General features: G+C 71.3%; 103 protein-coding genes and 1 tRNA gene (1 of these 104 cut by a window edge). 72 read left to right on the forward strand and 32 right to left on the reverse strand.

All coding sequences use genetic code 11. The annotated features are described in order from the left end of the window. The first annotated feature begins 46 nt into the window (after positions 1–46). The 4 genes from SHK19_RS06145 to SHK19_RS06160 all read left to right on the forward strand — a co-directional run bounded on the left by SHK19_RS06145 (position 47) and on the right by SHK19_RS06160 (position 2,875). Positions 47–610, forward strand: a complete 564-nt coding sequence (locus tag SHK19_RS06145) for a histidine phosphatase family protein (RefSeq protein WP_322458360.1) — start codon at positions 47–49, stop codon at positions 608–610. 69 nt (positions 611–679) lie between these two features. Continuing rightward, positions 680–1,327, forward strand: a complete 648-nt coding sequence (locus SHK19_RS06150; protein WP_322458361.1) for a DUF6758 family protein — start codon at positions 680–682, stop codon at positions 1,325–1,327. Between the two features lie 58 nt (positions 1,328–1,385). Next, complete coding sequence (locus tag SHK19_RS06155; RefSeq protein WP_322458362.1) at positions 1,386–2,264, forward strand: PHP domain-containing protein; 879 nt, start codon at positions 1,386–1,388, stop codon at positions 2,262–2,264. Beyond that, positions 2,261–2,875 carry a MarC family protein gene (locus SHK19_RS06160; protein ID WP_322458363.1) on the forward strand — a complete coding sequence of 205 codons (615 nt, stop codon included), beginning with the start codon at positions 2,261–2,263 and terminating at the stop codon, positions 2,873–2,875. Before SHK19_RS06155 ends, SHK19_RS06160 begins: the two co-directional genes overlap by 4 nt. A gap of 90 nt (positions 2,876–2,965) precedes the next feature. On the opposite strand, the gene SHK19_RS06165 is transcribed toward SHK19_RS06160, so the two are convergent. Further along, entirely contained in the window at positions 2,966–3,727 is a 762-nt protein-coding gene (locus tag SHK19_RS06165; RefSeq protein WP_322938122.1) for an SDR family NAD(P)-dependent oxidoreductase, read from the reverse strand. 75 nt (positions 3,728–3,802) lie between these two features. On the opposite strand from SHK19_RS06165, the gene SHK19_RS06170 reads away from it, so the two are divergent. From SHK19_RS06170 to SHK19_RS06185, 4 genes are all read left to right on the forward strand, one after another. Beyond that, complete coding sequence (locus SHK19_RS06170; RefSeq protein ID WP_322458365.1) at positions 3,803–4,600, forward strand: ParA family protein; 798 nt, start codon at positions 3,803–3,805, stop codon at positions 4,598–4,600. Continuing rightward, the gene (locus SHK19_RS06175; protein ID WP_322458366.1) at positions 4,597–5,415 is read left to right on the forward strand and encodes a L,D-transpeptidase; all 819 of its coding nucleotides are present in this window, start codon (positions 4,597–4,599) and stop codon (positions 5,413–5,415) included. The genes SHK19_RS06170 and SHK19_RS06175 overlap by 4 nt, the downstream gene beginning before the upstream one ends. 69 nt (positions 5,416–5,484) lie before the next feature. Continuing rightward, positions 5,485–6,774 (forward strand): MFS transporter, encoded by a 1,290-nt coding sequence (locus tag SHK19_RS06180; RefSeq protein ID WP_322458367.1) that lies wholly within the window; start codon positions 5,485–5,487, stop codon positions 6,772–6,774. A gap of 2 nt (positions 6,775–6,776) precedes the next feature. After that, complete coding sequence (locus tag SHK19_RS06185; protein ID WP_322458368.1) at positions 6,777–7,700, forward strand: phosphotransferase; 924 nt, start codon at positions 6,777–6,779, stop codon at positions 7,698–7,700. A 20-nt stretch (positions 7,701–7,720) separates the two neighbouring features. Here the strand turns inward: SHK19_RS06185 and SHK19_RS06190 are convergent, their stop codons facing one another. Beyond that, positions 7,721–9,175: a DEAD/DEAH box helicase gene (locus SHK19_RS06190; protein ID WP_405030487.1), complete on the reverse strand. Its 1,455-nt coding sequence runs from the start codon at positions 9,173–9,175 to the stop codon at positions 7,721–7,723. Positions 9,176–9,403: 228 nt separating this feature from the next. Between SHK19_RS06190 and SHK19_RS06195 the strand changes: the two genes are divergently transcribed. Further along, entirely contained in the window at positions 9,404–10,114 is a 711-nt protein-coding gene (locus SHK19_RS06195) for a ferritin-like fold-containing protein (RefSeq protein ID WP_322458369.1), read from the forward strand. 18 nt (positions 10,115–10,132) lie between these two features. Here SHK19_RS06195 and SHK19_RS06200 read toward each other — a convergent pair whose 3' ends face one another. After that, the gene (locus SHK19_RS06200) at positions 10,133–11,029 is read right to left on the reverse strand and encodes a sterol desaturase family protein (RefSeq protein WP_322938123.1); all 897 of its coding nucleotides are present in this window, start codon (positions 11,027–11,029) and stop codon (positions 10,133–10,135) included. 106 nt (positions 11,030–11,135) lie between these two features. Here SHK19_RS06200 and eno point away from each other — a divergent pair, with 106 nt between their 5' ends. The 8 genes from eno (at position 11,136) to SHK19_RS06240 (ending at position 17,401) form a co-directional block, all read left to right on the forward strand. Next, on the forward strand, positions 11,136–12,410 hold the full coding sequence (gene eno, locus SHK19_RS06205) for a phosphopyruvate hydratase (protein ID WP_322458371.1): 1,275 nt from the start codon (positions 11,136–11,138) through the stop codon (positions 12,408–12,410). A gap of 37 nt (positions 12,411–12,447) precedes the next feature. Beyond that, complete coding sequence (locus SHK19_RS06210) at positions 12,448–13,041, forward strand: FtsB family cell division protein (protein ID WP_322458372.1); 594 nt, start codon at positions 12,448–12,450, stop codon at positions 13,039–13,041. A gap of 11 nt (positions 13,042–13,052) precedes the next feature. Next, positions 13,053–13,568, forward strand: coding sequence for a DUF501 domain-containing protein (locus SHK19_RS06215; RefSeq protein WP_322938124.1), 516 nt, complete (start codon positions 13,053–13,055; stop codon positions 13,566–13,568). 10 nt (positions 13,569–13,578) lie between these two features. Continuing rightward, complete coding sequence (locus SHK19_RS06220; protein ID WP_322938125.1) at positions 13,579–14,514, forward strand: Ppx/GppA phosphatase family protein; 936 nt, start codon at positions 13,579–13,581, stop codon at positions 14,512–14,514. Between the two features lie 73 nt (positions 14,515–14,587). Beyond that, positions 14,588–16,072 (forward strand): protein kinase family protein, encoded by a 1,485-nt coding sequence (locus tag SHK19_RS06225; protein ID WP_322938126.1) that lies wholly within the window; start codon positions 14,588–14,590, stop codon positions 16,070–16,072. A gap of 128 nt (positions 16,073–16,200) precedes the next feature. Next, entirely contained in the window at positions 16,201–16,737 is a 537-nt protein-coding gene (locus SHK19_RS06230; RefSeq protein ID WP_322458376.1) for a glycine cleavage system protein R, read from the forward strand. Beyond that, on the forward strand, positions 16,734–17,297 hold the full coding sequence (def, locus tag SHK19_RS06235; protein WP_322458377.1) for a peptide deformylase: 564 nt from the start codon (positions 16,734–16,736) through the stop codon (positions 17,295–17,297). The genes SHK19_RS06230 and def overlap by 4 nt, the downstream gene beginning before the upstream one ends. 29 nt (positions 17,298–17,326) lie before the next feature. Further along, positions 17,327–17,401, forward strand: a tRNA-Leu gene (locus SHK19_RS06240). Positions 17,402–17,489: 88 nt separating this feature from the next. Here SHK19_RS06240 and SHK19_RS06245 read toward each other — a convergent pair. Beyond that, positions 17,490–19,466: a hypothetical protein gene (locus tag SHK19_RS06245; protein ID WP_322938127.1), complete on the reverse strand. Its 1,977-nt coding sequence runs from the start codon at positions 19,464–19,466 to the stop codon at positions 17,490–17,492. Positions 19,467–19,634: 168 nt separating this feature from the next. On the opposite strand from SHK19_RS06245, the gene SHK19_RS06250 reads away from it, so the two are divergent. From SHK19_RS06250 to SHK19_RS06260, 3 genes are all read left to right on the forward strand, one after another. Further along, entirely contained in the window at positions 19,635–20,327 is a 693-nt protein-coding gene (locus tag SHK19_RS06250; RefSeq protein WP_322458379.1) for an SAM-dependent methyltransferase, read from the forward strand. Between the two features lie 32 nt (positions 20,328–20,359). Next, complete coding sequence (locus SHK19_RS06255) at positions 20,360–21,868, forward strand: cellulase family glycosylhydrolase (RefSeq protein WP_322458380.1); 1,509 nt, start codon at positions 20,360–20,362, stop codon at positions 21,866–21,868. A 91-nt stretch (positions 21,869–21,959) separates the two neighbouring features. Then, on the forward strand, positions 21,960–22,805 hold the full coding sequence (locus SHK19_RS06260; RefSeq protein ID WP_322458381.1) for a Bax inhibitor-1/YccA family protein: 846 nt from the start codon (positions 21,960–21,962) through the stop codon (positions 22,803–22,805). Positions 22,806–22,910: 105 nt separating this feature from the next. Here SHK19_RS06260 and SHK19_RS06265 read toward each other — a convergent pair whose 3' ends face one another. The 3 genes from SHK19_RS06265 to SHK19_RS06275 all read right to left on the reverse strand — a co-directional run bounded on the left by SHK19_RS06265 (position 22,911) and on the right by SHK19_RS06275 (position 26,858). Next, positions 22,911–23,942, reverse strand: a complete 1,032-nt coding sequence (locus tag SHK19_RS06265) for an SGNH/GDSL hydrolase family protein (RefSeq protein WP_322938128.1) — start codon at positions 23,940–23,942, stop codon at positions 22,911–22,913. A 38-nt stretch (positions 23,943–23,980) separates the two neighbouring features. Next, the gene (locus tag SHK19_RS06270) at positions 23,981–25,279 is read right to left on the reverse strand and encodes a tetratricopeptide repeat protein (protein WP_322938129.1); all 1,299 of its coding nucleotides are present in this window, start codon (positions 25,277–25,279) and stop codon (positions 23,981–23,983) included. Positions 25,280–25,346: 67 nt separating this feature from the next. Continuing rightward, positions 25,347–26,858 carry a DUF4331 domain-containing protein gene (locus SHK19_RS06275; protein WP_322938130.1) on the reverse strand — a complete coding sequence of 504 codons (1,512 nt, stop codon included), beginning with the start codon at positions 26,856–26,858 and terminating at the stop codon, positions 25,347–25,349. Between the two features lie 122 nt (positions 26,859–26,980). Between SHK19_RS06275 and SHK19_RS06280 the strand changes: the two genes are divergently transcribed. Together SHK19_RS06280 and SHK19_RS06285 are read left to right on the forward strand one after the other, a co-directional pair. Beyond that, positions 26,981–28,390, forward strand: a complete 1,410-nt coding sequence (locus SHK19_RS06280; protein WP_322938131.1) for a cystathionine beta-synthase — start codon at positions 26,981–26,983, stop codon at positions 28,388–28,390. Between the two features lie 8 nt (positions 28,391–28,398). After that, positions 28,399–28,899: a GNAT family N-acetyltransferase gene (locus SHK19_RS06285; RefSeq protein ID WP_322938132.1), complete on the forward strand. Its 501-nt coding sequence runs from the start codon at positions 28,399–28,401 to the stop codon at positions 28,897–28,899. Here the strand turns inward: SHK19_RS06285 and SHK19_RS06290 are convergent. Next, positions 28,851–29,798 carry a GNAT family N-acetyltransferase gene (locus tag SHK19_RS06290; protein WP_322938133.1) on the reverse strand — a complete coding sequence of 316 codons (948 nt, stop codon included), beginning with the start codon at positions 29,796–29,798 and terminating at the stop codon, positions 28,851–28,853. The genes SHK19_RS06285 and SHK19_RS06290 overlap by 49 nt on opposite strands. A 77-nt stretch (positions 29,799–29,875) precedes the next feature. On the opposite strand from SHK19_RS06290, the gene fdxA reads away from it, so the two are divergent. The 3 genes from fdxA to SHK19_RS06305 are packed head-to-tail and all read left to right on the forward strand — an operon-like array spanning position 29,876 to position 32,161. Further along, positions 29,876–30,202 (forward strand): ferredoxin, encoded by a 327-nt coding sequence (gene fdxA / locus SHK19_RS06295; protein ID WP_322458390.1) that lies wholly within the window; start codon positions 29,876–29,878, stop codon positions 30,200–30,202. Next, positions 30,192–31,310 (forward strand): succinyldiaminopimelate transaminase, encoded by a 1,119-nt coding sequence (gene dapC / locus SHK19_RS06300; protein WP_322938675.1) that lies wholly within the window; start codon positions 30,192–30,194, stop codon positions 31,308–31,310. The genes fdxA and dapC overlap by 11 nt, the downstream gene beginning before the upstream one ends. 17 nt (positions 31,311–31,327) lie before the next feature. Further along, positions 31,328–32,161 (forward strand): alpha/beta hydrolase family esterase, encoded by an 834-nt coding sequence (locus SHK19_RS06305; RefSeq protein ID WP_322938134.1) that lies wholly within the window; start codon positions 31,328–31,330, stop codon positions 32,159–32,161. A 108-nt stretch (positions 32,162–32,269) separates the two neighbouring features. Here SHK19_RS06305 and SHK19_RS06310 read toward each other — a convergent pair whose 3' ends face one another. The 4 genes from SHK19_RS06310 to SHK19_RS06325 all read right to left on the reverse strand — a co-directional run bounded on the left by SHK19_RS06310 (position 32,270) and on the right by SHK19_RS06325 (position 35,253). Next, positions 32,270–32,656 carry a hypothetical protein gene (locus SHK19_RS06310; RefSeq protein ID WP_322938135.1) on the reverse strand — a complete coding sequence of 129 codons (387 nt, stop codon included), beginning with the start codon at positions 32,654–32,656 and terminating at the stop codon, positions 32,270–32,272. Positions 32,657–32,750: 94 nt separating this feature from the next. Beyond that, positions 32,751–33,710: a hypothetical protein gene (locus tag SHK19_RS06315; RefSeq protein ID WP_322938136.1), complete on the reverse strand. Its 960-nt coding sequence runs from the start codon at positions 33,708–33,710 to the stop codon at positions 32,751–32,753. Positions 33,711–33,748: 38 nt separating this feature from the next. After that, positions 33,749–34,687, reverse strand: a complete 939-nt coding sequence (gene dapD, locus SHK19_RS06320; RefSeq protein WP_322458393.1) for a 2,3,4,5-tetrahydropyridine-2,6-dicarboxylate N-succinyltransferase — start codon at positions 34,685–34,687, stop codon at positions 33,749–33,751. A gap of 32 nt (positions 34,688–34,719) precedes the next feature. Next, the gene (locus SHK19_RS06325; RefSeq protein ID WP_322458408.1) at positions 34,720–35,253 is read right to left on the reverse strand and encodes a DinB family protein; all 534 of its coding nucleotides are present in this window, start codon (positions 35,251–35,253) and stop codon (positions 34,720–34,722) included. 337 nt (positions 35,254–35,590) lie between these two features. Here SHK19_RS06325 and ileS point away from each other — a divergent pair, with 337 nt between their 5' ends. The 9 genes from ileS to SHK19_RS06370 all read left to right on the forward strand — a co-directional run bounded on the left by ileS (position 35,591) and on the right by SHK19_RS06370 (position 44,818). Further along, positions 35,591–38,863 carry an isoleucine--tRNA ligase gene (gene ileS / locus SHK19_RS06330; protein WP_322938137.1) on the forward strand — a complete coding sequence of 1,091 codons (3,273 nt, stop codon included), beginning with the start codon at positions 35,591–35,593 and terminating at the stop codon, positions 38,861–38,863. 36 nt (positions 38,864–38,899) lie between these two features. Continuing rightward, entirely contained in the window at positions 38,900–39,994 is a 1,095-nt protein-coding gene (gene dapE, locus SHK19_RS06335) for a succinyl-diaminopimelate desuccinylase (protein WP_322458395.1), read from the forward strand. Further along, positions 39,991–40,719 (forward strand): LOG family protein, encoded by a 729-nt coding sequence (locus tag SHK19_RS06340; RefSeq protein ID WP_322938138.1) that lies wholly within the window; start codon positions 39,991–39,993, stop codon positions 40,717–40,719. The genes dapE and SHK19_RS06340 overlap by 4 nt, the downstream gene beginning before the upstream one ends. Positions 40,720–40,737: 18 nt before the next feature. Next, positions 40,738–41,100 carry a DivIVA domain-containing protein gene (locus tag SHK19_RS06345; protein WP_322458397.1) on the forward strand — a complete coding sequence of 121 codons (363 nt, stop codon included), beginning with the start codon at positions 40,738–40,740 and terminating at the stop codon, positions 41,098–41,100. Between the two features lie 104 nt (positions 41,101–41,204). Next, a complete protein-coding gene (locus SHK19_RS06350) occupies positions 41,205–41,372 on the forward strand; it encodes a DUF3117 domain-containing protein (RefSeq protein ID WP_322458398.1) in 168 nt (55 codons plus the stop codon). 121 nt (positions 41,373–41,493) lie between these two features. Beyond that, positions 41,494–43,002 (forward strand): leucyl aminopeptidase family protein, encoded by a 1,509-nt coding sequence (locus SHK19_RS06355; RefSeq protein ID WP_322938139.1) that lies wholly within the window; start codon positions 41,494–41,496, stop codon positions 43,000–43,002. After that, positions 42,999–43,337 carry a hypothetical protein gene (locus SHK19_RS06360; RefSeq protein ID WP_322938140.1) on the forward strand — a complete coding sequence of 113 codons (339 nt, stop codon included), beginning with the start codon at positions 42,999–43,001 and terminating at the stop codon, positions 43,335–43,337. Before SHK19_RS06355 ends, SHK19_RS06360 begins: the two co-directional genes overlap by 4 nt. Before the next feature lie 65 nt (positions 43,338–43,402). Beyond that, on the forward strand, positions 43,403–43,801 hold the full coding sequence (locus tag SHK19_RS06365; RefSeq protein WP_322458401.1) for a MerR family transcriptional regulator: 399 nt from the start codon (positions 43,403–43,405) through the stop codon (positions 43,799–43,801). Positions 43,802–43,810: 9 nt separating this feature from the next. Continuing rightward, positions 43,811–44,818: an aldo/keto reductase gene (locus tag SHK19_RS06370; RefSeq protein ID WP_322938141.1), complete on the forward strand. Its 1,008-nt coding sequence runs from the start codon at positions 43,811–43,813 to the stop codon at positions 44,816–44,818. A 16-nt stretch (positions 44,819–44,834) separates the two neighbouring features. Here SHK19_RS06370 and SHK19_RS06375 read toward each other — a convergent pair whose 3' ends face one another. Continuing rightward, a complete protein-coding gene (locus SHK19_RS06375; protein WP_322938142.1) occupies positions 44,835–45,503 on the reverse strand; it encodes an O-methyltransferase in 669 nt (222 codons plus the stop codon). A gap of 207 nt (positions 45,504–45,710) precedes the next feature. On the opposite strand from SHK19_RS06375, the gene sigE reads away from it, so the two are divergent. The 4 genes from sigE to SHK19_RS06395 all read left to right on the forward strand — a co-directional run bounded on the left by sigE (position 45,711) and on the right by SHK19_RS06395 (position 50,246). Then, the gene (gene sigE / locus SHK19_RS06380) at positions 45,711–46,301 is read left to right on the forward strand and encodes an RNA polymerase sigma factor SigE (protein WP_322938143.1); all 591 of its coding nucleotides are present in this window, start codon (positions 45,711–45,713) and stop codon (positions 46,299–46,301) included. A 20-nt stretch (positions 46,302–46,321) separates the two neighbouring features. Next, complete coding sequence (locus tag SHK19_RS06385) at positions 46,322–46,840, forward strand: anti-sigma factor family protein (RefSeq protein WP_322458405.1); 519 nt, start codon at positions 46,322–46,324, stop codon at positions 46,838–46,840. Positions 46,841–47,047: 207 nt separating this feature from the next. After that, positions 47,048–48,430 carry a S1C family serine protease gene (locus tag SHK19_RS06390; RefSeq protein ID WP_322938144.1) on the forward strand — a complete coding sequence of 461 codons (1,383 nt, stop codon included), beginning with the start codon at positions 47,048–47,050 and terminating at the stop codon, positions 48,428–48,430. 472 nt (positions 48,431–48,902) lie between these two features. Next, positions 48,903–50,246, forward strand: a complete 1,344-nt coding sequence (locus SHK19_RS06395) for an HNH endonuclease signature motif containing protein (RefSeq protein WP_322938145.1) — start codon at positions 48,903–48,905, stop codon at positions 50,244–50,246. Between the two features lie 267 nt (positions 50,247–50,513). On the opposite strand, the gene SHK19_RS06400 is transcribed toward SHK19_RS06395, so the two are convergent. Further along, positions 50,514–50,750, reverse strand: a complete 237-nt coding sequence (locus SHK19_RS06400) for a helix-turn-helix domain-containing protein (protein ID WP_322938146.1) — start codon at positions 50,748–50,750, stop codon at positions 50,514–50,516. Positions 50,751–50,849: 99 nt separating this feature from the next. Here SHK19_RS06400 and SHK19_RS06405 point away from each other — a divergent pair, with 99 nt between their 5' ends. Then, positions 50,850–51,503, forward strand: a complete 654-nt coding sequence (locus tag SHK19_RS06405; protein ID WP_322457739.1) for a hypothetical protein — start codon at positions 50,850–50,852, stop codon at positions 51,501–51,503. Positions 51,504–51,513: 10 nt separating this feature from the next. Continuing rightward, the gene (locus SHK19_RS06410) at positions 51,514–52,722 is read left to right on the forward strand and encodes an AAA family ATPase (protein ID WP_322938147.1); all 1,209 of its coding nucleotides are present in this window, start codon (positions 51,514–51,516) and stop codon (positions 52,720–52,722) included. Here SHK19_RS06410 and SHK19_RS06415 read toward each other — a convergent pair. Together SHK19_RS06415 and SHK19_RS06420 are read right to left on the reverse strand one after the other, a co-directional pair. Further along, complete coding sequence (locus SHK19_RS06415) at positions 52,712–54,115, reverse strand: hypothetical protein (RefSeq protein ID WP_322938148.1); 1,404 nt, start codon at positions 54,113–54,115, stop codon at positions 52,712–52,714. The genes SHK19_RS06410 and SHK19_RS06415 overlap by 11 nt on opposite strands. Continuing rightward, positions 54,112–54,480 carry a cupredoxin domain-containing protein gene (locus SHK19_RS06420; protein WP_322938149.1) on the reverse strand — a complete coding sequence of 123 codons (369 nt, stop codon included), beginning with the start codon at positions 54,478–54,480 and terminating at the stop codon, positions 54,112–54,114. Before SHK19_RS06420 ends, SHK19_RS06415 begins: the two co-directional genes overlap by 4 nt. A gap of 133 nt (positions 54,481–54,613) precedes the next feature. On the opposite strand from SHK19_RS06420, the gene SHK19_RS06425 reads away from it, so the two are divergent. From SHK19_RS06425 to SHK19_RS06435, 3 genes are read left to right on the forward strand one after another with little or no spacing between them, the layout of a single operon-like run. After that, the gene (locus tag SHK19_RS06425; RefSeq protein WP_322938150.1) at positions 54,614–56,116 is read left to right on the forward strand and encodes a WS/DGAT/MGAT family O-acyltransferase; all 1,503 of its coding nucleotides are present in this window, start codon (positions 54,614–54,616) and stop codon (positions 56,114–56,116) included. A 43-nt stretch (positions 56,117–56,159) separates the two neighbouring features. Continuing rightward, on the forward strand, positions 56,160–57,788 hold the full coding sequence (gene pruA / locus SHK19_RS06430) for an L-glutamate gamma-semialdehyde dehydrogenase (RefSeq protein WP_322457744.1): 1,629 nt from the start codon (positions 56,160–56,162) through the stop codon (positions 57,786–57,788). A gap of 22 nt (positions 57,789–57,810) precedes the next feature. Then, positions 57,811–57,969: a hypothetical protein gene (locus tag SHK19_RS06435; RefSeq protein WP_322938151.1), complete on the forward strand. Its 159-nt coding sequence runs from the start codon at positions 57,811–57,813 to the stop codon at positions 57,967–57,969. Here SHK19_RS06435 and SHK19_RS06440 read toward each other — a convergent pair. After that, on the reverse strand, positions 57,966–58,451 hold the full coding sequence (locus tag SHK19_RS06440) for a DUF2505 domain-containing protein (protein WP_322938152.1): 486 nt from the start codon (positions 58,449–58,451) through the stop codon (positions 57,966–57,968). The genes SHK19_RS06435 and SHK19_RS06440 overlap by 4 nt on opposite strands. After that, the gene (locus SHK19_RS06445; protein ID WP_322938153.1) at positions 58,451–58,942 is read right to left on the reverse strand and encodes a DUF2505 domain-containing protein; all 492 of its coding nucleotides are present in this window, start codon (positions 58,940–58,942) and stop codon (positions 58,451–58,453) included. Before SHK19_RS06445 ends, SHK19_RS06440 begins: the two co-directional genes overlap by 1 nt. A 94-nt stretch (positions 58,943–59,036) precedes the next feature. On the opposite strand from SHK19_RS06445, the gene SHK19_RS06450 reads away from it, so the two are divergent. The 3 genes from SHK19_RS06450 to SHK19_RS06460 all read left to right on the forward strand — a co-directional run bounded on the left by SHK19_RS06450 (position 59,037) and on the right by SHK19_RS06460 (position 65,700). Continuing rightward, a complete protein-coding gene (locus SHK19_RS06450; RefSeq protein WP_322938154.1) occupies positions 59,037–63,995 on the forward strand; it encodes an NAD-glutamate dehydrogenase in 4,959 nt (1,652 codons plus the stop codon). A gap of 65 nt (positions 63,996–64,060) precedes the next feature. After that, positions 64,061–64,609 carry a SigE family RNA polymerase sigma factor gene (locus SHK19_RS06455; protein WP_322938155.1) on the forward strand — a complete coding sequence of 183 codons (549 nt, stop codon included), beginning with the start codon at positions 64,061–64,063 and terminating at the stop codon, positions 64,607–64,609. Continuing rightward, entirely contained in the window at positions 64,609–65,700 is a 1,092-nt protein-coding gene (locus SHK19_RS06460; protein ID WP_322938156.1) for a hypothetical protein, read from the forward strand. Before SHK19_RS06455 ends, SHK19_RS06460 begins: the two co-directional genes overlap by 1 nt. Positions 65,701–65,712: 12 nt before the next feature. On the opposite strand, the gene SHK19_RS06465 is transcribed toward SHK19_RS06460, so the two are convergent. Further along, positions 65,713–66,429 carry a CmcI family methyltransferase gene (locus SHK19_RS06465; RefSeq protein ID WP_322938157.1) on the reverse strand — a complete coding sequence of 239 codons (717 nt, stop codon included), beginning with the start codon at positions 66,427–66,429 and terminating at the stop codon, positions 65,713–65,715. 81 nt (positions 66,430–66,510) lie between these two features. On the opposite strand from SHK19_RS06465, the gene SHK19_RS06470 reads away from it, so the two are divergent. The 3 genes from SHK19_RS06470 (at position 66,511) to SHK19_RS06480 (ending at position 72,348) form a co-directional block, all read left to right on the forward strand. Next, positions 66,511–68,340, forward strand: coding sequence for an ABC transporter ATP-binding protein (locus SHK19_RS06470; protein WP_322938158.1), 1,830 nt, complete (start codon positions 66,511–66,513; stop codon positions 68,338–68,340). Further along, positions 68,337–70,157 carry an ABC transporter ATP-binding protein gene (locus SHK19_RS06475; protein WP_322938159.1) on the forward strand — a complete coding sequence of 607 codons (1,821 nt, stop codon included), beginning with the start codon at positions 68,337–68,339 and terminating at the stop codon, positions 70,155–70,157. Before SHK19_RS06470 ends, SHK19_RS06475 begins: the two co-directional genes overlap by 4 nt. Positions 70,158–70,266: 109 nt before the next feature. Next, complete coding sequence (locus tag SHK19_RS06480) at positions 70,267–72,348, forward strand: cation:proton antiporter (protein WP_322938160.1); 2,082 nt, start codon at positions 70,267–70,269, stop codon at positions 72,346–72,348. A 108-nt stretch (positions 72,349–72,456) separates the two neighbouring features. Here SHK19_RS06480 and SHK19_RS06485 read toward each other — a convergent pair whose 3' ends face one another. The 3 genes from SHK19_RS06485 to SHK19_RS06495 all read right to left on the reverse strand — a co-directional run bounded on the left by SHK19_RS06485 (position 72,457) and on the right by SHK19_RS06495 (position 75,941). Further along, the gene (locus SHK19_RS06485) at positions 72,457–73,863 is read right to left on the reverse strand and encodes an FHA domain-containing protein (protein ID WP_322938161.1); all 1,407 of its coding nucleotides are present in this window, start codon (positions 73,861–73,863) and stop codon (positions 72,457–72,459) included. 1 nt (position 73,864) lies between these two features. Continuing rightward, positions 73,865–74,329 carry a hypothetical protein gene (locus SHK19_RS06490; protein ID WP_322457756.1) on the reverse strand — a complete coding sequence of 155 codons (465 nt, stop codon included), beginning with the start codon at positions 74,327–74,329 and terminating at the stop codon, positions 73,865–73,867. A gap of 61 nt (positions 74,330–74,390) precedes the next feature. Continuing rightward, on the reverse strand, positions 74,391–75,941 hold the full coding sequence (locus tag SHK19_RS06495) for an FAD/NAD(P)-binding protein (protein WP_322457757.1): 1,551 nt from the start codon (positions 75,939–75,941) through the stop codon (positions 74,391–74,393). 329 nt (positions 75,942–76,270) lie between these two features. Between SHK19_RS06495 and SHK19_RS06500 the strand changes: the two genes are divergently transcribed. Continuing rightward, positions 76,271–77,077: a protein kinase domain-containing protein gene (locus tag SHK19_RS06500; RefSeq protein ID WP_322457758.1), complete on the forward strand. Its 807-nt coding sequence runs from the start codon at positions 76,271–76,273 to the stop codon at positions 77,075–77,077. 96 nt (positions 77,078–77,173) lie between these two features. Next, on the forward strand, positions 77,174–78,772 hold the full coding sequence (locus SHK19_RS06505; protein ID WP_322938162.1) for a flagellar basal body-associated FliL family protein: 1,599 nt from the start codon (positions 77,174–77,176) through the stop codon (positions 78,770–78,772). Positions 78,773–78,986: 214 nt separating this feature from the next. Here SHK19_RS06505 and SHK19_RS06510 read toward each other — a convergent pair whose 3' ends face one another. Together SHK19_RS06510 and SHK19_RS06515 are read right to left on the reverse strand one after the other, a co-directional pair. Further along, complete coding sequence (locus SHK19_RS06510) at positions 78,987–79,892, reverse strand: protein phosphatase 2C domain-containing protein (RefSeq protein ID WP_322457760.1); 906 nt, start codon at positions 79,890–79,892, stop codon at positions 78,987–78,989. Further along, positions 79,889–80,587, reverse strand: coding sequence for a vWA domain-containing protein (locus tag SHK19_RS06515; protein WP_322457761.1), 699 nt, complete (start codon positions 80,585–80,587; stop codon positions 79,889–79,891). Before SHK19_RS06515 ends, SHK19_RS06510 begins: the two co-directional genes overlap by 4 nt. A gap of 123 nt (positions 80,588–80,710) precedes the next feature. Between SHK19_RS06515 and SHK19_RS06520 the strand changes: the two genes are divergently transcribed. The 6 genes from SHK19_RS06520 to SHK19_RS06545 all read left to right on the forward strand — a co-directional run bounded on the left by SHK19_RS06520 (position 80,711) and on the right by SHK19_RS06545 (position 88,827). After that, complete coding sequence (locus SHK19_RS06520) at positions 80,711–82,039, forward strand: protein kinase domain-containing protein (RefSeq protein WP_322457762.1); 1,329 nt, start codon at positions 80,711–80,713, stop codon at positions 82,037–82,039. 10 nt (positions 82,040–82,049) lie between these two features. Further along, the gene (locus tag SHK19_RS06525) at positions 82,050–83,882 is read left to right on the forward strand and encodes an FHA domain-containing protein (RefSeq protein ID WP_322457763.1); all 1,833 of its coding nucleotides are present in this window, start codon (positions 82,050–82,052) and stop codon (positions 83,880–83,882) included. A 185-nt stretch (positions 83,883–84,067) separates the two neighbouring features. After that, positions 84,068–85,765, forward strand: a complete 1,698-nt coding sequence (locus tag SHK19_RS06530; protein WP_322938163.1) for a S8 family peptidase — start codon at positions 84,068–84,070, stop codon at positions 85,763–85,765. A 60-nt stretch (positions 85,766–85,825) separates the two neighbouring features. Beyond that, positions 85,826–86,371, forward strand: coding sequence for a hypothetical protein (locus tag SHK19_RS06535; protein WP_322938164.1), 546 nt, complete (start codon positions 85,826–85,828; stop codon positions 86,369–86,371). 98 nt (positions 86,372–86,469) lie between these two features. Next, entirely contained in the window at positions 86,470–87,189 is a 720-nt protein-coding gene (locus SHK19_RS06540; RefSeq protein ID WP_322938165.1) for a YcnI family protein, read from the forward strand. A 3-nt stretch (positions 87,190–87,192) separates the two neighbouring features. Beyond that, positions 87,193–88,827 (forward strand): copper resistance protein CopC, encoded by a 1,635-nt coding sequence (locus tag SHK19_RS06545; RefSeq protein ID WP_322457767.1) that lies wholly within the window; start codon positions 87,193–87,195, stop codon positions 88,825–88,827. Here SHK19_RS06545 and SHK19_RS06550 read toward each other — a convergent pair. After that, positions 88,824–89,708 carry a hypothetical protein gene (locus tag SHK19_RS06550; protein ID WP_322938166.1) on the reverse strand — a complete coding sequence of 295 codons (885 nt, stop codon included), beginning with the start codon at positions 89,706–89,708 and terminating at the stop codon, positions 88,824–88,826. The two genes, SHK19_RS06545 and SHK19_RS06550, sit on opposite strands and share 4 nt — an antisense overlap. A 167-nt stretch (positions 89,709–89,875) precedes the next feature. Between SHK19_RS06550 and SHK19_RS06555 the strand changes: the two genes are divergently transcribed. The 4 genes from SHK19_RS06555 to SHK19_RS06570 all read left to right on the forward strand — a co-directional run bounded on the left by SHK19_RS06555 (position 89,876) and on the right by SHK19_RS06570 (position 95,266). Continuing rightward, positions 89,876–91,597, forward strand: coding sequence for a S8 family peptidase (locus tag SHK19_RS06555; RefSeq protein WP_322938167.1), 1,722 nt, complete (start codon positions 89,876–89,878; stop codon positions 91,595–91,597). Between the two features lie 161 nt (positions 91,598–91,758). Next, positions 91,759–92,739, forward strand: a complete 981-nt coding sequence (locus SHK19_RS06560) for a hypothetical protein (protein WP_322938168.1) — start codon at positions 91,759–91,761, stop codon at positions 92,737–92,739. After that, positions 92,739–93,317: a TIGR03086 family metal-binding protein gene (locus SHK19_RS06565; RefSeq protein WP_322938169.1), complete on the forward strand. Its 579-nt coding sequence runs from the start codon at positions 92,739–92,741 to the stop codon at positions 93,315–93,317. The genes SHK19_RS06560 and SHK19_RS06565 overlap by 1 nt, the downstream gene beginning before the upstream one ends. An 11-nt stretch (positions 93,318–93,328) precedes the next feature. Further along, the gene (locus SHK19_RS06570) at positions 93,329–95,266 is read left to right on the forward strand and encodes a TIGR03960 family B12-binding radical SAM protein (RefSeq protein WP_322938170.1); all 1,938 of its coding nucleotides are present in this window, start codon (positions 93,329–93,331) and stop codon (positions 95,264–95,266) included. Positions 95,267–95,293: 27 nt separating this feature from the next. Here the strand turns inward: SHK19_RS06570 and SHK19_RS06575 are convergent, their stop codons facing one another. Genes SHK19_RS06575 through SHK19_RS06585 form a run of 3 tightly spaced genes read right to left on the reverse strand, consistent with a single transcriptional unit; the run spans position 95,294 to position 98,536 of the window. Beyond that, positions 95,294–96,049, reverse strand: coding sequence for a hypothetical protein (locus SHK19_RS06575; protein ID WP_322938171.1), 756 nt, complete (start codon positions 96,047–96,049; stop codon positions 95,294–95,296). 46 nt (positions 96,050–96,095) lie between these two features. Continuing rightward, positions 96,096–96,314 (reverse strand): hypothetical protein, encoded by a 219-nt coding sequence (locus SHK19_RS06580; RefSeq protein WP_322938172.1) that lies wholly within the window; start codon positions 96,312–96,314, stop codon positions 96,096–96,098. A gap of 44 nt (positions 96,315–96,358) precedes the next feature. Further along, entirely contained in the window at positions 96,359–98,536 is a 2,178-nt protein-coding gene (locus SHK19_RS06585; protein ID WP_322938173.1) for an MMPL family transporter, read from the reverse strand. An 88-nt stretch (positions 98,537–98,624) separates the two neighbouring features. Here SHK19_RS06585 and SHK19_RS06590 point away from each other — a divergent pair, with 88 nt between their 5' ends. Together SHK19_RS06590 and SHK19_RS06595 are read left to right on the forward strand one after the other, a co-directional pair. After that, a complete protein-coding gene (locus tag SHK19_RS06590; protein WP_322457775.1) occupies positions 98,625–99,296 on the forward strand; it encodes a TetR/AcrR family transcriptional regulator in 672 nt (223 codons plus the stop codon). A 95-nt stretch (positions 99,297–99,391) separates the two neighbouring features. Beyond that, positions 99,392–101,014, forward strand: coding sequence for an alkaline phosphatase D family protein (locus SHK19_RS06595; protein WP_322938174.1), 1,623 nt, complete (start codon positions 99,392–99,394; stop codon positions 101,012–101,014). 9 nt (positions 101,015–101,023) lie between these two features. On the opposite strand, the gene SHK19_RS06600 is transcribed toward SHK19_RS06595, so the two are convergent. Next, positions 101,024–101,872, reverse strand: coding sequence for a DUF4190 domain-containing protein (locus SHK19_RS06600; RefSeq protein ID WP_322938175.1), 849 nt, complete (start codon positions 101,870–101,872; stop codon positions 101,024–101,026). 117 nt (positions 101,873–101,989) lie between these two features. Next, positions 101,990–102,640 (reverse strand): DUF4190 domain-containing protein, encoded by a 651-nt coding sequence (locus tag SHK19_RS06605; RefSeq protein ID WP_322457778.1) that lies wholly within the window; start codon positions 102,638–102,640, stop codon positions 101,990–101,992. A gap of 58 nt (positions 102,641–102,698) precedes the next feature. Here SHK19_RS06605 and SHK19_RS06610 point away from each other — a divergent pair, with 58 nt between their 5' ends. From SHK19_RS06610 to proB, 7 genes are all read left to right on the forward strand, one after another. Then, positions 102,699–103,877 carry a winged helix DNA-binding domain-containing protein gene (locus tag SHK19_RS06610; protein WP_322938176.1) on the forward strand — a complete coding sequence of 393 codons (1,179 nt, stop codon included), beginning with the start codon at positions 102,699–102,701 and terminating at the stop codon, positions 103,875–103,877. 16 nt (positions 103,878–103,893) lie between these two features. Continuing rightward, positions 103,894–104,607: a TIGR03936 family radical SAM-associated protein gene (locus tag SHK19_RS06615; protein WP_322938177.1), complete on the forward strand. Its 714-nt coding sequence runs from the start codon at positions 103,894–103,896 to the stop codon at positions 104,605–104,607. A 401-nt stretch (positions 104,608–105,008) separates the two neighbouring features. After that, entirely contained in the window at positions 105,009–107,894 is a 2,886-nt protein-coding gene (locus SHK19_RS06620) for an Rne/Rng family ribonuclease (RefSeq protein WP_322938178.1), read from the forward strand. Between the two features lie 170 nt (positions 107,895–108,064). Next, positions 108,065–108,367, forward strand: coding sequence for a 50S ribosomal protein L21 (gene rplU / locus SHK19_RS06625; RefSeq protein ID WP_322457782.1), 303 nt, complete (start codon positions 108,065–108,067; stop codon positions 108,365–108,367). Positions 108,368–108,410: 43 nt separating this feature from the next. Next, a complete protein-coding gene (gene rpmA / locus SHK19_RS06630; RefSeq protein WP_322457783.1) occupies positions 108,411–108,668 on the forward strand; it encodes a 50S ribosomal protein L27 in 258 nt (85 codons plus the stop codon). Positions 108,669–108,759: 91 nt separating this feature from the next. Then, the gene (gene obgE / locus SHK19_RS06635) at positions 108,760–110,310 is read left to right on the forward strand and encodes a GTPase ObgE (protein WP_322457784.1); all 1,551 of its coding nucleotides are present in this window, start codon (positions 108,760–108,762) and stop codon (positions 110,308–110,310) included. After that, positions 110,273–111,418: a glutamate 5-kinase gene (gene proB / locus SHK19_RS06640; protein ID WP_322938179.1), complete on the forward strand. Its 1,146-nt coding sequence runs from the start codon at positions 110,273–110,275 to the stop codon at positions 111,416–111,418. Before obgE ends, proB begins: the two co-directional genes overlap by 38 nt. Positions 111,419–111,834: 416 nt before the next feature. Here proB and SHK19_RS06645 read toward each other — a convergent pair whose 3' ends face one another. After that, positions 111,835–112,959, reverse strand: a complete 1,125-nt coding sequence (locus SHK19_RS06645; RefSeq protein ID WP_322938180.1) for an FAD-dependent monooxygenase — start codon at positions 112,957–112,959, stop codon at positions 111,835–111,837. Further along, a complete protein-coding gene (locus tag SHK19_RS06650; protein ID WP_322938181.1) occupies positions 112,959–113,726 on the reverse strand; it encodes a calcium-binding protein in 768 nt (255 codons plus the stop codon). The genes SHK19_RS06645 and SHK19_RS06650 overlap by 1 nt, the downstream gene beginning before the upstream one ends. Before the next feature lie 135 nt (positions 113,727–113,861). Between SHK19_RS06650 and SHK19_RS06655 the strand changes: the two genes are divergently transcribed. Continuing rightward, positions 113,862–115,055: a cysteine desulfurase family protein gene (locus tag SHK19_RS06655; RefSeq protein ID WP_322938182.1), complete on the forward strand. Its 1,194-nt coding sequence runs from the start codon at positions 113,862–113,864 to the stop codon at positions 115,053–115,055. A gap of 23 nt (positions 115,056–115,078) precedes the next feature. Then, on the forward strand, positions 115,079–115,343 hold the 5' end (the start) of the coding sequence (gene mnmA / locus SHK19_RS06660; RefSeq protein ID WP_322938183.1) for a tRNA 2-thiouridine(34) synthase MnmA. 845 nt of this gene lie beyond the right edge of the window; 265 of the gene's 1,110 nt are visible here — the first part of the coding sequence; it begins with the start codon at positions 115,079–115,081; its stop codon lies off the right edge, out of view.

The raw sequence follows: 115,343 nt of genomic DNA on the forward strand, positions 1-115,343 counted from the left end.
GGTTCCGCCCACGGCGCGCGGCAGGTCTCGCTGGCAGGCTGTGCCCATGACGGCGACGGAGCTCTGGCTGGTGCGGCACGGTGCGACCGAGTGGAGCAACGCGGGTCGGCACACGTCGACCACCGACATGCCCCTGCTGCCCGAGGGGGAGGAGACCGCCCGCGCACTCGGGGCCCGTTTGGCGGCGGTGGACTTCCGGCTGGTGCTGACCAGCCCTCGCCGACGCGCGCGGCACACCGCAGAGCTCTCCGGCTTCGCGGATGCCGAGGTCACCGAGGACCTCGCCGAGTGGGCGTACGGCGACTACGAGGGGCTGACCACGCCCGAGATCCGGGCGACGGTCCCGGGCTGGACGGTCTGGAGCCACCCGTCGCCCGCCGGCGAGACCGCTGCGGAGGTCGCGGCGCGGCTCGACCGGGTCGTGGAACGAGCCCGCGAAGGGGGCGGACGCACGCTCGCCTTCGCCCATGGACACTCGCTGCGTGTGCTCGCCGCGCGATGGCTGGGCCTGCCTGCCGAGGACGGCCGGTTGCTGCGACTCGACACGGCCACGGTGTCCGCGCTCGGCTTCGAGCGGGAGTCTCCGGTCGTCCTCCGGTGGAATGCGTAGATGACTCCGTCAGCGGCCGCCGCGCGTGCTGCCTTGACGAGTGAGCCGCGGCGCAGCACGGTGTGACGCATGTCTCTCCGCGTCGGCTGCCCGCGCTGCTCGGCCCCCGTCGCCGAGACCGGGGACGGCGGGTGGAACTGCCCGGAGCACGGAGTGGTCGTGCCGATGTGGCATCCGGACTCGGCGTCGTACGACGACTTCGCCGCCCACCTGGGCCACGCCGGCGTGTTCCCCACCTACCTGCCCTGGCCGCTCGGGCCGGGCTGGACGGTGACCGACTTCGCGTCGGTCGCCGCCGACGGCCGCGACGCCCGCGCCACGATGACCTGCGTCTCGGGCACGAGCGCGCTGGACGGACCGGTCGACGTCATCGTCGTGAGCGAGGAGCCGGGCACCGGGTTGGGTGCGCGGATCGCGGGCCTGGGGCCGCACGGCCGGATCGACCCGGGCGAGGAGGTCGGCGACGGTCCGGCGACGGTCAAGGTGCGGATCGGCAGCTTCCCGGTGGGTCTCTGGCCGGTGTCGGTGAGCGGGTCGGACGGGGAGTGGGACCGGTCGGTCGTCGTCGGTGAGGCCGAGGGTCGCTGGCTGTGGATCGTCCTGCGCCCGGCCTCGGCGATCCTGCTGCTGCGCGACGACTGGATCCTCCGCGACGTCTCCGAGTCCGGCCCGCAGCTGGTCGCACTGCCGTTCGGCGGTCCCGCGCCGCCCTGGTGACCCGCGAGGCCACGGTCGGCCGCGCGAGGCGCAGGAGCTGTAGCACTAGCCTGCTCGAGTGCGGATCGACCTTCATGCCCACTCACGGGTCAGCGACGGTACCCAGTCGCCGGCGGAGCTGGTGGAGGCTGCCGCGGCAGCGGGTCTGGACGTGCTGGGGCTGACCGATCACGACATCACGGCCGGATGGGCGGAGGCGGCGGTGGCCGCACGGTCGGTGGGGATCGCGCTGGTGCGGGGGATCGAGATCAGCACTCGGTTCCGCGGCTCCGGGGTGCACCTGCTCGCCTACCTGCCCGATCCGGAGGATCCGGCGCTGGTCGGCGAGCTGCAGCGGATCCTCCAGGGCCGTGACGACCGAGTGCCGGCGATGCTGTCCCGGCTGCGCCGGCTCGGGATCGAGGGCGCGACCGAGGTCGCGCTGGCAGAGGTCACCGTCGACGCGGGCGCGACCGGTCGGCCGCACGTCGCGGACCTGCTGGTGCGGCTCGGCGTCGTGGCCGACCGTGACCAGGCCTTCGAGGAGTACCTGGCCCAGGGGCGGCCGGCGTACGTCGACCGGTACGCCGCCGATCTCGTGCGGATGATCGGCGTCGTGACCGACGCCGGCGGCGTGACGGTCGTGGCCCACCCGTGGGGACGGGGGAGCGCCGACGTGCTCGACGAGGAGGCGTTCGCCGTGCTGACCGATGCCGGGCTGTTCGGGATCGAGGTCGACCATCTCGACCACGATGCCGGCCAGCGCGAGCAGCTGCGTGCGATCGCCTCCCGGCTCGGGCTGGCGGTAACCGGGTCCAGCGACCACCACGGCACGGGCAAGGTCGACCACCACCTCGGGGTGGAGACCACCGCGCCCGACCAGCTCGAGCGGATCGTCGCGCGGGCAGCCGAGCTCGGGTCCCCGACGAGGATCGTGGGCCCTGAGGTGCAGTCGTGAACATCGTCGACGGCGTGCTCCTGGTCGAGGTCTTCGTGACCCTCTTCGTGATCATGGACCCGGTCGGCACCGTGCCGATCTTCCTGACCCTCACCAGCGGCCGCAGCGCCGCGACCTCGCGGCGGTACGCGTGGCAGGCGGTCGGCGTGTCCTTCCTGGTGATCACGGCCTTCGCGTTCTTCGGGCAGCAGATCCTCACCTACCTCCACATCTCGCTGCCGGCGCTCCAGTGCGCCGGCGGTCTGCTCCTGCTGCTCGTCGCGCTGGAGCTCCTCACCGGCAACGAGAGCGAGCCGACGGCGAACCAGGACGCCAACGTCGCCCTGGTGCCGCTCGGCACGCCGCTCCTGGCCGGGCCCGGCGCGATCGTCGCGACGATGCTGTTCGTCAAGGGGATCGACGACGCCCAGGAGCTCACCTCGGTCGCGCTCGGGATCGTCGGCGTGCACCTCGCCCTCTGGGCCGCGATGCGCTACTCGCTGCCGATCCTCAAGGTGATCCGCGAGGGCGGCGTCCTGCTGGTGACCCGGATCGCCGGTCTGCTGCTGTCGGCGATCGCGGTACAGCTGGTCGCCGACGCCGTCCGCGCCTTCATCGCCGGCGAAGGTTGAATCGAAGAGAATGGTCGCTCGAGATGACAGACATGGCGACCCGCCCCGGCCGTCGTTGTCATTTCGACGGACCATTCTTGTCGATTCGGGCTACTTGCGGCCCATGGACTGAAAGCGCTGCAGCACCGGGCGGGGCACCAGGCGGGTGGCGGTGACGATCCCCTTGTAGCGCTTGCTCGGGATCGACAACGCCCTGCCCCGGTCGAAGTCGGCGAGCGCGTCGCGCACCACACGGTCGGCCTCGAGCCACAGCGCCTTCGGTGCGGACGAGTCGCGGTCGACGCCGAGCCGCTGGTGGAACTCCGTCTTCACGAAGCCGGGACACAGCGCCATCACCTTCACCCCGCGGTCGGCGTACTCACCGTGCGCCCAGGCGCTGAAGCTGTTGACCCACGCCTTCGCGGCGCTGTAGGTGCCGCGCGGCAGGAACGCGGCCACGCTCGAGACGTTGATGACGCCGCCCCGGCCGCCCTCGACCATGCCCCCGAGCGCCGCGTGGCTCAACCGCAGCACGGCCCGCACGAGGACGTCCTGCTGCCGCTGCTCGGTGTCGATGTCGTTGTCGAGGAAGCCGCCCTTGAGCCCGAACCCCGCGTTGTTGACCAGCAGGTCCACCGGGCGGTCGCGGTCGGAGAGCCGAGCCTCGACCGTGCCGAGCTGCTCGGGGTCGGTGAGATCCGCGGTGAGCACCTCGACCTCGATGCCGTACGCCGAGCGCAGGTCGGCGGCGACCTCCTCGAGCCGGGCGGTGTCCCGCGCCACGAGGACCAGGTCGTCGCCGCGGGCGGCGAGCTGTCGGGCGAACTCGTGGCCGATCCCGGCGGTCGCGCCGGTGACGAGGGAGGTCGACATGGTGCCCAGTAAAACAGGTCGGGAAGCCAGGTCGGTCACCCAACCACGCCACCGCGTCCGGCATGATGTCCCTCGATGAGCAAAAGGGACCCCCGCCCCCAAGTCCTCGCCGTCGCCAACCAGAAGGGCGGCGTCGCGAAGACGACGAGTGTCGCATCGATCGGCGCAGCGCTCGCCGAGCTCGGCCAGTCGGTGCTGCTCGTCGACCTCGACCCGCAGGCGTGCCTGACGTTCTCCCTCGGCATCGACCCCGAGGACCTCGAGATCTCGGTCCACCACGTGCTCACCAAGGGCATCGACGCGTCAGAGGTGATCCTCGAGACCGACGACGGTGTCGACCTCCTGCCCGCGACCATCGAGCTCGCGCGGGCGGAGGCCGACCTGCTCACCCGCACCGGGCGTGAGCACGTGATCCGCGGTGTCATCGAGGACCTTGCGTCCTCCGGCACCTCGTACAACTGGATCCTGCTCGACTGCCCGCCGTCCCTCGGGGTGATGACGGTCGCTGCGCTCACCGCCGCCGACGGCGTCCTGGTGCCGCTGCAGTGCGAGACCCTCTCCCACCGCGGCGTCGGCCAGCTGCTCGACACCGTCCACGACGTACGACGTTTCACCAACCGCGACCTCGAGGTGTGGGGAGTGCTGCCGACGCTGTACGACGGCCGCACCAACCACGCGCGCGCCGTTCTCGACACCATCTCGGAGACCTACGACCTCGAGGTCATCGAGCCGCCGATCCCGAAGACGATCAAGTTCGCCGAGGCGCCCGCCGCCGGGCGGTCGATCCTGGCCACCAGCCGCAGCAGCAAGGGCGCCCAGGCCTACCGCGAGGTCGCCGGCAACCTGATCAAGCGGGCGGCCCGGCGACCGTGAAGCACGTCCGAGAGCCCGGGCAGCACCGGGCGCCACAGCCCGGCCGGCGGCGTGCCGAGCCGCCGGGGAAGCGGCGCGCGGACGTGCGGCCGCGGTACGGACGGATCGTCACCTTCACCGCGGCGGCGACGGTCACCGGTGTCGCAGTGCTCGGCGGCTTCGGGCTGCTCCCGTCCGGACCGGAGGACGCCAGCGCCGCCTCCGGCGCGATCGAGCCGTCCGTCGCCAAGGACCAGCCGGACCCCGGCGCGAGCGCGGCCGAGGGCACGGCCGAGGGAACGGCCGAGGGCACGGGCGACCGCGCGAGCGGCGACGAGCGGACCACCACCCGGCAGACGGCGCGGCAGGTCCCGCTGAGCGTAGGAGCCAGCCGGCAGGGTGAGCGGTCGGCCGCGGACGCCGGCGAGCCCGCGCTGCCCGCCGACTCGGGCACCGGCCACAGGGTCGTCTTCAGCGAGAGCGAGCAGCGGGTCTGGCTGGTCGACGGGTCGGAGCGGGTCATCCGCACCTACCTCGTGTCCGGGAGCGCCTACGACAACCTCGACCCCGGCACCTACGAGGTCTTCTCGAAGTCGCGCTACGCGGTCGGCATCGACGACTCCGGCACGATGGAGTACTTCGTCCGCTTCACCCACGGCGACGCCGGCGCCGCGATCGGCTTCCACACCATTCCGGTCGACGAGGGCGCGCCGGTGCAGACGGCCGCCGAGCTCGGCACGCCGCTCTCGCACGGATGCGTCCGCCAGCGCACCGCCGATGCGGTCGCGCTGTGGGACTTCGCTCCGATCGGGACGACCGTCGTCGTCACCGCCTGAGGCCGCGGCGCCCAAAATCGCTCGTGCGGCGGGTCGTCGGCTGTCATCGTTGCGGGTTGTGAAGAGCCGATGAGCTGGGCCGATCGCCTGCGCGCGCTGCGGATGGACCTCACCCCGTGGCGGTCCTCGCGCGACTTCCGGCTGCTGCTCGTCGCGGGCACCGTCTTCTACTTCGGCGCGATGGTCAGCTACGTCGCCATCCCGTTCCAGATCTACACGCTGACCGGCTCGAACTTCGCCGTCGGCGCCATCGGACTCGTCGAGCTGGTGCCTCTCGTCGTCTTCGGGCTGTACGGCGGCGCCCTCGCCGACCATGTCGACCGGCGCAGGCTCCTGGTCGGGCTCGGTGTGGCGCAGGCGCTGCTGACCGCCGTGCTCGCCTGGAACGCGTTCCGTGACGACCCCAGTGTCTGGTTGATCTTCGTGGTCGCGGCGTTCCTGGTCAGCACCGCGGCGATGCAGCGGCCGTCCCGCGAAGCGCTGATGCCGAGGACCGTGGCGCACGGCGAGCTCGCCGCGGCGAACGCACTTTTCAGCTTCGGGATGCAGATCGGCGTGCTCGCCGGCCCGATGCTCGGCGGGCTGCTCGTGGCTTACGCCGGGATCGGCTGGTGCTTCGTCGTCGACGTGGCCGGGCTGCTGGTGGCGACCGTGCTCTACCGGCTGATGCGTCACTACCCCCACCGGGCCGAGACCACGCCGCCGAGCCTCGCCGCGATCCGGGAGGGCATGCGCTACGCGCTGGGGAGGCGTGACCTCCTCGGGACCTACTTCGTCGACATCGCCTGCATGCTGATGGCGCTGCCGGTCGTGCTGTTCCCGGCGTTGGCCGAGGAGGTCTTCGAACGTCCGGAGCTGCTGGGGCTGCTCTACTCCGCCGAGACCATCGGCGCGGTGGTGGCGACCCTGCTGTCGGGCTGGACGACCCGGTTCCACCACCACGGCCGGGCGATCGTCGTCGCGGCGGCGGCGTACGGCGCCTTCGTGGCGGTCGCCGGGCTGATGCCGTCGTTCTGGCTGGTCGTCGTGATGCTCGCCTTCGCCGGTGCGGCCGACATGATCTCGGGGATCTTCCGCGGCACGGTGTGGAGCCAGACCATCCCCGAGTCGATGCGCGGGCGGCTGGCCGGGATCGAGATGCTGTCGTACTCGATCGGCCCGCTCGGCGGCCAGGTCCGCGCCGGGATCACCGCCGACCTGTGGACGGTGCGGGGCGCGATGGCCAGCGGCGGTGCAGCCTGCGTCGGTGCGGTCGCCCTGACCGCGCTGTGGCTGCGGGACTTCTGGTCCTATGACGACCGCACCGACGAGCACGCGATGGCCGAGCGCGCCGCTCGCGCCGACGTGGGGGAGCTGTGAGCATGGATGCCGCCCGATGGACCGAGCCCCGCTTCCTGGAGTCGGCGCGGCAGTGGATCGACGAACAGCTCGCCGGTCACGGGCTCGCGGTGACCGGTGACATCGAGCAGCCGCACGTCATGAAGTGGTCGACCGTCCTGCGGGTGCCGACTGCGGATGGCGCGGTGTGGTTCAAGGCCAACGACCAGTCGCTCCGGCACGAGGCCGGGATCACCGCGCTGCTCGCCGAGCGCCACCCCGCGAACGTGCCGCCGTTGCTGGCGGCCGACCTCGACCGCGGCTGGATGCTGATGGCCGACGCCGGCCGTCGGCTGCGGGAGGTGCTGCCGGAGGACGGGTCGGTCGACCGCTGGCTCGGCGTCCTGCGCTCGGTCGCCGAGATCCAGATCGCCTGCGAGGACTCGGTGGACGAGCTCCTGGCGCTCGGCGTCCCGGACCTGCGGCTGGCGACCCTCCCCGACACCTACGACCGGCAGGCGAGGGAGTTCGATGTCGAGCCGCGGTTCCGCGCGGCGACGCCGTACGTCCGGGAGCTCTGCGACCGGCTGGCGGCGTTCGGCATCCGGGAGACCCTGCAGCACGACGACCTGCACGACGGGCAGGTCTACGTGAAGGACGGCACCCACCTGGTCATGGACTGGGGCGACGCCTGCGTCTCGCACCCGTTCTTCACGCTGTCGGTCACCCTCGAGGGCCAGATCTCCTGGGGACTCGACGACGTCGAGGACTCGGTCGACCTCGCGCCGTTCCGCGACGCCTACCTGGCGCCGTACGCCGCGGCCTACCCGGACCTCACGCGCGACGACCTGCTGGACGCGGTCGACGCAGCCCTCCGGCTCGGCTGGGCCTGCCGGTTCGCCAACGGCATGGTCCCCGGCGAGGACCCCGGCCCGCGGTTGCGGATGTTCCTCGACGGGCGGGCGTAGGACGCCGTCCGATCCCTGTGTCAGGCCTCCGCGGTGGCGGTGGACTGCGGCGCGCCGCCGCCCTGGCCACCCGAGCGGCTGCGCCGGCGACGGCGGTTGCGGTTGCCGCTGCCGGCGGGGCGCTCGCCGGAGCCGGTCGCGGAGTCGGACGTAACGGCGGCGGGCTTCTTGTCGCCACCGGCGGCGCCGGCCGCCTGACCGCCACGGGTGCGGGTGCGGCTGCGGTCGCGGTTCTGGGTCCGCGGCGGCCGGTCGCGCTCCTCGCGCGGCTTGCGCTCCACCGGGGCCGGCGGGACGATCCGGCCCTTGGTGCCCGGCGGGATGCCTTGGTCGTGGAACAGGTGCTCGGAGGTCGAGTAGGTCTCGAGCGGCTCGTCGAACGGCAGGTCGAGTGCCTTGTTGATCATCTTCCAGCGGTGCACGTCGGTGGCGTCGACGAGCGTGATCGCGATGCCCGAGGCGCCGGCGCGGCCGGTGCGGCCGATCCGGTGGATGTAGGTCTTGTCGTCCTCGGGGCAGGTGTAATTGACCACGTGGCTCACGCCGGACACGTCGATGCCGCGGGCTGCGACGTCGGTGGCGACCAGGACCTTGATCTTGTCCTCGCGGAACTTGGTGAGCGCCTTCTCCCGGGCCACCTGCGCCATGTCGCCGTGCAGGGGACTGGCCTTGAAGCCGCGCTCGGCGAGGTCGTCCGCGATCCGCTGCGCCTGACGCTTCGTGCGGGTGAAGACGATCATCTTGTCGGCGTCGACGGCCTGCAGGATGCGGCCGATGATCTCCGGCTTGTCGAGGTCGTGGGCCTGGTAGATGAACTGCGCCGTGGCCGGCACCGTGGCGTTCTCGTACGACGACTCGGCACGGATGTTCATCGGGTGCCGCATGTGGGTCCGGGCGAGGGCCACGATCGCGGCGGGCATGGTGGCGGAGAACAGCATCGTCTGCCGCGTCTCCGGGGTCTGCTTTAGCAGGCGCTCCACGTCCGGCAGGAAGCCCAGGTCCAGCATCTCGTCGGCCTCGTCCAGCACCAGCGCGTGCACGTGGGAGAGGTCGAGGGCCCTGCGGTTGGCCAGGTCGAGCAGCCGGCCGGGGGTGCCGACCACGATGTCGACGCCGGTCTCGAGCGCCTCGAGCTGCGGCTCGTAGCCGACGCCGCCGTAGATGGTGAGGACGCGCATGCCGCGGCCCCGGGAGGCGAGGTGGAGGTCGTTGGAGACCTGGATCGCGAGCTCCCGCGTCGGAGCCACGATCAGCGCCTGCGGCTTGCCCTGCGGGATCTCGGCGTAGTCGGGGTCGCCCGGCGCGACGCTGCGCTGGATGACCGGGATGCCGAAGGCCAGGGTCTTGCCGGTGCCGGTGCGCGCCTGACCGATCAGGTCGGTGCCCATCAGCGCGACGGAGAGGGTCATCTCCTGGATGGCGAACGGGTGGACGATCCCAGCCTCCGCGAGCGAGTCGCAGATCTGGGGCAGCACGCCGAGGTCGCGGAACGTGGGCTTGGTGCCCTCGGCGGCAGTGGCGGTGCTGGTCTCGGGGGTCGTGTCGCTAGTCAGCTTCTTGTCGCTTTCGTGAGTGAGTTCAGCCTGGGCCGAGTTCAGATCGGGTTGCGGCTGATTCACACTCAGCCGCGCACATACGTGGCGCATCCGTTGAGCGCCGGGAGCATTGGCTCGCTGACACCATGGTATCGGTACCCTGCCCGCATGGCTGAATCCGACGGCGCGGCGACCGCCGAGCTCTCCGTGGCCCTGAGCGACCCGGCCTACCGCGAAGCCGTCGTCGACCTCCTCGCCGTCATCGCGTACGGCGAGCTCTCCGCCTTCGAGCGGCTCGTCGAGGACGCCAAGCTGGCGCCTTCCCTGGAGGACCGGCTGGCGCTCGCGCAGATGGCCGGGGCGGAGCTGGCCAAGGTGCAGCCGCTCATCGACCGGATCACTCAGCTGGGCGGTGACCCGTTCGCCTCGATGGCGCCGTTCCACGAGGCGCTCGACGAGTTCCACGCGCACACCGCGCCCTCCGACTGGTACGAAGGACTGGTCAAGGCCTACGTCGGCGACAGTCTCACGCGCGACTTCTACCGCGAGATCGCGGCCTACCTGGACGCCGACACCCGCGACCTCGTCGTCTCCTCGGTCGTGGAGGGCCAGCACGCCGCACTCGCGGCCGACCGGATCCGGGCCGCGATCGCGGCGGACCCGCCGCTCGGGGGCCGCCTCGCGCTCTGGGGCCGCCGGATCATGGGCGAGGCGCTCACCCAGGCGCAGCGAGTGGCTGCCGAGCGCGACGCGCTGACCGCGTTCCTGGTGGGTGGGGTCGACCGCCCCGGGATGGACCTGGCCGCGCTCGGTCGGATGTTCACGCGACTGACGGAGCGCCACTCGGAGCGGATGTCCGAGCTCGGCCTCGACGCGTGAGCGGTTCCGCCGGCGACCTCAGTCAGCACCTGCGGGGCTGAGCGTCTTCTGCCGCGGTTCCCATCCCGGCGGGCCGAAGAGGTAGCCGAGCCGGTCCCGCCAGCTCCGCGCCGCGCGCACGTTGCGCACGATCTTCGCGTAGTCGCCGTACTGCAGCTTGATCATGTTGTAGGTGCCGACCGGCTTGGTGAGGCCGTACTTCGGTCGTTGCTTCTCCTCGACGAAGGTGCCGAACATCCGGTCCCAGATGATGGGGATCCCGGCGTAGTTCTTGTCGAGGTACTCAGGGTCGGAGCCGTGGTGGACCCGGTGGTGGGAGGGCGTGTTCATCACCAGCTCGATCGGGCGCGGCAGCTTTCCGATCACCTCGGTGTGCGTGAAGAACTGGTAGATCAGGTTGAACCCGAACGCGACGTAGATCGTCCACGGCGAGAACCCGAGGAACGGCAGCGGCAGCCAGAAGACGAACTCGAACCAGGGGTTCCACTTCTGTCGCAGCGCGGTGGCGAAGTTCATGTACTCGCTGGAGTGGTGAGCCTGGTGGGCGGCCCAGCCGATGTTGACGCGGTGGACGAACCGGTGCGACAGGTAGAAGGAGAGGTCGACCGCGGCGATCAGCAGGACCCAGTACCACCAGGTGTCGGTCGGCATCTTCAACGCGTCGGGCGTCGCGTACTCGAAGACCGCGATGTAGACGAAGAACGACCCGACCTTCAGCGCCAGGCTGAAGAACAGGGAGATCGCGCCCATGCCCATGCTGGTCCGGGCGTCCCTGCCCTGGTAGCCCGTTGGTGGTCGGTCGTCGCTCTCGTGGTCGAGCCACTTGAGCGCCGCCAGCTCGATGGCGATCGTCAGCAGGAAGAACGGGACCGCATAGGTCACCGGGTTCTTCCACGGGTCGAGCAGGTCGTGCACTCGTCGATGGTAGGCGGCTCGCCCGGTGGGTGGTGCCCGAACCCAGCGCCACGCGCGGCTAGGCTCAGTCGACGTACGCACCGGACTACCCAGGAGCAGCGCAGACGTGGCAGCGATCGAAGCCGTCGGAGCCCGCGAGATCCTCGACTCGCGCGGCAACCCCACTGTCGAGGTCGAGGTGCTCCTCGATGACGGGTCCTTCGCCCGCGCGGCCGTACCGAGCGGCGCGTCCACCGGCGCCTTCGAGGCGGTCGAGCTCCGCGACGGCGGTGAGCGCTACCTCGGCAAGGGCGTCCAGAACGCCGTCAGCGCGGTGATCAACACCCTCGGCCCGGCGATCGAGGGGCTCGACGCCGCCGACCAGCGGCTGATCGACCAGACGATGATCGACGTCGACGCCACACCCAACAAGGCGAAGGTCGGCGCCAACGCGATCCTCGGCGTCTCCCTCGCGGTCGGCCGCGCGGCTGCCGACTCCGCGGACCTCCCTCTCTACCGCTACATCGGTGGCCCCAACGCCCACCTGCTGCCGGTGCCGATGATGAACATCCTCAACGGCGGTGCCCACGCGGACACCAACGTCGACGTCCAGGAGTTCATGATCGCGCCGATCGGCGCACCGACCTTCCGCGACGCACTCCGCACCGGCGCCGAGGTCTACCACGCGCTGAAGTCGGTGCTGAAGAGCCGCGGCCTCGCTACCGGCGTGGGCGACGAGGGCGGCTTCGCTCCCGACCTCGAGTCCAACCGCGCCGCCCTCGACCTGATAGCCGAGGCGATCGACAAGGCGGGCTACGAGCTCGGCAAGGACTTCGGGCTCGCACTCGACGTCGCAGCCAGCGAGTTCTACGACGACGGCTACACGTTCGAGGGCGTCAAGAAGTCGGCGGACGAGATGATCGCCTACTACGGCGAGCTCGTCGCGGCGTACCCGATCGTGAGCATCGAGGACCCGCTCGACGAGGACGACTGGGACGGCTGGAAGGCGATCACCGACGCGCTCGGCGGCAAGACCCAGCTGGTCGGCGACGACCTGTTCGTCACCAACGTCGAGCGACTGCAGCGCGGCATCTCCGGCGGCCAGGCCAACGCGCTGCTGGTGAAGGTCAACCAGATCGGCTCGCTGACCGAGACCCTCGACTCCGTCGACCTGGCGCACCGCAGCGGCTTCCGCTGCATGATGAGCCACCGCTCGGGCGAGACCGAGGACACCACGATCGCCGACCTCGCGGTCGCGACCAACTGCGGCCAGATCAAGACCGGCGCGCCGGCCCGGTCGGAGCGGGTGGCGAAGTACAACCAGCTGCTCCGGATCGAGGACGAGCTCGGCGACGCCGCGCGCTACGCCGGCGCCGCGGCTTTCCCGCGCTACCAGGGCTGACCAGGACCGAAGGACCGGACGACCGAAGGGGGATCGCGTGGCTGCCACACCCGGCGACCGTCGTACCCCTGCGAAGAGGTCGGGTCGACCGAGCCGACCGGCCCGTTCCGGACCCGGCGCTGCCGGACGTCCGGAGCGGAAGCGTGCCGAGCGCGACCGCGCGGCGACCGTCGCCCGGGTCCGTGCCGACGAGCGGCACCGGTCGCGACTCACCGGCCGCGCCGCCATCCTGGTGCTGGTCCTCGCGGTCCTCGCGGTGTCCTACGCGTCGTCCCTGCGCGCCTACCTGCAGCAGCGGCACCAGATCGACGACCTCGAGACGCTGATCGAGGAGAAGGAGTCGGCGATCGACGAGCTCCAGCGTGAGACGGACCGCCGCAAGGACCCGGCGTTCGTCATGCAGGAGGCCCGGAAGCTGGGCTACGTGCTGCCGGGCGAGACGCCGTTCGTGGTCGTCGACGCCAACGGCGACCCGTTGACCGACGCCGAGCTCGACGACCCGTCGTCGTCCGGCGACGACGAGGCACCGGCGTGGTACGACGGCGTGTGGTCCTCGGTCAAGGTCGCCGGCGACCCGCCGACCGAGATCCCGCCGCCCCCGCAGAAGCGGATCGTGGGGTCGGAGGATTAGGGCGTGACCTCGTGACCTCTGCGGACGAGGCGGTGATCGCGGCGCAGCTCGGCCGACCGCCGCGCGGCATCCACGCGATCGGGCACCGCTGCCCGTGCGGCAACCCGGACGTGGTGACGACCGAGCCGCGACTGCCGAACGGGACGCCGTTCCCGACCACGTACTACCTGACCTGCCCGCGGGTGAACTCGCGGATCGGCACCCTCGAGGCATCGGGCCTGATGCGGACCATGCAGGACCGGCTCACGTCCGACCCCGGCCTCGCGGAGGCATATCGGCTCGCTCACGTCGCCTACCTGGCGGACCGGGCCGCGGTGGGTGAGTCGGCCGGGCTGGAGGTCCCGGAGATCGAGGGCATCTCGGCCGGCGGCATGCCCGACCGGGTGAAGTGCCTGCACGTCCTTGCTGCCCACTCCCTGGCCGCGGGGCCGGGGGTGAACCCGCTCGGGGACGAGGTGCTCGAGCTGCTCGGCGACTGGTGGGAGACGGGTCCCTGCGTCACGCCCGAGGCTCCCTCCGGTGGTTGAGGTGCGACGAGTGCAGCGAGGAGCCTCGAAACCGACCACCGTCGCCGCCATCGACTGCGGGACGAACACGATCAAGCTCCTCGTCGGCGACCTGCCTGACGTCGCTGTGCGGGAGAGCCGGATGGTCCGGCTCGGGCAGGGCGTCGACGCGACCGGCAGGCTGGCCCCGGAAGCGCTGGCGCGGGCGTTCGCGGCCATCGACGAGTACGCCGCGCTCATCACCGAGCACGGCGCCGAGCGGGTGCGGTTCTGCGCCACGTCGGCGACCCGGGACGCGGACAACGCGGCCGAGTTCACGGCCGGCGTCCGGGCCCGGCTCGGGATCGAGCCCGAGGTCCTGTCCGGCGACGAGGAGGCCAGGCTCGCGTTCGACGGTGCCCTGCGGGGCACCGACCTGCTCCCGGATCCCGTCCTCGTCCTCGACGTCGGCGGCGGGTCCACGGAGCTGATCCTGGGCGAGCGCCCGACCGGGGACGAGGACGACGCCCTCAGGGCGTACTCCATGGACATCGGCTCGGTGCGCCTCCACGAGCGGTGCCTCGGTGGCGACCCCGCGACACAGGAGCAGATCGCGTCCTGCGTGAGTGCGATCGACGCCGCGCTCGACGAATGCCCCGTCGACCCGGCAGCGGCCGCGGCCGTGATCGGCATCGCCGGCACGGTGACGACGGTCGCCGCCGGCGTGCTCGGGCTGCGGGCCTACGACCGGGACGTCATCCACGGCCAGGTGCTCGACATCGAGGCGGTCCACGGCACGGTCGACGACCTGGTCCACGCCACCCGCGCGCAACGGCTCGCCCTGGGCTACGTGCACCCCGGTCGCGCGGACGTGATCGACGCGGGCGCGCTGATCGTGTCCCGCGTGCTGCGTCGGACGACGGTGGAGACGGTGACGGTCGCGGAGACCGACATCCTCGACGGCATCGCCTGGTCGCTGGTCGACTGACCGGCTCGGCCGACTCGGCCGACTCGGCCGAAACGTCTGCGCGGCGGTCGCGCCGAGCGTAGGTTCCCGCAACATGAGCACAGCCCGAGGCCTGACCGAGCCGCAGGTGCTGGCGGTGGGCCGCGGCCTGCTGACGGAGCTGGCCCGGCTGCACGAGGCCGGGGGCGTCAGCGGCGCCGTCGGCCCGGCGACGGTCCTCGTGAACGACGACGGCGCCGTGCGCCTCGTCGACGGACCCGCGGACCGGGCCTACGCCAGCCCCGAGGTGCTCACGGGGCAGCCGCCGACCGCCCGCAGCGATCTCTACTCCGCGGGCGCGCTCCTGGCGCACCTCTTCCGAGGTGAGCCGACGCTGCCCCCCAGCGTGGCGGACCTCGATCCCGGCGTTGCCTGGCTGCTCGGGCCGGTGCTGGCGGCCGATCCGGCGACGCGGCCGGGATCGGCTGCGGCGATGGTCGCGGCGGTCGACCAGCTCGCCGAGCAGCGGCACGGCGCCGACTGGAGGGTCGCAGCCGGCCTGGCCGGCGCGGCGGGCGTCGCAGGTGCGGTGCCGGTCCTCGTGCTGGCCACCGGGGGCGGGGCGTCCGCGGCGGGCGCTGCCGCCGGCGGTGCGGCCGGGCTCGGCGCGGGCGCGGTCGGAACGGGCGGTGCCGGCGCCGGCGGGGCAGCGGGCGGCGCCGCCTCGGTGGCAGGCACGGGCGCGAGCGGGCAGGTCGCTGCCGCCGGTGGCGTGGTCACGCCGCAGGGCGGAGTGCTGGGAGGCGTCGCGGCGCCGGGCGCGGGCACACCGGCGGCCGCAGGCGGAGCCTCGGCGTCGGGCGCGGCCGGAACCGGCCAGGGAGTCGCCGGCGGCGGCGTCCAAGCAGCGGGCCACACCTCGCACGCGGTCGGTGGCGGGATCTCCAAGGGTCTCGCGGTCAAGCTCGGCGCGGCGGTCGCTGCCGGCGCCGTGGGCGTCGCCGGGACCGCTGCGGCCGTCATCCTGCTGACGGGTGGCGAGACGAAGACGGTCGAGGTGCCCGCCACGTCCGACATCTACCTGGCCGGCGCCAGCGAGGAGATGGAGGCCCAGCTGAGCGACCCCGGCACTCGGCCCGTGTCGGTCGACGTCGACGGCGCCGGCACGGTCTCGTTCCCGTCGGTCGAGGGCGAGCTGTCCGCGTGCAGCGGTTGCGAGCCGGAGTCGCCCGACGGCGGCAACATCTCCTTCGGCTCCACCGGCATCACCGCGTTCAACGGCATCGCCGGCGTCACCTTCGCCGACCGGACCCTGTTCGTCGTCGGCGTGTTCGTCGGCGACGACCAGCCCACGCAACCCGACGACGCCGTGGTCGACCTGAGCGGCGCCGACGACGAGACGACCCAGGAGCCCGGGCTCGGCGAGCCGTTCTTCATCGGCGACGGCGAGACCGGCGACGGCGAGGTCCAGGAGGTCGTCGTACCCGAGGACGCGACGACCCTCTACGTCGGCTTCGCCGACGCGTACGGGTTCTACGGCACACCGGGTGCGTACGGCGACAACGAGGGGTCGGTCGACGTCGAGGTCTCGATCGACTGATTTGGTCTCGATACTCGCCACGGGGTCGCTTGCTTCGCGGCGCATCCCCGTCGGCGCACTCGACCCGCGGCCTGATCCGAACCCTCGCGAGCTCGGGCTCGGGGCCGCTGCCTGGGAGGATGCTGCGCATGACCTCCTTGTACGCCGTCACCGTCCTCGGCCACGACCGACCCGGGATCATCGCCGCGGCGACCGACGGGCTCGCCGGTCTCGGGCTCAACATCGAGGACTCGACGATGACCCTGCTCCGGGGGCACTTCGCGATGATGCTGCTGTGCTCGACCGAGGGTGCCAGCGGGCCGGTCGGCCCCCGCGACATCGAGCAGGCGCTCGCGCCACTGACCGCGGACGGTGACCTCGACGTGGCCGTCCGCCCCGTGACCGACGAGCCGACGCCGGGCACCGGGGGCAGCTCGTGGGTGCTGACCGTGCACGGCGGCGATCGGCCGGGCATCGTGTCCGCCGTCGTCGGGGAGGTGGCCACCGCCGGAGGCAACATCACCGACCTGACCACCCGGCTCGCCGGCGACCTCTACCTGCTCGTCGCCGAGCTCGACCTCCCGGCCGGCGCCGACGCCGCAGCCGTCGAGGCCGCGATCAAGGCCGCTGCTCACGGAGTCGGAGTCACTGCCACGCTGCGGGCGGCCGAGGCCGACGACCTGTGAGCGAGGCGGACAGCGACCGGCTGGCGGCGTGGACCGAGGCCGAGCTCGACCTGGCGGGTCGGGTTCTCGAGGTCGTGCGCGCGCCGGACCCCGTCCTGGCGACGGCCGGCGCGCGCGTCGACCCCGCCGATCCGGTGTGGGTCCAGCTGGCGGCCGACCTGGTCGCGACGATGCGGGTCAGCCCCGGTTGCGTCGGGCTGGCCGCGCAGCAGGTCGGCATCGCCGCGCAGCTCTTCTGCGTCGACGTGTCGGCGCACCCCAAGGCCCGGACCCACCACGGCACCTTCGTGCTCTGCAACGCCGAGGTCGTCGAGGCGAGCCGCAACGACCGCGCCCGCGAGGGGTGCATGAGCGTCCCCGACTTCACCGGCGACGTGAAGCGCGCGAGCCGGCTCGTCGTCACCGGTCAGCTGCCGGGCACCGGTGAGCAGGTCACGGTCGCGACCGACGCGTTCGAGGCCCGGGCGCTCCAGCACGAGATGGACCACTGCCAGGGGCTGCTGTTCCTCGACCGGGTCGCCGGCGCGCACGCCGTACACCCCCGCCAGACGTACTTATGACCGAGACTTGCTGACGGCAGCGCCGACTCGCCCCTGTATCCCAACCGGTTAGAGGAAGTCGCCTTAAAAGCGATTCAGTCTGGGTTCGAACCCCAGCGGGGGCACCGCCCGAAGTACACCCCGACACGGCCGTGCGGCCGGTCCTCAGGACCGGCCGCACGGAGTTCCGCTATGCCGTGCCGAGCTGTCCCGTCACTTCGCGACGAACAGGCCGTCGACGGCGACGCGCTTGCCCTCGGTCACCACCCTGATCACGACCTTGCCGGAGCGGATCTCGTCGAACGTGGCCAGCTTGACGACCCGTCGCTTGCCGGTGCCCTTGAAGTTCACGGTCCTCAGGACCTCGGTGCCGAGCTTGACGACCGCCTTGCCGCCGTTGGCGGACCGGTGGATCACCAAGCCCAGCCGCTTCGCCTTGACGCCGTTGAGGACGAGCCTGGCACCCTTCGTCTTGGTCGTGCTGAGGGTCGTCAGGTAGTGACCGGTGACGTCCGAGACCCGCGTCCAGACGGGGCCGACCAGGGACGCGTCGTCGACCGGCAGGGTTGTGCACCGCTCGGGCGAGCCGGCGCCCAGGTTGTTGACGTTGTCGACGGAGCGGGCGATGAAGCAGTACGTCGAGCCCGGCGTCCCCGTGTACTTGGCGTGATCCACCACCGAGTCGTCGACCGCGTTGGTGCTCTGGCCGAAGCCGGCCTGGTTCCACGCCGCCGACTTCACCGAGACGTCGGTCGTCTTGACGCCGGACACCTCGTCGGCCGCCGTCCAGGCGAGCCGGATCGCGGTGCCCTTCGTGGTGTTGGGCAGCGGCGCGGTGAGGGTAGTCGTCGGGCCGGCGCGGTCGAGGAGCCGGGCGCGGATCTCGTCGAAGCCCACCGCCGGGTCCCAGTACCCGATCAGCGCGGCGTTGCCCGCGTTGTCGACGTCGGCCTCGATCCGGTAGCTGACCTCGTCATAGCCCGCGCCGTGGTTGAGCGTGGAGAAGCTCAGAGCCGGATGAGTGCGGTACTTCGTGATCCGAGTGCCGCCGGAGACGTAGTCGATGAGCTGGGTCCCGCTGTCGCTCACGCTGACCTCGGGGTAGAGGTAAATCCAGCTGTGGTCCGGCACGTTGAGCGAGGTCGCCGGGCCCCATGCGCCGCCGGTGCTCGGCCGGGCCGCGTAGGCGGCGTCGTAGAAGCCGTCGACGTTGGTCTGCCAGGCGACGAGGGTGCGACCGGTCGCGTCGGTGTCGGCCGAGAGGAACGACGTCGTCTTGCCGGGGGCTGAGATGACGCCGAGGCCGGTCCAGCCGGTCCCGGCCTGGTTCTCGGTCGTGGCGTGGACGCGCCAGTCGCTGGAGTCGTCGCCGACCTTGCCGTTGAAGAAGATCGTGCTGCGCCCGGCTCCGTCGATGACGACCTGAGGGTCGCGAGCGGATGCGGTGAGGAACGAGACCTGCTCGGGCTCGTTCCATCCGCCGCCGGGGGTGAACTCGGCCGCGTAGACGCCGTCGATGGACTCGTCGGTCCCATAGGCGAGCACCGCCTGGCCGGCCTCGTTGGCGTCGACGGACACCGATGCCCCGAACTCGGTGGCGATGGCCTTGCCGGTCGTGGCGAGGCCGGGTTCCCACGTCCGGACCTGGACCGTCTCCTTGCCGGCAACGGCGGCGCGGAAGGCTACGTGGAGAGTGCCGTCGCCGTCGATGGCCGACGACACCGAGTCGTACGTCGCCGCGGTGTGCCACAGGTCGATCGCCGGTGACCAGGTGCCGTCGTCCTCGAGTCGGGCGCCGCGCGGTTTCCAGTTGACGCCGTCGTACTGCGCGACCCAGGTCGCGGCGACGTCGCCGTCGTCGTTGGCGACGACCTCGACGTACTCGGTGTCGACGCCCTGAGGGGACACCCAGGTGGCGGGGCCCCACGTCCCGTCCACGGCTACGCGGGCGCGGACCCGGTCCGCGCCGGTGTCGCCGTCGATCCACAGGGCGACCGCGTCGCCGGCGCCGGTGCTGACGACCGACACGTTCCTGAAGCCGGAGTTGTCGGCCGCGAGCGTGAAGGAGTCGTCCCACCCGGCGGCCTGGCCGGGCGCGGGCGGGAGGCCGAGGGCGCCGGCGGCAACGGCCCCGGCGGCCAGGAGGGCCGCGGTGCGGCGGCGGGGGCCGGAGAACTGACTGGTGCTCATGATGATGCCTTTCGGGAAACCCTGGGATCGGGCGGTTCGTGATGACCTCAGACTTCTCCCGCACAGGGGTCGGCTACATCGGGGCCGGCCACGCACCTAAGGCCGCGCGCCACCGATCCAAGGATTCCGCTTGCCTTCAGGTCGACATGAAGCGGCAGAGTGGTCGGCATGACGCACGAGCATCACCACGACGACGCCACCTTGGAGGAGCTGCGCCAGGCGCTGACTCGCGAGTTCTGGGACGAGCGGTACGGCGGCAGCGAGCGGGTCTGGAGCGGGAAGCCCAACCAGCGGCTGGTCGAGCAGACCGCCGACCTGACCCCCGGCCGCGCGTGCGACATCGGCTGCGGCGAGGGCGCCGACGCGATCTGGCTCGCCGAGCAGGGCTGGGACGTCACCGCTCTCGACGTGTCCCGAGTGGCGCTCGACCGGACGGCGCAGCACGCGATCGAGCGCGGTGTCGACCGCCGGGTCAGGGTGGGGGAGTACGACGTGCTGTCCGACCGCCCGCCACGCGCTCCTCGCCGTACCAAAGGCTTCGACCTGGTCTCGGCTCACTTCATGCACGTGCCGCGCGAGGACTTCGACGATGTCTACCGCCGGCTCGCCGCAGCCGTGGCGCCCGGGGGCCGGCTGCTCGTCGTCGCCCACCACCCCGACGACGTAGAGACCGGTGCTCGGGAGTCGCACGGCCGCGGATTGATGTTCCCGCCCGAGCAGGTGCTGGCCGCCCTCGGTGTGGAGGGTGGGGCCTCCGACGACTGGGAGCCCGAGGTGGTCGACGCGCCCGTGCGCGAGCAGCAGATGCCGGACGGCCCGATGCAGGTCCGGGACACGGTCGTCCGCCTCCGGCGGAGGTAGTCACCTTCCCGGCCCCGGTTCGTTGTCCTGACGTGAGCCGACGTAGAACGTGTTCTATCGCGCTGGTCGTTGCCGCCTTGCTGGTCGGCATCACGCCGGGCGCTGACGCCGTTCGCGACGGTCGCTCGGCGGTCACGGCACCTGCAGCCGTGGCCGCCCCTGAACCGGACCTGCCGCAGCTGCGCCGCAAGGGCCGGTGGATGGTCGACCAGCACGGCCGGGTCGTGATCGTGCACGGCTTCAACCTGGTGTGGAAGCGCGCGCCGTACGTCCCGCCGGCCACCCGGGCCGGCTTCACCGCCGCCGACGCTCGCTGGCTGAAGCGCTTCGGCTTCAACGGGGTGCGGCTCGGCACCCTCTGGGCCGGGATCACTCCCGAGCAGGCCGGGGTCGGAGACCCGGCCTACCGCGACCGGTGGCAGCGGGTGATGGACCTGCTGACCGAGCAGGGCATCTGGATGCAGCTCGACGCGCACCAGGACATGTGGCACGAGACGTACGGCGGCGAGGGAGTGCCGGACTGGGCGATGATCCGGCCCGCGCCGTTCCACCTGCTCCCGCCGGTCAACCTGCCGTTCCCGATGGGCTACTGGACGCCCGAGGTGTCGACGGTGTTCGACCAGTTCTGGGCCGACCAGCACGGCCTGCTCGACGGCTGGGTCGCGGCCTGGGAGGTCGCCGCGCGCTGGTGGCAGGAGCAGCCCTACCTGATGGGCTACGACCTGATCAACGAGCCCTGGATGGGCCTGGAGTGGCCGACCTGCCTCCTGGCGGGTTGCCAGGCGTCGTACACCAACGAGCTGCAACCGGCCTACGAGCAGGCCACCGCGGCGATCCGGGCCATCGATACCGAGAACATCGTCTGGTGGGAGCCGCAGCAGTTCGCTGGCGGACAGAAGATCCCGACCTTCCTCGAGCCGATGGCGGGGGAGCGGCGGCTCGGGCTGTCGTGGCACAACTACTGCCCGGACGTGTTCCTCGAGTCGCAGGGGATCCCGGGCGGCGATGTCGAGAACTGCTGGGCGTTCAGCCGCGACCGCAACGCGCACGCGCTCGACCAGGCAGCCGCGATGAGAGCGGTGCCGATGATGAGCGAGTGGGGGGCGACCGACAACCTGCGGGCGATCGAGATCGATGCCGCAGTCGCCGACGAGCACCTGATGGGCTGGCTGCACTGGGCCTACAAGCGCTGGGACGACCCGACCACCGCCGACGACGCCCAGGGCATGTTCGCCGACGACGCCGACCTCACGACCGTCAAGACCGAGAAGCTGCGCCGGCTGGTGCGGACCTACGCGCAGGCGGTCGCCGGCGTCCCGACCGCGATGTCGTTCGACGCCGGCTCCGGTGACTTCCGGTTCCGCTACCGACCGGACCCCGGGATCGCGGCGCCGACGGAGATCTTCGTCAGTCCGCTGCACTACCCCGACGGCTTCCAGGTCAGCGTCACCGGCGGCACCGCCGTCCGCCGACCGGGCCGGATGGTGCACGTCACGCCGGCCTCCGAGGGGCCGGTCACAGTGACCATCACCGGGCGCTGAGCGGGAACGTCCGGGGGTCTCGGAGCGTTGTTCGGGTATCTGACTGCCTAGACTGGGAGTCACCTACTCAGGAATCCCTTCGGAGGAGACCATGCAGAGCAACAACCCCGTGTTCCGTCGGTCGGAGGAGTTCAACCAAGCCTCCCCGTACGGCCAGACGTCGTACCCGGGATACGCGCCGTCGCCGCAGGGCCTCGGCGGCGAACCGGGCTACGCTCCGCCCACCGCCCCGCCGACCGCGGGTCGGATGACGATCGACTCCGTCGTGCAGTCGAGCGCGATGACTCTCGGTGTCGTATTTCTGACCGCCGCGGCGACGTGGGTGCTGACTCCCGCGATCGAGGACGAGGCCGCCGCCGGCACGCTGATGGCCGCGATCCTGATCGGCTCGCTGGGCGCCTTCGCCCTTTCGATGGTGAACTCGTTCAAGCGCGTCGTGAGCCCGCCGCTGGTGCTGGCGTTCGCTGCCCTCGAGGGTGTCGCGCTGGGCGCGCTCAGCAAGTTCTACGACGCCGCGTTCCCGAGCGAGCAGTACGGCGGCATCGTCGTCCAGGCTGTGCTCGGCACGTTCGCGGCGTTCGCGGGCACGCTGGCGGCGTACAAGTTCTTCGAGATCAAGGTCGGCCAGAGGTTCCGCACCTTCGTGATCGCCGCGATGTTCGGCATGGTGGCGCTCAGCATGATGGAGCTCGTGCTCGGCCTCTTCGGGAGCGAGCTCGGCCTCTTCGGCTTCGGCGGATTGGGCCTGATCTTCTCGATCGCCGGCCTAGTGCTCGGCGTGTTCATGCTGATCCTCGACTTCGACTTCATCGAGCAGGGCGTCCGCAACGGCATCCCCGAGAGGGAGTCGTGGCGGGCGGCGTTCGCGCTCACGGTGAGCCTGGTCTGGATCTACACCAACCTGCTGCGGATCCTGGCCATCCTCCAGTCGGACTGAGGTCTCGAGACGCCACCACCGTGACGTATCCGTGGCGCGGGAGGCGAAGGCCTCCTCGACCACAGAAGCAAAGCCGAGGGCCCCGGAGCGATCCGGGGCCTTCGGTCATTTCGGGGACTGGTCGACGCTTCCGACGGCCTCGTGCTCGTCGGGCGCCTCCGCCGCGACCTGCGGCCGGCGGCGCCGGTGGCGCAGCTCGACCCAGAGACCACGGACACCCGCGCGCCTCCCCGCGACCTCGGTGCCGCCGAGCTCGGTGCCCGGCTCGTTGACGGCCTGGACGGCGGCCCGGGAGATCGGCAGCACGCCCTCGCCCCGGTAGGCCTCGAGCGTGATCTCCTCGACGGGCGCCTCGTCGAGGGCGGCCAGCACGGAGGGGAGCAGCACGTTGGCGCAGGCGCGGTAGCCCGCGGCGGACGGGTGGAACCGGTCGGGACCGAACAGGACCCCGGGAGCGGCGGCGAACTCCGGCCCGAGCACCGAGCCGAGCGACACCGTCCGTCCGCCCTCCTCGATGGTGGCGATCGTCTGGGCGGCCGCCAGCCGGCGGGACCAGGTGCGGGCGACCTGCCGCAGCGGCGGAGCGATCGGCTGGATGGTGCCGAGATCGGGACAGGTGCCCACGACGACCTTGGCACTGGCGGCGGTGAGGCGTCGTACGGCCTCGGAGAGGTACCGGACCGACTGCGACGGCAGCACCGTGTGGGTCACGTCGTTGCCGCCGATCATGATCAACACGACCTCGGGCTCGATCGGGAGGGCCCGGTCGATCTGCGCCGCCAGGTCGGACGAGCGCGCGCCGACGACGCAGACCTCCTTGAGGTAGACCCGCCGGTCCGCGTGCCGCGCCACGCCGCTGGCGATGAGAGCGCCCGGCGTCTCCTCGACGCGCTCCACGCCGTAGCCGGCGGCGCTCGAGTCGCCGAGCAGCGCGATCCGGATCGCCGGGCCGGGCCGACCGCGGCCGTACCAGCCGGTCGAGTTCGGCGGCACGTCGTTGGCCTCGCCGATCGTGCGGCGGGCGAGCTTCGCCTCGGCGACCAGCACGCCGTAGATCCCGGCGCCGAGCGCGGAAACGCCGCCGCCGCCGTAGAGGGCGGCAGCGGCCAGCTTCCGTGCCGCTGCTGCTTTCGTCACGCGCCCCACCTTACGGAGCGGGTCCCCCTGGCGGAGGCTCAGGTCAGCCGATCGAGGACGCGCGCGGCCCGCTGCCGCTGCGCCGGTGAGATCCCAGGGTCGAGCCGCAAGGCGTAGGCGAGGTGCCGTCGAGCGGGGCCGGCGAGCCCGAGCGACGCCTCGATCAGTCCACGATGGATCCAGAAGCCGGCGTCCGGGGTACCGAGGCGGGTGGCGATCCTGGCGAACCGCAACCCAGCGCGGCTCTGCCCCGTCCGGTGCAGGGTCCAGCCGAGCGCGTCGGCGGCGGGGATGCCCTTGCGGCTGTCCCACTCGGCCCGCGCTGCGGCCAGGCCGACCTCGGGATCGGCGTGGTCGGCCATGAACAGCGCGACGTCGAGCTCGCGGCCGAGGGAGACGCTGTCCAGCTCGGTGGCGTACTCCTCGAGCGGGTCGAGCTGCTGGTGGGCGAGCCGGTGACGGCCGGTCGCGGCGTAGATCTCCCCGAGCTCGACGTGGTGCTCAGGATGGTCCGCCCTGGCGACCACCCGATCCCAGAGCCGAGCGGCCCGGCCGAGCCGGCCGGTCGCCGTCGCCAACCGGGCCCGGGAGATGAGTGCGGGGAGATAGCCGGGGTCGATGCGACGCACGACCCCGAGCAGCCGCCCGGCCTCGGTCGTGCGCCCGCGGCGGCGCTCGAGGTCGGCGAGGAGAGTCAGCACGTGCGCCCGGTCGCCGCCAGTGGCGGACGTCGCGCTCCGGCGCAGGATGGCCGTGGCTCGCGGCAGGTCGCCGCGCAGCTCGTAGGCGTAGGCGAACCGCACAGCCACCGGGACTCCGGGCTGGCGCCGGTCTGCGGTGCGGAGGGCGGCGAGCTGGTCGGCGTAGCGCCCCAGCTCGGTGAGGGCATCCACGCGGAGGACGAGCGCCGTGGGGTGGAAGGGGTCGATCTCCAGAGCTGCGTCGGCGGACGCCAGTGCGTCCCGGAACTCGTGCTTCACCCCGTGCAGAGCGCTGGTGGCCGTGAGCGCTGCGACGTTGTCGTCCGGCTGGATCTCGAGGGATCGGTCGACCGCCTCCTCGGCCTCGTCGTAGAGAGCGACGTCGCCGTTCACCCGCACCTGCTCGACGTAGGCCAGGGCCAGGGTTGCCCAGGTCAGGTGGTCGTCGGGGACCCGGCGCAGGGTCTCCTCGAGGCGATCGATGACGGCGGTCAGGTTGCGACCGTCTCCTGGTGTGATGCGGAGGTCGGCCGCGATCGGTTCCGCGGACGGGGGATCGGACCGGCTGGAGAGACCGATCCCGCCGGAGACGGCGAGGGCGACGGAGACGGCGAGGACGAGGGCGTACTTCCGCATGGGGGTTCCTGGGGGTTGGGGGCCGCCCGGCCGTGCGTGGATCACGCGCGGCCGGACGGCGATCGGATCAGGCAGTGGCCGGCTGCAGCCGAGGCTGCCGCCGGTGCGCCCGCACCAGCAGCACGGCACCCGCGAGGAGGCCGCCACCCCCGGCACCGGTGAGGATCAGCGGCAGGACGCCGTTGTTGAAGAACTCCTCGACACCGTCCTGCTGGTCCTTCGGCGCCGGCGCCGTCGCCGGGTGGGGCGACGCGTCGCTGCCGCTGGCCGGCAGGGCCAGGTAGGGGAACGTGTCCCTGAACTCCACGTCGTTGGCGTCCACGCCGTCAGCCAGGTCGTTCGGCTGACCCACCAGCTCACCCTCGACGACCTGCAGCGCGATGTCGATGACGTCGTCCGCCAGGCGCCGACCGTTCGGGAAGCCCTGGTTGTCCCCGCCGATGACACCGAGCGAGTCGGGGTCGTCCGAGACCGGCGTCGTCATGTTGAGTCGCAGCTGCTCACTCGGAGTGACGCCGGCGGGCTTGTTGAGCCCGTCCACGCCGGTGAGGAACACCGAGACGAGGTCGTTGCGCGGCTCCGCGGGCGCGGGCACGCCGTACACCGCCTCGATCAGCTTGGGCAGCTCGGGCTCGGTGACGTAGTCCAGGAACTGGCCGTCGTTGCGCGGGGCAGACGCGTTGAACCTGTTCTTGTCCTTGAGCGGGATGACCACCTCGTTGACCAGCGGCATACCGAGTCGCGAGACCTGACGGTAGCTGCCGTCGACACCGCGGCGGTCCGTAGTGGACCAGATGCCGACGATGGGGTTCGCCGCCGTCCTCCCCTGGAGGGCGAGCTCCGAGCGAGGCACCTGGAGAGCGACCGAGTTCACGTTGAACCCGGCGAGCGTGTCGTCGCCGGACTCGGAGAAGTCGCCCCCGTAGAGCAGGTCGAAGACTCGGAGGTCGAGGAAGAACGGGTCCTCCGCCTGGCCCGCGAACGTGCGGTAGCTGCCGTCCGGCCCGGCCTTGGTCACCCCGGCCGACCGCAGGGCGCCGTAGTTCGGCATCGAGGCTTCCCCGACGTCCGAGGGGACGACCCGGCGCTGCTTGACCAGCACCGTCGTCCGACCGTCGGCCACCTTCTCGAGGCGGTAGGTCTGGTAGTAGTTGAGGTTCACGTCCCGGAGCGACGTCACCGGGCCGGTGGCGTAGAGGAACGTGTCCTCGCTGACGTAGTGGTCCTCGAACGTCCAGCGGAAGGTCACGTCCGGCCTGGCGTCGCCGTCGTTGTCGATCTTGATGTTGTAGCGGGCGTCGGTCGCGAAGGAGTAGAAGTTCGGGCCTCCGGCCGGCTCCTCGAACGGGATCCAGTTGGCGATGAGCGTGACGGTGTTCCGGCGGTCGGGGCTGCGGAACGCGTAGAGGTCGGTCGTGTCGTACTGGGGGAGTCCGGCGATGAGTGGGGCCTCCCGGTGGCTCGAGCTGTTGGCAGGGGTGGGCCCCAGGCCGGCCATGCCGGTGACCAGGAGCGCTCCCCCGACCCCGGTCAACGCCAGCGCGGCCTTCGATCGGCCGGCAACGGTGCGGAATTTCATTGGTTCAGTCCCTTCCCTCGGTGCCGGTCCGTGTGACCCACACCACAAGGCGTGGTTCGGTGCGACAGCGCCGCCGGATTGGTCGGGAAGCGCCCCGATGTCGGGTCGTCTAAGTTGAGGTCATGGAGTACGCCGAGTCCCTCTTGGACCTCATCGGGAATACCCCGCTCGTCCGGCTGAACCGTTGCCTGGACGGCGTCGGCGGCGGGGACGGCAGTGACAGCAAGGGGCCGCTGGTGCTGGCCAAGGTGGAGTACCTCAACCCCGGCGGCTCGGTGAAGGACCGGATCGCCAGCCGCATGATCGAGGCCGCCGAGGAGTCCGGCGAGCTCCAGCCGGGCGGCACCATTGTGGAGCCGACGTCCGGCAACACCGGTGTCGGACTGGCGATGGTGGCCCAGCAGAAGGGCTACCACTGCATCTTCGTCTGCCCCGACAAGGTCAGCGAGGACAAGCGCAACGTGCTCAAGGCGTACGGCGCGGAGGTGGTCGTCTGCCCGACCGCGGTGCCGCCGGAGCACCCCGACTCCTACTACAACGTGTCCGATCGGCTGTCCTCGCAGCCGGGGGCGTGGAAGCCCGACCAGTACTCCAACCCGCACAACCCGCGCTCGCACTACGAGGAGACCGGTCCCGAGATCTGGCGGCAGACCGAGGGCAGGATCACGCACTTCGTCACCGGGATGGGCACCGGCGGCACGATCAGCGGCGTCGGCCGCTACCTCAAGGAGCAGAACCCCGCGATCCAGGTGGTCGGCGCCGACCCCTCCGGCTCGGTCTACTCCGGCGGCAGCGGCCGCCCCTATCTGGTCGAGGGCGTCGGCGAGGACTTCTGGCCCGAGACCTACGACCGCACCGTCGCCGACCGGGTGATCGAGGTGTCCGACGCCGACTCGTTCGCGTTCACCCGGCGGCTGGCGCGGGAGGAGGCGATGCTCGTCGGCGGCTCGTCCGGCATGGCGGCGTTCGCGGCCGCCCAGCTCGCCCGCGAGATCTCCGGGACGCCCGAGGGCGACGACGCGGTGATCGTCGTACTGCTGCCGGACTCGGGTCGCGGCTACCTGACCAAGGTCTTCAACGACGACTGGCTCGCGCAGTACGGCTTCCCCAACGGGCAGCCGCACACCGCCCGCACCGTCGGCGAGGTGCTGCGCGGCAAGACCGGTACGTTGCCCGACCTCGTGCACACCCACCCCAACGAGACCATCGCCGAGGCGGTCGCGATCCTGCAGGAGTACGGCGTCTCGCAGATGCCCGTCGTCCGCGCCGAGCCGCCGATCGTGGCGGCCGAGGTGGCCGGATCGGTCTCCGACCGCGCTCTGCTCGACGCGCTCTACGCCGGTCGCGCCCGACTCACCGACCCGGTGGAGAAGCACATGTCGCCACCGCTGCCGACCGTCGGCTCGACCGAGGACGCCTCCGACGCGGCGGCGATGCTCGAGTCCGCCGATGCCGTGCTCGTGCAGGAGGACGGCAAGCCGGTCGGGGTGCTGACCCGGCAGGACCTGCTGACCTTCCTCGCCCTCGGGTGAGCCCCGGGATGAGCACCACCGTGGAGCTGCCGGCCGGGATCCGGGTCGCGACGGTCGACGACGCCGCCGACATCCTGCGGCTGGTCCGCGAGCTCGCGATCTACGAGCGCGAGCCCGACGCGGTGACGAACACCCAGGACCTGGTCGAGCGCTGGCTCTTCGGCGACGACGCGGTGGCCTCCGCCCTGGTCGCGGAGCTCGATGGCAGGGTCGTCGGGGTGGCGGTCTGGTACCGCAGCTACTCCACCTGGACCGGCGTGCCGGGCCTCTACCTCGAGGACCTGTTCGTCGAGCCCGAGCACCGCGGCCACGGCTTCGGCAAGGCGTTCCTGGTCGCGCTCGCGCGGATCGCGCTCGACCGCGGGTACCAGCGGTTCGAGTGGGTGGTCCTCGACTGGAACACCCCCGCGATCGAGTTCTACGACGCCCTCGGCGGTCGGCCGATGGAGCAGTGGAAGACCTACCGGGTCGAGGGCGACCGGCTCGCCGCGCTGGGGGCGGTCAGGTAGCGACAGGTGTGGTGCCGCGCCAGGCCGAGGCCGTCGTACCACGCGAGCGCGGGCGCGTTGTCGGTCTCGACGTGCAGCCAGACCGTAGTCGCGCCCTGCTCGGCGCCCCACTCGAGGAGCTCGGCGAGGACGGCGGTCGCCAGCCCCTGACGGCGGTGAGCCGGGTCGACCTCGATCGCGTGCACGCCGATCCAGTCGCCGTCGACCGCGGCCTCGCCGCGCGCCCGACCGGCGATCGTCGCGACCGCACGCGGCCCGTCAGCCACGAGCGAGGTCGGCTCGAAGGCGGCACGGAGGAGGCGCCGTACCTGGGTCAGCGACGCCAGCCGGTGCTCGGCGTCGCCGGTGGGATCGACCTCCCAGCCGGCTGCGACGAACGCGTCCTCCTCGGGCGAGCCCGCCTCGACCTGGACGTACGGCGGCCGCCCGCGGTCGTCGTAGAACTGCCGGACGGCGGCGGCCGCGGCCTCGAACGGCAGGCCCGGGTCGCCCATCGCCAGGCACGAGTTGCCGCGACGTCGGAGCCGACCGACGGGCGCGGTGTCGGTCCGCAGCACCCACTCGCCGAGCGGGACCGTCTCGACCGTCGCCCAGAGCGATGCCGTGTGCAGCTCCGCCTCGCGTGCGGACACCCGCATCCGGACCGACGGCCGCGGCGGCACCGGCTTGCCGGAGACGATGTCGCCGATCGCGATCTCGACCGGTTCGCCGTCCTCCGGCCGCACGACGCACCGGCCGTCACCCCACGCGATGCAGACGCCCAGCAGGTCGGTCATCGCCGGTCCACCGGACGGGCCGGTCTCGCCGCGGAGCAGCCGGCGGACCACGATCCGTAGGCCGACGACGTGCGGACCGAGCAGATGCTGTCCCGGATCCCGAGGGTCGTGCGCGGACGTCACCCCCGGGATACTAGGCTGAGCGTGGACACGAACATGTTTCGTGTTTCGCATTCTTTCCGCAGTCATCAGGAGGACCGGTGACCTACGTCATCTCCCAGCCGTGCGTGGACCTCAAGGACCGCGCGTGCGTCGACGAGTGCCCCGTCGACTGCATCTACGAGGGCAAGCGGATGCTCTACATCCACCCCGACGAGTGCGTCGACTGCGGTGCGTGCGAGCCGGTCTGCCCGGTGGAGGCGATCTTCTACGAGGACGACACCCCCGAGGAGTGGAAGGACTACTACGACGCCAACGTCCAGTTCTTCGACGACCTCGGCTCGCCCGGTGGCGCGGCCAAGATGGGCGTGATCGACAAGGACCACCCGTTCATCGCCGCGCTCCCTCCCCAGTCCACTGACCACTGACCCCGTCTCCGAGCGGCTCCCGGACTTCCCCTGGGACAAGCTGACGGCGTACGCCGCGCAAGCACGTGCGCACGCCGACGGCATCGTCGACCTGTCCGTCGGCACCCCCGTCGACCCCACCCCCGAGGTCGCCCAGGCCGCGCTGCGCGAGGCGGCGGACTCGCCGGGCTACCCGATGACCGTCGGCCTGCCCGGCACGCGCCAGGCGGTCGTCGACTGGCTCGCGCGCTGTCACGGCGTGACCGGGCTCGACATCGACCAGGTGTTGCCGGTGATCGGCTCCAAGGAGCTGATCGCGTCGCTGCCGACCCACCTCGGCGTCGGCCCTGGCGACCTGGTCGTCCATCCCGAGCTGGCCTACCCGACCTACGAGGTCGGCGCCGCCCTCGTGGGGGCGCGCACGCTGGCGACCGACTCGCTGACCGCGCTCGGCCCGGAGACCCCGCGACTGCTGTGGATCAACTCGCCGTCCAACCCCACCGGCCGGGTGCTCCCGAAGGAGCACCTCAAGAAGGTCGTGGACTGGTGCCGCGAGCGCGGCGTGCTCCTCGTCTCCGACGAGTGCTACATCGAGTGCAGCTGGGACGCCGACGCGTACTCGGTGCTGCATCCCGACATCTGCGGCGGGACCTTCGCCGGCATCCTCGCCGTCCACTCGCTCTCGAAGCGCTCGAACCTGGCCGGCTACCGCTGCGCGTTCGTCGCGGGTGACCGGTCGGTCGTGGCGGAGCTGCTCGCGGTGCGCAAGAACCTCGGGCTGCAGATGCCGGGCCCGCAACAGCGGGTGCTGGCCGCCGTGCTCGCCGACGACCGGCACAGCGAGGAGCAGCACGAGCGGTACGCCGCTCGCCGGGCCACGCTCAAGGCCGCCCTCGAGGCCGCCGGCTTCAGGATCGATCACTCCGAGGCGTCCCTCTACCTGTGGGCCACCCGCGGCCCGGACGGCCCGGACTGCTGGGAGACCGTCGCCGAGCTCGCCGCGCTCGGGATCCTGGTTGCCCCCGGCGACTTCTACGGCGCCGCCGGCTCCCGCCACGTGCGGGTCGCGTTCACCGCCACCGACGAGCGGGTCGCCGCCGCAGCGGAACGACTGGCCACCCTGGCCTGACCCGATACGGTCGGCGCATGCGCCGCCTGTCCCCGCTGCTCGCGCTCGCGCTGCTGCTCGGTGCCTGCTCGTCGGAGGAGTCGGAGCCGGGGACCGACCGGCCGTCCTCGACGCCGGCGATCCTGATCGACACCGAGACTCCCGAGCCGGACCCGACGACGCCCGTCGCCGGTGACCTCCGCCTCGGGGTCAGCTTGCCCGGCGGATCAGAGGGCGAGTACCTCCTGCACGCCCCTCCGGCCGTCGAGCGCGGACGGCCGCTGCCGTTGGTGCTCGTCTTCCACGGCAGTCCCGGCAGCCCGGAGGAGATGGTCCGGCTCACCCGGTTCGACGCGCTCGCCGACACCGAGGACTTCCTCGTCGTCTACCCCGACTACATCAACGACGTGGAGGACATCAGCGCGCTCATCGACCACGTCGCCGAGGTGTGGCCGGTCGACGAGCGGCGCATCTACGCGACGGGGTTCTCACGCGGCGGCACGACCACCTACGCCGTCGCCGAGCAGCTCGCCGACCGCATCGCCGCCTTCGCTCCCGTCGCCGGTGTCGACTTCGGCGAGTTCGCTCCCGGTCGGCCGACCTCGCTGATCGCCTTCCAAGGCGGCCGCGACCAGCTGGCCGACGCGTTCCCCGACGTGAACCGGGCGTGGGCCCGGGGATCCGGCTGTGGTGACGCCGTCCTGTCCGACGTCGACCTCGGTGGCCGGCCGGCCACCCGGTCCGTCGCGTCCTGCGCGGACGGCGCGTCGCACGTCATCTACCGGATCGAGCGGCTCGGCCACGTGTGGCCGCGAGGGGCGACGGCCCTGATCTGGGAGTTCTTCCAGGCTCACCCGCTCGTCCGGAGCTAGCGGGCGAGACTCTGGACGAACAGCTCGTCGCCCACTGGCGACGACCGCGACATGCCCGTGGAGCGGCACCTCGGGTGAGGTGCCGCTCGACGGGTCGGGGCCGCTGGATCAGCGGGTGGCGCGGATCGTCGGGCTGAAGTCCGCGTTGCACTGGCTGTTCTTCGTGACCTTGGCGTAGAACCTGCCCTCGGTGCCGGTGTTGCCGGTGTTCCAGTCGCCGTCGGAGTCGGTGGTGTCCATGGCGAAGCGGATGTCGTTGCCGCCGCCACGGACGCCGACCTGCTTGTAGACGATGACGTTGCGGTCGGCCTTGCACAGCGCTCGGGTGCTGTTGACCTTGCCGAAGAGGTCGGTGCCCTCGGCCTGGATCGTGACGGTCGACGGGGCGAGCGCGGCCGCGGTGGCCTCCGGGGCGCTCAGGAGGAGCGCGCCGCCGGCGGCGGCCGCGGCGAGACCGAGGAGGGCGGTGGTGGCGGTGCGGATGGGGTTCGACATGGGTTTTCCTTTCGATGGCGAGCACGTCTTGTGTCGTGTGGATGCGTGCTGCCGGCAGGAAAGTTCCCAGGATCGCGAGAGCTTCTTTTTGCGCTCAGCCGAAGACGTCGACGTGGACGTGGTCCCGGTGCTCGAGGATCTCCTGCGAGCCCGAGCTCTCGGGCGGGTCGTAGTCCCGCCATCCGTCACGGCCCGCGGTCCAGATCCGGTCGTCGAAGATGACGGTGCGGATCTCGAGCCGGGCGGCGTTGCCGACCAGGTAGTGGGCGACCGCCCAGCCGCTCGTGCGGTTGGCGTCGTTGACGGGGCGGAAGAACACGTCGATCGCGCGACCCTCGTAGTGCGCCGAGCCCTCCATGTGACCCGTCGACACGCCGCCGGGGGCGAACCCGCCGAGGTCGAGGTCGCCGTACCGGTCCAGCAGGTCCTCGCGTACGGCGTCCGCCCGCGCCGTGAGGCCGGAGTCGACGAGCTCCTCGTCGGCCGAGGGTGCGCCGCCGTCGAGGTCGCAGCTGAAGGCGGCGGGGGAGTAGCCGGTGAGCGCCGAGGCGAGCGCGCGGGCGTCGTCCTCGTGGTCGGCGTAGGCCGAGGGGAATGCCGACCGCTGCACCTCCTGCGCGGCTTCGGTGATCGCCATCTCCTCGTAGCCGTCGACCTGGACCAGGGCGTCGTAGAACGCGTTGGTGGAGTAGACCGGGTCGAGGATCTCCTCGGCGGTGCCCCAGCCCTGGGACGGCCGCTGCTGGAAGAGCCCGAGCGAGTCGCGGTCGCCGTAGTCGATGTTGACCAGCTTCGACTCCTGGAACGCGGTGGCGAGCGCGATCGACACCGCGCGGGCGGGCAGACCTCGCTCGATGGCGATCGCGGCGATCAGGCTGGCGTTCTCCGCCTGCGTGCCTGAGATCTCGACCTCGTGGTCGTCCACGACGGCGGTGCAGTCGCCGTCCGGACCCGAGACGATGTCTTCGACGGCGTTGAAGATGACGACTCCGACGACGGCGACGATCGCCACGGCCAGCAGGCCGACGACGACCGCGACCACGCGTCCTCTCATGCTCCGAGTCTCCGGGAGGGGTGGTTGCGCGGGGGCGGTCAGTTGGCGTGCAGCGCCGCGTTGAGGGCGATGCCGTCGCCGTGCCACGGCACCGCCTCGACGGCACCGGACTGGCTGTTGCGGCGGAACAGCACGTTGCTGGCACCCGAGAGGTCGCGCGCCTTCATCACCCGCGGCGCGGCGCCCGGCAGGTGGACGAGCACCTTGGTGCCGGCAGTGACGTAGCAGCCCGCCTCGACCACGCAGTCGTCGCCGAGCGAGATCCCGACCCCGGCGTTCGCGCCGATCAGGCAACGTCGGCCGATCGAGATGATGTCCTTGCCGCCGCCGGACAGGGTGCCCATGATCGAGGCGCCACCGCCGACGTCGGACCCGTCCCCGACGACCACCCCTGCGGAGATCCGACCCTCGACCATCGACGCGCCGAGCGTGCCGGCGTTGAAGTTCACGAACCCCTCGTGCATGACGGTGGTGCCCTCCGCGAGGTGCGCCCCGAGCCGGACGCGGTCGGCGTCACCGATCCGGACGCCCGACGGCAGCACGTAGTCGACCATCCGCGGGAACTTGTCGACGCCGTACACAGCAACCGTAAGGCCGGCGCCCTTGAGCCGGGCGCGGGTGAGCTCGAAGCCCTCGACCGCGCACGGACCGGCGCTCGTCCACACCACGTTGGTGAGCAGCCCGAAGATGCCGTCGAGGTTGATCTCGTGCGGGGCGCACAACCGGTGCGACAGCAGGTGCAACCGCAGCCAAGCCTCGGTCGTGCTCGTCGGCGCGGCGGAGAGATCGGCGATCTCGACCTCCACGACCCGCTTCTCGACGGCGCGGACCTTGTCGCTGCCCTGCAGCGTGACCAGCTCGTCCGGTGCGGCGGCGTCGTCGGGTTTCCCGCCGAGGGCGGGGCTGGGGAACCAGGTGTCCAGCACCGACTCGTCGGAGGCGTAGGTCGTCAGGCCGAAGCCCCAAGCAGCAGTCACGTGGGTTGAGTCTAGTGGCCGGGTGCCTGCTCCTACTGGCCGGTGCGCCCGTCGATGCACTCCCGCAGCAGGTCGGCGTGGCCGCAGTGCCGGGCGTACTCCTCGATCATGTGGACGACCATGTCGCGGATGCTGACGACGCCGTCGCCGCCGGGCATCGGGAGCTCCCGACCGAGGTCGGCCTCAGGCACCGAGGCGAACCACTCGTCGGCCTTGGTGATCTCTCGCCGCCAGACGTGGAACGCGTCATCGACCGTCTGCTCGTCACCGAAGGCGGCGTTGAAGTCGTGGTCCCTGTCCTCCGGCGTGCGGTAGAGGCGCTCCTCGCCGGTCGCCTGCGCGACCCTCTGGAACCAGCTGTGCTCGACCTTCGCCATGTGCCGGACCAGGCCCAGCAGGCTCAGGTTGCTCGGCGGCACCGACCGCAACGCGAGCTGCTCCGGCGACAGTCCTCGGCACTTCATCTGGAGGGTGAGGCGGTAGTTCGTGAGGTACTCCTGGTAGGTCGCCTTCTCGCCCTGGGGGTTGCCGTAGGTACGGGGATCGGTGGCCTCGTCGGCCCACATGTCGCTCACGGCTCGATCGTACGGACGAGCAGTCCCGGAGGCGTGCCGGCCGGGGACCGGACATCGAGCCGGGCGCTCCCGATCAGCCCGAACACCGCGGAGGCGAACTGATTGGCGGTCAGGCCGGGACGCGCCGTACTCTGGGGGCACAGGCGTTCGAGCCGTCATCAGCGGCGAGCCCCGGGAAGAACGGGTTCCGACACACGGAGCCTCAGTAGAACCCGGCGGGTAGGCCCGTCACAGCCAAGATCGAGTGGCCCGCAAGGGCAAACGAGGTGGTACCGCGGCGAGAGTCGTCCTCGTGTGACGACGACGACCACCGCAGGAGATGCCACCGATGACCTATCCGAAGGTCACCACCGACCCCGACGCCACCGGTCCCGGCAAGGGCGTGCCGTCCTCGCCACGCTTCCCGGCGATCGAGGAGCGGGTGCTGGCGTACTGGGCCGAGGACGACACCTTCCGGGCCAGCGTCGACCAGCGCGACGCCGGTGAGGAGGGCGCCAACGAGTTCGTGTTCTACGACGGCCCGCCGTTCGCCAACGGCCTGCCGCACTACGGCCACCTCCTGACGGGCTACGTCAAGGACATCGTGCCGCGCTACGAGACGATGCGCGGCAAGCGCGTCGAGCGCCGCTTTGGCTGGGACACCCACGGCCTGCCGGCCGAGCTCGAGGCGATGCGGCTCAACGGGATCAAGACCACCGACGAGATCGTCGAGATGGGCATCGACAAGTTCAACGACGCCTGCCGCGCCTCGGTCCTCAAGTACACGGGGGAGTGGCGCGACTACGTCACCCGTCAGGCCCGCTGGGTCGACTTCGACAACGACTACCGCACCATGAACCCCGAGTTCATGGAGTCGGTGCTCTGGGCGTTCAAGAGCCTCTACGACAAGGGACTGGTCTACGAGGGCTTCCGGGTGCTGCCCTACTGCTGGAACGACGAGACGCCGCTCTCCAACCACGAGCTGCGGATGGACGACGACGTCTACCAGGACCGCCAGGACCCGTCGGTGACCGTCGGCTTCGAGGTGCGCACCGACGGCCCGTTCGCGGGCGCCAAGCTGCTGATCTGGACGACGACCCCGTGGACCCTGCCGAGCAACCTCGCGGTGATGGTCGGCTCGGAGATCGACTACGTGATGGTCGAGTCCGACGGCTCCGCCGGCGTCGACCGGTTGGTCCTGGCCGGGGCGCGGCTGGCGTCGTACACCCGTGAGCTCGGCGAGGAGCCCACCGTCGTCTGGCGGGGCAAGGGCTCCGAGCTGGTAGGGCTCTCGTACACGCCGCCGTTCTCCTACTACGCGGGGCACGAGAACGCGTTCCGCGTCGTCGCCGCCGACGAGGCCGTCACCACCACCGACGGCACCGGCCTGGTCCACAGCGCCGGCGCGTTCGGTGAGGTCGACAAGGAGGTCACCGACCGCGAGAAGATCGAGCCCGTGATGCCGGTCGGCAAGGACGGCCGGTTCACCCAGCCCGTCGACGACTACGCCGGGATGCTCGTCTTCGACGCCAACCTGCACATCATCGACGACCTCAAGGCGCGCAGCGGCTCGGTCACGCCCGGCACCGTGCTGGTGCGTCGCGAGACCTACAACCACTCCTACCCGCACTGCTGGCGCTGCCGTGAGCCCCTGATCTACAAGGGCGTGGAGTCGTGGTTCGTCGAGGTCACCAAGTTCAAGCAGCGGATGCTGGAGCTCAACGAGCAGATCCGCTGGGTGCCCGAGCACATCAAGGACGGCCAGTTCGGCAAGTGGCTGGAGAACGCCCGCGACTGGTCGATCACCCGCAACCGGTTCTGGGGCAGCCCGGTCCCGGTGTGGAAGAGCGACGACCCGGCGTACCCCCGGATCGACGTGTACGGCTCGTTCGAGGAGATCGAGCGCGACTTCGGCACCCTGCCGCGCAACCGCGACGGGGAGGCCGACCTCCACCGGCCGTGGGTCGACGACCTGACCCGGCCCAACCCCGACGACCCGACCGGGCAGTCGACGATGCGCCGGGTCGCCGACGTGCTCGACGTCTGGTTCGACTCCGGCTCCATGAGCTTCGGGCAGGTGCACTACCCGTTCGAGAACAAGGACTGGTTCGAGCACCACTTCCCGGCGGACTTCATCGTCGAGTACATCGGCCAGACCCGCGGCTGGTTCTACACGCTGCACATCCTGGCGACGGCGCTGTTCGACCGGCCGGCGTTCTCGTCCTGCATCAGCCACGGCATCGTGCTCGGCTCCGACGGCAACAAGATGTCGAAGTCGTTGCGCAACTACCCCGACGTACGGGAGGTCTTCGACCGCGACGGCGCCGACGCGATGCGCTGGTTCCTCATGGCCAGCCCGATCCTGCGCGGCGGCAACCTGGTCGTGACCGAGCAGGGCATCCGCGACTCCGTGCGCCAGGTGATGATCCCGCTCTGGAACACCTGGTACTTCTTCTCGCTCTACGCCAACGCGGAGGGCTACGAGGCCAACGTGGGCAGCCCGGAGTCGTTCCGCTCCACGGACCCGCTCGACCGCTACCTGCTCGCCAAGACACGGCAGTACGTCGAGCAGCTCACGGTCGAGCTGGACGGCTTCGCGATCGCCGACGCCTGCGAGACCACGCGCGGGTTCCTCGACGTGCTGACGAACTGGTACGTACGGCGCTCGCGTGAGCGCTTCTGGGAGGGGCGTGCCGAGGCGTTCGAGACGCTGGCCGCGGTGCTCGACACCGTGTGCCGGACCGTCGCGCCACTGCTGCCCCTGACGGCCGAGGAGGTGTGGCGCGGCCTGACCGGTGGGCGGTCCGTGCACCTCACGGACTGGCCGGACGCCGCGGCGCTGCCCGCAGACGACGCGCTCGTGGCCGCGATGGACCAGGTCCGTGAGATCTGCTCGGCGACGTCGGCGCTGCGCAAGGCCGGCCGGCTGCGCAACCGGCTGCCGCTCGGCTCGCTGACGGTGGTCGTCGACGACCCGGCAGCGCTCGAGCCGTTCAGGTCGATCGTGGCCGACGAGGTCAACGTGAAGGAGGTCCGGCTGCTGGCGACGGCCTCGGCCGAGGCGGCGTCGTACGGCGTCTCCCAGCGGCTGACCGTCAACGCCCGGGCGGCCGGTCCGCGCCTCGGCAAGGACGTGCAGACCGCGATCCGGGCCGCGAAGTCCGGCGACTGGGAGGCTGTCGCCAGTCCCGAGGGTGGTGTCAGCGTGACAGCCGGTGGCCTCGAGCTCGTCGAGGGCGAGTACGTCCTGGAGACCGTTGTCGGGTCGGAGACCGGCGATTCGGCGACCGGCATGCTCCCCTCGACAAGCTCGGGGAACAGCCGAGGGGGGTTCGTCGTGCTCGACACGGTGGTCACGCCCGAGCTCGCGGAGGAGGGTCTGGCCCGCGACCTGGTGCGTGCTGTCCAGCAGGCTCGTCGTGACGCCGGGCTCGACGTCACGGACCGCATCGCGCTCACCATCGGCGGCTCGGCCGCGGTGCTCGCCGCCGCGCGGGCGCACGAGGGCCTGATCGCGAAGGAGACCCTCGCGACGTCGTGCTCCGTCGCCGGTGAAGCGGCGGGCGGCCTGGTGACCGTCGGGGACGGCGAGACGGCGACGGTGACGGTCACCCGCGCCTGACGGCGCCGCGCTGGCCCGGGCTGCTTGGATGAACGCATGACCGCACCGCCCGTGCTCGACCTGACTGCCGACGCCGTCACCCTGACGCGCCACCTCGTCGACATCGAGTCGGTGTCGCGCAACGAGCAGGAGATCGCCGACCTGGTCGAGGCCGCGTTGCGCGCGCTGCCGCACCTCGCCGTCGTCCGGCGCGGCCACACCGTCGTGGCGCGTACGTCGCTCGGACGGCCGAGCCGGGTGGTGCTGGCCGGCCACCTCGACACCGTGCCGGTCAACGACAACCTGCCCAGCCGTCTCGAGGACGGGGTCCTGCACGGGCTCGGCACCTGTGACATGAAGGGTGGCGACGCCGTCATCCTGCGGCTCGCGGCCACCGTGACCGAGCCGGTGCACGACATCACCTTCGTCCTCTACGAGGCCGAGGAGATCGAGTCCGAGTTCAACGGGTTGCGGCTGCTCAGCGAGTCCGACCCCGACCTGCTGACGGCCGACTTCGCGGTGCTGATGGAGCCGTCCAACGCGGTGGTCGAGGCCGGGTGCCAGGGCACCCTGCGGGTCGACGTCCGCACCCGCGGCGAGCGGGCGCACTCGGCCCGCAGCTGGCGCGGGGTCAACGCGATCCACGCCGCGGCCGACGTGCTCAACCGGCTGCGGCAGTACGACGCCCGCAAGCCCGTCATCGACGGCCTGGAGTACCACGAGGGGCTCAGCGCCGTCGGGATCAGCGGTGGCGTCGCCGGCAACGTGATCCCGGACGAGTGCGTGGTGACCGTCAACTACCGGTTCGCACCGGACCGCTCGGAGGCCGAGGCGCTCGCCTTCGTCACCGACTTCTTCGCGCCGTACGACCTCACCGTGACCGACTCGGCGCCCGGTGCGCTGCCGGGTCTCGACCGGCCGGCGGCGAAAGCGTTCGTCGATGCCGTCGGCGGCCCCGATGGCAAGGTCAACCCCAAGTTCGGGTGGACCGACGTCGCCCGGTTCACGACGCTCGGCGTGCCTGCCGTCAACTTCGGTCCCGGTGACCCGATGCTGGCGCACAAGCAGGAGGAGCACGTGCCGGTGGCGCAGATCGAGAGCTGCGAGCGCGAGCTGCGGGCGTGGCTCCAGGGTGAGGAGACCCAGCAATGACGAGACGGAGCGGCCCCGGCCCGCGTCCCAGCAAGGGACGCCCGGAGGGCTCGACCACCGACCAGCGGCTGCTCGACAGCCGCGGCGACAGCGACTGGGTCCACACCGACCCGTGGCGCGTGCTCAAGATCCAGGCCGAGTTCGTCGAGGGATTCAACGACCTCGCCGAGCTCGGGCCGGCGATCGCGGTGTTCGGCTCCGCGCGGATCCCGCCCGAGAATCCCTCCTACCAGCTCGGGGTGAAGATCGGTGGCGCGCTGGCCGACGCCGGCTTCACGGTGATCACCGGCGGTGGCCCGGGCGCCATGGAGGCGGCGAACAAGGGTGCGACCGAAGCGGGCGGAGAGAGCGTCGGCCTCGGCATCGAGCTGCCCTGGGAGGCCCGGCTCAACGACTACGTCACGTTCGGTCTCAACTTCCGCTACTTCTTCGTCCGCAAGATGATGTTCGTGAAGTACTCCCAGGGTTACGTCGTGCTGCCCGGTGGGATCGGCACCCTGGACGAGATGTTCGAGGCGATGACGCTGTCGCAAACGCTCAAGATCACGACCTTCCCGATCGTGCTGATGGGAGTGGAGCACTGGTCCGGCCTGATCGACTGGATGAAGGGCTCGATGCTCTCCGACGCCCGGATCCGACAGTCCGACCTCGACATGCTGACCCTGACCGACGACGTCGACGAGGCGGTGGCGCTGATGGTGGCCGCTCGCGATCGTCACGCCTGAGCCGAACAGAGGAACGCTGTGCCGCAGACGATGATGTGGGTCTTCGCCGTACTCATCGTGCTCGCGATGGGCGGCATCGCCCTGCTCGCCGCCGGCCGCGGCGAGCCGATGAAGCCGGCGTACGACGACCGGCCGGACGCCCGGGTGCCGCTCGACCGGACGATCACACCGGACGACCTGCGCCGGGTGCGCTTCTCGCTCGCCTTCCGCGGCTACCGCATGTCGGAGGTCGACGCACTGCTCGCGCGAGTGGCGCTCGAGCAGGAGCTTCGCGACCCGCCCCGCCCCGAACCCAGGCGACACCCGGGCCCCGAACCTGCTGGTGATTCGGACGATGCGCCGTCGTTTCCCGTGATGCCGCCACCACCTCCGCCGGAGTGAACATGGGTGCCGCTGCTGCACGGGTCGGGGGGCATGGGCGATAATGGTGCGGCAAGCCCTGAGCAGACCAGGTCTGCCTGTACTGATGGGAAGAGGGGTGCCGCATGGCGGCGATGAAGCCTCGGACCGGTGACGGTCCGCTGGAGGTCACCAAGGAGGGTCGGGGCATCGTCATGCGTGTCCCACTCGAAGGCGGTGGCCGCCTGGTCGTCGAGCTGAACGCCGAGGAGGCAGGTGCCCTCGGTGACGCTCTCAAGAGCGTTGTCGGGTGACGGCCGCTTCGTAGTTAGTGTGGCGACCATCTCTCACGTTCTTCCCAGCCAGGTTTCACCCCCCGAGTTCGCGCTCAGCGATCTCTCCCCTGCCGCCATCGTCGGCGTCGACACGGCGGCCGTGCCTGTCGTGCCAGGCGGTTCCGGTGACGAGCCCGGCATCCTGCTCGGGCCCGGCGCCGCCGACCTGATCGAGTCGATCGGGGTCGACCTGCTCGACGTCGCCGAGCTGCGCGGGATGACCGGTGCGGTCGGCGAGATCGTCGAGGTGCCGGTCCCGCTCGGCACCGACGTCAATCCGTCCTTGCGTCTGGTGCTGCTGGTGGGCGTCGGCGAGGCCCGGCCGGTCGACGTCCGCCGCGCCGGCGCGGCGTTCGCGCGAGCAGTGCGCGATCGCGTCGCCGTGGCCACCTCGATCCCTGCGGTCGCGCCGGACGGCGAGCCGGTCGCCGACGGCGCGGCGCTCGATGCCTTCGTCGCCGGCACCATGCTCGGCGCCTTCGAGTTCCATTGGCGCTCCACCGGACCCGAGCGGCATCCCGCACGCCGGATCGTGATCGCGACCCCACCCGGGTCCCTGGTCGGCGCTGACCACGCCGCGCTGGAGCGAGCCGTCGCGATCGGCGGAGCGGGCTGGCGCTCCCGGATGCTCGCGACAGTGCCGAGCAACCTCAAGAACCCTGCGTGGTTGGCGACCCAGGCCGAGCAGGTCGCAGCCGAGGCCGGCCTCGACGTCCGGATCTGGGACGAGACCGATCTCGAGCGCGAGGGCTTCGGCGGCATCCTCGGTGTCGGCCGCGCGTCGGCGACCCCGCCGCGCCTGATCAGGCTCGACTACACGCCACCAGGCGTGGGCGCTCGCGCAGCGAAGAAGCTGCCGCACGTCGTGCTGGTCGGCAAGGGGATCACGTTCGACACCGGCGGCCTCTCGATCAAGCCCGGACCGAGCATGGTCTCGATGAAGCGCGACATGACCGGCGGCGCGGCGGTGCTCGCGACGATGGGTGCGCTCGCCGACGTCGGCTGCCAGGTCCGGGTGACCGGCCTCGTGCCCGCCGCTGAGAACGCCATCTCCGGATCCGCGATCCGGCCGGGCGACGTCGTCCGGCACTGGGGTGGCCGCACCTCCGAGGTCAACAACACCGACGCCGAGGGCCGGCTGGTCCTGGCCGACGCCCTGGCCTACGCCGCGGCGGAGCTCGACCCCACCGTGCTCGTGGACATCGCCACCCTCACCGGCGGGATGAAGATCGCTCTCGGCCAGCAGATGGGCGGCTACTTCGCCACCGACGACGCGCTCGCCGCTGCGATCCGCGACGCGGGCGAGCGCTCGGGCGAGCCGGTGTGGCGCTTCCCGCTCTACGCGGGCTACGAGGACCGGCTCGCGTCCAAGGTCGCCGACGCCGACAACAGCCCCGGCACACCGCAGGCGATCACGGCCGCCCTGTTCCTCCAGCACTTCACCGGCGGGCTGCCCTGGGTGCACCTCGACATCGCCTCGGTCGGCGACGTCGAGAAGGAGCTGCACGAGTGGACGGTCGGGCCGTCGGGCTTCGGCGCCCGCCTGCTGCTTACCTGGCTCGGGCAGCCCGATCCGCTGGCCGGGATCACCACCGAGGAGAAGAGATGAAGGGTCTGACCGTCCGTTGGTCGCTCGCCGATGCGCCGGAAGGGGTCGAGGAGCAGCTGGCGTCGTACGTCGCCGACACGTCGCACGCCCGCTTCACCGGCATGGCCGGTCTGGCCTTCAAGACCTGGCGGATGGTGCCGGGCGAGTGGTTCGAGGGGTGCTACGTCTTCGGCGACGACGCCGCGCGGGCAGCGTTCCAGGAGACGTTCACGGCCGGGGCCGCAGACTCGCCCGGGTCCCAGATCATCGGCAGCGCGCCGATCCTGATCGAGCCGTGCGAGATCGTGGCCATCGCCGAGGGTGCCGCGGGGTTCGTGGCCGCGGCGCGGGCCTGAGACCGTCGCTTTCGATCCCTCCGACTCCTTGACTTCGAGCGCACTCCAAGTCGGACACTGACCCGATGAGCTACTCGATCGCCGAGGCCGCCGAGCGTTCGGGACTGACGGCGCACACCCTGCGCTACTACGAGCGCGACGGCCTGATGCTGGCCGGCGTCGACCGGTCCGCCTCGGGCCACCGCCGATACACCGACCGAGACCTGACGTGGATCGAGCTGATCACGCGGCTGCGGGCCACCGGGATGCCTATCCGCGAGGTGAGGAAGTACGCCGACCTGGTGCGGTCCGGCGACGGCAACGAGGCCGAGCGCCTGGCCCTGCTGCTGGCCCACCGCGAGCGCGTCGAGGCACAGCTCGCCGAGGTGACCGCCCACCTTCGCGCGATCGACCACAAGATTGGCATCTACGAAGGAAAAGTCGAGCAGGCATCCCTTGACTTGGAGCGCGCTCGAAGCCGTTGAGTAGAGGGCATGACACTCGACTCCCGCACTCTCGGAACTGATTCACCACTCGCCGTCTCCGCCCTCGGACTGGGCTGCATGGGCATGTCGGAGTTCTACGGGACCGCCGACGAGGGCGAGGCGGTCGCGACCATCCATCGCGCGCTCGACCTCGGCGTCACCCTGCTCGACACCGCGGACATGTACGGCCCCTTCACCAACGAGCAGCTGGTCGGCCGCGGGATCGCCACCAGCCGGCACAGCCGCGATGGGGTGCAGATCGCCACGAAGTTCGGCAACGAGCGCCTTCCCGACGGGAGCCGGGTCGGCATCAACGGCAGGCCCGAGTACGTCCGCGCTGCCTGCGACGCGTCGCTGGCGCGGCTCGGTGTCGACACGATCGACCTGTACTACCAGCACCGGGTCGACAAGGCGGTGCCGATCGAGGAGACGGTGGGTGCGATGGCGGAGCTGGTCGCCGCGGGCAAGGTCCGCCACCTCGGGCTGTCGGAGGCCTCCGCGGCCACCATCCGGCGAGCCCACGCCACCCATCCGATCACCGCACTGCAGACCGAGTACTCCCTCTTCACCCGCGAGATCGAGGACGAGATCCTGCCGACGATCCGCGAGCTCGGGATCGGCCTCGTGCCGTACTCGCCGCTGGGCCGGGGCATGCTGACCGGCACGATCACCGAGTCCGGCGGCGCGGCCGGTGACGGCGACCTCCGGCGGTCGGCATACTTCCCGCGGTTCCAGGGCGAAGCGCTGCGCGCGAACCTCGCTCTCGTTGACAACGTGCGCTCCGTCGCGGACGAGAAGGGCGTGTCGCCCGGTCAGGTCGCGCTGGCCTGGGTGCTCGCCCAGGGACCCGACGTCGTGCCGATCCCGGGCACGAAGCGGACGCGCTACCTCGAGGAGAACGTCGGGGCCGCCGCGGTCGAGCTGACGGCCGAGGACCTGGCCGCGCTCGAGAAGGCGGTGCCGCGCGACGCGGTCGTCGGGGATAGGTACGGCGACATGTCGTCCGTCAACGTCTGAGCCGTCCGACGACCGGTCAGTCGTCCCCTTCGGGGACCCATTCCTTCTTCGCGAGCAGCAGTCCGTCGCCGACGGGCAGCAGCAGCGGCACCAGGCCGTCGGTCGCGGTGACCTCCTGCGTGAGTGCCCGGATCGCGACCGTCTCGTCGTCACGCTGAGCCGGGTCGGCGACCCGGTCGTGCCACAGCGCGTTGTCGAACGCCACCACGCCGCCGGGGCGCAGCAGGCGCAGCGCCTCGGCGAGGTAGGCGCCGTACTCCCGCTTGTCGCCGTCGGCGAACACGATGTCGTAGTGGCCGTCGGTCAGCCGGGGGAGCACGTCGAGGGCGCGGCCCGCGATGGTTCGCACCCGCTGCGGCGCGATCCCCTCGTCCCTGAACGACTCGCGCGCGAGCCGCTGGTGCTCGGCCTCGACATCGACCGTGGTGAGCACGCCGTCGGGACGCATGCCGCGCAGCAGCCACAGCCCCGAGACACCCGCTCCGGTGCCGATCTCGACGACGGCGCGCGCCTCGAGCACGGCGGCCAGGAAGCGCAGGGTGGCGCCGGCCCCGGAGCCCACCGCGACGGCGCCGACCTCCTCCGCGCGCGCCCGCGCCGCCAGGAGCACGTCGTCCTCGACGACGTAGGTCTCGGCGAAGGTCCAGCTGGTCGGACTGATCGGATCGAGCGGAGAGGCAGCCACGGCTCCACCGTATCGGTCCCAGACCCCCGTTCTGCGGAGCCCGGGCGGGGAGGCGGCCGCCCGGAACAACCGGGTCGGGACGTTCGTTGGGAGGGCAGAAGTGCTCTCAGGGACCCGCGCCTGCTTTCACAGGGTTTCCTCAGGCCGCAGGACTACCGTCAACTCTCACGAGGAAGGCAGCACCGGGTGCGGAGAAGGGCAGGAACCATGAGGGTCGAGCCGCCGGCTGGTGAGCAGTCGATGGACTGGGAGTCCATCGTCGACCAGCACTCCGACCGCGTCTTCCGCCTCGCGTTCCGGCTGACCGGCAACCGCCACGACGCCGAGGACCTCACCCAGGAGGTCTTCGTGCGGGTGTTCCGCTCGCTGCACACCTACCAGCCCGGCACGTTCGAGGGCTGGCTGCACCGGATCACGACCAACCTCTTCCTCGACCAGGCCCGCCGCCGCCAGCGGATCCGGTTCGACGCACTCTCCGACGAGCGTGCGGCGCGGATCGCGAGCGCCGTCGCCGGCCCCGACACCGCGTACGACGACCGCACCTTCGACGACGACGTCGAAGCCGCGCTCGCGGCGCTGCCGCCCGACTTCCGTGCTGCCGTCGTGCTCTGTGACATCGAGGGCCTGACCTACGAGGAGATCGCCGAGATCCTCGGCGCCAAGCTCGGCACCGTCCGCTCGCGCATCCACCGAGGCCGGGCGATGCTGCGCGCCGCGCTGGCCCACCGTGCACCGCAGGGTGCCCGCACCCGCTACGCCGGCCCTGCACCTGTCGCGACCGGGCTGGGGCAGTCATGATGAGTCACCTTGGCGCGCGGGTGAGTGCGCTCCTCGACGGCCAGCTGTCGCAGGCGGAGGCTGAAGAGGCCTGGGCCCACGTCTACGCCTGCCACGCGTGCCGTGACCTCGTCGAGCGCGAAGGCTGGGTCAAGACCCGGCTGGCCGGACTGTGCGGCGATCCGGGCGCTGCGTCCCCTGACCTCAAGGGCTCGCTGCTCACCCTCACCCCCGGTGAGCGGTTCCTCATCGACGCGCGGCGCAGCGGCGGGGTGCGCCGTGGTGTCGGGATGGCAGTCCTCGGTGGCGGTGCGCTCGGTGCAGCGATGGTCGGCGTGCTCGTGCTCGGATTCTCGCCCGGCTCCGGGCCCACCAACGACCGTCGCCCCCCTGCCTCTCGGGTCGAGACGCCGGCCGTGAGTGACGGCCGCGCCAGCCAGGCGCCCGGCGAGCTCGCTCCGGCACGCGCGATCCCCCCGGCCCGCACGACCGGACCGTCGGGCAGCGCTGCGCAGCCGCGCACGGCGGTGCCGGACTGGGTCGAACAGCTCCTCCCGTAGACGACCAAGTCCGAGGTCTCGCACGCTGCGCGACGCTCATCATCCGCGCTGGTGGCGTCGCCGACACTCGAAAGACGCCCAGTCTGCCTTCGCATCGGCGCCTTGCCAGCGCGGCGCTGAGCGCCGCTCGCTCGCACGATCCCTCGAACTCGGTCGTCTCGCCCGGGCCGTGGAGTCGCTGTTGTGACCATCGGCGATGATGGGTCCGTGAACGACGGACCCGAGAACGACCCCGGCGCGACGCCCGCGCCCGGGTCGGCCGTGCCGGAGCAGACCCAGCCGATCGGTGGCCAACGGCCGGCTGCGGAGCGCTGGGCGCCGCCCGGTCAGGGTCCGGTCACCCCCGCCTCCGTCCCCGCTGCGTCCGCACCGCCCCCCGGGCCGCCCCCGACCAGCCCTCCGTCGGGCTACCCGCCGCCGCCTCCGACCCAGGTACTGGCGCCGGCCCACGCGCCCTCCGGGCATCGCCTCGAGCGTGCTCGACCCCCGGGTTGGATGTGGCCGTTCGTCGCGCTGCTCGCGCTCGTCGTCGGCGCCGGCAGCGGCATCCTTGGCGCCATCGCCTACTCCTCGTGGGACGACGACTCCGACGAGCCGGGTGCGTCGTCGCCGAGCAACGTCGACTACTCCGACCTGACGACGCAGCCCCCGCTGCAGAAGCCGGGATCGGTCGCCCGGGTGGCACAGGAGGTGCTCCCCAGCACGGTCCAGATCATCGCCGAGCTCGACGGTGTCGAGGCGGGTGCGACCGGATCCGGCTTCGTGCTCGACGACCAGGGACACATCATCACCAACAACCACGTCGTCGCCGATGCCGCGGAGAACGACGGACCGATCGAGATCGTCGACCAGGACGGCAACCGGCAGAACGCGACCGTCGTCGGGCGCAGTCCCGTCTACGACCTGGCCGTCCTCCACGTCGCCGGTGCGGAGGACCTCAAGCCGGCCTCCCTCGGCCGGTCCCGGACCTTGCGCGTCGGCGAGCCCGTCGTCGCGATCGGTGCCCCGCTCGGCCTGAGCTCCACAGTGACGTCGGGCATCGTGAGCGCGCTGAACCGACCCGTGACGACGGGCAGCACCGCCGACGACTCGTCGTACATCAACGCGGTGCAGACCGACGCGGCGATCAACCCCGGCAACTCGGGCGGGCCGCTCGTCAACCTCCAGGGCCAGGTGGTGGGCGTCAACTCCGCGATCGCGACCAACGGCGGCGGCAGCATCGACGACGAGGCCGGCAACATCGGCGTGGGCTTCGCGATCCCGGTCGAGCAGGTGGTGATCACCGCCGACCAGATCCTGGAGAACGGCGAGGCGCAGTACCCCGTCATCGGCGCCCGGGTGCAGACCGGTGGTCCGGCGGAGTTCGACGGCGCGACCGTCGACGAGGTGATCCCCGACTCGCCCGCCCAGGACGCCGGCCTCCAGAACGGCGACCTGATCACCCACGTCAACGGCGACCGCGTCACCGACGGCATCGCCCTGATCGTGGCGATCCGCACCCACCAGCCCGGCGAGACCATCGAGTTCACCATCAGGCGCGACGGCGACGAGCAGACCATCCAGGTCACGCTCGACGGTGAGGTCGGGTAGGCCTCGTCGTCGGTCGAGGAGGTCGCGCTGCGACCGTCTCTAGACCCCTTGGACCTGTGAGCCCTCGTTGCGGGTCGGCTGGGGTTGCGACCGACAGGCTTTGGACGGGGAGGAGGAGGGGCGCTGGTTGCGCGTCGCCGGCTTGCGGTGGGTTCGGAAGCGCCGCCGGTCGAGGAGGTCGCGCTGTGACCGTCTCGCGACCCCTTGGACCTATGAGCCCACGTTGCGGTCCGCAGGGGTTGCGACCGAAAGGCTTTGGACGAGGGCGCGGAGCGCCGCTGGCGGCGCGCCGCGGCCGGCTCATGGTGGTGCGCCCCGGCCGCTGGTTGAGGTGCGAGGCGCGCAGCGAGGAGCCTCGAAACCAAGGTGCCCGGACCACCTTCCGTCCACAGGCATGGAATCGCGAATGCCCTGTCCACAGGGGGGTTCTGAGCGTTTCGTTGTGTCGGACCATCAGGGTTGAATAGGCCTCATGGATCTCGGGACCGCGCCCCTCTTCGACCTCACCGCCCCCGCGGCGGACCAGGTCGCCGAGCCCGTGGTCCGCACCCGGTCCCAGGAGCTGCTGGCCAGCATCAAGCAGCGCCGCACGGTCATTGCCGACCAGGAGATCGCCACCGTCCGCGAGATCGCCGAATGGGCCGGCGAGCACGTCGTGGCCGACGACGCGGCGGATGTGGCGACGTTGACCGAGCGGGGTCTGGACACCGGGCTCCCGCTCGCCGGGCCCGGCGCGCCCCTGATCAGTGACTTCGCGGTGATGGAGCTCTCCGCGTTGTTGGGGCGGTCGCTGGACTCGGGTCGCAACTACGTCGGCCAGGTCCTCGAGCTCGCCCACCGCCTCCCCAAGACCTGGACCCGCCTCCTCGACGGCCAGGTCCCGGTGTGGAAAGCACTCCGGGTCGCCGACGCCACCCGCCTCCTCCCCGCCGATGCTGTCGGGTTCGTCGACGCCCACCTGGCACCGTTCGCCCACGGGGCCACCTGGGCGCAGGTCGACCGGCTGGTCGAGGAAGCCCTGGTCCGCTACGACCCCGCCGCGGCCGAAGACCGCCGGCGGGAGTCCCGGGACCACCGACACGTCCACACCGGCCTGGACCGGGTCGGCTACAACGGCACCGCCCAGGTCGACGCCACCCTGGACGCCGCCGATGCCCTCGACCTCGAACACGCCATCGCCCGCCGCGCCAAGCTCGCCGGCCAGCTCGGCGACACCGACACCCTGGACGTCCGGCGGGCCAAGGCGCTCGGTGAGATCGCCCGGGAGGACCTGGTCCTCGACCTCGAGGTCGCCGACCCCGACACCGGGGAGATCACCCGGGTCGTCCCCGGCCGGAAGACCGAGCTCACGCTCCACCTCTCCGCCACCGACCAGACCGTGGGCCGGTTCGGCAACACCCGCACCCCCATCTCGGTGGAGCAGGTCAAGGAATGGCTCAACACCCCCCACACCAGCGTGGTCGTGCGGCCGGTGGTCGACCTCGCCGGCCACCAACCGGTCGACTCCTATGAGATCCCCGACCGGATCCGCCGCCAGGTCACCGGACGCGACCACCACTGCGGCTTCCCCTACTGCACCAAACCCGCCGAAGCCTGCGACCTCGACCACATCACCCCCCACGCCGGCGGCGGGCCGACCTGCGCCTGCAACCTCTCCCCGGCCTGCCGCGGCCACCACCGGTACAAAACCTCGGGCCAAGCGACCTACCGGATGCTCAGCCCCGGCACCTACCACTGGACCCTCCCCACCGGGACCTACCTGGTCGACCCCACCGGCACCCACCAACTCACCGCCACACCACCGCCCGAGGACTAGCGACCCCGCCCCGCACCCCGCCACCGGCGGGGCCAACGGCATGCCCACGGCGGTCCGGAAGCCGGTCCTGAAGCCGCAAGCCGCGCACCTGCCGCCACCACCCGTCTCCCTCTGCGGCCGCAACCACAACGAGCACCCCAGACCTCCCCGCGCCCGGGCAGGGCCCGGGGAACCGCACCGCAACCACCGCGGCGTGGCACCACGTCTCCTTCGATAAGAAGCACCCGCAATCAACGTGGCGCGCACGGACGGGCGGGGGGACCGGGCCTACTCCGACTGTTCGGACTCGACGAAGGGGTGCGCCTCGACGTACTCCTCGGTGGCCTTGTAGGCGGCCGCGATGTACTCCTCGAGCCTGTCCCTCTCGACCCGCCACTGACCGCGGCCACCGATCTTGATCGCGGGCAGCTCTCCGCGGCGCACCATCGCGTAGACCTGCGCCGACGAGGTGTTGAGCACCTCGGCGACCTCGGTGAGCGTGAGGAACCGCAACGGGTCGGCCATGTCCCCATGGTTCCATCCGGCACCGCTTGATCGCAGCACCACCCCGCGTCCTGTGGACGAGCACGTGACGCGGCGCCGACGGACCTGCATCATGTGCAGGTGTCCAGTCTCGGGAAGACGGGCACGTCGGCGCCGCCGGCCGCTACGCGCGTGGCCCGGGCGGGTTGGCGTGACCCGCGGTTGTGGATCGGCCTCTTGATCGTGGCCGGGTCGGTGGTGCTCGGGGCGCGGCTGCTCGCCGCGGCGGACGACACCGTGTCGGTGTGGGCGGTCGTCGACGACCAGGGCGTGGGGGCGCCCGTCGGCGCCGACGACGTCGTCGCGGTCAGGGTGCGGTTCGCGGACGACGAGGAGCTCGAGCGCTACCTGTCCGCCGCCGACCCGTTGCCGGAGGGCATGGTGCTGTCGCGGGGGATCGGCGCCGGTGAGCTGCTGCCGCGCGCGGCCATCGACACCGCCCAAGACGCCGGCACCGTCCAGGTGCCGCTCGACCTCGAGCCGCACCGGGTGCCGGGGACGGTCGACGCCGGCTCGGTGATCGACGTCTACGTCGGCGGCCGCGGCAAGGAGGTGCCGCAGGGCCCGGCCTTGTCGGAGGTCACCGTGGTCGCGGCACCGCCGGTCGAGGAGAGCTTCGCCGTGACCGGGACCCGGCAGCTGGTGCTGGCCGTCGACGATGCGGCGGTTGCGCCGTTCCTCGCCCTCCTGGACGGGCAGGACGACCCGGTCGTCCGGGTCGTCCAGCGGTCATGAGGCCGCGGGCATGATCGTCACGCTCCTCGTGTCGACGGGCGCGGCGTGGGAGAGCCGGGCGCTGGCGACACTCACCGAGCACCCGGGCGTCGTCGTGCTCAAGCGGTGCGTGGACATCGACGACCTGCTCGCGACGGCGAGCGCGGGCCAGGCACAGGTCGCCGTCCTCGGTGCCGAGCTCTCCGGACTCGACGGCACGGTCGTCGACCAGCTCCGGCAGTACGGCGTTCGCGCGGTCGCCGTCGCGCCCGACGACGACGTCGCGCGGGCCCGCGCTCACCGGATCGGCATCGACGCCGTCGTGGCGGCCGACCGGATCGACGAGCTTGCCGACGCCGTCGTCCGGGATCCCGGTCCGGCGTTGGCAGCCGCTCCGACGGTCGCGCCGTCGGCGACACCGCCGGCGGCAGGACGGTCGCGACTGTCGGGCCGGGCGATCGCGGTCTGGGGTCCCGGCGGAGCGCCGGGCCGGACCACGCTCGCCACGGCACTGGCCGCCGAGCTGGCGCGACGCCGGCTCACCACCGTGCTCGTCGACGCCGACCCCTACGGCGGCGCGGTCGCCCAGCAGCTCGGCGTGCTCGATGAGGTCTCGGGACTGCTCTCGGCCGCCCGGCTGGTGGCGAGCGGCTCGATCGACGAGCGGTTCGCGACCGTCCAGCGGCGGCTCTCCGACCACCTGCTCGTCATCACCGGCCTGCCCCGCCCGGACCGCTGGGTCGAGGTGCGACCCGGCGCGCTGGCCGCGATCGTCGCGCGCGCCCGGACCGAGGCGCAGGTCGTGATCGACACCGGCTTCAGCCTCGAGCAGGACCCCGCCGCCGACGTCGGTGTGCGCCCCGAGCGCAACGGCCTCACGCTCGAGTCGCTGCAGACCGCCGACGAGATCCTGCTCGTCGGCTCCGCCGACCCGGTCGGCCTGGCGCGGCTCGCGCGCGCCGTCGCGGAGGCGCACGAGGTGCTGCCGGCACCGGTCCTGCGGCTGGTGGTCAATCGGATGCGCCCGACCCTCGGGTGGCGTGAGTCCGACGTGGTGGCGATGCTGGACGGCTTCGGCCGCACCGTCGGCGTGCATTTCCTGCCCGACGACCAGCCTGCGGTCGACCGTGCGCTCGTCGCCGGACGCACCCTCGTCGAGTCGGGCGAGTCACCCCTCACCAAGGCGGTGGCCGGGCTGGTCGACGCGATGGCCGGGGTCCGTGAGGCTCCTACGCGCTGAACAGCAGGTAGAGGCCACCCGCGGTGAAGGCCACCATCGCCGCCAGCAGCGGCAGCTGTCCGGTGATCTGGTGCTTACGGGGGAGCAGCGCGATCGCGCGGTCGTGGGCCAGGACGGCGGCGGCCACGTGGCCGATCACGACCGCGAGCACCTTGACCGTGGCGAGGACGGTCGGGTGGTAGGCGAACCAGTACGAGGGCTCCACCGCTGCCGTGCCGAGGATGTCCCAACCCTTGCCGAACGGATCGCTCGCCCGCGCCAGGGTTTGGGTGCCCACATCGACGAGGAGCGTCAGGTAATGGGCGATGATGTAGCCGGCGACGATCGGCACGATCGAGTGCGCCAGCCGCCGCGGCAGCTCGATCCGCGGCCTCGCGAGCTGCTCGAGGCTCACCCACTGCCACGGTCGCCACGAACGATGGATCAGGAGTCCGGCCCCGGCCGCTCCGGCGGCGAAGATGAGACCGGCGCCGAGGCAGAACCCGAGCAGCGCCAGGTTGTTGAGGGTGTAGCCGGTGATCGACGCCTCCTGGATCGTGCGGATCCAGTAGGTCGACTCGCTGAACGAGTCGAACGCCGTGCTCCCGAAAAGCACCGCCACCACGGCGACCAGGCCCGGCCGGGAGGGGATGGTCGCGGCACCTGCCAGCGGACTGCGAAGCTCCAGGCCGCCCTCGGCGTCGCGTCCGAAGACCGACAGTGAGCCGACCAGGGTCGAGTAGACCTCGAACGGGTCGGCGTGCTCGTAGAAGCGGGACCCGAAGACCGCGCCGCCGACGAGCAGCACGGCGACGTAGATCGCGCACCACAGGCGGACCGTTCCGAGATCGGTCGGGGTCCGGTTGACCAGCTCCATCCACACGAACGAGTAGAGGCCGATCGCCGCCGGCCAGTGACCGAGCCAGGTCGGGTAGTCGAGGACGCCCTGCTCGGGGTCACCGCCCGAGATGCGGGCCAGTCCGGCGTTGATCGTCCGCATCGGGCTGATCGCGCGCCACACCGGTCCGAAGAGGAGCGACGCGAAGACGACACCGACCCACAGCCAGACGTAGATGATGCCGAAGAACGGGTTGGTCAGCTGGTTCTCGCCGAAGATCGCGGTCGACGCGGTGAAGACGAACCCGATCATGCCGATCAGGCGGAGGGCCACCATCCCGTACAACACGCCCGCGGAAGGCGTCTCCTCGACGGCCTCGACGGACTCGACGGCCTCGTCGGTCTCGCCGTCGACCTCCTCGAGCCCGGTGGCGTACCGCGGCGTCCGCCACGCCACCACGAGCACGGTGAAGGAGATGACGAGCGCCGCGACGGCGCCGGAGATCGCGAGGCCGAGCGAGATCGGGAGGTCGGCCTGTCCGCCGATGCCGTGGGCCTCGAGCACCCCGCCGGTCACCGAACCTCGAGCTGGACGATCACCTGGTCGAGGTCGTGCGACTCGACCTCGACGACGCCCGGCTTGTCGATCTGGATCTTGATCGTCTCCGTGCCGGTGTCGTAGGGGATCTCCTGCTCCGGGTCGGAGTGGATGTGGATCTCGCCCGGCTCGTCGGCGGTCACCTCGAGGTCGATCGGCTGGCCGGCGACGACCTCGATCCGTTCACCGTTGGGCTCGACCTCGCCGTTCTCGAACGTGATCTGGACCACGACGGGGTCCTCCGAGCCACCGTCCGTGCCGTTGTTGTCGTCGCTGCCGCACGCCGAAAGCGCTGCTCCCACGAGGAGGGTGAGAGTGATCCACCGCGCCGTCGTACCTCTCACCGTGCTCCTCCTGTCGAGTTCTCGTCCGCAGCGCGCGCGGACGGATGTCAGCGCTGGCACGGTCCTCTGCCAGAATCTCACGCAACAAGTCACGGGGCTCGACGGGGGGCAGGAGCGGAAGGCGGGTAGTGCGGTGGTCGATCGTGTTCGCGCGCGCGACCTGGAGTTCCTGACCGCTGAGACGGCTGAGACGCCGCTCCACAACGCCACGATCGAGATCTTCGACCCGGGCGACTCGGGGTTCGACTACACGCGGCTGGTCGACCTGATCCGTGACCGGATCGCCTTCGTGCCGCGCTACCGCCAGCGCGTCCAGGCGGTGCCCGGCCATCTCGCCGCTCCGCTGTGGGTCGACGACGAGAAGTTCGACCTCGGTTTCCACGTACGGCGGTCCGCGCTGCCGCGGCCCGGTACGTCGGGCCAGCTGCTCGAGCTCGCCTCGCGGATCGTGTCGCGACCGCTCGACCGGACCCGGCCGCTGTGGGAGGTCTACTTCGTCGAGGGGCTCGAGGACGGTCGGGTCGCAGTCCTCTCCAAGACGCACCAGGCGCTCGTCGACGGCGTGCACACCGTGGACCTCGGGCAGCTGCTGCTCGACACCCAGCCCACGCCGCGGGAGTTCGAGCCCGACGACTGGGAGCCGCGCCGGGCCCCGGCGCCGGGTGCGTTGGTTGCCGGTGCGGTCAAGGACGCCGTCACCGACGGGCAGACCGTGGTCAACACGGTGCTCGGCACGTCGCGCGCCGTGCTGCGCACCGCGGACGAGCGCACCCGCGGGGTGCGCAGCGTGCTGGGCGCGGTCACCGGGCGCCGCCCCAAGTCCCGCGGCGTCATCGGCGGCGAGCTCTCGCAGCAACGCCGGGTGGTGACGGTCGAGACCTGTCTGGGCGACTACCGCAAGGTCCGCAAGGTGCATGGCGGCACCGTCAACGACGTGATCCTGGCGACCGTGACCGGCGGCATCCGGTCGTGGCTGATGACCCGGGCCGAGTCGATGGGCGGGATCCGGCAGGTGCGGGCGCTGGTGCCGGTCTCGGTGATCGACGAGGAGCTCGAGGCGACCTCGCTCGGCAGCCAGATCGCGGCGCACTTCGTCGACCTGCCGGTTGGAGAGGCGAGCCCGGTCGTCCGGTTGCACCAGGTCTCGTACTCGTTCCAGGCCCACAAGGAGACCGGCCGCAGCGTGGCGGCGAACCGGCTCGCGGGGGTCGCCGGCTTCGCGCCGACGACGTTCCACGCGATCGGCTCGCGGGTCGCCGCCAACGAGCTGCGACGCGGTTACCAGCTCTCGGTCACCAACGTGCCCGGACCGCAGGCGCCGCTCTACGCCGCGGGCGCGGAGATGCTCGCCAGCTATCCCGTCGCGCCGCTGCTGCCGGGTCATCCGCTGGTCATCAGCGTGACGTCCTACAACGGTGGCGTCTTCTACGGCATCACTGCCGACCGCGACCTGGTCCCCGACGCCGACCTGCTCGGCATCTGCCTGCGCGAGGCTCTCGACGAGCTGCTCGAGGTGTCGTCGGCGGGTCGACAGCGCGCGCCCCGCGGTCGCCGTACGGGATCGACGAGGTCCTCGGCACGGTCGTCGGCGCGGTCTGCGGCGGCCAAGCCGAGGGGCAAGGGCACCAGCGGCTGACGCTGGTTGGGTCCCGCCCGAGTTGTCTGACAACATCGGTCGTATGGACGCCATCACGTTGCCCCCGGCTCCCGTCAACGAGCCGAACCTGACCTACGCGCCCGGCACCCCGGAGCGCGACGCGCTGGCTGCCGAGATCGACCGGCAGCTAGCGACCGAGCACCCGATGGATGCCTACATCGGCGGCGAGTGGGTGGCCGGCGGCGGTGCCGAGATCGCGGTGGTGCAGCCACACGACCACGCACACACGCTCGGCGTGCTCAAGGGTGCGACCCAGGCCGACGCCCAGCGCGCGATCGATGCGGCAACCGATGCTGCTCCGGATTGGCGGGCGATGCCGTTCGACGAGCGGTGCGCGATCATCCTCAAGGCCGCGGAGCTGCTCGCCGGGCCGTGGCGGCAGCGGCTCAATGCCGCGACCGTTCTGGGCCAGTCGAAGACGGCGTTCCAGGCCGAGATCGACGCCGCTTGCGAGCTGATCGACTTCTGGCGGTTCAACGTCCACTACGCCAGGCAGATCCTCGCTGAACAGCCGATCGCGAACAGCCCCGGCATCTGGAACCGCACCGACCACCGTCCGCTCGAGGGCTTCGTCTACGCGATCACGCCGTTCAACTTCACCGCGATCGCGGGCAACCTGCCGACCGCCCCGGCGCTGATGGGCAACACGGTCGTCTGGAAGCCGAGCCCGTCCCAGCAGCACTCGGCCAGCGTGATCATGCAGCTCCTGGTCGAGGCCGGCATGCCGCCGGGCGTCATCAACATGCTGCCCGGCCACGGGATCCCGGTCTCGGAGGTGGCGCTCGCGCATCCCGACCTGGCCGGCATCCACTTCACCGGGTCGACGCCGACCTTCCAGCACCTCTGGCAGACCGTCGGCAGCAACCTGCCCTCGTACAAGACCTATCCGCGGCTGGTCGGCGAGACCGGCGGCAAGGACTTCGTCATCGCCCACCCGAGTGCCGACCCGGCGGTGGTGACCACTGCGCTGATCCGGGGCGCGTTCGAATACTCGGGGCAGAAGTGCTCCGCCGCCTCCCGGGCCTACGTGCCGCGGTCGGTGTGGGAGCGGATGGGCGACGACCTGATCGCCAAGACCGACGCGCTGTCGATGGGCAACCCGACCGACTTCTCGCACTTCCTGGGTGCGGTGATCGACGACCGGGCGTTCAAGAAGCACACGGCCGCGATCGAGCGTGCCAAGGCCACGCCCGGTCTGCAGGTCGTCGCGGGTGGTACGACGGACGACTCGGTCGGCTGGTTCGTGCGGCCCACGATCGTGGTCGGCGAGGACCCGGCCGACGAGGTGTTCTCGACCGAGTACTTCGGCCCGATCCTGTCGGTCCACGTCTACGACGACGCCGACTTCGAGAAGGTCGTGCTGCAGGCCGAGTCCGCATCGCCGTACGCGCTCACCGGGGCGGTCATCGCCCAGGACCGCGAGGCGATCGCGTGGGCCCGGACGGCGCTGCGGTTCGCGGCCGGCAACTTCTACATCAACGACAAGCCCACCGGGGCCGTCGTCGGGCAGCAGCCGTTCGGCGGCGGGCGCGCCTCGGGCACCAACGACAAGGCCGGCGCCGCCAGCAACCTGCTCCGCTGGACCTCCCCGCGGTCGATCAAGGAGACGCTGTCGCCGCCGACCGACCACACCTACCCCTACATGGGCTGAGCCGGCCTGCGAAACTAGGGAGGTGACTCCCTGGCACCTCGGCACCCTCCACCCGGTGGAGCAGGTGCTGACGATCGTGCTGGCGTTCGGCCCGTTCCTCCTGCTGGGAGCAGTGATCGTGGTCCAGCGGCGCAGGGACGCGCGCGAGGATGCCGAGCAGTCCCGGGAGCTGGACTCCTAACGCGCCAGCCAGGCCACGCCGGCGCGGTGCTCGGCGCGGAGTGCACGGCCGAGGTTCTTGCCGATCAGGTCCTCGATCTTGCCGGCGACCAGCGGGATCTTCACGGTGATGTCCATGGTGACCGTCTCGGTCGTCACCCCGTCCGCCTCGGTGAGGACAGCCGTCCCGACCATCTCCCCGGGCTTGCCGGGGATCGTCACGTGGATGTCGCCGTGCTCGAGGCTGGTCCAGGTCTCCGACTGCACGATGTCGACCTCGGAGCCGACGAGCTTCTTCGCGAAGCCAGGCGACCCTTCGGTGGGCTGGCTGTACTCGATGCGCACCTCCAACGGGTCGCCGTGGACGCCCTTGACCGTCACCGCGTACTTGGTCGCCCGCGTCGCGACGCAGACCTCCTCTCGGAACGACTGGTCCGCGAGCATCGCGGCGACGTCGGAGAGCGGGGCCTCGTAGACGAGCTCCTTGACGATCCGGGTGGACATCAGCGACCTCCCTCCAGCCAGGCGACACCAACGGCCTGCTCGATCTCCAGTCCCTTGCGGATGTTGTCGGCCATCAGGTTCTCGAGCTTGCCGCCGACGATCGGCACCTTCACGGTCACCTCCAGGTCGGTCACGTGCCGGGTGGTGGTCCCGTCCGACTCGAGGCTCACGGTTCCGGTCGCCTTGGTCGGCTTGCCCGGCGCGACGATCTCGATCGTCCCCGTCGACGGGGAGGACCAGACCTCGGTCACGATGGCGCGCGTCGTGTCGCCGGCGATCTTCTTCGCGATCGCCGGCAGCCCGGCGGTGTTCTGCACCTGGTCGATGACGACCCGGCTGCCGGTGCCGTCGGGCCCGTCGGGCGTCACCGTCACCGTTGACGACACCACGCCCTGCGCGATGCCGACCTTCTCCCGCCACGTCGGGTCGGTGAGCATCGCGAAGACCTCAGCCGCAGGAGCGTCGTACGTCGTCGTGTGCTGGAACCTCATGGCCACATCCTGTCGCATCGGCCGGGGCTCGTGCGCGCGCCCGTACTTCCGGGCCGCTGTTGTCGCGGCAATCCGCCGGTCCTAATGTGAGTTTGTGTCAACGACGACGCACCACACCGACCGAGACCAGATCTTCGACCAGGCCGCAGAGGTGGCCCGCCACGGCAAGGGTGCCGCGGCGCCGCCGGGCGACGAGCTGGTGCCGCTGCTCACGGCGTACTACCGCCACGTCAGCACCGAGGAGCTGGACGACCGCTCGGACGTCGACGTGTACGGCGCCTACGCGTCGCACCACCACCTCGCTGCCGAGCGGCAGCCCGAGACCACCAAGGTCCGGGTCTACACGCCGACCGTCGCCGAGCACGGCTGGTCGGCGGGCGGTCACTCCGTGGTCGAGGTCGTCACCGACGACATGTCGTTCCTGGTCGACTCGCTGACGATGGAGCTCGCGCGCCAGCACCGCAACGCACACCTGGTGCTGCACCCGACGCTCGACGTCGAGCGCGACGACGCCGGCCGTCTGGTCAACCTCTACCCCGTGTCGACCGGGTCGGCGACGCCGCCCTCGGGGGCGCTGCGCGAGTCGTGGATGCACGTGGAGATCGACCGGCTGGCCGACGACGGCGGCGAGGCCGAGCGGCTGGCGGACGACGTACGACGGGTGCTCGGCGACGTCCGGGCGGCGGTCGACGACTGGTCGGCGATGCAGGAGCAGGCCCGCACGATCGTCGCCGAGCTCGAGGAGAACCCGCCGCCGCTCCCCGAGGCGGAGGTCAGTGAGGGCAAGGCGCTGCTGGAGTGGCTCGCCGAGGAGCACTTCACCTTCCTGGGCTACCGGGAGTACAAGCTGGAGCGGATCCAGTCGAAGTCCGGTGACGGCGCCTCTGACAACGGGGACGACGTCCTCCGGCCCGTGCCGGACAGCGGCCTCGGCATCCTCCGCGGTGGCAGCGCCCCCGACCACAAGTCGTCGTCCTTCAGCCGGCTGTCCGGCGCGGTGAAGGCGAAGGCCCGGGAGAAGAGCCTGCTCGTGCTCGCGAAGGCGAACTCGCGGGCGACCGTCCACCGGCCGGCCTACCTCGACTACGTCGGGGTCAAGGTGTTCGGCGCCGACGGCGAGGTGGTCGGCGAGCGCCGGTTCCTCGGCCTGTTCTCGAGCGCTGCCTACACAGAGTCGGTGCTGCGGGTGCCGCTGCTCCGCGTGAAGGTCGCCGAGGTGCTCGAGGCGACCGGACTCGATCCGCGCAGCCACGACGGCAACGCGCTGCTCGACACCCTCGAGACCTATCCGCGGGACGAGCTGTTCCACACCCCGACGGAGGAGCTGGCGCCGATCGCCGAGGCCGCGATGCAGGCGCGCGAGCGTCGCGCCGTCCGCATGTTCATCCGGCGGGACATCTACGCCCGCTACCTGTCGGTGCTCATCTACCTGCCCCGCGACCGCTACAACACCAGCGTCCGGCAGAAGTTCGTGCGGATCCTCGCCCAGGTCATCGGCGAGGGCAGGATCGATCCCGACTCGATCGAGTTCAACGTCAGCATCAGCGCGTCGACGACCGCACGCGTGCACTTCGTGGTGCGGATGCCGGTGGGGGAGACCGTCCCCGACGACATCGACACCGGGGACCTCGAGCGCCGGCTGATCGACGCCTCGCGGTCGTGGCACGACGACTTCCTGCACGCCGTGACCGCGGAGTACGGCGAGGAGGTCGGTGCGATCCTCGCCCGGCGCTACGTCGATGCGTTCCCCGAGGCCTACAAGGAGGACTTCCCGGCGCGGACCGCCGCCGTCGACCTCGGTCGGCTCGAGGCGATCCACGGCGATGCCGGCATCGACCAAGCGCTCTACTCCGAGCTGGACGCCCCGGAGGGCGAGGCGCGGCTGAAACTCTTCCGTGTCGGGCCGCCGCTGTCGCTGTCCGAGGTGCTGCCGATGCTGTCGTCGATGGGCGTCGAGGTCGTCGACGAGCGGCCCTACGGTCTCGCCGGGCTCGACCGGGTCTCGCACATCTACGACTTCGGTCTCCGGTACGGCGCGCCCCTGCCGGACCAGGCTCGTGAGCTCTTCTCCGACGCGCTGCGAGCGATCTGGGACGGCTACACCGAGACCGACGGGTTCAACAGGCTGGTGCTCAGGGCGTCGCTGACCTGGCGGCAGGCCATGCTGCTGCGGGCCTACGCGAAGTACATGCGGCAGGGGAACTCGCCGTTCGCGATCGACTCGATCGAGGGTGCGCTCGCCGACAACGTCGACCTGGCTCGGATGCTGGTGACCTTCTTCGAGACCCGCTTCGACCCGGATCTCGAGGAGAGGACGAGGGACCAGCGCCAGGAGGAGCTGGGGGCCAAGATCAAGGCCGCGCTCGACGACGTGGTGAGTCTCGACCACGACCGGATCCTGCGCTCCTACCTGACCCACATCCGGGCGACCCTGCGCACCAACTACTTCCAGCGCGCGGGGGAGGGCAAGCGCCCGAAGAACTACCTCTCGCTGAAGATGGAGCCGTCGGCGATCCCCGACCTGCCCGAGCCGCGGCCGAAGTACGAGATCTTCGTCTACTCGCCCCGGGTCGAGGGCGTGCACCTGCGTTTCGGCGCGGTCGCCCGCGGCGGGCTGCGCTGGTCGGACCGGCGCGACGACTTCCGCACCGAGATCCTGGGCCTGGTCAAGGCCCAGATGGTGAAGAACACCGTGATCGTTCCGGTCGGCGCGAAGGGTGGCTTCTACGCCAAGCAGCTCCCCGACCCGGCCGGCGAAGGAGGCCGCGACGCGTGGCTGGCCGAGGGGGTGGAGTGCTACAAGACCTTCATCCGCGGCCTCCTCGACGTCACCGACAACCTGGTGGGCGGCGAGAACGTCCCGCCCGAGCGCGTCGTACGTCGCGACGGGAACGACTCCTACCTCGTCGTCGCCGCCGACAAGGGCACGGCGACTTTCTCCGACATCGCCAACGGCGTCTCGAAGGAGTACGGCTTCTGGCTCGGCGACGCCTTCGCGAGCGGCGGCTCGGTGGGCTACGACCACAAGGCGATGGGCATCACCGCCCGCGGCGCCTGGGTGTCGGTGCGTCGCCACTTCCGCGAGCTCGGCATCGACTGCCAGAACGAGGACATCACCGTAGCCGGTATCGGCGACATGTCGGGCGACGTCTTCGGCAACGGCATGCTCTGCTCGGAGCACATCCGGCTGGTCGCGGCGTTCGACCACCGCGACATCTTCATCGACCCGGAACCCGACGCCGCGACGTCGTACGCCGAGCGCAGGCGGCTGTTCGAGCTGCCGCGCTCGAGCTGGCAGGACTACGACAAGTCGTTGATCTCCGAGGGCGGCGGGGTGTTCCCGCGCTCGGCCAAGTCGATCCCGATCAACCACCAGATCCGCTCGGCGCTCGGCATCCTCCGCCACGTCGACGCGATGACCCCGGCCGAGCTGATGAAGGCCATCCTGCTCGCGCCGGTCGACCTGCTCTGGAACGGTGGCATCGGCACCTACGTCAAGGCCACCGTGGAGACCAACGCCGATGCCGGCGACAAGGCCAACGACGCGATCCGGGTCAACGGCACCGAGCTGCGCGCGCGTGTCGTCGGTGAGGGCGGGAACCTGGGGTGCACCCAGCGCGGCCGGATCGAGTTCGCCCACAACGGGGGCCGGATCAACACCGACTTCATCGACAACTCAGCGGGCGTCGACACGTCGGACCGCGAGGTCAACCTCAAGATCCTGCTCGACCGGGTGGTCGTCGACGGCGACCTGACCGAGAAGCAGCGCAACAAGCTGCTGGCGTCGATGACCGACGAGGTCGCCGACCTGGTGCTCCGCGACAACTACGAGCAGAACCTCGCACTGGCGAACGCCGCGCGGAACGCGCCGTCGCTGCTGCACGTGCACGAGCAGTGGATGAAGCAGCTCGAGAGCGAGAACCGGCTCGACCGCGACCTCGAGGCGCTCCCGTCGAAGGCGGAGGTCAAGCGACGGCTCGAGCAGGGCGGCGCCCTGACCCAGCCCGAGCTGTCGGTCCTGATGGCCTACACCAAGATCGTGCTCGCCGAGGAGCTGCTCGGCTCCGACCTGCCGGAGGACCCCTACTGCGTCCTCGACCTCGTGTCGTACTTCCCGCAGGCGGTGCGAGAGGGCTTCGGCACGCAGATCGAGCAGCACCCGCTGCGTCGCGAGATCATCGTGACCCAGGTCGTCAACGACCTCGTCAACGGCGCCGGCATGACCTACTGGCCGCGATTGACGGGCGAGACCGCGGCGTCGGCTGCCGAGCTGACCCGCGCCAACTTCGTCGCACGCGAGATCTTCGGCTCCCTTCCGCTGCGGGAGGAGCTGGCGACCTACGACAACAAGATCGATGCGGCCGTCCAGACCCGGATGCGGGTCGACATGCGCACCCTCGTGGAGCGGGCCTCCCGGTGGCTGATCACCAACCGCAGGCCACCGCTCGACAGCCAGGCCACCGTCGACCTGTTCGCCGAGCCGGTGCAGGCGACGATGCTCGCCCTGCCGGAGCTGCTCGTCGGCCGGGAGCTCGAGGCCTACGACGCGCGCCGATCCGCACTGGTCGGGCAGGGCGTGCCTGAGGACCTCGCGGCGCGGGTGGCGTCGTACGACGTCGCCTACGCGCTGCTCAACGTCGTCGACATCGCTGAGCGCGACGGCCTGAACCCGCAGGACGTCGCCCGGGTGCACTTCGCGCTCGGTGACCGTCTCGGCATCTCGGTGCTTCAGCAGCGGATCGTCGACCTGCCGCGCGCCGACCAGTGGCAGACGATGGCGCGGGCGGCGCTGCGCGACGACCTGCACGCCGTGCACGCGCAGCTCACCGCGCAGGTGCTGGCCACCACGTCCGCCGACGAGGAGGTCGCCCAGCGCGACGCCCCGGAGGAGCTGCGGGACGAGGCGGTGCGCCGCGTCGCCGAGTGGGAGTCCGCGACCGGCGACGTCGCCGACCGCGCCGTGGAGACCCTCGGCACGATCTGCGCCGACGACGACACCGACCTCGCCCGGGTCTCGGTCGCGCTCCGGGTGGTGCGCGGGCTGCTGGCCTGACGAGATTTCTGCCGGGCCGGGACAACCGGCGGGGCGGTCGTGTCCATCTGAAGGGTATGGACGCGATGACCTCCGCTGCGCCGCCGTCGGCATCATTGCCGACGGAGGTGCTGATGGACCCGGAGCAGGAGTTCACCGATCTGTTCGCCGTGCTCTGGCCACGGTTGTACCGAATGGCCGTCGCGGTTGCCGGTGACGCCGGTGCCGCTGAGGACGCGGTCCAGACCGCCTTCGGCAAGGCGTATGCCTCGTGGTCCCGGGTACGGCGGGCCGACCATGTCGAGGCCTACGTGCGGCGGATGGTCATCAACGAGATCCTCGGAGCGCGCCGGGCCGGTTGGTTCCGGCGCGAGCTGCCGCGCGAGACCGTCGAAACCGGACGCGTGTCGGTGGCGCACGACGACGCCGTCGCGGATCGGGACGCCGTGTGGGCGGCGGTCCGGGCGCTGCCGGTCCGGCAGCGTGCCGTCATCGTGCTCCGCTACTACGAGGACCTGAGCGAGGAGCAGATCGCGGCCGCGCTCGGCTGCTCCCGCGGCACCGTGAAGTCGCAGGCGTCCGCCGCGCTCGCGAACCTCCGCCGGGCAGGCGCCACCACCGAAGGAGACGAATGATGACCATCGACCTGCGCGACCTCCTCGAGGAGCGGATCGACGCCGTGCCGGCGAGCGTTGGTGACCTCGACCGGGTCCGCTCGACCGGCCGCCGGATCCGCGGCCGGCGGCGCGCGGCCCTCGGCGCCGCGGCAGCGGCGTTGGTGCTGGCCGGCGGGACCGCGGTGATCGCCCTGGACGACCGCACGTCAGGAGGCGAGGACTCCGCGCCGGACCAGACCCGATACGCCTCACTCGGCGCACTGGACTTCGCCGACGGCGCCCGGGCGTTCGGCGACGCGAGCCACGTCTACCTCGGCGGCCGCAAGGTTCCCGCTGAGAACCTGCAGTGGCTCGACACCGACGCCGCGGCGACGTCGTACGGCATCGTGTTCTACGACCGCGGTCGTCCGATGCTTCTCGACCCGTCCGGTGAGTTCTCCGCACTCGTCGACGGGCCGCTCGACCAGGCGCCCCGGTTCCACCCCGCTGCCAAGGCCGAGGGTGCGAAACCGATCGTCGCCTGGGCGACGCTCCGCGACGGGCAGGTGACGATCTCGGTCTACGACCTAGTGGCGGGCGACGTCGTCGCGAGCGTGGAGCCCGACTGCGGCCGGTGCGCGGACCTCGTCATCGACGGCATCGACAAGGGCATCGTGTTCGTCCGCACCGGTGGGGGCACCCGCACCTGGGACAGCGCGACGGGCGAGTGGGCGGACTTCGCCGGCCCCCAGACCCGGGTCGCCGACGTCCGGGACGGCGTCGTGCTGTACGACGGGCCGGCCCCCACGGACGTCGGCGACTGGCATCTGGTCGCGGGCGCGATCGACGCCCAGCTCACACTCGACGGTGATCACGTCCTCTACTGGAGCAGCACTCTCGAGCCGACCGCACCCGGCGGCGAGCCGATCGTCCTCGAAAGGGGCGCGGTCGATGGTCAGGGCTACGGCCAGTGGACCATCGACACGGACGGTTCGGTCCTGGTGATCACCGCCGGTCGCGGAGACGACGATGTCGTCTTCGACTGCACTGTCCCGTCAGGGGTGTGCGAGGAGATCCTGACGTTCACCGCCACCGGCGGCGACCCGAAGTTCATCGGCAACGACATGTGACGTCGTGCGCAGCTACCCGGACCACTCGGCGGCGGTCCGGCGCAACCAGCCGTTCGTGCACCAGGTGACGTTGTTGCCGAAGTAGTCGCAGTACTCCTCGTCGACCTCGTAGGTCTCCGGATGCGCGGCGCCGAACTCGTCCATCGCGCGGTTGGGACCGCCGTCGTACTTGTCCTGGTTGTCGAAGGTGTCGCAGACGCCGTCCTCGACCGCCATGTAGTCGCCCTCGACCATGTGCGGCGCGAAGAACTCGAGCACGCCCAGGGTCGTCAGGTAGTGGTGGTCGGCGTCCTCGACCACCAGCCACGGGTGGGGCAGGCCGTCGAGGATGTCCTTGGAGAGGGTCGCACCGAGATCGCGGCCGTCGCCGTGGACGAAGGTGATCCGGGGGTCGTCCGTGACCTCCTCCCGCTGCTCGACGTCGATGCAGTACAGCCGGGTGTCCAGGCCCATGGCCTGCGTCTGGTCGGCGAACCAGAGCGCGCTGCCGCCGAACTTGTAGCCGATCTCGATGATGGTGGCCGGCTTCAGCTCCCAGATCAGCCGCCCGTAGATCGCCAGGTCGAACGGGTTCTTGTTGCACATCACGCCACGCCAGTAGTGGTGCATGGCGCCCCGCTGGATACGACGGAGGGCCGGCACGTCGACGTCGACGATCGGCGATCTCGTCCCGTCGGCGCGCAGTCGGGGCTTGCCGCGCTGGAAGCTCTGGCTCCGGTAGGTCCTCATCGGCGCACACCCTATCCACCTCGCGGGGAGGCGAAATGGATTCGCGGTATGTCGGTCCCGCGACCTAGGGTCGAGGAACCGATGACGACCACCACGCCTCCCGGTCCTGGTCGGTCGGAGCGCGACCCGCTCGGGCCCGATCCGGACAACCCGCCTCCCGCAGGCGTCCACTCCTTGTGGCGCCTGCGGTCCTACCTCCGACCGCACCGCGGCGCGCTGGTGATCATGCTGACGACCGCCCTCGCGGGCATCGGGGTCGCGATCGCGATCCCGCTGGTGATCAAGGCGCTCATCGACGGGCCGATCACGGACGGCGAGATCGACCCGGTGCTCCCGCTCGGCCTGCTCGTCCTCGCCCTCGGCGTGCTCGAGGCGTTCCTCACCTGGTGGCGACGGTGGATCCAGTCCAACGCCGTGCTCAACGTCGAGACCGCGATGCGGCGCGACCTCTACGCCCACCTGCAGGCCCTGCCGATGAGCTTCCACAGCCGGTGGCAGTCCGGCCAGCTGCTGTCGCGCGCCACCACCGACCTGTCGTCGATCCGGCGGTTCTTCGGCTTCGGGATGCTGTTCCTGTTCATCAACATCCTCCAGGTCACCGCGGTGACCGGCGTGCTGCTGGCGATGTACTGGCCGCTCGGACTCGTCGTCGCCTGCACCGCCGCGCCCATCGTGTGGCTCTCGATGCGTTTCGAGAAGGAGTACGTCGTCGTCTCGCGGCGGGTGCAGGACGAGCAGGGCGACCTGGCGACCCGCGCCGAGGAGGCGGCGGTCGCGATCCGGGTGATCAAGTCCTTCGGCCGGAGCCGCTACATCAGCGACCAGTACGAAGCGGCCGCCCGGCAGCTGCACGCGACGTCGATGGACAAGGTCCGGCTCTCGGCCCGGTTCTGGACCTTCCTCGAGGTGATCCCCAACTTCGCGGTGGTCGTCGTCCTGCTGTTCGGGGCGATCGGCGTCGGTCGCGGCGCGCTCACGCCCGGTGAGCTGGTCGCCTTCATCACCCTGATGCTCTCCCTGGTGTGGCCGGTCTCCTCGCTCGGCATCATCCTCGCGATGGCGCAGGAGGCGATGACGTCCGCCGCCCGGATCCTCGAGATCTTCGACACCGAGTCCGACATCGTGAGCGGCACCCGCACCATCGACCGGCCCCGCGGGCACCTCCGCTTCGAGCACGTCGACTTCGCCTACCCGGGAGCGCTCGACGAGCCGGTGCTGCGCGACGTCAACCTCGACATCCGGCCCGGCGAGACCGTCGCCGTGGTGGGCGCCACCGGTTCCGGGAAGTCCAGCCTGACCGCGCTCGTGCCGCGGCTGTTCGACGTGACCGGCGGCGCGGTCAGGATCGACGGCGTCGACGTGCGTGACCTCGACCTCGCCCACCTGCGCCAGCTGGTGGCGACCGCGTTCGACGACCCGACGCTCTTCTCGATGAGCGCGCGCGAGAACCTCACCCTCGGCCGGGACCCCGAGACGAACCCAGCGACCGACGCCGAGGTCGAGGAGGCGCTCGACATCGCCCAGGCCGGCTTCGCCCGGGACCTGCCCTGGGGGCTCGACACCAGGATCGGCGAGCAGGGGATGGCGCTCTCCGGGGGCCAGCGGCAGCGGCTCGCGCTCGCCCGTGCGGTGCTGTCCCGGCCCGCCGTTCTCGTGCTCGACGACACGCTGTCGGCGCTCGACGTCCACACCGAGGCGCTGGTGGAGGAGGCGCTGCGGCGGGTGCTCGTCGACACGACCGGCGTGATCGTCGCCCATCGGGCGTCGACGGTCATGCTCGCCGACCGGGTGGCGCTGCTCCAGGACGGCACGATCACTCACGTGGGCGCGCACCGGGAGCTGCTCGCCACGGTGCCCGCCTACCGCGAGCTGCTCGCCGCCGACCCGTCCCTCGAGGAGGCAGTCTCATGACTGCCACCGACTGGCGCGGCATAGCCAAGGCAGACGACGACGAGCGGATCGAGCGGCTCGAGCGCAAGTTCGTCGGCGGCTCCGGCCAGCTCCTCCGTGAGCTGCTGCGTCCCTACAAGTGGGCGATCTGGGGCCTGGTCGCGATCGTGTTGGTCGAGAACGCCGCCCGGCTCTCGATTCCCTACCTGGTCAAGGAGGGCATCGACACCGGCATCCCGCCGATCCGCGAGAACAACGATCTCGAGCCTCTGTTCGTCATCGTCGGGATCGTGCTGTTCGCGACGGTCACCCAGGCCGTCGCGCGCAACCTGTTCCTCGTCCGGTCCGGCAAGGTCGGCCAGGACGTGCTGTTCGAGGTGCGCCGCCGGGTCTTCCGTCACTTCCAGGCGCTGAGCCCGGCCTTCCACGACGAATACACGTCGGGCCGGGTGATCTCGCGGCAGACGTCCGACGTCGACGCGATCTACGAGATGCTCGAGACCGGCTTCGACGGACTCGTCACGGCCGCGCTCACCCTCGTCGGCACCGCCGGCCTGCTGCTCTTTCTCGACGTCGAGCTCGGCCTGGTCGCACTGTGCTGCGGGCCGTTCCTGTTCTGGATCACCAACTGGTTCCGGAAGTCGTCCGCCAAGAGCTACCGGGTCACCCGCGAGAAGGTCGCGCTCGTCATCGTCCACTTCGTCGAGTCGATGGGCGGGATCCGGGCGGTGCAGGCGTTCCGCCGCGAGCCCCGCAACCAGGAGATCTTCGACGACGTCAACGACCAGTACCGCGCGGCCAACCTCACGGCGTTCCGGCTCGTCGCGTGGTTCATGCCCGGCATCCGGCTGATCGGCAACATCACCATCGCTGTGGTGCTGCTCTACGGCGGCTACCTGGCCTTCCACGGCGAGGTCACCGTCGGCGTGCTGGCAGCGTTCCTGCTCTACCTGCGTCAGTTCTTCGAGCCGATGATGGAGATCTCGCAGTTCTACAACACCTTCCAGTCGGCGTCGGCGGCCCTCGACAAGCTCGCCGGCGTGCTCCGGGAGGAGCCCGGCGTGCCCGAGCCGACCCGGCCGGAGGCGCTGCCGGCCGCCCGCGGCGAGGTGCGCTTCGACCACGTCGACTTCGCCTACGTCGACGACCGGCTGGTCCTCCACGACCTCGACCTGCGGGTGCCGGCCGGTCAGACCCTCGCCGTGGTCGGGACGACCGGCGCCGGCAAGACCACCGTGGCCAAGTTGGCGACCCGCTTCTACGACCCGACCGCCGGCCGGGTCCTCCTCGACGGTGTCGAGCTCCGTGACCTGACGTCCGACGTCCTGCGCCGGGCGGTGGTGATGGTGACCCAGGAGAACTACCTGTTCTCCGGCACCATCGCCGACAACATCAGGTTCGGTCGGCCGGACGCAACGATGGAGCAGGTCGAGGCCGCGACCCGCGCGCTGGGCGCGCACGACTTCATCACCGCGCTGCCCGACGGCTACGAGACCCACGTGGCCAACCAGGGTGGTCGGCTGAGCGCCGGCCAGCGGCAGCTGGTGGCGTTCGCCCGCGCCTTCCTCGCCGACCCGGCGGTGCTGATCCTCGACGAGGCGACCTCGTCACTGGACGTGCCGTCCGAGCGTCTGGTCCAGCAAGCGCTGCGCACGGTTCTCGCCGGCCGCACGGCGGTGATCATCGCCCACCGGCTCTCGACGGTCGAGATCGCCGACCGGGTGATCGTGATGGAGCACGGTCAGATCGTTGAGGACGGCGCGCCGGCAGATCTGATCTCGGCCGGCCACGGCCGGTTCTCCGACCTGCATCAGGCCTGGCTCGACTCGTTGGCGTGACATGTCGACGTCGAGGCCTCGTTCGCGGGACTGATTCGTGGTGATAGCGGCACCGGCGGCGGTCATCTGGCAATAGGCTGACGCGCGCAGACTTCTCCGAGGAGGATCCATGTCCCACGTCATTGCCTGGACTGGTGCGGCGGAGCCGATCGTGACGGCCAAGCTGCTCGACATCGCAGTGATCCTCGGACTGCTGGCGCTGATCATCGTGGTGGCGCGACTTGCCGGCGCCGCCGTCGCGAAGGTCGGGATTCCGCCCGTCGTCGGCGAGATCGCCGCTGGCGTACTGCTCGGGCCGAGCCTGCTCGGCGTGGAGCTCAGTGGCGACCTGTTCCCCGTGGAGCAGCGCGGTTTCCTCGAGGTGCTGGCCAGGGTCGGGCTCGTGCTCTTCATGTTCGTGGTCGGCCTCGAGCTCGACGTGTCACTCGTCAAGGGGCGGGGGAAGGTCGCAGGCTCGGTGTCGGTCTGCTCGATCGTGCTGCCCTTCAGCCTCGGCATCGGCCTGGCCAAGGTATTCGTGGAGACCGAGGCAACCGCGGCCCTCAAGCCGGACGGCGTGGACTTCTGGCCGTTCGCGCTGTTCATGGGCGCCGCGATGTCGATCACGGCCTTCCCGGTGCTCGCGCGGATCCTGACCGACCGGCGCATGCACCGCACCGAGACGGGTGGCCTGGCGCTGGCCTGTGCCGCGACCGACGACATCATCGCCTGGACGCTGCTGGCCGTCGTGCTCGCAACGTCGGGCATCGAGGGCAGCCACGGACACCTGCCCGGTTGGGCGATCTACCTGGCGATCCCGTTCGTGCTCGTTGCGATCTTCGTGGTCCGTCCCGCGCTGACGGTGCTGACGACGGCGTACAAGAAGGCGGGCGAGCTGACCCCGACCATCCTGTCGGTCGTCCTGGTCGGCATGCTGCTGTTCGCGGCCGCCACCGAGGTCATCGGGATCCACTTCATCTTCGGCGCGTTCCTCTTCGGCGCGATCATCCCGCACGAGAACGCCGCGGCGATGCGGCACGAGATCCTGGTCCGGCTCGAGCAGATCGCGGTCATTCTGCTGCTGCCGGTCTTCTTCCTGATCTCCGGTCTCAAGGTCGACATCCAGGGCCTCGGCTCCGAGCACATCATCCCGATGTTCGCGATCCTGGCGGTCGCCATCATCGGCAAGTACGTCGGGGCGTACGTCGGTGCCCGGATCCAGAAGGTTCCACACTGGCAGGCCAGCTCGCTGGGCCTGCTGATGAACACCCGCGGCCTGACCGAGCTGATCATCCTCAACGTCGGCCTCGAGAAGGGCCTGCTGAGCGAGGAGCTGTTCACGCTGATGGTGATCATGGCACTGGTGACCACGGTGATGACCGGTCCGCTCCTCAACTTCACCTATCCACAGCGCCGGGTGGCGCGTGACATCGCGGAGGCCGAGCGGGCCGCGCTCGGCGCCGAGGCGGTCGACCGGATCGTGGTGCTGAGCCGGCCCGGTGCCGTCAACGAGGTGCCGCTCGAGCTCGCCGTCACCATGCTCGCCGGCGCCCGGCCGGCTGAGATCGTCGTCGCCGACCTCCAGCCGCAGGGCCGGCTGCTCGACCTCGGCAGCGGACTGTCCGGCGAGCTCGCCGACATGGCCGCGGCCATGGAGAGCCAGCAGGTGCTGGTGCGCCGCGGCGAGGAGCTCGGCGTCCCGGTCCGGGTGATCGCCCACCCCACCGCCGACGTCGAGGAGGACCTCGTCGAGCTGGTCCGGGTGCTCGCGCCCCAGGGGCTCCTCGCATGGTCCGACGACCCGTCGCTCGACGCCGTGCTCGCGGTGATCGACTGCCCCTCCGCTGTCGTCGCCGAGGGGACCGCGCCGTTCCCGACGGGCGCCGCGGTCTCGGTGGCATGGAGTGCCGACAGCAACGGTGAGGCCGCCGTCGTCCTCGGCGCGCGGCTGGCCGTAGCCCGGCAGGTCGCTCTCCAGCTCCCGACGGACGGTGGTCGTCGGCTCGCCGCCATCCGGGCCGCGCTCGAGGAGCGCGGTGTCAGGGTCGCCGAGCCGGCCGCGCCCGACCCGGACTCAGGCCTGAGTCCCGCCGTGATCGACGTCGCCGGCTACGGCGCGTCCCCGGCCCCGTCGATCGGCGCCAGGAGCGAGCCGGACCCCGTACCGGTCGACTTCGCAGCCGTCGAGCTCGGCGCGACCGCCGAGGTTTGAGCCCAGCCGACCGCGAGACACGAGCGGTCGGCGTCGGGCGAGAAGGTCGAGTGGCCGCGCGGCCGAGCCTGCGAGGCCGAGACCGGGCGCATCGAGACCTCGCTGGTATCAGCTGCTGCTGCCCGCGTGGGTGTTGAACGCGAGCGTGCGGTGGCCGATCCTGATCCGGGTGCCCTGGACCAGGATGTGCTCGGCGCCGGCGGGCATCCGCTGCCAGTCCGGTGTCTTCGGCACGTGGATGAAGGTCCCGTTCGTGGAGTTGTTGTCGATGAGGACGACGTCCCACCCGCGCAGCTCGAGCCGGGCGTGCACCCGGGACACCTGGTTGGACTGGTCGATGATCGGGAGCCCGCGGAAGTCACTGCTCCTGACCCGCTCGTCCGCGTTGGGGTCGCGTCCGAGGAGGTAGGGCGTGTCCAGCTGGAACACGGAGCCGTCGTCGAGCACGACGACGCCGAGCGGCGGCCGGATGCCGTTCACCAGCACCGGCGTCTGCTGCACCATGTTGATACCGCAGACGGCGCAGAAGAGCTGACGTGGGTCGTTGAAGTGGCGGTTCTTGCAGTAGACGCCGCGCACCTCCTCCTTCGGCGACCCACCGGGCGCGTTCTCGATCACGCTCGCGTCGTCGACGATCGGCAGCGGCTCGAAGTCGTCGTCGTCGAGCTCGTCGATCAGCACCGACTGGAACTCGATCCGCTCGTCGGCCTGGGGCGGCGGCAGCGGCCGTCCCGCCGGTGCGCCCGCGTGCGGGTGGTCGTGACCGGCGTGGTCGTGGTCGTGCGCCATCGCCGGTTCCGGTGCGGCCGGCACCGGCGGCGGCGCTGGCGCTGGCGGCGGCGCCGCGGGAGCGGCGGCCGGTTCGGGCGCTGCGGGCGCCTCGGGCCAGACGGGGGACGCCGGAGTGTGGGTCATCTCGTCGAGCGGCTCCTCGCTCGTCGGCGGCGCGGCGGGCGGCGCGGCCGCCGGTTCAGCCGCAGCCGGCGCCTCCGGCGTCTCCGCCACCGGGGCCGGCATCACCATTGAGTCGCCGGTGGGAGCACCCGCCGGTACGACGAGCGCGCCGGCCTGGATGACGCCGCCGTCGAGGCGGTACGTCGACGCGGGGTCGGCCGCGTCCGCACCGGGCAGCGTCACGGTGACCTCGTCGATCGGCCAGGGGATCAGTCGCTCGACCCACGCGAGCGAGTCGGCGCCCGAGATCCGCTCGTCGCCGACGGTCACCACGACGTCGCCGTCGACGAAGACCGCGAGGCCGGTCGCGTGCGGGGCCAGCGCGGCGAAGCCCGGCGACTGGTCGACGGCCGTCGACAGCATCAACGCGTAGCCGCGCACGAGCTGCCGTCCCTGGCCGCCGTTGGCCGCCACCATCTGGGCGTGGTCGACGTACGGCCGGACGACATCGGGGTCGGTCGAGCCGACCAGGAGCACGACCGGCCCGATCCGGGCGAGGGTGCCCTCACCCGCCCCGGGAACGACGGTCGAGCGGGTCCAGTCCTCCGCTGACTGCTTCACGTCACACGATCCTTCCACCGAAGAAGCGCCACCGGATCAGCGGCACACGCATGGGTCCGTTCGTCCAGATCCAGATCACGAACCAGATCACCGAGAAGTCGATGAAGAACGCCCAGAACGCCTCGGAGGACAGGTCGCCCTCGTCGAGGCCCGGCGGCATCCCGGGGATCAGGCCGTTGTCGAAGAGCAGCCAGACCAGCGCGCCTTCGTTGATCGCAGTGATCAGGCCGAACAGCGTCGGCCAGTCCTTCTCCCAGCGGAACTGCTGGATGACGTGGTAGATCAGCTCCCAGATGATCCCGAGCACCAGCACGGTGGCCAGGATCAGGTAGGTCACCCGGTAGCTGTCCTTGTTGAAGCCGAAGCCGCCGGGGAGGAACGGCGTGATCAGGAACGTGATGATGCCGCCGAAGACGACGAGCATGAAGATCCGGGTCTGCAACCGCCCGTTCAGGGTGGGCAACATCAGAGGGCTCCTCGGCAGCTGGACGGTGCGGTCGGGACGGTCGAACGGGGGTGGGAGCGGGTCACGGCTTGCTCCCGAACAGCCACTTCCACCACTGGATCGTCGAGCGCACCGGCCCGATCCGCTTGCAGAACTTCCGCTTGGCCAGGTCCTGGTAGATCTCCTGGGCCGCGACCTGCAGTCCGAGGAAGGTGTCGACGCCCGGGAAGTAGCCACCCAGAGTGGTCGCGCCCGAGGCGTACATCGTGCCGTTGCCGTTGCGGGTGCCGATCAGCTCGAAGTTCCGGTCGACGTTGAGTCGGCCGGTCGGGTTGCGGCTCGCGCCGCCGTGCTCCAGCAGGTCCTTGAGCAGCCGGTGCTCGGCGATGTCCGCCTCCAGGCCGGTGCAGTCGATGACGAAGTCGACCTCGACCGGGACCGTGCCCTGCGCCGTGCGCACGTGGTTGACGATCCGCTCGCCGTTGGGCTGCATGTCGTCGACGGTGCCGACGAGCGCGGTGTACCAGCCCTCACGACGGCCCTGGTTCATCTGCTTCTGCCACAGCTTGCGCCAGGGCGTGTTCGTGCCGCCCATCCGCTTGTAGATCTCGGCGCGCTGCTCGCCCTCGAGCCCGCGCACCTGCTTCTTGAGCTGGCCGCCCCACACCGACTTCGGGTAGTTGAAGCCCTGGTAGGCCCAGCCGTTCTCGCCGCGACGCCGCATGAACATCCGCGTCTTGCCGCCGCCCGGACGCTGGTCCTCCTCGTTGCCGTAGCCGTCGTTGGTGCCGTGGTAGTAGGTCCGGAACAGGTGGACGATGTTGGTCTGCGCCCCGTGGAGGAGCCGGTCGTCCATCAATCGCTGGAGCACCCGCGAGGCCACGATGCCGCCGCCGCGCACCATGACGGTGCTCGGCTGCTGCATGAGGCGCTCGTACACGTGTTCATGGGCCTCGTAGGCGTTGACGATGTGACGGTAGTCGTTGTGCTCGGTCCGGTACCGCTGCAGCTCGGGCAGGAACTTGAGCCCCGGGTAGCCGACGGCGATGTGGACGTACTGGGAGCGGAACGCGATCCGCTTGGTGGCCGAAAGGCCCTCGGGCGGCGTGAGGATCGTGAAGTAGCCGCCGCCGTACCGCCGGCGCACGATCCGGACCAAGCCCTTGACCAGCATCTCGTCGTAGCCGATCCGGTTCTTCTCGCGCTCCATCGTCTCGAAGGCCTGGCCGGCCTTCGGCGTGTAGTAGTCGGAGAAGATCGGCTCGGTGAACAGACCCCAGAGGACCTTCAGGTTGAAGTTGCGGACGCCTTCGCTCAAGCCGTACGAAGGGAAGCCCCAGATGTTGTCCGGGCGCGACGCTGAGTCGGAGCGCAGCCGCTCGCCGCGGGGGATCTGGGAGACGCGGGTGAGGTACTCGTACGTCTGCCACGGGTGGTCGAGCGTCCCGAGGACCCGCATCTGCGCGGTCGGCACGCCGGCGATCCGTAGGTAGTCGACGGTCACGAAGCTTCCGATACCAGATCCGACAGTGACGAACGGGATGTCGACGATCGGGATGCCAGCGCCGGCAACCATCTCGTCGGTCCAGAAGTCGGTCGCGAGCAGCTGGTCGGTGAGATCACCGGCCGGCATCGGCTGCGCCGGAAGGTACGTGTTGGGGTCTGTGGTCGGTACCACCGAAGCTGCAGTGGGCTCGATCAACGTTCCTCCTTGGTCGTTGGGAGGTTCCGTCAGGTGCTCCGGAACGCTACACCGGCTACCCGTCGCTGCGCCCCCGAATCCTGAACGGGCAGGGCCTCAGATCGAAAACCGTTCCCGAGGATGAATCCTCGACGAGCGTCGCGGTTTTGCCCGGCCGCATCGGCGGCTCGTGCCATGCTGGGGACCTGAAGGGCGACGTCGCCCCCGTGACACGGGCAGGTGGCGCTGCCGCCCGACGAGAAGAGCCTTCGGAGGAGCGCGTGCAGGGCATCGCGGACTATGAGTTCATCCGGCCGCTGGGGGAGTCGAACTACGGCACCAACTACTTGGCGAACGCACCGGCGCGCCTCGGTATCGCGGCCGACGAGGTCGTGGTCAAGGTCATCGCCGGTCCCACGTCGGACGACGCGTTCCGGCGGGCCACACGGGAGCTGAAGCACTTCAGCGTCGCCGACTCCGACCGGCTGGTCGCGGTCTACGACGCCGGCCGGCACGGCGGGGCGTTCTACTACGCGATGGAGTACCTCCCGCTCGGGTCGCTCGAGCAGCCCAACGTCCCCCTCGACGCCGGTCGCGCCGTCGCCGCCGTACGCGATGCAGCGCTCGCCGCCCACGCGTTGCACGAGCGCGGCATCGCCCACCGTGACATCAAGCCGGCCAACATCCTGATCGCCGACGACGGCGGTCGGCTCGCCGACCTCGGCCTCTCGCAGCTGCTCTCACCGGGCATGGTGATGACCGGTCTTGGACAGATCGGCCTGGAGTTCACCGACCCGTCGATCATGCTCGGCGCCGCCGCGTCGCGCGCCAGCGACATCTGGTCACTGGGCGCCTGCCTCCACTACGCCCTCACCGGGCAGGGGGTCTACGGCGACCTGCGGAGCACCGAGCCGCTCCTGCTCGTGCGATCCATCCTGGCGTCCCAGCCGACGCTCGCTCCCGACCTGTCGCCGGCGGCCGCGGAGCTGATCAGCTCCTGTCTCGCCACGGACGTGACCGCCCGCCCGCGGACGGCTGCGGAGGTGGCCGAGCGCGCGTCGGGCATCGCGACCGGAGCCGGGGTCTGAGCAGCGGGCGGGGTGCGGCGATGACGAACTCACCGCTGCGGGGAAACTAGGATCCTCTCGCCGCTCCGGGCGACGAGCTCATCATTGGGGAGATTCATGGAACTGCACGAGAGCCTCTATGCCCTGGGACGTAGCCAGGGGCGGGAGCTGTTCAACGACGCCGACAGCTTCCGTGGCGCGCTCGACGACTACCTCGACGAGGACAGCGCGAGCACGGGTGACATCAACCTTCTCGTGGACGCGGTTCGCCTGGGCGCCTTCCAGGGCATGATGAGCATGCTCGACAGCGGCGCTGACGCCGACCGCGCGGTGAGTGAGGCCGGCAACCGGCTCGCCCGCGACCGCGGCAGCGCCGACGTCGGGGGCGCCATGTGGGCGCTCGCCGTGCTCGGCTACGCGACCGGCAAGGTCTCCGACGCCCAGGTGCGCCGCTACCGCACCCAGCACGCGTCCGCCCCCACGCCCCCGCCCGCCGGCCCGGCGACGGTCCTCCCGCCGCCCGCCCCCGGCAGCGCGCCCGCACCTCCGCCGGCCGCCCCACCCCCGGGCGCTCCGGCGCCGACCTCACCGGTGTGGCCGAGCTCCGGTCCCAACCCGAACGTCCCGGGCTCCGCGCCGGGGCCGGTCCCGGCCGCCTCCTACGGGGCGCCGCCGCCCGCGTCGTACGGCGGCTACGGCCACGCGGCACCACGGAAGAAGCGCAAGGTGTGGCCGTTCATCCTGATCGGGGCCGTCGTGCTCGCCCTGGTCGTCGGCGGGGGCATCTTCGCCGTCATCCAGCTCTCCGACGGCGACGACGACAAGGACGACCCGACCACGACCGACGGCCCCACCACCCCGACCGACACCGGTCCGGACGTGACCTTCGAGGCACTCAACGAGCGCTACCAGAGCCTGGCGGCGAGGGTGACCTCGGGCATGGACAGCTGTGCCGCGGCGCAGGCGCAGTCGGGGCAGTCGGAGAAGGTCGAGTGCACGTTCCCGCAGGGCACCCTCGTGCTCACGACGTACACCTCGGTCGGTGAGCTCCAGGCCGCCCGCCAGCGACGCCTCAACAACGCCGAGGGCACGATCGTCTCCGACGTCGAGTCCGGCGCCTACTACCGGTTCGACCCCACCGTCGCCGAGCCGGAGAGCACGGAGCCGCCGATCCTCTACTGGGACAGCCAGGCCGGGGTGCAGTCGGCCGAGCTCACCGGGGCGACCAGCGTCACCGCCGACCAGCTCGACCCGGCGTTCGTCGCGGTGTCCGCCACGGTCACGCCCCCCGACGGCCCGACCGACATCGCGGTCCAGGACTTCAACAGCCTGTTCGACATCGTCAACTGCCAGCGGATCCCGACCGAGATCGGCGGGGAGACCGAGGAGAGCGAGTGCCGGCGGTCCGGCCGCCGCACCTGGGTCGGCAAGTTCGCCAAGGTCAACGACCTGCGGCGCTACCGCAGCAACGCCAAGACGTTGGCCGAGCAGGACAACGACCTGGTCGTGGACTACTGGTACAACGACGACAACGAGAACGGCCAGCAGGACGACGACGAGCCCGAGCAGGGCAAGATCTTCGGCTACATCGAGGAGCAGGACGACGGCACCAACTACGGCGTCCTCTACATCGACGACCTGGACTGCCGCTGCTACCTCCAGATGTACGACAGGGGCCAGGCGGACCCCGAAAAGCTCTACAACCTTATTTTCTAGCGAGCGTGTCGCGGATCGTGCGGCACCGCACGGGCCATCGCTTCGCTCGGCCCGCGGGCGCCGCACGATGCGGCTTCGCCGCGGCGCGCCACGCTGCCGCTATCGCAGTCGACGCAGTGGGGGGTCGCGGCTGCTTGGCGGCTCACGGCGGTACCGCCGCTGGTTGAGGTGTGAGGCCGCCCGCGGCCGAGCCTCTAGTCCGAGGTGAAGAGCTCTATGGGCGATCGAGAGTGTTGGCGAGCTCGGGCTGGGGGAGCGAGGTCTGCCCGGGGTCGACCGGGCGCTCGCCCGCTCCCGCGCCGAGGTTGCTGCGCGCGATGATCACCATCGAGGTGTCGTCGCCGCCGATCTGCGCGGGCTCCTCCAGCCAGGCGGGCAGCTGGTCGCGGATCCAGTCGAGGCCGCGGCTGCGACCGAACTCGACGAGCTGCTCGCCGGTCTGGCGCCACCAGCCCTCGGCGTCGACGCGCGAGGTCCCGAAGCCGTCGGTGCAGAGGAACGCCAGCGCGACGTCCTCGACCCGGGTGTCGATGACGGCCGTCCGCAGGGCGCGCAACGGCTCCGGCTCGCACAGCGAGCTGGTGTGGAGGCCGTCGAGGTCCGGGTCGTCCGGCACCGCGCGGAGGGCCTCGCCCTGGTCGGTGACGAGGACGGCGTCCCCGTCGCCGATCTGGAGCACGACGAGCAGGTCACCGGAGACGGCGGCCGCGAGCAGCGTGGTGCCGTACGGACGCAACGGGTCCTGGAGCGCGGCGGCGTGCCGCTCGTCGCTCCCGTCGAACGGGTGGGCCTCGATGTGGTGGCGGACCTTGGTCGCCCAGTTGTCGACGATCGCGGTCGCGGCCGCGATCACGATGTCACCCGCGGTCTCGGGGTCGGTGAGCTCTCCGACCACCCGCCGCAGCTCCTCGACGGCACTGACGGCGGCGAGCCCGGAACCGATGTCGCTACGGAAGTGCGCCTTGTGGCCGTGGCCGTCGGCGACGGCCGCGACCGCCTGGGCGCCGTCGCTCCAGGTGAGGACGGCGTCCTGCAACGGCAGGTCGTCGCGAACGTGCACGGACCCGATCCGGGAAGCGGAGAGGACCGTCCACCCCCGCTGGTGCTGCTCGTTGCTCACCCGAGCGTGCTCCAGATCGGGTCGCCGATCGGGCTCGGCGGCACTGCGGTGAGACCGCCGCCGCCGACGACGGGCCGCGAGGCGACCTTGCTGGCGGCCTTGGACGCCCACACGATGTACTCGACCAGCTGCTCCGGGTTGTCGGCCCGCAGCAGCGGCACGTCCTCGTCGCCGATGAACCGGCGCAGCGAGTGCATGTCGGCGTCGCGACCGACCCCGAGCGCGAGCCGGACGGCGGTCGCGCCCCAGCGGTTGTTGAGCAGCGCCTGGAGGCCCTCGGCGAAGGTCGTGCCGCTGCTCTGCGTGGGACGCCCGTCGGAGACCAGGATGATCGCCGGGGGATAGGCGCTGGTGCCCTCGTCGAGGGTGGCCAGCGCGTCGGTGAGGGTGACGAGCGCACTGCCGAGCTCGGTGAACCCGCGCGGCACGGCCTCGAGGCGCTCCCAGTGGATCTGGTCGACCGGCGTCGGCTCCTCGATCACCCAGCGGGGCTCGTTGGCGAAGGCGAGGACGCGGATGAGCATCTCGGCGTGGGGGTTGGCACGGGCCTCGTCCTTGAGGTGGGGAAGCACCTCGGAGATCGCGTTGTTGAGCGCCTGGATGCGGCCGCCCCGCATCATCGAACCGGACACGTCCAGGACGAAAATGAAGTGAAGGGGCTTGCGCGCCAGGGCGCCGCCCAAGCGGTCACTCATGCCATCTCCTGATACCGGGTTTGGACGCCGCCGTCGCTGCTCAGGCTATAGATTGTCACACACGGACCCCGTTCTGGTGGGGTTCCCGCGGCGGAACGAGAGGCACGGAGGTCGGCGACACCGATGGTGCTGGCAGAGGGCGTCGAGGTCGACCTCGGTCCGCTGGGTCGCGCCCGGGTGACGTCGCTGCTCGGCCAGGGTGGCCAGGGCTACGTCTTCGAGGTACGCCGCGACACCGGTGAGCCGCTCGCGCTGAAGTGGTACAAGCCCGAGAGTGCCACGACCGAGCAGTACCAGGAGATGCAGCAGCTGGTCGAGATCGGCTCTCCGCACCGCCGCTTCCTCTGGCCGCTGAGCATGGCCCGGGTCCACAGCCAGCCGAGCTTCGGCTACGTCATGCACCTGCGCGACCCCCGCTACCTCGAGCTCAGCTACCTCTTGCTCAACGCCGACCGCGACGGCAACCCGCTCGACGTGTCGTTCTCGTCGATCATCGAGCTGTGCCGCCAGCTGAGCTACAGCTTCCTGCGACTGCACGCAAGGGGCCTCTGCTACCGCGACATCTCCTTCGGCAACGTGTTCTTCGACCCGGCCGGTGGCGACGTGCTGATCTGCGACAACGACAACGTCGGCATCGACAACGGCACCGGGAGGGTGCTGGGGACGCCGTACTTCATGGCGCCCGAGGTGGTCCGCGACACGACCTACCGGACGCTGCCCAACACCGACACCGACCGGCACTCGCTGGCGGTGCTGCTGTTCTACTCGCTGTTCCTCGGCCACCCGCTGGAGGGGAAGCGGACCGACGCCGGAGTGCGCGACGCCCACTGGCTGATGACCCACTTCGGCACCGATCCGCTGTTCTGCATGCACCCCACCAACGACGACAACCGGCCGGCGGAGATCGTCCAGCAGTACTGGGAGATCTACCCCCAGTTCCTGCGCGACCTGTTCGTGCAGGCGTTCGTCGACGGCATGAACCGGCCGGGCGCGCGGGTCACCGAGGGTCAGTGGATCAAGGCCATGGACCGGCTCCGCGACGGGCTGCTCGCCTGCCCGACCTGCGGCACCACGAACTTCTGGAGCAGCGGCGAGCCGGACCCGGTGTGCTGGCAGGATGGGACCTCGGTGCGGCCGCCGTACCTCCTCCAGGTCGGCCGGCGGACGGTCGCGGTCGGCCCGCAGGCGGCGATCCGGTCCGACCACCTCGCCTCCGGCGTGGACCACCCCGTGGTCCTCGGCGACCTCCGGCAGCACCCCCAGGCGCCGGACCGGTGGGGCCTCCACAACGCCTCCGACTTCGCCTGGCCCGTCGCCTATCCCGGCGGCCAGAGCTTCGTGCTCGAGCCCGACCGCACCATCGAGCTCGTCGCCGGCGCGCGGATCCAGATCCGCAACGCGACTGTCCAGGTACGACGGCCGGTCGCAGGTCCTCCCGGCGGTCACGCCTAGGCTGATGGCCATGTCTCCGTTGGTGGTCGAGGTGGACGGTCGGGTCCTCCGCCTCGAGGGGAAGTCCGTGATCCGGATCGGTCGTGCGATCGACGCGGAAGTCGTCCTCACCGCCGGCTCGGTCTCCCGGCAGCACGCCGAGCTCCGGCACGTGGACGGGTCCTGGGTGCTGGTCGACACCGGCAGTCAGTTCGGCACCTACGTCAACGGCACCCGCGTCGTCGAGCACACGATCAGGGGCCGGACCCAGGTCCGCTGCGGCCCCGCCGCGACCGGCTCGGAGCTGACGATCACACCCGCGTCGATGGTCGCCGAGGACGGGGCGGCCGTGCACGCGCCGGCGCCTCCTCCGCCGCCCGCGCCGGCCGAGTCGTTCGACGAGCCGACGATGCCACCGATGCCCGGCGAGCGACCGGTCGCGCAATCGCGCTTCGCGCCGCCCCCACCGCCGCCGCCCCTGCCGGCGCCAGGCCCGTCCGGCACCCACGTCGCCCGCCCGGCGAGCCCGCAGCCGCCACCGGTGATCCCGCCGGGGCTCGACCAGACCCAGGTGCTGGCCGCGCAGCCCGGTGCGGCAGCCGCGCCGGGCGTGCCGGCCCCGGTGCGCTCGGGTCCCGACCTGCTGCTCGTCGCGGAGGGCCAGGAGCACCGGTTCCGCCACCCGGCTCAGATCACCATCGGCCGGCACCCGGACTGCACCGTCGTCCTCAAGGATCCCGCGGCCTCACGCATGCACGGGACGGTGGCCAGCACCCCCGGCGGGTGGACCTACACCAACCAGTCCAACGAGGGCACCTTCCAGGCCGGACGACGAGTCACCTCCACGAAGTTCGACGACCGCACCGAGCTGCGGCTCGGCCATCCGGTCGCCGGCCCGCAGCTCACCCTCGTGCCGATCTTCTCGGCCGCGGAGGAGGAGAAGCGGATCGCGCGACGCCGGCTCGGACGCAACCTGCTCTTCGCGGGCATCGCCGCCGGCGTGCTCGTCCTGATCCTCGGTATCGCAGCGGTCGCGGTGGTCCTGAGCCGGGACGACGACGACCCGGACCGGGGCGCGGACGACCCCGCCTCCTCGGCGCCGACCGGCGGTCAGACCGACGGAACCGGCTCGACCGACGACCTGACCGATGCGGAGCTCGACGCCGCGAAGGCCGCCACCGTCAAGATCATCGCGCAGAGCCACGCGCTCGAGGCACCCGACCAGGAGTTCGTCTACGCCGGCTCCGGCTCGATCATCCGCGAGGACGGCCTGATCCTGACCAACGCCCACGTCGCCGCGCCCGAGACGCCGGGCGTCGTCGAGACCTACGGGCCCGAGGCCGCGATCGCGAACCCCGAGTTCCTGCTGATCTCGCTGACCGACGGCGCGACCGACACCAACGCGCCACCGGAGTATCGCGCGCGGGTCGTGGTCGCTGACGGAGTCGCCGACGCGGCGGTCATCCAGATCTACGCCAACGCCGACGGCAGCGAGCTCGACGGCGAGCTGGCGTTGCCGACCGTCCCGATCGGCGACTCTGCCGACGTCCGGGCCGGCGACGACGTCACCGTGCTCGGGTTCCCCGCGGTCGCCGGGTCGGGAGACTCGATCACCGTGACCAGCGGGCTGATCTCCACGGTGATCAACAACCCCGACCTCGGTCCCAACTCCGAGTTCGACACCGACGCCCGGATCGCCCCCGGCAACTCCGGGGGCATGGCCATCGACAACGACGGCGTCCTGATCGGGCTCCCTACCGCCCTGGAGTTCGACCCGAGCAACACCGGCGTCGTCAGCGGACGGATCCGCGCGATCGACGTGGTGCGGGACCTGATCGAGAGCGCAGAGGCGCAGGTCGGCTGATCCCCGGCGGCGACCCTCGCCTGCCGTCGCGCGAGGCAATTCATTCATACGGATGATCTTTCGGCGGGAACCGAGGATTCTGCTGCCAACCGCGGCGGGCGGTGCAACCATCGGAGCCGATTCCAGCAGCCAGGGCGCGTTCGGAGAGCCCTCAATCGGTGGGAGCCCCGCTCATGCTCAACCCCTTGCGCGCACGGACAGGTGCGCTGCGGCTCGTGGCCGCCCTTCTCGTCGCCGGCGGACTCTCCGCCGTCACCCACGACTCGGCGGCCGGCGTGCCCGAGCGCCAGCGCGACGATGACCGCGCCACCTCGACCGACGAGCGCGCCGGCCGGGTGATCCAGGGTCAGTACATCGTGGTCATGAAGAAGCGGGTGGGTACCGCCGCGACCCGCGACGCTCGCAGCGACGTCGTCCGGGGTGGCGGCGACATCCTGTTCGACTACGGCGACGTCCTCGACGGATTCGCGGCCCGGCTTCCCGAACGCGCGCTCCAGGCCCTCGAGAACAATCCCAACGTCGCGTACGTCGAGGCGGACCGGACCGTGGTCGCGCTCGGCGACCAGTACGACCCCCCGTGGGGGCTGGACCGGATCGACCAGCGCGCCAGGGGCCTCAGCCGCTCCTACCACTACGACACGACCGGCGCAGGGGTGAAGGCCTACATCGTCGACAGCGGTATCCGGCGCACGCACGCGCAGTTCGGCACCAGGGCGAGCCACGGCTTCACCGCGATCAACGACGGGCGCGGCTCGCGCGACTGCAACGGCCACGGCACGCACGTCGCGGGCACCGTCGGCAGCAACGCCTATGGCGTCGCGAAGAAGGTCAACCTGGTCGCGGTCCGGGTGCTCGACTGCGAGGGCAACGGGTCGAACGCCGGCGTCATCGCCGGAATCGACTGGGTCACCGGCGACCACCAGGCCGGCCAGCCCGCGGTCGCGAACATGAGCCTCGGCGGCCCGTTCTCCAACGCGGTGAACACCGCCGTGGCGAACTCGATCGCCGACGGTGTCTCCTTCGTCGTCGCGGCCGGCAACGACAACATCGACGCGTGCACCGTCTCGCCCGCGAGTGCCCCCGCGGCGCTCACGGTGGGCGCGACGACCTACACCGACGCGCGGGCGTCGTACTCCAACTGGGGCACCTGCCTCGACCTGTTCGCCCCGGGATCGCAGGTGCTCTCGACCTACGCGACGTCCGACAGCGGGCTGCACATCGAGAACGGCACGTCGATGGCCAGTCCGCACGTCGCAGGCGTGGTCGCGACCTACCTCCAGGCCAACCCGGCGGCGAGCCCGGCCACCGTCGCCAATGCGGTCCTCAACAGCGCGACCCCCGACAAGGTGACCAACGTCGGCGTCGGATCGCCCAACAGGCTGCTTTACTCCAAGTTCGACAGCACCAACACCTCACCGCCGCCGCCGGGGTCGACGAACCGGGTCAAGCAGCCCGGCTTCGAGTCCGGCCCCGGCGTCTGGCAGGGCACGGAGTGGTCCATCAACTGCGACGACGGCGACCCGGTCGCCCGGAACGGCAAGTGCCACGTCTGGCTCAGGGGCTACGGCACGGCGGGGACCGACCAGCTGAGCCAGCGGGGCATCGTGCTCCCCGCCGCGGCGAAGACGCTGCGGTTCCACACCTGGATCGCGAGCGCCGAGACCGGCAGCACCGCCTTCGACAAGCTGTTCGTGCGGGTGGTCGCCAACGGCACGACCACCACCGTCAAGACGTTCTCGAACCTGAACGAGTCGACGGGCTACGTCCAGCGCTCGATCCCGTTGGGGGCCTTCAAGGGGAAGACGATCGAGCTGCGGTTCGTCGGGGTCGAGGACTCCTCGCGCGCGACCTCGTTCCTCATCGACAACGTGTCGATCAGCTGATCGTTCCCGGGACCGCCGGTCGGCGCACGGCGCCGACCGGCGGTCCGGCATGATGACCGGGTGCTGATCCTGCGCAGGGTGCCCCGTACCGGGATGCGCCTGTCCGCAGGGCTCACCGCCGTCGAGACCACCGTTGCGCCGGCGATCGCCCACACGGCAGCGGGCGGCGTGCTGCCGTCGGCGGGCTGGCTGCTCACGATCGGCGCGACGGCCTACGGCGCCGGCGTTCTGGTGCTGAGCGGCCGGGCGCCGGTGCGCGTGATGCTGCCGGTGCTCGTCGGGTTGCAGGTGCTCCTGCACGCCTGGCTGGTCGCGCTCACCGAGGGCGCCGGTGCGCACTCGCACGGGTCGGCCGCAGAGGCGGTGCTCGGCCTGACCTGGCCGATGCTGCTCGCCCACGTCGCGGCCGGCCTCGTCGCCGCGGTCGCCTGGGCGCTGCGTCGGCGCGCGGTCGACGTGCTGCTCGGGTGGGCGGACACCACGGCTCCTGCCATCCGGCACCGTTCGCGGGTCGCCGCCGGTCGCAGCAGGCCGACGCCGGCCGGTCGCTCGGTGTCGGCGCTGCCGACCCGCGGCCCACCTCGGGCGCTGCCTGCGGCCGCCTGACCGGACCTGCCGGACTGTTCCTGCCGGGTCGGTGGGTCGGCCGTGCCTGCTCGCGCGCACCGCACCCGAACCTCAGACCCTCCAGACAAGGAACACCCATGCACATCCGACCTATCGCTCTCCCCGCTGCCGGCGCTGCCGGCGCCCTCGCCCTGGCCGTCGCCCCGGCATCAGCACACGTGACGATCACGCCCGACACGACAGCGGCCGGTGCCTATGCCGTGCTGACCTTCAGCGCCGGGCACGGTTGCGACGGCTCGCCGACGACCACGGTCGCCATCGACATGCCGGACCAGGTCTACGCCGTCACGCCCACCCGCAATCCCTACTGGACCGTGGAGAAGGTGATGGCGGACCTCGACGAACCCATCACGGATGCCCACGGCAACGAGATCACCGAGCGGGTCGACCAGGTGGTCTACGAGGCCCGGACGCCACTGCCGGACGGGCAGCGCGACACGTTCGAGCTCTCGCTCCAGCTGCCCGACGCGGCTGGCGAGACGCTCGTGTTCCCGGTCGTGCAGACCTGCGAGGAGGGGGAGAACCCCTGGATCGAGACGCCCGCCGAGGGCCAGGACCCGGAGGAGCTGGAGTTCCCGGCGCCGACGGTGACGATCACCGAGGCCGAGGCCGAGGGTGACAGCCACCGGGCGGGCGCCTCGGACGAGGAACCGGCCGAACCCGCCGCGTCCGCAGAGGGCACCGGCGGCGACGAGGAGGACGAGGACGGCAACGGCCTCGCGCTGGCCGGTCTCGGCACCGGTGTGGCCGGCATCGTCGTTGGCGGTATCGCTCTGGCGCGGAGCCGGAAGGCGTAGCCCTTGATCGGACGTGTGCTGGCGGCGGCGCTGCTCGCCGGGCTCCTCGTGGGCTCGGCGGCCGCGCCGGCGTCGGCGCACGCCTCGCTGGTCTCGACGGACCCGGCCGAGGGCGCGGTGGTGGCCGAGGCACCGGGTGCGGTCACGTTCACCTTCAGCGAGCCGGTGTCGCTGGCGGGTGACTCGCTCCAGGCCTATGACGCCGCGGGCGAGCCGGTCGACGTCGACGCGTCCGCTCGCGGCGAGGTGGTGACCGCCGACCTCCCCGACGACCTTGCCGACGGCACCTACGTGGTGGCCTGGCGGGTCGTGTCGTCGGACGGACATCCGGTCGCCGGCTCGCTGACGTTCCACGTCGGTGCGCCGAGCGAGACCGTCGTACCGCCCCGTGACGTCCCGGCGACGGACGACACGTCGATGCGCGCCGTCGCGAGCGTCGTGCAGGCGCTGTCCTACGTCGCCCTGCTGCTCGCCGGAGGCCTCACCATCTTCCTTTCCTGGACCTCCCGCGGGATCCGCCTGCACGACGGCGTACGACGACGGCTGCTGCTGCTCCAGCGGGGCTCGGCTCTCACAGCCGTGCTCGTCACCGCGGTCGCGGTCGTGGTCTCCGGTGCCTACCAGCGCGGTGCCGGCATCGATGGGCTGTTCGAGGCGGCGTCGATCGACCCGGAGCTGGTCGGGGACGACCTCACCGTGCTCACCCTCCAGGTGATCGGCCTCGGCCTCGCCGTCCTCATGGCGGGTCGCACGACCCCGTCGTTGGCCGGTGACGTCGGAGCCGGGCTGGCGGTCTGGTCACCGGCCCTGGTCGGCCACACGCGCTCCTACGAGCCGGTGTCCCTCCTGGTCCTCACCGACGCCCTTCACCTCAGCGCGGGTGCGGTCTGGCTCGGCGGCCTGGTGGGGCTGGCCGTCGTGCTGCCGTCGCTCGCGGGGCGCGAACGCGACGGTGCGCTCGTGCTGAGCCGGTTCTCGACCGTGGCTGCCGTCCTGCTCGGCGTCCTCGCCGGGGCGGGGGTGCTGCTCGGCTGGCGGATCCTCGGGTCCTGGAGCGGGCTGTGGGAGACCACCTACGGGCGGCTGCTGCTGGTCAAGGTCGCGATCGCGCTCGTCGTCGGCGCCGTCGCTGCCTTCAACCGCTACCGCGTGCTGCCGCGTGTCGGCGCGGGCCCGCACGAGGCCCGGCGTCGCGCGACGTACGCCGTGCGCCGCGTCGTCGTCCTCGAGGCGGCACTCCTGGTCGCGCTGCTGGGCGTCACCGGCTTCCTGGTCGAGCAGCCGCCGCGCGCCGAGTCCGCTGCGGTCCCGGTGGCGCCGACCTCCGAGGTCGCGCGCGCCGTCGTCGGCGAGCTGCAGGTGCTCGCGGTGCTCGACGAGGAGCCGGGTCGTCAGCGGCAGCTGCTGGTGCAGGTGCAGGACCTGGCTGGCGAGCCGGTCGACCTGGCGGAACGGCCCACGGTCTCGCTCCGCTCGGCCGACGTCGACCTCGGCACGGTGCCGGTCACGCCGACGGGTGCGGGCACCTTCCAGGCCACCGTCACCTTCCCGGAGCCGGGGGAGTGGGAGGTGCAGGTCAGCCTGCGGGTCGACGAGTTCGACAACCCGGTCACGACGCTCACGGTCGACGTGCCCTAGGTGATCGTCGCGGTGATCGGCACTGTGTGCACGATCCCGTCCACGCGCACCTGCACGAAGAGCCGGTAGTCGCCTGCCCGCTCGAACGCCGTGTGGAAGGTCAGCTCCGCCCCGTCGTCGGTGATCTCGGGTTCGCCGTAGGGGTGCACGTGGACGAACAGCTGGTCGCGAGCGCGGTCGGCGATCCGGAAGCCGGACACGTGCGCCGTCGTACCCAGGTAGGAGCCGAGGGTGACCGGGCGGCCGTCGGGCGTGCTCACGACCAGCCGCAGCCGCCCGTCCGCTCCGACCCGGCCGGCGCCGTCGACGCGGACCCGCACCGAGCCGTCGGTGCCCTCACCCTCCCTCGGCACCGGCCTCGGAGCGCCCGCCGGGCGCTGGAGCACCTGTTTGCCGAGCACCACCGGTCGGTCCGCGTCCGACGGCAGGAAGTCCGCGATCACCCGGTAGCCGCCCGCCTCGGCGAGGTCCACCGGCACCGTCCAGGTCCCGTCGTCGGCGAGGGTCGGGTGCACGTGCCGGTAGACCGAGAAGTCGGTGCGCACGACGTACAGGTGCATCAGCTTGGTCTGCTGCTCCGCGTAGTCGGTGACCGGCCGGCCCTCCGGACCGAGGATCCGGAAGCTCATCTCGCCGGGCCCATCGGTCCGCGTCGGAACCCGGAGGTCGGCGATCCGGTAGCCGCCGGCGCTGGCGCGGGTGCCGTCGCCGACCGGGTCGGCGTCGCTCTCGCCGGGTGCGTGGGTGTGGTCGGCACCTTCGGCCGGTGGGTTCACGACGATCCGATCGGTGTCGGCGGCCGGCTCCTCGCTCGTGCAGCCTCCGGCGAGCAGCGCAGCGACGACGGCCGAGGAGCAGAGCCAGGGGGAGGGGCGACGCACCCGGCCATTCTGCCGGGGTGCCCTGACCGTCCGTTCAGGAAGGTGCAGTGCAAGAAGTTGGGCGTAGGCGGCGGGAACACGCCGTCACTAGTTTCCGCGAGGGTGCCCGATCGGGCGCCCGAGGCCGCGGCCCTACCCGGGCTGCCCGAACCACCAAGGTGACTCACATGTCAACAGCACAACCCCGCGCCATCGCGCGGGCGATCGCCACGGCAGCAGTGGCGCTCGCAACCGGAGGTGCCCTCGTCGGCACCGCCTCCCCGTCCGGCGCCGCCCCCGGGGCTCCGGCCAACCATCCGCTCAGCGTGCAGGACGACGACCTGGCGCCCGTCGTCGGGCGCTCAGCCCCCGGCGCGGTCGACGGCCGCTACATCGTCGTGCTCAACCAGCAGGCGTCCCGCACCGTCGCGGCGGACGCCCGTCGGGTGGCCGTCGACAAGGGCGGCCGGATCACGCACCAGTACCGGACCGCGCTCAACGGGTTCTCGGCGAAGCTGCCGGACCGGGCGGTCCAGGCGCTGCGGGCCAACCCGGCGGTCGCCTACATCGAGGCCGACCGCCGCGTCTCGATCGACGGAGACCAGGCGGGCGCCACCTGGGGTCTCGACCGGGTCGACCAGCGCAACCTGCCGCTGAACTCGAACTACCACTACGACGCCACCGGTTCGGGCGTGAAGGCCTACATCATCGACACCGGCGTGCTCACGACGCACAGCGAGTTCACCGGCCGCACCGCCGCGGGCTACTCCGCGATCGGCGGCACTCCCACCGACTGCAACGGGCACGGCACCCACGTAGCGGGCACCGTCGGCGGCACGACGTACGGCGTCGCCAAGGCGGTCACGATCATCCCCGTCCGGGTGCTCGACTGCAGCGGCAACGGGACCGACTCCGGCGTCATCGCGGGCATCGACTGGGTCACCTCCCACCACACCAGCGGTCCCGCGGTCGCCAACATGAGCCTCGGCGGCGGCGTCTCGACGGCGCTCGACACGGCGGTCGCCAACTCGATCAACGACGGCGTCTTCTACGCCGTGGCGGCCGGCAACGACTACGGCGCCAACGCCTGCAACGGCTCGCCGTCGCGGGTCGCAGCCGCGGTCACCGTCGGCTCCACGACCAGCACCGACGCACGCTCGGACTTCTCCAACATCGGCTCGTGCCTCGACATCTTCGCGCCGGGCTCGAGCATCAAGTCGGCCTGGTACACCTCGAGCACCGCGACCAACACCATCAGCGGCACGTCGATGGCGACCCCGCACGTCGCCGGCGCCGCGGCGCTCTACCTGCAGGCCCACGCCGCTGCGTCACCGTCGTCGGTCTCGACCTGGCTGACGTCCAACGCGACCACGGGCAAGGTGACCAACCCGGGCACCGGCTCGCCGAACCGCCTGCTCCACACCCTCGAGGGCGGCACGCCCGAGCCCCCGCCGCCGACCGGCAACCTGCTGGTGAACCCCGGCTTCGAGTCGGGCAACACCGGTTGGAGCTCGACCTCCGGCGTGATCACCAGCTCGACCAGCCGGCCGGCGCGGACCGGGTCCTGGAAGGCGTGGCTCAACGGATACGGCTCGAGCACCACCGACACGCTCAGCCAGAACGTCACCCTCCCGGCGAGCGGCACCAAGACGCTGGCGTTCTACGTGCGGATCGACTCGGCCGAGACGACCACGTCGACGGCGTACGACACGCTCCGCGTGCAGGTCGTCTCGGGTGGTACGACGACCACGCTCGCGACGTACTCCAACCTCAACAAGGGCTCGTCCTACGTCCTGAGGTCCTTCAGCCTCGCCGCCTACGCGGGGCGGACGGTGACGGTGAAGTTCACCGGCACCGAGGACTCCAGCCTGCAGACGAGCTTCGTCATCGACGACGCGTCCGTGAGCTAGTACACCCGCCACGCACAGAGCCGCGGGCGAAGCCTCGCGGCGAGCCGACCCGGCGCAAATCTTGCCCTCGCGAGCGAAGCGAGCCGCCTCGAGATCTGCGCCGGGTCGGCGAGCGAGGCTGCGCGCTGGCGTCTGCCCGCGCTGGAGAGCACCATGGGCACATGGCGGCGCAGATCGACCGGGCCGTGCTCGACTCGGCGACTGCGCACGGAGACCTGGGGGAGGACGGGCGGTCGGGCGCCGCCCTCCGGCGGCTCACCCTCGCTGACGGGCGCCGGGTCGTTGTCAAGCGCTACGACCCAGGCACGGACCTGGTCATGCAGATGATCGGCGACGACCACGGCCGCGAGGTCGAGCTCTACCTCGACGGCGTACTTGACGACCTGCCGCCGACCGTGAGGCATCCGATCCTCAATGCGTGGTACGACGACGAGGGCAACGGGGTCGTCGTGATGCGCGACCTCGGCGACGCGGTGCTGACGTGGGATCGCCTCCTTTGCCCCACCCAGGTCCGGGTGGTCCTCGGGGGTCTCGCCGACCTCCACGATGCGTTCCGCGACCGCACCGCTCCGACACCGACCGCGCTCGGCACGGTTGTCAGCATCTTCGAACCCGACCGGATCCGGCGTTTCGCCGGCAACGGCCTCGTCGACGCCGCGCTGCGCGGGTGGGAGCACTTCGCGGAGGTCGCCCCCGGCGAGGTGGGGCAGCGGGTGCTCGCTCTCGCTCACGACGGCAGCTCCCTTGTCCGCGCGATGGAGACGCGGAGGCAGACCCTGCTGCACGGCGACGTCGCGACCGTGAACCTGGCGTTGGAGTCCCACGGCCTGACGCTCTTCGACTGGGGCGTTGCGACGGTCGGGCCGGCCGAGCTCGACGTCGGCCGGCTCCTGGTCGGCTGTGCCCACGTCTTCGACCTGTCGTTCGACGAGTTCCTCGCCCTCCAGCGCGACGTGGCGGGCGCCGCCCACGACGAGGCCTCGCTGGAGCTCGGGCTGCTGGCCGGTCTCACCTGGCTCGGGTGGAACAAGGCCCTCGACATGGTGGAGCACCCCGACGAGGGCGTACGCGCCCGCGAGCGAGCAGGACTGGACTGGTGGCTGGCGCAGGCCGGCCGAGCCTTCGAGAGAGGACTGGTGTGATGGAAACCGAGGAGATGCACCGCAGGACCGTCGACTGGTGGCGGTCGTGCGTCGAAACCGTCGGCGAGGACGAGTGGGGGGCGCCGACCCCGTGCGCGAGCTGGGACGTGCGGAAGCTGGTCAACCACGTGGCCGGCGAGGACCTGTGGACCGTGCCCCTGCTGGAGGGGAGCACGATCGAGGACGTCGGCGACCGGTTCGACGGAGACGTGCTGGGTGACGATCCCGTGGACTCCGCCCGGTCCGCAGCCGGGTCCGCGGTGACAGCCGTCGCCGACCTGCTGCCGCAGCGCGACACCGTGCACCTGTCGTACGGGGAGGAGCGGGCCGACGAGTACATCTGGCAGCTCGCGGCCGACCACCTGATCCACGGATGGGACCTCGCGGTGGCGACCGGCGGCGACACCCGGCTCGACCCGGAGCTCGTCGCCGCGCTCGACGAGTGGTACTCCTCGCGCGAGGAGATGTATCGCGGCGCCGGGGCGGTCGGCGCGCGGGTCGCTCTCAACGGCGACGCGCAGCACGACCTGCTGGCGCGCTTCGGTCGCGATGAGGACTGGGCGCCAACCGCCTCGTAGACTCGACTCCTATGCCTGAGTCGCTCTTCCCCCTCCTCGAGCCGCATCTGCTGTCGGTGTCCAAGCCGATCCAGTACGTCGGCGGCGAGCTCAATTCCGTGAGCAAGGAATGGGACTCCACCGAGGTCCGCTGGGCGCTGATGTATCCGGACGCCTACGAGGTCGGCCTTCCCAACCAGGGCGTCCAGATCCTCTACGAAGTCCTCAACGAACGGCCCTGGATCCTCGCCGAGCGCACCTACGCGGTGTGGCCGGACATGGAGGCGGTGATGCGGGAGAAGCGGATCCCGCAGTTCACGGTGGACGGCCACCGGCCGGTGGGCGCGTTCGACCTGTTCGGCGTGAGCTTCTCCACCGAGCTCGGCTACACGAACATGCTCAATGCGCTCGATCTCGCCGGCATCCCGATCCACGCGGTCGACCGCACCGACGAGCACCCAGTCGTGATCGCGGGCGGTCACGCAGCGTTCAACCCCGAGCCGATCGCCGACTTCCTCGATGCGGCCGTCCTGGGAGACGGTGAGGAGGTCGTTCTCGCGATCTCGGAGGTCGTCCGCGAGTGGAAGGGCGAGGGCTCGCCGGGCGGGCGGGAGGAGCTGCTCCGTCGGCTCGCCGTGAGCGGTGCCGTCTACGTGCCGCAGTTCTACGACGTGTCGTACGACGCCGACGGGCAGATCGCCGCCGTGCTCCCCAATCGGCCGTGGGCCCCTGAGCGCGTCCGGAAGCACACGCTGATGGACCTCGACTCGTGGCCCTACCCGGCCAACCCGCTGGTGCCGTTGGCGGAGACCGTGCACGAGCGGTTCAGCGTCGAGATCTTCCGCGGCTGCACGCGGGGCTGCCGGTTCTGCCAGGCCGGCATGATCACCCGACCCGTGCGCGAGCGCTCGATCGAGACGATCGGCGCGATGGTGGACAACGGCGTGAAGAAGACCGGCTTCGAGGAGGTCGGCCTGCTGTCCCTGTCGAGCGCCGACCACACCGAGATCGGTGAGGTGGCAAAGGGCCTGGCCGACCGCTACGAGGGGTCCAACGTCTCGCTGTCGCTGCCGTCGACCCGGGTCGACGCGTTCAACATCACCCTGGCCAACGAGTTCTCCCGCAACGGCCGGCGCTCCGGTCTGACCTTCGCGCCCGAGGGCGGCAGCGAGCGGATGCGGAAGGTGATCAACAAGATGGTCACCGAGGAAGACCTGATCCGCACCGTCGCGACGGCGTACTCCCACGGCTGGCGCCAGGTGAAGCTCTACTTCATGTGCGGTCTCCCGACCGAGACCGACGACGACGTGCTGCAGATCGCCGAGCTCGCCAAGAAGGTGATCGCCAAGGGCCGGGAGGTCTCGGGCCGCAACGACATCCGGTGCACCGTGTCGATCGGCGGTTTCGTCCCCAAGCCGCACACGCCGTTCCAGTGGGCGGCACAGCTGGACGTCGAGACGACCGACCGGCGCCTGCGCGAGCTGCGCGAGACGGTGCGGGCCGACAAGCGCTACGGCCGCGCGATCGGCTTCCGCTACCACGACGGCAAGCCCGGCATCATCGAAGGCCTCCTCTCCCGTGGCGACCGCCGGGTCGGCGGGATCATCGAGCAGGTCTGGCGCGACGGCGGGCGCTTCGACGGCTGGAGCGAGCACTTCTCCTACGACCGCTGGGTCGCGGCGGCCGAGACCGCGCTCGACGGCACCGCCGTCGACCTCGACTGGTACACCACCCGTGACCGTGACTACGACGAGGTGCTGCCCTGGGACCACCTCGACTCCGGTCTCGACAAGGACTGGCTGTGGTCGGACTGGGAGGACGCCCTCGCTGTGGCCTCGGGCGAGTCCGACGTCGAGGTCGAGGACTGCCGCTGGACGCCCTGCTACGACTGCGGGGTCTGCCCGGAGATGGGCACCGAGATCCAGATCGGCCCCACCGGCCAGACGCTGCTGCCGCTCTCAGTCGTCTGAGGACGGCTCAGAGACCGGGATCCGGGCTCACGGCAGGAAGCCGCGGATCTGGCCGCCGTCGGCGCGGACCACGAGACAGGCGACCTTGTCGCCGGTGCTCGGCGTCCGGCTCTGGGTGAACGCAAGCAGGAAGTGCGTGTTGCCCCTGAACAGCTGCTTCTGCGCCCGGGAGAAGTTCTGGGTGCAGTGGAGGTCGATCTGGCTGCTGTCGTCGAACTCGTACGCCGCCGCTTCCTGCTCGTCGAGCACCTTGACCTCGAGCACCTGTGCCGCGTGGGACGTGGAGCAACCGACCACCTCGACGTTGCTGATCCCTTCGTCGGTGCTCGGGTCGAAACCGGCGCCGATGAGGCACTGGCCCGCTTGGAGGTCGTTGGCGAAGACGTCCACCACCATCTGCTCCTCCTCGACCGGCGCCTGCTGCTGGTCCGTGTCGTACGACGTGCCGCCGTCGCCCGAGAGCGCGCCGAAGATGCCGCCGATGCCTCCGCCGCACGACGCGAGCAGGATCCCGAATCCGACGACCCATCCGACCCAACGGTGCTTGGTCGGTGTCGTGGTGACGAACGAGACCATCGAGGTGCCGGACGACTGGCCGTACGGGACCTGCGGAGCACCGCTGTACGGGACCTGCGGAGCACCGCTGTACCGGACCTGCGGAGCACCGCCGTAGGGGACGAACGGCTCCGGGGCGGCGTCGGCCGGCTCGTCGTCGGGCGTGGCGTCCGGTTGGTACGGCGTGAAGCCGCCCGCGTCGCCGTACGGATCCTGGCCCTGGCCCACGAACCGCAGCGTAGGGCCCCGGGCGACGCCCAGGGCGGCTTTCGGCTCAGCCGGCCCGGCCCAGCACCTCGGCAGCGGAGACGGCGCCGTGGCGGTCCTCGATCGCGTCCGCCAGCTGGCGGACCTCGTCCTCGCTGACCTCGACCCCGACCTCGTCGACGCCGCGGCGCAGCTCTTCGGCGACGGTGTCTTCGGTCGCGCCGTCCTGCCAGGAGGTCACCCGGTCGACGACGGCCTGGATTGCTTCCATCCTCTCGTCTGTCATGCCGCGGCGGTACCCGATGTCCTGGGTGCAATCCGCCCCTCGGGCTACACCCGCTCGGGCACGCGGTCCGGGACCGAGTCGGCGACACCGACCCTGCGGTGCAAGGCCCGCAGCGGTCGCGGAGCCCACCACGCGGCCTCGCCGAGCAGCCGGATGCCGGCCGGGAGGAGGACCCCCCGGATCAAGGTCGCGTCGATCAGGATCGCCAGACCGGTGCCGAGGCCGAAGAACTGGATGAAGCTGACGTCGCTCACCAGGAAGGCGAAGAAGCTGATCGCGATCAGAGCGGCTGCGGTGCTGACGATCCGGCCGGTGTGGGCGAGGCCGTGGACCACGGCCTCGACGTTGTCGAGCCCGGAGTCGCGCATCTCCTTGATCCGGGCCAGCACGAAGACCTCGTAGTCCATCGACAGGCCGAACGCCACGCAGAACAGCAGGACCATCATGCTGGTGTCCATCGGCAGCGGCGTGAAACCGAGCAGGCCGCTCAGGTGGCCGTCCTGGAACACCCAGACCATCGCGCCGAGCGTGGCCGACAGACCGATCCCGTTGAGCACCAGTGCACGGAGCGGCTGCACCACGCTGCCGGTGAAGAGGAACAGCACGACGAACGTCGTGATCACCATCCACCCGACCGCGATCGGCAGCCGGTCTCCGATCGCACCCATGTTGTCCCGCAGCTCAGCGGTGGGACCGCCGACGAGCGCCTCGGTGCCGCCGGGATCCGGGACGTCCCGCACGGACTCGACCAGGTCGCGCGCCTCGGTCGACCGGGTGTCGAGGTCGCTCACCACCGCGACCCGCTCCGCGGTCACCCCAGGCGGCTCCGGCGCCGGCGGCGGCCCGGCGTCGGTGCTCGCACCATCGGTGAAGCTTCCGAGCCGGGTGTCGACGCGCGCGACGTCGGGCAGCCGCGAGAGCTCGACGGCGTACGACGCCAGCGTCTCGTCGCTCACGCGGTCGGTGGTCACGACGTCGATCGAGCTGCTCCCGTCCGCTGCGAAGTCCTCGCGCAACAGGTCGCCGACCTGCCGGCTGGACGCGCTCGTGGGGAGCACGCGGTCGTCGGGGGTCCCGAACGAGATGCCGAGGAGCGGCACCGCCATCAGCGCCAGCACGCCGAGTACCGGCACCGCGGTCAGCACCGGCCGCCGGGTGACGAATCGCGCCAGCCGGGCCCAGGTCGGGGCCTCCTCGCCACGGATACCCCGGACTCCGGGCACCCGGAGCTTGTCGATCCGGTCGCCGAGGAGGGTGAGCGCCGCCGGCAGCAGGACGGTCGCGCTGAACGCCGTGATCAGCATGACGCCGACGCCGGCGTAGGCGAAGGACCGCAGGAAGTACTGCGGGAAGACCAGGAGCGCGGTCAGGGCCAGCGCGACCGTGGTCGCGCTGAACACGATGGTTCGCCCGGCCGTCTCGACGGCGCGGACCACAGCAGCGGCGTGGTCCCTGCGCGTCCGCTCCTCCCGGACCCGGGCCACCATCAGCAGCCCGTAGTCGACCGCGAGCCCGAGCCCGAGGCCGGTCGTGAGGTTGACCGCGTAGATCGAGACGTCGGTGACCGAGCCCAGCAGGGACAGCTCCGCGAACGTCCCCAGGATGGCGATGATGCCGACCGAGAGCGTCACCAGTGCGCCGACGACATTGCCGAACGCGAGCACCAGCAGGATCAGGATCAACGGGATCGCGATGCTCTCGGCGAGGCCGAGGTCGGCCCCGATCTGGGCGCCGACCTGCTCGCCCGTCGCCTCGGCGCCGCCGATCCGCACCGTCGCGCCGTCGGTCTCGCCCTCGTAGGCATCGAGGATGTCCGCGGGCTCCGTCTCGTCGTCGACGGCCGAGGCGGTGATCAACGCGTGCCGGCCGTCCGTCGATCGCATCGACGGAGCGTCGGTCTCGAAGTAGGAGGCGAGGACCTCGAGCCGGCCGTCCGCGCGGAGCTGCTCGGTGAGCTCTCGTCCGGCCGCGGCTGCCGCGCCGTCGTCGACCGTGCCGCTCTCCGGGGAGACCACGAAGAGGTAGTCGGCCGCGCCCCCGAACTCGTCGGCGAGGGCAGTGGCCGCCCGGCTGCTCTCGGACTCGGGGTCCGCGAACCCCTCGGTCTGGAGCTTGCCGAACGCGGTGACGCCGAGATAACCGGCGGCGAGGACCGCCAGCAGTCCGACGGCCAGCACCAGGCGGGCGCGAGTCGTCACGAGGATCCCGATGCGGTGGAACATGTCGACCTCCGAGGCACAGATGTGAACGGGCGTAAACTTTGTGGGTGTTAACTTTGCATAAAATGTGTGCGGGTGTCAACATGGGGACGTGACCACGTCCTCCGCCCGGCCCCGCTACCACCACGGCGACCTGCGCAACGCACTCGCGCGGGCAGCTGCCGACCTCGCTGCCGACGGGGGACCGGACGCAGTCACCATCCGTGGCGCAGCCCGCGCGGTGGGGGTCACCCCCACCGCCGCCTACCGCCACTTCGCGAACCAGGCAGATCTCTTCTTCGCCGCGAAGGAGCAGGCGATGGCGGGGATGGCCGCGGCGATGGCGGAGTACCTCGCCCAGGTGCCGACCGAAGGCGACCCGATTGCGCTCGCGCTGGAGCGGCTGATCTCGACCGGGCGCGGTTACGTGCGGTTCGCCCTGAGCGAGCCGGGCGTCTTCCGCACCTGCTTCACCGGTGCCGCCGACGCCATCCCCGAAGAAGTCCCGTCCGCGATCGAGCTGGGCGAGAAGGCGCCGTACGCCCTGCTCGGCGAGATGCTGGACGGCCTGGTCGAGGTCGGCTACCTCGACCCGCGGGACCGGCCCGACGCCGAGGCCGGACCCTGGGCCGCCGTGCACGGCCTGGCGATGTTGCTGATCGACGGTCCGCTGAGGCGGGCGTCGGAGGCCGAGCGCGAGGCGGCGATCGTCACGACCCTGGCGCTGGTCGCGCGCGGGCTCGCAACCGGGCCCCAGGCGGCGCGGCCGGCACCCGACGCGTAACCCGTCGCGACCGGTCACGGAACCTTCACGTCGGTGTCGACCGCTGGTCGCCGTGCCGCGATTGGGTTCGAGGCATGCGTTCGACTCGGAGAAGCATGCTGCGGGCCGGTGTCGTTGCCGGCGCCGCCACCGTGACCGTCACGGGGCCGATCGGCCTCCCCGACACCCGCGCCACGGCCGCTGCATCGCCGTTGCGCCGGGACCCGTTCACCCTCGGCGTGGCTTCCGGCGACCCGTTGCCCGACGGCTTCGTCATCTGGACCCGGCTCGCGCCGTCGCCACTCGATGCGGATGGTCTCGGAGGCATGCCTGCCCGCAACTTCTCGGTGCTGTGGCAGGTCGCGAGCGACGAGCGGTTCGCGGACGTGGTCCGCTCCGGGTCGGTCACGGCATCGCCCGCCTGGGCCCACGCCGTCCACGTCGAGGTCGGGGGTCTGAGGCCGGGCCGTGAGTACTACTACCGGTTCCGTCAGGGCAGGTGGACCAGTGCCACCGGTCGGGGTGTCACCTCGCCGGCTCCCGGTGCTGCAGTGCCGTCGATGACGATGGCGTTCGCGTCCTGCTCGAACTTCCCGGCGGGCTACTTCTCGGCCTACCGGGCCCTCGCGGACGAGCGCCCGGACCTGATCCTGCACCTGGGCGACTACCAGTACGAGGGTGGTGGCGACGGAATCGGCCGCCACCACGCCGGGCCCGAGACGGTCACGCTCGCGAACTACCGACAGCGCCACGCGCAGTACAAGACGGAGCCCGACCTGCAAGCGGCCCACGCGGCTGCGCCCTGGCTGGCGGTGTGGGACGACCACGAGGTCGACAACAACTACGCCGACCTGATTCCCGAGCGGGCGGCCGATCTCCCGGGTTTCGCGGAACGGCGGGCGGCGGCGTACCGCGCGTACTACGAGAACCTCCCGCTCCGCCGCACGTCCGTGCCCACCGGCCCCGACATGCAGCTCTTCCGGAGGGTCCAGTGGGGGAGCCTCGCGAGCTTCCACATGCTCGACACCCGCCAGCACCGCTCGGACCAGGCGTGCGGAGACGGCTACAAGGCCTGTCCCGACGCGGCTGACCCGGCGAGGTCGCTGCTCGGGACCGCGCAGGAGGCGTGGCTCGCGACCGGGTTCGCCCAGTCGGAGGCGACCTGGGACCTGCTCGGCCAGCAGGTGTTCTTCGGGCAGCGTGACAACAATCCCGAGGCTGCGACGACAGTGTCGATGGATGCGTGGGACGGATACCCGGCGACGCGCGACCGTGTCGTGCAGTCGTGGACCGACGCGGGAGTCCGCAACCCGGTCGTCCTGACGGGCGACGTGCACGCGCACTGGGCGTCGGACGTGTACGCCGACTTCGCCGACCCGTCCTCGGGCGTGGTGGGCTCCGAGTTGGTCACGTCGTCGATCTCGTCAGGAGGCGATGGGTACGACGAGCCGACCGGCACGCACCCCTGGGCCGCGTGGAACCCGAACCTCCGGTTCTGGACCAACCTGCGTGGCTACGTCAGCACGACGATCACGCCCGACGCGCTGACCGCGCGGTTCCGGTGCGTCCCGAAGGTCACCGAGCCGGGGGCGGCCGCCTTCACCAGAGCGACGTTCGTGATCGAGGACGGTGTCCGAGGTCTCCAGGAGGAGGGCGCCAGCCTGCGTCCACGTCGTACCAACGACGCGCCGGGACGTGACCGCATCATCCGCGATACGATCCGGGAGGAGACCAAGTGAGGGCCCAGCTCATCGTCGTGAGTTCTTCACGCTTCCCGTGACGTCGCTCATGTCGGGTTCCGTCACGGTGCAGAGGATGGTGTGGTCGCCCAAGCGCCACGACATCGGCGTGGGGGAGTAGTACACGACCTCGAGGCTGGACCGGCGGAACGGCTTGCCGACGTACTCCTCGAACGCGCGCAGGCACTCCGCCCCACGGCGGTCGAGCGCGGCCGTGCCGGGGAAGTCGTCGCCGCCCACCTCGATGCTGTGGAAGAACTCGGCCTGGTGCGGCTCCCCGCACGGGACGACCTCCACCGAAGCGGATCCCTCAGCCTCGGAGCCGTCCGTGGGGATGTCGTCGAGGTTCGGTTCGTCGAAGCAGTCGCCGATGCGCAGTCGGTCGAGGGTCACCGTTCCACCGTCGACCACCCGCCCTTCGCTGTCGCGTTCGGTGTTGTCGATGCCGTTGAACAGGACCACGACGACGTAGACGACGTTGAGGACGATGAGCAGGCCGGAGATGATCAGCGCCGCGATCGCCATGCCCTTGCCGTGGTCGCCGCCACCCCTGCTCCGGACGAGGACCGCGATCGCGAGACCGATCGCCACCAGGAACGCGAACGGGATGCAGAAGGCGATGGCAAGCCCGAGCGCCCACCCCGCCATCTTGCGGGACTTGTCGGCGGCGTACCTCGGTGCTTCGCCGAGACGGAGCTGGCCAGGCGACGCGTACGGATCGCTGGTCTGGGTGCGCCCGCGGTTCTCCGCGATCCACTCGTCGACCGACCTGCCGCCGGCCGGCCGCCCCGCGGTTCCGGGTTCGGGATCGGGCGGCGGACCCGGTGGCGTCAGGTCGTCGGGCGGGATCTCGGGCATCAGGGTCTCCGATGTCGGGGGGGGTGCCCCGAGAACGATCCGATCGCGCTTCGGTCATACCGCGAGGACGGCCGGGTGCCCGGTCACCCGCCGCTCTACCGGTTGCTCATCCTCGGCTCAGAGGATCGGCTCGTCGAGCTTGTCGCTGCTGGAGACGTAGCAGACGAAGTGGTCACCGTTGTCGACGTTGTTGGGGTCCTCGATGAGCGCGTTGTACTCCAGGCCCTCGACTGCGTCGAGCTTGGCCTGGTCCTCAGGGTCGATGATCTCGGCGCAGTAGTCGGTCATGGCTTGACCACCGTTGCTGATGGCTTCCCTGTTGCTGTCGTCGACCTCAGCGACTGCGACGATCTCGCCATCGTGGTCCTCGGAGCACTCCTTCTCGTACAGCAGGACGGTGTTGTCGTCCTCCTCGTCGATGTCGATGCACTGGCCGACCTCGGCCTCGTCCGGCAGGACGAGCGAGTCGAACCACGCCACGCCGGCGACCGCGGCGATGCCGACGCCGATCCACACCAGCAGACCCAGCAGACCGAGCACGATGCCGGTGATGGCGAACCCGCGACCCTTGCGCTGACCCCCCTTGGTGCGCTTGAGGCCCACGAAACCCAGGATCAGACCCACGGGCGCGCAACAGATGAGGCCGAGCACCAGCGACGCGATCGAGACGCCGTCCGTGCTGGTCGGTGCCGCGCCGCCCTGGTAGGGCGCTCCGTAGGGATTCTGAGGTGTCTGGCCGTAGGGATCGTTGCCGTAGGGGTTGCTCACGGCGAGCAGCCTAGGGCCAGCCGTGGTGATTCGGACGCTCATTGGTCACGATGTCGTCATGCGCCACATCGACGACACCGAGCGCCGGACGCGGCTGGCGCGCCGGCAGGGCTTCGCCGGAGGCCTCCCGGATGCTGTCAGCGCCACTCGCGCCATGACCGTCCTCCATGCCACCGAGGCGGCAACGGTGCACCTCGCGCTGTGGGCACGGGTGCCGGGGATCACCGTCTCCGACGTCGAGTCCGCGCTCCACGACGATCGCGCCCTCGTCAAGCAGCTCGCGATGCGACGCACCCTGTTCGTGTTCCCACGGGAGCTGTTGCCCGCCGCGTGGGGGAGTGCCGCTGCCCGCGTCGCCGTCCAGCAGCGCAAGCAGCTGGTGAAGTGGGTCTTCCAGGCCGGCCTTGCCGACGACCCGGACGCGTGGCTCGCCGACGTGTTCGCCGACGTACTCGTCGCGATGGCGGACGGGACGCCGCGCACCACCCGCGAGCTGCGCGAGCTGGTGCCGGCGCTCGACGGGCGGTTCACGTTGGGCACGCCGGAGAAGAAGTGGGGAGGCGACTTCCCGATCGGCGCATGGGTGATGACCACCCTCGGCGCCGAGGGCCGGGTCGTGCGCGGTGTCAACGCGGGCCACTGGCGGCTCAACAAGCCGACCTGGGTGCGCACGGACCTGTGGCTCGACGAGGTGCCGTCACCGTGGCCCGAGGACAAGGGGTACGCCGAGCTCGTACGGCGATGGCTGGGGACCTTCGGGCCCGGCACCGAGACCGACATCGTGTGGTGGCTCGGCGCGACCAAGACGATCGTCCGGCGAGCGCTGGCGGAAATCGGCGCGGTCGAGGTCGCGCTCGACCGCGGCACCGGCTGGGTGCTGCCCGACGACCTCGACCCCGAGGAGCCGGTCGCGCCCTGGGCCGCGCTTCTGCCCACCCTCGACCCCACCGTGATGGGCTGGAAGGAGAGGGCGTTCTACCTCGACCCGGCCGACACGCCGTACCTCTTCGACAGCAACGGCAACGCCGGCAACACCGCGTGGTGGGACGGCCGGGTCGTGGGCTGCTGGGTCCAGGACGACGACGGGGTGGTCCGGCTGGTGCTGCGCCACGACGTCGGCGCCGAGGCGACGGTGGCGCTCGAGGCGGAGGCAGACCGGCTCACCGCCTGGCTCGACGGCGTCCGGATCGTCAACGTCTACGCCTCCCCGCAGATGAAGGGCGCCCGGCTCGCTTGATCTACGATCGGCGTCCGTGAGCCGTCAGCAGCCCGAGCAGCAGGCGCCGCCCGTCCAACGGCTGCGGATCCGCTACGCGAAGCGCGGTCGGCTGCGGTTCACCAGCCACCGCGACGTGAGCCGGGCCGTCGAACGGGCGGTCTTCCGCGCGGAGATCCCCATGGCCTACTCCTCGGGCTTCCACCCGCACCCGAGGATCTCCTACGCCGGCGCCTCGCCGACGGGTGCGGCGAGCGAGGCCGAGTACCTCGAGCTCGGTCTCGCCGAGCGCCGCGACCCGGAGGACGTACGACGCGCCCTCGACGAGGCGCTGCCCGACGGGCTCGACGTCGCGGCGATCGTGGAGTCCCCGGGCGGTTCGCTCGCCGACCTGCTCGTGGCGAGCTCGTGGCTGGTCGAGATGCGCGGCGCGGACCCGGCAGCGGTCGGTGCCGCGGTGGCGTCCTTCCTCGCCACCGAGTCGGTGCCGGTCGAGCGGATGACCAAGAAGGGCCTCCGGACCTTCGACTGCCGCGCGGCCGTCGCCGCGCTCGAGGTCACCGACGTCGGCGGCGAACCGGCACTTTCGCTCGTGCTGCGCCACACCGTGCCCGCCGTACGCCCCGACGACGTGCTGTCCGGTCTGGCCGAGGTCTCCGGCTTCACACCGCCGACGGCAGCACTGCTCACCCGCCTCGCCCAGGGCCCGCTCGACGAGACCGACGCCTCGGTCGGCGACCCGCTCCGATAGCCGGATCCGCCCGCGCCGGATGCGCCGGGATGCCGAGCGTCCACGTCCGGTGTGCGATACTCGCCACAGATCGGCCCCCAACGGTGCACCTCTGACAAGGCGCCCGGACAAACCGATCCGACGACGTTCTCGCCGGTTCCGTAGCACGCAGACGGGCCCGGCACGGTGGAGGTTGAGACCTCGCCAGACCGCGACGCAGGTGGACGGATCGGTGACAGCGATCCGGCGCCCGGGAAGAGCCCCGGACCACGCGACCGCGGCAGGCAGGGCTGAGCCGCCAGTGACGCTCCGCGGAGGATGTCGTCCCACTGAAGGCTTGCGCCGCCGGACCTCCTTCGAGAGAGCCGGACGGCGATGGACACGCCCGGACCGCCGAGAGGCGGCGGGCGGAGGAGCAGCGCATGGCTGACAACCCGGTCGACACCGTCGACACCCCCGCGACCGAAGCAGCACCCGCCGAGAGCAGCGCGCCGGCCACCGCCGACGCGACTCCCACGGAGAAGCCGGCGGCGAGAAAGAAGGCCGCCAAGAAGGCACCGGCGAAGAAGGCCGCGGCCAAGAAGGCCGCAGCCGCCGACGAAGCGCCCGGCGACGAGACGCCCGCCGGCGAGAAGCCCGCCGGCGAGAAGCCAGCGAAGAAGACCGCGGCGAAGAAGTCGCCCGCGAAGAAGACCGCGGCGAAGAAGACGACGGCCAAGAAGGCCGCGACCGCCACGAAGACCGACGATGCCGACCAGTCCGCCCTCGACGACGACGGCTCGCCCACGGCGGCCGTGCTGTTCCAGGCACCGGAGAAGAAGCCGGCTGCCAAGAGGACGAAGGCGAAGCCCGCCGCGGCTCCGAAGGACGCCGACCAGCCCGAGGACGAGGACGACGAGCCCACCGCTGAGGACAGCGGCGACGAGGCCGAGGACGGCGACACCGAGCAGGGAGAGGGCGGCACCAGCACGGCTGCCCGTCGGCGCCGCCGCCGCGGCGGCCGCCGCCGCCGTAAGCCCGGTGGTGGAGGCGGTGCGGGCAACGACGACGCCGACTCCGACGAGTCCAACGACGGCGACGCGAAGCCGGACGCGGGGAGCGACGCCGTCGAGGACGTCGACACCCCCGACGGAGAGCCCACCGACGCCGACGGCGACCAGTCCGAGGGTGGCGGCACGTCGCCCTCCTCCCGCCGTCGCCGGCGTCGTCGCCGCGAGGGCGAGGGTGGCGGGAACGGCGACGACGCGAACACCGTGACCAGGGTGCGCAAGCCGCGCTCGCCCGAGGACGAGATCACCTCGATCTCCGGCTCGACCCGCCTCGAGGCCAAGAAGCAGCGCCGCCGCGACGGCCGCGAGGCAGGACGCCGCCGCGCACCCATCGTGAGCGAGGCCGAGTTCCTGGCCCGGCGCGAGTCCGTCGATCGCGTGATGGTGGTCCGCCAGCGCAAGGACCTGACCCAGATCGCGGTGCTCGAGGACAAGGTCCTCGTCGAGCACTACGTCGCCCGCGAGTCCCAGACCTCGATCATCGGCAACGTCTACCTCGGCCGCGTGCAGAACGTGCTGCCCTCCATGGAGGCCGCCTTCATCGACATCGGCAAGGGCCGCAACGCGGTGCTCTACGCCGGTGAGGTCAACTGGTCGGCACTCGGCCACAAGGAGGGCGCGCCGCGCAAGATCGAGTCGGTCCTGAGCTCCGGCCAGACCGTGCTCGTCCAGGTCACGAAGGACCCGATCGGACACAAGGGCGCCCGGCTCACCAGCCAGGTCAGCCTCGCCGGCCGGTTCCTCGTCTACGTCCCCGACGGGACCACCTCCGGCATCTCGCGCAAGCTGCCCGACACCGAGCGAGGCCGGCTCAAGGCCCTGCTGAAGGAGATCGTCCCCGACACGGCCGGCGTCATCGTGCGGACCGCTGCCGAGGGCGCGTCCGAGGACGAGCTCACCCGCGACGTCGAGCGACTCAAGGCGCGCTGGGACGACATCGAGAAGAAGATCGCCAAGGGCAACGCGCCGCAGCTCCTGTACGGCGAGCCGGACCTCACCCTCAAGGTGGTCCGCGACCTCTTCACCGAGGACTTCGGCAAGCTGGTCGTCCAGGGCGACGAGGTGTGGGAGACCGTCCACGAGTACGTCGAGCAGATCGCGCCCGACCTGAGCGAGCGGATGGAGCACTACCAGACGTCGGCCGACGGCGCGGGTGACCAGTCGGGCAAGCCCGACGTCTTCGCGGCATACCGGATCGACGAGCAGATCGCCAAGGGCCTCGACCGCAAGGTGTGGCTCCCGTCCGGCGGATCGCTGGTCATCGACCGCACCGAGGCGATGACCGTCGTCGACGTCAACACCGGCAAGTTCACCGGTTCGGGCGGCAACCTCGAGGAGACGGTCACCAAGAACAACCTGGAGGCTGCTGAGGAGATCGTCCGGCAGCTCCGGCTCCGGGACATCGGCGGCATCATCGTCGTCGACTTCATCGACATGGTGCTCGAGTCGAACCGGGACCTGGTCCTGCGTCGGCTCGTCGAGTGCCTCGGCCGCGACCGGACCCGCCACCAGGTGGCGGAGGTCACCTCGCTCGGCCTGGTCCAGATGACACGGAAGCGGATCGGCACCGGCCTGCTCGAGGCGTTCAGCGAGACCTGTGACCACTGCCAGGGCCGCGGGGTCGTTGTCCACGACCTGCCCGTCGAGCCGCGCCGCGGTGGCGGGGACGACGACTCCCGCCGCGGGGGCAACCGCCGTCGCCGGGGCAAGAGCGGTGGATCCCAGGCTGACGAGGCGGCCTCGAAGGCCGTGCCGTCGCCCAAGGACATCGCTGCGATGGCCAAGCCGCCTGCGCCGGACGCGGAGGACGAGTCCGACGAGCGTGACGAGGCGCCCATCGGCGACGTGATCGTGGACCAGACGCCGGTCGACCCGGCACTCGTGGACGAGGCACCCGTGGACGAGACGCTCGTGGACGAGGAGCCCGTGGTGCCGCCCGTGGACGAGACGCCCGTGGACGAGACGCCTGCTGACGAGGCGGCTGCTGACGAGGCACCCGCTGACGAGGTGGCCCCCGCCGAGGCCGCCGCCCCTGTCGAGTCGGTCGAACCCGCCGAGCCGGTCGAGCCCGCCGAGCCGGTCGAGCCCGCCGCTCCGAAGGTCGTCACCCGCACCCGTCGCCGCGCCGCAACCCGCCCGGCGGGACCGCCGGCCAGCACCGCGCCGGTCGTCGAGCCGGAGAACGATCGAGAGCACGCTCCCGAGGAGCCCCACGTCGAGCACGTTCCGATCAAGCGGAGGGGCACCCGCAAGCGTTGACCCACGCGATCACGCGCTGGGATTTTGCTGTGACCTGCCGTGATCCGTACTATTGAACGTCGGCGCGCCCTGCGTGCCTCTCTGCCTGGCATCCCGCTCTCTGCCCTCACGGGTCGACGTCGTGGTGTGCCGCAGACCCAGACGACGAGGTTCAGACGAAGGAGACCGCGGTGTACGCGATCGTGCGCGCAGGCGCGAAGCAGCAGAAGGTCGCTGTCGGCGACGTCATCGAGATCGACAAGATCTCCACGCCGGTCGGCGACACCCTGAAGCTGCCCGTGGTCATGGCGGTCGACGGCGAGACCGTCACCACCACCGGTCTCGACAAGGCTGCGGTGACCGTCGAGGTCCTCGGTGCCACCAAGGGGCCCAAGATCGTCATCCAGAAGTTCAAGAACAAGACCGGCTACAAGAAGCGGCAGGGTCACCGCCAGAAGTACACCCAGGTCAAGGTCACCGACATCAAGATCTGAGCCCCGACCACCGGTCGGCTCACACCTCCTAAGGACTGAAGAGATGGCACACAAGAAGGGCGCGGCGTCCACCAAGAACGGGCGCGACTCCAACGCTCAGCGACTCGGCGTCAAGCGGTTCGGTGGCCAGGTCGTCAGCGCGGGCGAGATCATCGTCCGTCAGCGCGGCACCCACTTCCACCCCGGCTCCAACGTCGGCCGTGGCGGCGACGACACGCTGTTCGCCCTCGAGGCCGGCGCGGTCGAGTTCGGCCGCAAGCGCGGCCGCAAGGTCGTCAACATCGTCCCGGCGGCTGAGTGACGCTCAGCTGACTGCAGGCTCAGAAAGGGCGTCCCGGATCGGGACGCCCTTTCCTCATTTCAACCTTCATCCCAACTGAAAGACTGGTCCCATGGCCGTTCCCACATTCGTCGACCGGGTGGCGCTGCACATCGCGGCGGGTCGCGGGGGCAACGGCGTCGCGTCGGTGCACCGCGAGAAGTTCAAGCCGCTCGGCGGTCCCGACGGCGGCAACGGCGGACCCGGCGGTTCGGTGATCCTCCGGGTCGACCCCGACGTGACCACGCTCCTCGACTACCACCACAGCCCGAAGCGGCGCGCCGAGCACGGCGGCCACGGCGCCGGCGGGCGCCGCAACGGCACGCACGGCGACGACCTGGTGCTCCCCGTGCCCGACGGCACCGTCGTCAAGCAGCCTGACGGTGCGGTGATCGCCGACCTGGTCGGCGCCGGCACCGAGCTGGTCATCGCCCAGGGCGGACGGGGCGGCCTCGGCAACGCCGCCCTCGCCTCCGCGACGCGGAAGGCGCCCGGCTTCGCGCTGCTCGGCGAGCCCGGCGACGAGATCGAGGTCGTGCTCGAGCTCAAGGTGGTCGCCGACATCGGCCTGGTCGGCTTCCCGAGCGCCGGCAAGTCCAGCCTGATCGCCGCGATCTCGCGGGCACGGCCCAAGATCGCCGACTACCCGTTCACCACCCTGGTCCCCAACCTCGGTGTGGTGACGGCGGGCGACACGACGTTCACGGTCGCCGACGTACCCGGACTGATCGAGGGCGCGGCCGAGGGCCGCGGCCTCGGGCACGACTTCCTGCGCCACATCGAGCGGTGCGCCGCCCTGGTCCACGTCCTCGACACCGCCACCCTGGAGCCCGGACGCAACCCGGTCGACGACCTCGAGGTCATCGAGGCGGAGCTGGCCCGCTACGGCGGCCTGGACGACCGCCCCCGGTTGGTCGCGCTCAACAAGGTCGACGTCCCCGACGGCCGCGACATCTCCGGCATGGTCGTCGACGAGCTGCGCGGGCGCGGACTGCAGGTCTTCGAGATCTCTGCCGCCTCGGGGGAGGGCACCCGCGAGCTGACCTACGCGATGGCCGAGATCGTGCTCGCCGCGCGGGCGGAGAAGGCAGCCGAGGTCGTGGAGCGGATCGTGCTGCGACCGAAGGGTGTCGACGGCGACGAGTTCACCGTCCGCAAGACCGGCGCCGGCTGGCGGGTGCGGGGTGTGAAGCCGGAGCGCTGGGTGCGCCAGACCGACTTCAGCAACGACGAGGCAGTGGGCTTCCTCGCCGACCGGCTCAACCGGCTCGGTGTCGAGACCAAGCTGCTCGAGCTCGGAGCGGAGGAGGGCGACGCCGTCCTCATCGGCCACCCCGACGACTCGGTGGTCTTCGACTTCAAGCCGGGCATCGACGCCGGCGCCGAGAATCTCTCGCGCCGCGGCCAGGACGAGCGGTTCCAGGAGGACCGGCCGGCCGCGCGACGGCGGCGCGACATCCAGGAGAGCATGCCGGAACGAGGCGAGACCGAGACCCGGGCCGACGTCGCCCGACGCCTCGACCAGCCCGAGAAGTACGGCCCGTTGGCCTACGAGATCGGTTCGGACGACGACCCGGACGCGAGCGATGTCCCAGCTCGGCGGGAAGAGGATCCCGGTGAGTGACCGGCCGGCCGTGGTCGACGCCCGTCGGGTCGTCGTCAAGGTCGGCTCGTCCTCCCTCACCACGGCCGAGGGTGGCATCGATCCCCACCGCGTCAGCGCGCTGGTCGACGTACTCGCGTCCGCGCGGGCAGCCGGCGCCGAGGTCGTCCTGGTGTCGTCGGGTGCGATCGCCGCGGGCCTGGCGCCGCTCGGCCTCAAGAGGCGGCCCCGCGGCCTGGCGGCGCAGCAGGCCGCCGCGTCCGTCGGTCAGGGGCTGCTCGTGCACCGCTACACCGAGGAGCTGGCGCGGCACGGACTGACCGCCGGGCAGGTGCTGCTCACGCTCGACGACGTCACCCGCCGCTCGCACTACCGCAACGCCCACCAGACCTTCACCAAGCTGCTCGAGCTCGGTGTGATCCCGATCGTCAACGAGAACGACACGGTCGCCACCACGGAGATCCGGTTCGGCGACAACGACCGGCTCGCGGCGCTCGTGGCCCACCTCGTCCACGCGGACCTGCTGCTCCTGCTGTCCGACGTCGACGGCCTGTACGACGGACCGCCGCACCGCCCCGGCACCAACCTGATCCCCGAGGTGCGCTCCGACGCCGACCTCGACGGCATCGCGATCGGTGCCGCAGGAGCGGCCGGTGTCGGTACCGGCGGGATGGGCACCAAGCTCGACGCCGCGAGCATCGCGACCGGGTCGGGCATCGCCGTCGTGCTGACCTCGGCCGAGCACGCCGCCGCCGCCCTCGCAGGAGAACCGGTGGGCACCCTCTTCCACGCCAGCGGACGGCGCCGGCCGACCCGGCAGCTGTGGCTGCGGCACGCCACCGAGGCCAAGGGCGCGGTCGTCCTCGACGCCGGAGCGGTGCGCGCGGTCGTCGAGCGGCACGCCTCGCTGTTGGCCGCCGGCATCACGTCGGTCTCCGGCAGCTTCGTCGCCGGCGATCCCGTCGACCTGCTCGGCCCCGACGGCACGGTCGTCGCCCGCGGCCTGGTCAACTTCGACGCCGCCGAGCTCCCCGACCTGCTCGGCCGCTCGACCAAGGACCTCAAGCGCGAGCTGGGTGCGGCGTACGAGCGCGAGGTCGTCCACGTCGACGACCTAGTGCTGCTCTGAAATTGCGCGAGCGTGTCGCGGATCGTGCGGCACCGCACGGACCATCGCTTCGCTCGGCCCGCGGGCACCGCACGATGCGGCTTCGCCGCAGCGCGACACGCTGCCGCGCGCGCAGTTGACGCGGTCACGGCTTACGGCTGCTTGGCGGCTTGCGGCGATTCGCGAGCGTGTCGCGGATCGTGCGGCACCGCACGGACCATCGCTTCGCTCGGCCCGCGGGCACCGCACGATGCGGCTTCGCCGCAGCGCGACACGCTGCCGCGCGCGCAGTTGACGCGGTCACGGCTTACGGCTGCTCGGCGGCGTGCGGGTCCGTCCCTACCACGGGGATCGAACGCCGAGCCGGCCCGTTCAAACGGGCCGGGTCGGCGTTCAGATGCGCCGGGTCGGCGTTCAGATGCGACGGGTCGGCGCAATCACCAGGGGAAGGCGCCGGTGCCGCCGACCTTGGCCAGGGTGCGGAGCATCAGCGCGTCGGGCATCAGCCGGGCGAACTGGTGCAGGCCGGACGGGACGTTGATCGCACGACCAGCCGCGCGGGAGAGGCCCACCACGCGCGTGACGGGTCCGCGGCGCAAGGACTCGAAGGCGGTGAAGGCGGCGGCCGGTGAGCGCGTCTGCCGCAGCAGCCGCGCGAGCACGGCCGCGTCGACGAGCGCTTGGCAGCCGCCCTGGCCGAGGTGTGGTCGCATGGCGTGGGCCGCGTCGCCGATGACGACGACCGGGCCGTCGGTCCAGCGACGGGGGAGCGCCCGGTCCATCACGTCGTTGCGGGTGACGGACACCGGGTCGGTCGCGGCGAGGACCTCGCGCACCGGATCCGGCCAGCCGGAGAACGCCGCCTCGAGGTGCGCGACCTCGTCGCCGACGGCACCGCCGGCGGGCTCGCGGACGGTGGCGAACCAGTAGCTCGCGTCCTCACCGAGCGGCACCACGCCGAACTCCCGGTGCGCACCCCACATCTGCACCGGCTCGAACCCGCCGAAATCGGCGATCCCGCGCCACGCCGGGTAGCCGGCGTACCGCTCCGGCAACCCGGGGTGCAGCGTCCGCGCGATCTCCGACCGGTAGCCGTCCGCGCCGACGAGCGCGCTCGCCTCGACCGGCTCGCCGTCCGTGCGCACCTGGACGCGGTCGTGGTCGTGACGGTAGCCGCGGACCGCGGTGCCGAGCAGCACGGTGCCGGGCTTGATCTGCGCGTGGAGGATCTCGATCAGGTCGCCCCGGCGGACGGCGACGAGCGGCCCGCCCAGCGCTGCCGCCGACTGCTCGAGGTCCAGCGAGCGGAGCACCCGGCCGCCGCGGGTGGTGATGGTCCCAGCACCGAGGGGGTGGCCCGCGCGTCGGACCTCGTCACCCACGCCGATCTCGTCGAGCGCAGCGATCGCATTGGGCCACAGCGTGATCGCACCGCCGGAGCTGCCGAGCTCGGGCCGTTCGTCGGCCAGCAGGTACGGCGTCGCCGTCTCGGTGCGCTGCAGACCGGCAGCGAGCGCGAGACCGGCGATGCCGGCCCCGGCGATCACCAGCGGCTGCTCCATTAGGGCAGGACCGCCTCGCAGTGCGAGACGCCGTCGGTGTCTTCGTCGTCGTCGGTGGTGTCGAATCCCGGCCCGCAGATCAGCGAGTCTGCGGCAGGCCCACCGAGGAGGGTGTCCTTGCCGGCGTCGCCCCGCAACACGTCCTCACCCTCGCCGCCCGACAGGTGGTCGGCGCCGTCGGTGCCGACCAGCTCGTCCTCGCCGGCGCCGCCGTCGCCGATGTCGTTGCCGGGACCGACCCGGATCAAGTCGTCACCGGCGCCGCCGGTCAGCCGGTCGATACCGAGGGCACCGTTGAGCTCGTCCGCACCGGCACCCCCGGTCGCCACGTCGTCGCCGGCTGCGGCGAGGAGGATCAGCTTGAACACCGCGGAGAGCGCCGACCCGTCGACCCGGTCGTTGCCCGCGTGCGGCACGATCGCGAGCTCCAGCGGGTTCACGGCCGTGGGCGTGCCCGGGATCCGGCAGCTGGCGGCGATCCCGCGGGCGACGGTGACCCTTCGACAGCCGGCCGGCAGCGCCTGCCGGAACCGCCGCATTGCCCGGTCGTGGAGGACCACCCGGTCACCGACCCGGGTGAGCGTGAGGCTGCTGTCGTGCAGGGACGCGAGGTAGCGGTAGCCGGCGTCCGTCCGGATGATCTCGGCCCACCGCGGCGACGGCGCGCGCTCGGTCGACTCCGGCCCGCTGGCGGTGGCGACAGCGGGGAGGGTGAGGGCCGCCGTGGCGACGAGGGAGAGAGCTGCACGGTTGATCCGGCGAAGCATGTCTCCGACCGTACGCCGAAACCCGGGCGCGTGCAGACCGACCCAGGGGTCGGTCCGGATGTGCTCTGCGTCATGCGCAGACCACGCCCTCGGTTTCGGCACGGGGGCGCCCTGCGCCGTACCCTTGGAGGCGTCATGCACGACGCCCCGACGGTCTACCTCGACCACGCCGCGACCACACCGATGGTTCCCGCGGCGGTGGAGGCGATGACCGCGCACCTCGCCGATGTCGGCAACGCGAGCTCGCTGCACGCGTCCGGCCGTCGGGCGAGGCGGGTCGTCGAGGAGTCGCGGGAGACGATCGCGCAGGCGCTGGGTTGCAGGCCCGGTGAGGTGGTCTTCACCTCCGGCGGCACCGAGGCCGACAACCTCGCCGTCAAGGGCCTCTACTGGTCGCGCCGGGCCGCGGACCCCGCGCGGCGACGGATCCTGGCCAGCGCCGTCGAGCACCACGCGGTGCTCGACCCGTTGCACTGGCTCGCCGAGCACGAGGACGCCGAGCTCGAGCTGCTGCCGGTCGACGAGGTGGGCCGGCTCGACACCGACGCCATCGCCGCGAGCATCGCGCGCGACCCCGGCTCCGTCGCGTTGGTGAGCGTCATGTGGGCGAACAACGAGGTCGGGACGGTGCAGCCGATCACCGAGGTCGTCGCCCTCGCGGCCGCGCACGGGATCCCGGTCCACAGTGACGCCGTGCAGGCGCTGGGCGCGGTACCGGTCGACTTCGCGACCTCGGGCGTCGACGCGATGTCGATCTCCGGGCACAAGGTGGGCGGTCCGCTGGGCGTGGGCGCCCTCGTCGTACGCCGTGAGGTCGAGCTCACCGCCCTGGTCCACGGCGGCGGGCAGGAGCGCGACGTCCGCAGCGGGACGCTCGACGTGCCCGCGGTCGCCGGCTTCGCGGCCGCGGTCGAGGTCGCGGTCAAGGAACAGGCCGACAACGCGGTGCGGCTGGCGGCGCTGCGCGAGCGCCTCGTCGACGCCGTACGACGCGCGGTCCCCGATGCCGTGCTCAACGGGGCCTCGACGAGCTCGGCCGCCACCGGGGGCGGCCTCCCCGGCAACGCCCACTTCAGCTTCCCCGGCTGCGAGGGAGACTCGCTGCTGATGCTGCTCGACGCCCGAGGCATCGAGTGCTCGACCGGCTCGGCCTGCTCGGCCGGCGTGCCGCAGCCGTCGCACGTCCTGCTCGCGATGGGCCGTGACGCCGACGTCGCCCGCAGCTCGTTGCGCTTCTCGCTCGGCCACACCAGCACCGAGGCGGACATCGACGCCGTCGCCGAGGCGCTCGGACCGTGCGTCGAGCGCGCCCGCGCGGCCCGTGCATGAGGCGTGCAGATGAGCGGGACACGATGAAGGTCGTCGCGGCGATGTCCGGTGGGGTCGACTCCGCCGTCGCCGCCGCCCGCGCGGCGGAGGCCGGGCACGAGGTCACCGGGATCCACCTCGCGCTGTCCCGCAACCCGAAGTCCTACCGCTCCGGCGCTCGGGGCTGCTGCACGATCGAGGACAGCAACGACGCCCGTCGTGCGGCCGACGTGATCGGCATCCCGTTCTACATCTGGGACCTGTCCGACCGGTTCCACGAGGACGTGGTCGAGGACTTCATGGACACCT

The sequence above is a fragment of the Nocardioides bizhenqiangii genome (assembly GCF_034661235.1).
In the GTDB taxonomy this organism is placed as follows: domain Bacteria; phylum Actinomycetota; class Actinomycetes; order Propionibacteriales; family Nocardioidaceae; genus Nocardioides; species Nocardioides bizhenqiangii.

Excerpts from the sequence above, each read along its gene's own strand:
- SHK19_RS06145 (WP_322458360.1), top strand. The coding sequence starts at position 47 with ATGACGGCGACGGAGCTCTGGCTGGTGCGGCACGGTGCGACCGAGTGG.
- SHK19_RS06150 (WP_322458361.1), top strand. The coding sequence starts at position 680 with ATGTCTCTCCGCGTCGGCTGCCCGCGCTGCTCGGCCCCCGTCGCCGAG.
- SHK19_RS06165 (WP_322938122.1), bottom strand. The coding sequence starts at position 3,727 with ATGTCGACCTCCCTCGTCACCGGCGCGACCGCCGGGATCGGCCACGAG.
- SHK19_RS06170 (WP_322458365.1), top strand. The coding sequence starts at position 3,803 with ATGAGCAAAAGGGACCCCCGCCCCCAAGTCCTCGCCGTCGCCAACCAG.
- SHK19_RS06180 (WP_322458367.1), top strand. The coding sequence starts at position 5,485 with ATGAGCTGGGCCGATCGCCTGCGCGCGCTGCGGATGGACCTCACCCCG.
- SHK19_RS06185 (WP_322458368.1), top strand. The coding sequence starts at position 6,777 with ATGGATGCCGCCCGATGGACCGAGCCCCGCTTCCTGGAGTCGGCGCGG.
- SHK19_RS06195 (WP_322458369.1), top strand. The coding sequence starts at position 9,404 with ATGGCTGAATCCGACGGCGCGGCGACCGCCGAGCTCTCCGTGGCCCTG.
- SHK19_RS06225 (WP_322938126.1), top strand. The coding sequence starts at position 14,588 with ATGAGCACAGCCCGAGGCCTGACCGAGCCGCAGGTGCTGGCGGTGGGC.
- SHK19_RS06230 (WP_322458376.1), top strand. The coding sequence starts at position 16,201 with ATGACCTCCTTGTACGCCGTCACCGTCCTCGGCCACGACCGACCCGGG.
- SHK19_RS06245 (WP_322938127.1), bottom strand. The coding sequence starts at position 19,466 with ATGAGCACCAGTCAGTTCTCCGGCCCCCGCCGCCGCACCGCGGCCCTC.
- SHK19_RS06250 (WP_322458379.1), top strand. The coding sequence starts at position 19,635 with ATGACGCACGAGCATCACCACGACGACGCCACCTTGGAGGAGCTGCGC.
- SHK19_RS06260 (WP_322458381.1), top strand. The coding sequence starts at position 21,960 with ATGCAGAGCAACAACCCCGTGTTCCGTCGGTCGGAGGAGTTCAACCAA.
- SHK19_RS06270 (WP_322938129.1), bottom strand. The coding sequence starts at position 25,279 with ATGCGGAAGTACGCCCTCGTCCTCGCCGTCTCCGTCGCCCTCGCCGTC.
- SHK19_RS06275 (WP_322938130.1), bottom strand. The coding sequence starts at position 26,858 with ATGAAATTCCGCACCGTTGCCGGCCGATCGAAGGCCGCGCTGGCGTTG.
- SHK19_RS06280 (WP_322938131.1), top strand. The coding sequence starts at position 26,981 with ATGGAGTACGCCGAGTCCCTCTTGGACCTCATCGGGAATACCCCGCTC.
- SHK19_RS06285 (WP_322938132.1), top strand. The coding sequence starts at position 28,399 with ATGAGCACCACCGTGGAGCTGCCGGCCGGGATCCGGGTCGCGACGGTC.
- SHK19_RS06305 (WP_322938134.1), top strand. The coding sequence starts at position 31,328 with ATGCGCCGCCTGTCCCCGCTGCTCGCGCTCGCGCTGCTGCTCGGTGCC.
- SHK19_RS06310 (WP_322938135.1), bottom strand. The coding sequence starts at position 32,656 with ATGTCGAACCCCATCCGCACCGCCACCACCGCCCTCCTCGGTCTCGCC.
- SHK19_RS06315 (WP_322938136.1), bottom strand. The coding sequence starts at position 33,710 with ATGAGAGGACGCGTGGTCGCGGTCGTCGTCGGCCTGCTGGCCGTGGCG.
- SHK19_RS06325 (WP_322458408.1), bottom strand. The coding sequence starts at position 35,253 with ATGTGGGCCGACGAGGCCACCGATCCCCGTACCTACGGCAACCCCCAG.
- ileS (WP_322938137.1), top strand. The coding sequence starts at position 35,591 with ATGACCTATCCGAAGGTCACCACCGACCCCGACGCCACCGGTCCCGGC.
- dapE (WP_322458395.1), top strand. The coding sequence starts at position 38,900 with ATGACCGCACCGCCCGTGCTCGACCTGACTGCCGACGCCGTCACCCTG.
- SHK19_RS06340 (WP_322938138.1), top strand. The coding sequence starts at position 39,991 with ATGACGAGACGGAGCGGCCCCGGCCCGCGTCCCAGCAAGGGACGCCCG.
- SHK19_RS06350 (WP_322458398.1), top strand. The coding sequence starts at position 41,205 with ATGGCGGCGATGAAGCCTCGGACCGGTGACGGTCCGCTGGAGGTCACC.
- SHK19_RS06360 (WP_322938140.1), top strand. The coding sequence starts at position 42,999 with ATGAAGGGTCTGACCGTCCGTTGGTCGCTCGCCGATGCGCCGGAAGGG.
- SHK19_RS06365 (WP_322458401.1), top strand. The coding sequence starts at position 43,403 with ATGAGCTACTCGATCGCCGAGGCCGCCGAGCGTTCGGGACTGACGGCG.
- SHK19_RS06370 (WP_322938141.1), top strand. The coding sequence starts at position 43,811 with ATGACACTCGACTCCCGCACTCTCGGAACTGATTCACCACTCGCCGTC.
- sigE (WP_322938143.1), top strand. The coding sequence starts at position 45,711 with ATGAGGGTCGAGCCGCCGGCTGGTGAGCAGTCGATGGACTGGGAGTCC.
- SHK19_RS06395 (WP_322938145.1), top strand. The coding sequence starts at position 48,903 with ATGGATCTCGGGACCGCGCCCCTCTTCGACCTCACCGCCCCCGCGGCG.
- SHK19_RS06400 (WP_322938146.1), bottom strand. The coding sequence starts at position 50,750 with ATGGCCGACCCGTTGCGGTTCCTCACGCTCACCGAGGTCGCCGAGGTG.
- SHK19_RS06410 (WP_322938147.1), top strand. The coding sequence starts at position 51,514 with ATGATCGTCACGCTCCTCGTGTCGACGGGCGCGGCGTGGGAGAGCCGG.
- pruA (WP_322457744.1), top strand. The coding sequence starts at position 56,160 with ATGGACGCCATCACGTTGCCCCCGGCTCCCGTCAACGAGCCGAACCTG.
- SHK19_RS06440 (WP_322938152.1), bottom strand. The coding sequence starts at position 58,451 with ATGTCCACCCGGATCGTCAAGGAGCTCGTCTACGAGGCCCCGCTCTCC.
- SHK19_RS06445 (WP_322938153.1), bottom strand. The coding sequence starts at position 58,942 with ATGAGGTTCCAGCACACGACGACGTACGACGCTCCTGCGGCTGAGGTC.
- SHK19_RS06455 (WP_322938155.1), top strand. The coding sequence starts at position 64,061 with ATGACCTCCGCTGCGCCGCCGTCGGCATCATTGCCGACGGAGGTGCTG.
- SHK19_RS06460 (WP_322938156.1), top strand. The coding sequence starts at position 64,609 with ATGACCATCGACCTGCGCGACCTCCTCGAGGAGCGGATCGACGCCGTG.
- SHK19_RS06465 (WP_322938157.1), bottom strand. The coding sequence starts at position 66,429 with ATGAGGACCTACCGGAGCCAGAGCTTCCAGCGCGGCAAGCCCCGACTG.
- SHK19_RS06470 (WP_322938158.1), top strand. The coding sequence starts at position 66,511 with ATGACGACCACCACGCCTCCCGGTCCTGGTCGGTCGGAGCGCGACCCG.
- SHK19_RS06475 (WP_322938159.1), top strand. The coding sequence starts at position 68,337 with ATGACTGCCACCGACTGGCGCGGCATAGCCAAGGCAGACGACGACGAG.
- SHK19_RS06480 (WP_322938160.1), top strand. The coding sequence starts at position 70,267 with ATGTCCCACGTCATTGCCTGGACTGGTGCGGCGGAGCCGATCGTGACG.
- SHK19_RS06490 (WP_322457756.1), bottom strand. The coding sequence starts at position 74,329 with ATGTTGCCCACCCTGAACGGGCGGTTGCAGACCCGGATCTTCATGCTC.
- SHK19_RS06495 (WP_322457757.1), bottom strand. The coding sequence starts at position 75,941 with ATGCCGGCCGGTGATCTCACCGACCAGCTGCTCGCGACCGACTTCTGG.
- SHK19_RS06505 (WP_322938162.1), top strand. The coding sequence starts at position 77,174 with ATGGAACTGCACGAGAGCCTCTATGCCCTGGGACGTAGCCAGGGGCGG.
- SHK19_RS06515 (WP_322457761.1), bottom strand. The coding sequence starts at position 80,587 with ATGAGTGACCGCTTGGGCGGCGCCCTGGCGCGCAAGCCCCTTCACTTC.
- SHK19_RS06520 (WP_322457762.1), top strand. The coding sequence starts at position 80,711 with ATGGTGCTGGCAGAGGGCGTCGAGGTCGACCTCGGTCCGCTGGGTCGC.
- SHK19_RS06525 (WP_322457763.1), top strand. The coding sequence starts at position 82,050 with ATGTCTCCGTTGGTGGTCGAGGTGGACGGTCGGGTCCTCCGCCTCGAG.
- SHK19_RS06540 (WP_322938165.1), top strand. The coding sequence starts at position 86,470 with ATGCACATCCGACCTATCGCTCTCCCCGCTGCCGGCGCTGCCGGCGCC.
- SHK19_RS06555 (WP_322938167.1), top strand. The coding sequence starts at position 89,876 with ATGTCAACAGCACAACCCCGCGCCATCGCGCGGGCGATCGCCACGGCA.
- SHK19_RS06560 (WP_322938168.1), top strand. The coding sequence starts at position 91,759 with ATGGCGGCGCAGATCGACCGGGCCGTGCTCGACTCGGCGACTGCGCAC.
- SHK19_RS06565 (WP_322938169.1), top strand. The coding sequence starts at position 92,739 with ATGGAAACCGAGGAGATGCACCGCAGGACCGTCGACTGGTGGCGGTCG.
- SHK19_RS06570 (WP_322938170.1), top strand. The coding sequence starts at position 93,329 with ATGCCTGAGTCGCTCTTCCCCCTCCTCGAGCCGCATCTGCTGTCGGTG.
- SHK19_RS06580 (WP_322938172.1), bottom strand. The coding sequence starts at position 96,314 with ATGACAGACGAGAGGATGGAAGCAATCCAGGCCGTCGTCGACCGGGTG.
- SHK19_RS06585 (WP_322938173.1), bottom strand. The coding sequence starts at position 98,536 with ATGTTCCACCGCATCGGGATCCTCGTGACGACTCGCGCCCGCCTGGTG.
- SHK19_RS06595 (WP_322938174.1), top strand. The coding sequence starts at position 99,392 with ATGCTGCGGGCCGGTGTCGTTGCCGGCGCCGCCACCGTGACCGTCACG.
- SHK19_RS06600 (WP_322938175.1), bottom strand. The coding sequence starts at position 101,872 with ATGCCCGAGATCCCGCCCGACGACCTGACGCCACCGGGTCCGCCGCCC.
- SHK19_RS06610 (WP_322938176.1), top strand. The coding sequence starts at position 102,699 with ATGCGCCACATCGACGACACCGAGCGCCGGACGCGGCTGGCGCGCCGG.
- SHK19_RS06620 (WP_322938178.1), top strand. The coding sequence starts at position 105,009 with ATGGCTGACAACCCGGTCGACACCGTCGACACCCCCGCGACCGAAGCA.
- rpmA (WP_322457783.1), top strand. The coding sequence starts at position 108,411 with ATGGCACACAAGAAGGGCGCGGCGTCCACCAAGAACGGGCGCGACTCC.
- obgE (WP_322457784.1), top strand. The coding sequence starts at position 108,760 with ATGGCCGTTCCCACATTCGTCGACCGGGTGGCGCTGCACATCGCGGCG.
- proB (WP_322938179.1), top strand. The coding sequence starts at position 110,273 with ATGTCCCAGCTCGGCGGGAAGAGGATCCCGGTGAGTGACCGGCCGGCC.
- SHK19_RS06645 (WP_322938180.1), bottom strand. The coding sequence starts at position 112,959 with ATGGAGCAGCCGCTGGTGATCGCCGGGGCCGGCATCGCCGGTCTCGCG.
- SHK19_RS06650 (WP_322938181.1), bottom strand. The coding sequence starts at position 113,726 with ATGCTTCGCCGGATCAACCGTGCAGCTCTCTCCCTCGTCGCCACGGCG.
- SHK19_RS06655 (WP_322938182.1), top strand. The coding sequence starts at position 113,862 with ATGCACGACGCCCCGACGGTCTACCTCGACCACGCCGCGACCACACCG.